The sequence below is a fragment of the Tenacibaculum sp. HL-MS23 genome, from assembly GCF_032463465.1.
Lineage (GTDB): Bacteria > Bacteroidota > Bacteroidia > Flavobacteriales > Flavobacteriaceae > Polaribacter > Polaribacter bernardetii.
Genome location: NZ_CP135989.1, coordinates 1,569,388 through 1,684,730, shown reverse-complemented (window position 1 = coordinate 1,684,730; position 115,343 = coordinate 1,569,388). Strand labels below are relative to the sequence as shown.

126 protein-coding genes and 1 tRNA gene (2 of these 127 only partly in view) are annotated in these 115,343 nt (G+C 31.2%); 69 read left to right on the top strand and 58 right to left on the bottom strand.

The annotated features are described in order from the left end of the window. The 8 genes from gmk to RRF68_RS07875 form a co-directional block, all read left to right on the top strand. Positions 1-76, top strand: partial view of a guanylate kinase gene (gene gmk / locus RRF68_RS07910; protein ID WP_218771587.1) — the 3' portion only. Its footprint begins 509 nt before the window's first position; 76 of the gene's 585 nt are visible here — the last part of the coding sequence; the start codon falls outside the window, past its left edge; it ends in the stop codon at positions 74-76. 31 nt (positions 77-107) lie between these two features. Beyond that, positions 108-692, top strand: coding sequence for a nicotinate (nicotinamide) nucleotide adenylyltransferase (nadD, locus tag RRF68_RS07905; protein WP_218771586.1), 585 nt, complete (start codon positions 108-110; stop codon positions 690-692). Positions 693-739: 47 nt separating this feature from the next. Beyond that, positions 740-1,603: a M23 family metallopeptidase gene (locus tag RRF68_RS07900; RefSeq protein WP_315944003.1), complete on the top strand. Its 864-nt coding sequence runs from the start codon at positions 740-742 to the stop codon at positions 1,601-1,603. Positions 1,604-1,681: 78 nt separating this feature from the next. Further along, on the top strand, positions 1,682-3,175 hold the full coding sequence (locus RRF68_RS07895) for a GH3 auxin-responsive promoter family protein (RefSeq protein WP_315944002.1): 1,494 nt from the start codon (positions 1,682-1,684) through the stop codon (positions 3,173-3,175). Between the two features lie 267 nt (positions 3,176-3,442). Next, positions 3,443-3,922 carry a hypothetical protein gene (locus RRF68_RS07890; protein WP_218771583.1) on the top strand — a complete coding sequence of 160 codons (480 nt, stop codon included), beginning with the start codon at positions 3,443-3,445 and terminating at the stop codon, positions 3,920-3,922. A 65-nt stretch (positions 3,923-3,987) separates the two neighbouring features. Then, positions 3,988-5,622 carry a HAMP domain-containing sensor histidine kinase gene (locus RRF68_RS07885; RefSeq protein ID WP_315944001.1) on the top strand — a complete coding sequence of 545 codons (1,635 nt, stop codon included), beginning with the start codon at positions 3,988-3,990 and terminating at the stop codon, positions 5,620-5,622. Positions 5,623-5,889: 267 nt separating this feature from the next. Then, a complete protein-coding gene (locus RRF68_RS07880; RefSeq protein WP_315944000.1) occupies positions 5,890-6,633 on the top strand; it encodes a response regulator transcription factor in 744 nt (247 codons plus the stop codon). A gap of 466 nt (positions 6,634-7,099) precedes the next feature. Beyond that, positions 7,100-7,657 carry an MOSC domain-containing protein gene (locus tag RRF68_RS07875; RefSeq protein WP_315943999.1) on the top strand — a complete coding sequence of 186 codons (558 nt, stop codon included), beginning with the start codon at positions 7,100-7,102 and terminating at the stop codon, positions 7,655-7,657. On the opposite strand, the gene RRF68_RS07870 is transcribed toward RRF68_RS07875, so the two are convergent. From RRF68_RS07870 to RRF68_RS07855, 4 genes are read right to left on the bottom strand one after another with little or no spacing between them, the layout of a single operon-like run. Further along, positions 7,654-9,219 carry a S41 family peptidase gene (locus RRF68_RS07870; RefSeq protein WP_315943998.1) on the bottom strand — a complete coding sequence of 522 codons (1,566 nt, stop codon included), beginning with the start codon at positions 9,217-9,219 and terminating at the stop codon, positions 7,654-7,656. The two genes, RRF68_RS07875 and RRF68_RS07870, sit on opposite strands and share 4 nt — an antisense overlap. Next, positions 9,206-9,634, bottom strand: a complete 429-nt coding sequence (locus RRF68_RS07865) for a dCMP deaminase family protein (RefSeq protein WP_315943997.1) — start codon at positions 9,632-9,634, stop codon at positions 9,206-9,208. Before RRF68_RS07865 ends, RRF68_RS07870 begins: the two co-directional genes overlap by 14 nt. A 59-nt stretch (positions 9,635-9,693) precedes the next feature. Beyond that, positions 9,694-10,275: a HupE/UreJ family protein gene (locus tag RRF68_RS07860; protein ID WP_218771578.1), complete on the bottom strand. Its 582-nt coding sequence runs from the start codon at positions 10,273-10,275 to the stop codon at positions 9,694-9,696. A gap of 9 nt (positions 10,276-10,284) precedes the next feature. Continuing rightward, entirely contained in the window at positions 10,285-10,746 is a 462-nt protein-coding gene (locus RRF68_RS07855) for an Lrp/AsnC ligand binding domain-containing protein (protein WP_218771577.1), read from the bottom strand. Between the two features lie 236 nt (positions 10,747-10,982). Here RRF68_RS07855 and RRF68_RS07850 point away from each other — a divergent pair, with 236 nt between their 5' ends. From RRF68_RS07850 to RRF68_RS07830, 5 genes are read left to right on the top strand one after another with little or no spacing between them, the layout of a single operon-like run. After that, positions 10,983-11,498, top strand: coding sequence for a DUF2975 domain-containing protein (locus RRF68_RS07850; RefSeq protein WP_218771576.1), 516 nt, complete (start codon positions 10,983-10,985; stop codon positions 11,496-11,498). Positions 11,499-11,501: 3 nt separating this feature from the next. Continuing rightward, positions 11,502-12,005, top strand: a complete 504-nt coding sequence (locus tag RRF68_RS07845; RefSeq protein WP_315943996.1) for a DUF2975 domain-containing protein — start codon at positions 11,502-11,504, stop codon at positions 12,003-12,005. A 2-nt stretch (positions 12,006-12,007) separates the two neighbouring features. Next, on the top strand, positions 12,008-12,214 hold the full coding sequence (locus RRF68_RS07840) for a helix-turn-helix transcriptional regulator (RefSeq protein WP_315943995.1): 207 nt from the start codon (positions 12,008-12,010) through the stop codon (positions 12,212-12,214). A 27-nt stretch (positions 12,215-12,241) separates the two neighbouring features. Next, positions 12,242-13,498, top strand: a complete 1,257-nt coding sequence (locus tag RRF68_RS07835; RefSeq protein ID WP_315943994.1) for a Y-family DNA polymerase — start codon at positions 12,242-12,244, stop codon at positions 13,496-13,498. Between the two features lie 4 nt (positions 13,499-13,502). Further along, positions 13,503-13,940, top strand: a complete 438-nt coding sequence (locus RRF68_RS07830) for a LexA family protein (protein ID WP_218771571.1) — start codon at positions 13,503-13,505, stop codon at positions 13,938-13,940. Between the two features lie 53 nt (positions 13,941-13,993). Here the strand turns inward: RRF68_RS07830 and RRF68_RS07825 are convergent, their stop codons facing one another. Continuing rightward, the gene (locus RRF68_RS07825) at positions 13,994-14,407 is read right to left on the bottom strand and encodes a BrxA/BrxB family bacilliredoxin (RefSeq protein ID WP_275315876.1); all 414 of its coding nucleotides are present in this window, start codon (positions 14,405-14,407) and stop codon (positions 13,994-13,996) included. Positions 14,408-14,524: 117 nt separating this feature from the next. On the opposite strand from RRF68_RS07825, the gene RRF68_RS07820 reads away from it, so the two are divergent. The 6 genes from RRF68_RS07820 (at position 14,525) to RRF68_RS07795 (ending at position 21,175) form a co-directional block, all read left to right on the top strand. Continuing rightward, positions 14,525-15,283 (top strand): TerB family tellurite resistance protein, encoded by a 759-nt coding sequence (locus tag RRF68_RS07820; protein WP_315943993.1) that lies wholly within the window; start codon positions 14,525-14,527, stop codon positions 15,281-15,283. A gap of 111 nt (positions 15,284-15,394) precedes the next feature. Further along, a complete protein-coding gene (ileS, locus tag RRF68_RS07815; RefSeq protein WP_315943992.1) occupies positions 15,395-18,793 on the top strand; it encodes an isoleucine--tRNA ligase in 3,399 nt (1,132 codons plus the stop codon). A 4-nt stretch (positions 18,794-18,797) separates the two neighbouring features. Continuing rightward, positions 18,798-19,175 (top strand): TraR/DksA family transcriptional regulator, encoded by a 378-nt coding sequence (locus RRF68_RS07810; protein ID WP_218771567.1) that lies wholly within the window; start codon positions 18,798-18,800, stop codon positions 19,173-19,175. Between the two features lie 82 nt (positions 19,176-19,257). After that, positions 19,258-19,881, top strand: a complete 624-nt coding sequence (locus RRF68_RS07805; RefSeq protein ID WP_315943991.1) for a hypothetical protein — start codon at positions 19,258-19,260, stop codon at positions 19,879-19,881. A gap of 43 nt (positions 19,882-19,924) precedes the next feature. Next, a complete protein-coding gene (locus RRF68_RS07800) occupies positions 19,925-20,509 on the top strand; it encodes a lipoprotein signal peptidase (RefSeq protein WP_315943990.1) in 585 nt (194 codons plus the stop codon). A gap of 63 nt (positions 20,510-20,572) precedes the next feature. Then, positions 20,573-21,175, top strand: a complete 603-nt coding sequence (locus RRF68_RS07795; protein WP_315943989.1) for a DUF4230 domain-containing protein — start codon at positions 20,573-20,575, stop codon at positions 21,173-21,175. On the opposite strand, the gene RRF68_RS07790 is transcribed toward RRF68_RS07795, so the two are convergent. Both RRF68_RS07790 and RRF68_RS07785 read right to left on the bottom strand, forming a co-directional pair. Next, the gene (locus RRF68_RS07790; RefSeq protein ID WP_218771563.1) at positions 21,172-21,585 is read right to left on the bottom strand and encodes a YeeE/YedE family protein; all 414 of its coding nucleotides are present in this window, start codon (positions 21,583-21,585) and stop codon (positions 21,172-21,174) included. The genes RRF68_RS07795 and RRF68_RS07790 overlap by 4 nt on opposite strands. Position 21,586: 1 nt before the next feature. Beyond that, complete coding sequence (locus RRF68_RS07785; protein ID WP_315943988.1) at positions 21,587-22,147, bottom strand: YeeE/YedE family protein; 561 nt, start codon at positions 22,145-22,147, stop codon at positions 21,587-21,589. Positions 22,148-22,490: 343 nt separating this feature from the next. On the opposite strand from RRF68_RS07785, the gene RRF68_RS07780 reads away from it, so the two are divergent. Then, the gene (locus RRF68_RS07780; protein ID WP_218771561.1) at positions 22,491-23,483 is read left to right on the top strand and encodes a stealth family protein; all 993 of its coding nucleotides are present in this window, start codon (positions 22,491-22,493) and stop codon (positions 23,481-23,483) included. A 77-nt stretch (positions 23,484-23,560) separates the two neighbouring features. Here the strand turns inward: RRF68_RS07780 and accC are convergent, their stop codons facing one another. The 6 genes from accC to pdxA form a co-directional block, all read right to left on the bottom strand. Then, positions 23,561-24,898, bottom strand: coding sequence for an acetyl-CoA carboxylase biotin carboxylase subunit (gene accC, locus RRF68_RS07775; protein WP_275315862.1), 1,338 nt, complete (start codon positions 24,896-24,898; stop codon positions 23,561-23,563). 65 nt (positions 24,899-24,963) lie between these two features. Next, on the bottom strand, positions 24,964-25,452 hold the full coding sequence (gene accB, locus RRF68_RS07770) for an acetyl-CoA carboxylase biotin carboxyl carrier protein (RefSeq protein ID WP_218771559.1): 489 nt from the start codon (positions 25,450-25,452) through the stop codon (positions 24,964-24,966). 27 nt (positions 25,453-25,479) lie between these two features. Continuing rightward, positions 25,480-26,475: a beta-ketoacyl-ACP synthase III gene (locus RRF68_RS07765; RefSeq protein ID WP_218771558.1), complete on the bottom strand. Its 996-nt coding sequence runs from the start codon at positions 26,473-26,475 to the stop codon at positions 25,480-25,482. A gap of 151 nt (positions 26,476-26,626) precedes the next feature. Further along, entirely contained in the window at positions 26,627-26,821 is a 195-nt protein-coding gene (rpmF, locus tag RRF68_RS07760) for a 50S ribosomal protein L32 (protein ID WP_218771557.1), read from the bottom strand. Between the two features lie 8 nt (positions 26,822-26,829). Further along, the gene (locus tag RRF68_RS07755) at positions 26,830-27,366 is read right to left on the bottom strand and encodes a YceD family protein (RefSeq protein WP_218771556.1); all 537 of its coding nucleotides are present in this window, start codon (positions 27,364-27,366) and stop codon (positions 26,830-26,832) included. Positions 27,367-27,438: 72 nt separating this feature from the next. Beyond that, positions 27,439-28,473, bottom strand: coding sequence for a 4-hydroxythreonine-4-phosphate dehydrogenase PdxA (pdxA, locus tag RRF68_RS07750; protein WP_315943987.1), 1,035 nt, complete (start codon positions 28,471-28,473; stop codon positions 27,439-27,441). 63 nt (positions 28,474-28,536) lie between these two features. Here pdxA and RRF68_RS07745 point away from each other — a divergent pair, with 63 nt between their 5' ends. Then, positions 28,537-29,124 (top strand): riboflavin synthase, encoded by a 588-nt coding sequence (locus RRF68_RS07745; RefSeq protein WP_218771554.1) that lies wholly within the window; start codon positions 28,537-28,539, stop codon positions 29,122-29,124. A 41-nt stretch (positions 29,125-29,165) separates the two neighbouring features. Here the strand turns inward: RRF68_RS07745 and RRF68_RS07740 are convergent. Both RRF68_RS07740 and RRF68_RS07735 read right to left on the bottom strand, forming a co-directional pair. Next, positions 29,166-29,239: transfer RNA gene (locus RRF68_RS07740), tRNA-Ile, on the bottom strand. 52 nt (positions 29,240-29,291) lie between these two features. Next, the gene (locus RRF68_RS07735; protein ID WP_218771553.1) at positions 29,292-30,263 is read right to left on the bottom strand and encodes a polyprenyl synthetase family protein; all 972 of its coding nucleotides are present in this window, start codon (positions 30,261-30,263) and stop codon (positions 29,292-29,294) included. Between the two features lie 125 nt (positions 30,264-30,388). Between RRF68_RS07735 and RRF68_RS07730 the strand changes: the two genes are divergently transcribed. From RRF68_RS07730 to RRF68_RS07710, 5 genes are all read left to right on the top strand, one after another. Continuing rightward, positions 30,389-30,997, top strand: a complete 609-nt coding sequence (locus RRF68_RS07730) for a TetR/AcrR family transcriptional regulator (RefSeq protein ID WP_218771552.1) — start codon at positions 30,389-30,391, stop codon at positions 30,995-30,997. A 5-nt stretch (positions 30,998-31,002) separates the two neighbouring features. Beyond that, on the top strand, positions 31,003-32,343 hold the full coding sequence (locus tag RRF68_RS07725) for a TolC family protein (protein ID WP_315943986.1): 1,341 nt from the start codon (positions 31,003-31,005) through the stop codon (positions 32,341-32,343). Positions 32,344-32,354: 11 nt separating this feature from the next. Beyond that, positions 32,355-33,521 carry an efflux RND transporter periplasmic adaptor subunit gene (locus RRF68_RS07720; RefSeq protein ID WP_315943985.1) on the top strand — a complete coding sequence of 389 codons (1,167 nt, stop codon included), beginning with the start codon at positions 32,355-32,357 and terminating at the stop codon, positions 33,519-33,521. A 21-nt stretch (positions 33,522-33,542) separates the two neighbouring features. Continuing rightward, a complete protein-coding gene (locus tag RRF68_RS07715) occupies positions 33,543-37,004 on the top strand; it encodes an efflux RND transporter permease subunit (protein WP_315943984.1) in 3,462 nt (1,153 codons plus the stop codon). 75 nt (positions 37,005-37,079) lie between these two features. Continuing rightward, on the top strand, positions 37,080-37,544 hold the full coding sequence (locus RRF68_RS07710) for a regulatory protein RecX (RefSeq protein WP_315943983.1): 465 nt from the start codon (positions 37,080-37,082) through the stop codon (positions 37,542-37,544). On the opposite strand, the gene RRF68_RS07705 is transcribed toward RRF68_RS07710, so the two are convergent. After that, a complete protein-coding gene (locus RRF68_RS07705) occupies positions 37,537-38,061 on the bottom strand; it encodes a hypothetical protein (protein WP_315943982.1) in 525 nt (174 codons plus the stop codon). The genes RRF68_RS07710 and RRF68_RS07705 overlap by 8 nt on opposite strands. Positions 38,062-38,241: 180 nt before the next feature. Between RRF68_RS07705 and RRF68_RS07700 the strand changes: the two genes are divergently transcribed. The 3 genes from RRF68_RS07700 (at position 38,242) to RRF68_RS07690 (ending at position 40,492) form a co-directional block, all read left to right on the top strand. Beyond that, positions 38,242-39,210, top strand: a complete 969-nt coding sequence (locus RRF68_RS07700; RefSeq protein WP_315943981.1) for an NAD-dependent epimerase/dehydratase family protein — start codon at positions 38,242-38,244, stop codon at positions 39,208-39,210. Between the two features lie 106 nt (positions 39,211-39,316). Further along, a complete protein-coding gene (locus RRF68_RS07695) occupies positions 39,317-39,907 on the top strand; it encodes a thioredoxin family protein (RefSeq protein WP_315943980.1) in 591 nt (196 codons plus the stop codon). 90 nt (positions 39,908-39,997) lie between these two features. Continuing rightward, positions 39,998-40,492 carry an ABC transporter ATPase gene (locus RRF68_RS07690; RefSeq protein ID WP_218771544.1) on the top strand — a complete coding sequence of 165 codons (495 nt, stop codon included), beginning with the start codon at positions 39,998-40,000 and terminating at the stop codon, positions 40,490-40,492. 102 nt (positions 40,493-40,594) lie between these two features. On the opposite strand, the gene truB is transcribed toward RRF68_RS07690, so the two are convergent. From truB to mce, 5 genes are all read right to left on the bottom strand, one after another. Continuing rightward, positions 40,595-41,290, bottom strand: a complete 696-nt coding sequence (gene truB / locus RRF68_RS07685) for a tRNA pseudouridine(55) synthase TruB (protein ID WP_315943979.1) — start codon at positions 41,288-41,290, stop codon at positions 40,595-40,597. A 1-nt stretch (position 41,291) separates the two neighbouring features. Further along, on the bottom strand, positions 41,292-42,086 hold the full coding sequence (locus tag RRF68_RS07680) for an undecaprenyl-diphosphate phosphatase (protein WP_315943978.1): 795 nt from the start codon (positions 42,084-42,086) through the stop codon (positions 41,292-41,294). 2 nt (positions 42,087-42,088) lie between these two features. Continuing rightward, positions 42,089-42,331 (bottom strand): DUF3098 domain-containing protein, encoded by a 243-nt coding sequence (locus tag RRF68_RS07675; RefSeq protein WP_218771541.1) that lies wholly within the window; start codon positions 42,329-42,331, stop codon positions 42,089-42,091. A gap of 6 nt (positions 42,332-42,337) precedes the next feature. Further along, positions 42,338-43,216, bottom strand: a complete 879-nt coding sequence (locus tag RRF68_RS07670; RefSeq protein WP_275315844.1) for a cell division protein FtsX — start codon at positions 43,214-43,216, stop codon at positions 42,338-42,340. Between the two features lie 62 nt (positions 43,217-43,278). Next, positions 43,279-43,680 carry a methylmalonyl-CoA epimerase gene (gene mce, locus RRF68_RS07665; protein WP_315943977.1) on the bottom strand — a complete coding sequence of 134 codons (402 nt, stop codon included), beginning with the start codon at positions 43,678-43,680 and terminating at the stop codon, positions 43,279-43,281. A 236-nt stretch (positions 43,681-43,916) separates the two neighbouring features. Between mce and RRF68_RS07660 the strand changes: the two genes are divergently transcribed. From RRF68_RS07660 to RRF68_RS07635, 6 genes are all read left to right on the top strand, one after another. Then, positions 43,917-44,600 carry a hypothetical protein gene (locus RRF68_RS07660; protein ID WP_315943976.1) on the top strand — a complete coding sequence of 228 codons (684 nt, stop codon included), beginning with the start codon at positions 43,917-43,919 and terminating at the stop codon, positions 44,598-44,600. A gap of 75 nt (positions 44,601-44,675) precedes the next feature. Beyond that, positions 44,676-45,221: a hypothetical protein gene (locus RRF68_RS07655; RefSeq protein ID WP_315943975.1), complete on the top strand. Its 546-nt coding sequence runs from the start codon at positions 44,676-44,678 to the stop codon at positions 45,219-45,221. Next, entirely contained in the window at positions 45,194-45,943 is a 750-nt protein-coding gene (locus tag RRF68_RS07650) for a sensor histidine kinase (protein ID WP_218771536.1), read from the top strand. The genes RRF68_RS07655 and RRF68_RS07650 overlap by 28 nt, the downstream gene beginning before the upstream one ends. 50 nt (positions 45,944-45,993) lie before the next feature. Next, positions 45,994-46,641: a response regulator transcription factor gene (locus tag RRF68_RS07645; RefSeq protein ID WP_218773507.1), complete on the top strand. Its 648-nt coding sequence runs from the start codon at positions 45,994-45,996 to the stop codon at positions 46,639-46,641. 21 nt (positions 46,642-46,662) lie between these two features. Next, entirely contained in the window at positions 46,663-47,058 is a 396-nt protein-coding gene (gene rbfA / locus RRF68_RS07640) for a 30S ribosome-binding factor RbfA (protein ID WP_315943974.1), read from the top strand. Positions 47,059-47,096: 38 nt separating this feature from the next. Beyond that, the gene (locus RRF68_RS07635; RefSeq protein WP_315943973.1) at positions 47,097-48,299 is read left to right on the top strand and encodes an ABC transporter permease; all 1,203 of its coding nucleotides are present in this window, start codon (positions 47,097-47,099) and stop codon (positions 48,297-48,299) included. A 2-nt stretch (positions 48,300-48,301) separates the two neighbouring features. Here the strand turns inward: RRF68_RS07635 and dusB are convergent, their stop codons facing one another. Then, positions 48,302-49,303: a tRNA dihydrouridine synthase DusB gene (dusB, locus tag RRF68_RS07630; protein ID WP_218771533.1), complete on the bottom strand. Its 1,002-nt coding sequence runs from the start codon at positions 49,301-49,303 to the stop codon at positions 48,302-48,304. 102 nt (positions 49,304-49,405) lie between these two features. Between dusB and lepA the strand changes: the two genes are divergently transcribed. Then, the gene (gene lepA, locus RRF68_RS07625) at positions 49,406-51,202 is read left to right on the top strand and encodes a translation elongation factor 4 (protein WP_275315835.1); all 1,797 of its coding nucleotides are present in this window, start codon (positions 49,406-49,408) and stop codon (positions 51,200-51,202) included. A gap of 93 nt (positions 51,203-51,295) precedes the next feature. Here the strand turns inward: lepA and RRF68_RS07620 are convergent, their stop codons facing one another. Further along, complete coding sequence (locus tag RRF68_RS07620; RefSeq protein ID WP_275315833.1) at positions 51,296-51,994, bottom strand: zinc metallopeptidase; 699 nt, start codon at positions 51,992-51,994, stop codon at positions 51,296-51,298. 96 nt (positions 51,995-52,090) lie between these two features. Between RRF68_RS07620 and RRF68_RS07615 the strand changes: the two genes are divergently transcribed. The 6 genes from RRF68_RS07615 to RRF68_RS07590 all read left to right on the top strand — a co-directional run bounded on the left by RRF68_RS07615 (position 52,091) and on the right by RRF68_RS07590 (position 56,405). Beyond that, the gene (locus tag RRF68_RS07615; protein ID WP_275315831.1) at positions 52,091-53,122 is read left to right on the top strand and encodes an asparaginase; all 1,032 of its coding nucleotides are present in this window, start codon (positions 52,091-52,093) and stop codon (positions 53,120-53,122) included. 242 nt (positions 53,123-53,364) lie between these two features. After that, a complete protein-coding gene (locus RRF68_RS07610; RefSeq protein WP_218771529.1) occupies positions 53,365-54,078 on the top strand; it encodes a MotA/TolQ/ExbB proton channel family protein in 714 nt (237 codons plus the stop codon). An 8-nt stretch (positions 54,079-54,086) separates the two neighbouring features. Further along, positions 54,087-54,524, top strand: coding sequence for a hypothetical protein (locus RRF68_RS07605; RefSeq protein WP_218771528.1), 438 nt, complete (start codon positions 54,087-54,089; stop codon positions 54,522-54,524). 6 nt (positions 54,525-54,530) lie between these two features. After that, positions 54,531-55,157 (top strand): biopolymer transporter ExbD, encoded by a 627-nt coding sequence (locus RRF68_RS07600; RefSeq protein ID WP_315943972.1) that lies wholly within the window; start codon positions 54,531-54,533, stop codon positions 55,155-55,157. Between the two features lie 18 nt (positions 55,158-55,175). Then, positions 55,176-55,646 carry an ExbD/TolR family protein gene (locus RRF68_RS07595; protein ID WP_218771526.1) on the top strand — a complete coding sequence of 157 codons (471 nt, stop codon included), beginning with the start codon at positions 55,176-55,178 and terminating at the stop codon, positions 55,644-55,646. Between the two features lie 90 nt (positions 55,647-55,736). Further along, positions 55,737-56,405 (top strand): porin family protein, encoded by a 669-nt coding sequence (locus tag RRF68_RS07590; RefSeq protein ID WP_315943971.1) that lies wholly within the window; start codon positions 55,737-55,739, stop codon positions 56,403-56,405. Here the strand turns inward: RRF68_RS07590 and RRF68_RS07585 are convergent. The 12 genes from RRF68_RS07585 to RRF68_RS07530 all read right to left on the bottom strand — a co-directional run bounded on the left by RRF68_RS07585 (position 56,400) and on the right by RRF68_RS07530 (position 69,772). Next, positions 56,400-56,999: a hypothetical protein gene (locus RRF68_RS07585; RefSeq protein WP_315943970.1), complete on the bottom strand. Its 600-nt coding sequence runs from the start codon at positions 56,997-56,999 to the stop codon at positions 56,400-56,402. The genes RRF68_RS07590 and RRF68_RS07585 overlap by 6 nt on opposite strands. After that, complete coding sequence (gene rpoN, locus RRF68_RS07580) at positions 56,999-58,459, bottom strand: RNA polymerase factor sigma-54 (RefSeq protein WP_315943969.1); 1,461 nt, start codon at positions 58,457-58,459, stop codon at positions 56,999-57,001. Before rpoN ends, RRF68_RS07585 begins: the two co-directional genes overlap by 1 nt. An 83-nt stretch (positions 58,460-58,542) precedes the next feature. After that, the gene (gene asnS / locus RRF68_RS07575; RefSeq protein WP_315943968.1) at positions 58,543-59,976 is read right to left on the bottom strand and encodes an asparagine--tRNA ligase; all 1,434 of its coding nucleotides are present in this window, start codon (positions 59,974-59,976) and stop codon (positions 58,543-58,545) included. Between the two features lie 78 nt (positions 59,977-60,054). Further along, positions 60,055-62,418, bottom strand: a complete 2,364-nt coding sequence (locus RRF68_RS07570) for an efflux RND transporter permease subunit (RefSeq protein ID WP_315943967.1) — start codon at positions 62,416-62,418, stop codon at positions 60,055-60,057. Positions 62,419-62,514: 96 nt separating this feature from the next. Further along, the gene (frr, locus tag RRF68_RS07565; protein ID WP_218771520.1) at positions 62,515-63,069 is read right to left on the bottom strand and encodes a ribosome recycling factor; all 555 of its coding nucleotides are present in this window, start codon (positions 63,067-63,069) and stop codon (positions 62,515-62,517) included. Positions 63,070-63,111: 42 nt separating this feature from the next. Continuing rightward, on the bottom strand, positions 63,112-63,822 hold the full coding sequence (gene pyrH, locus RRF68_RS07560) for a UMP kinase (protein WP_275315815.1): 711 nt from the start codon (positions 63,820-63,822) through the stop codon (positions 63,112-63,114). A 115-nt stretch (positions 63,823-63,937) separates the two neighbouring features. Further along, positions 63,938-64,906 (bottom strand): translation elongation factor Ts, encoded by a 969-nt coding sequence (tsf, locus tag RRF68_RS07555; RefSeq protein ID WP_315943966.1) that lies wholly within the window; start codon positions 64,904-64,906, stop codon positions 63,938-63,940. Between the two features lie 80 nt (positions 64,907-64,986). Further along, positions 64,987-65,772, bottom strand: coding sequence for a 30S ribosomal protein S2 (gene rpsB / locus RRF68_RS07550; protein ID WP_275315811.1), 786 nt, complete (start codon positions 65,770-65,772; stop codon positions 64,987-64,989). Between the two features lie 151 nt (positions 65,773-65,923). Then, the gene (gene rpsI, locus RRF68_RS07545; RefSeq protein WP_275315809.1) at positions 65,924-66,310 is read right to left on the bottom strand and encodes a 30S ribosomal protein S9; all 387 of its coding nucleotides are present in this window, start codon (positions 66,308-66,310) and stop codon (positions 65,924-65,926) included. Beyond that, the gene (gene rplM / locus RRF68_RS07540) at positions 66,310-66,765 is read right to left on the bottom strand and encodes a 50S ribosomal protein L13 (protein ID WP_028888421.1); all 456 of its coding nucleotides are present in this window, start codon (positions 66,763-66,765) and stop codon (positions 66,310-66,312) included. The genes rpsI and rplM overlap by 1 nt, the downstream gene beginning before the upstream one ends. Positions 66,766-66,865: 100 nt before the next feature. Beyond that, complete coding sequence (locus RRF68_RS07535; protein ID WP_315943965.1) at positions 66,866-68,827, bottom strand: LTA synthase family protein; 1,962 nt, start codon at positions 68,825-68,827, stop codon at positions 66,866-66,868. 96 nt (positions 68,828-68,923) lie between these two features. After that, positions 68,924-69,772, bottom strand: coding sequence for a flagellar motor protein MotB (locus tag RRF68_RS07530; RefSeq protein ID WP_275315804.1), 849 nt, complete (start codon positions 69,770-69,772; stop codon positions 68,924-68,926). Between the two features lie 133 nt (positions 69,773-69,905). On the opposite strand from RRF68_RS07530, the gene RRF68_RS07525 reads away from it, so the two are divergent. Continuing rightward, positions 69,906-70,883 carry an FAD:protein FMN transferase gene (locus tag RRF68_RS07525; protein ID WP_315943964.1) on the top strand — a complete coding sequence of 326 codons (978 nt, stop codon included), beginning with the start codon at positions 69,906-69,908 and terminating at the stop codon, positions 70,881-70,883. On the opposite strand, the gene RRF68_RS07520 is transcribed toward RRF68_RS07525, so the two are convergent. From RRF68_RS07520 to gpmI, 5 genes are read right to left on the bottom strand one after another with little or no spacing between them, the layout of a single operon-like run. Then, positions 70,880-71,650, bottom strand: a complete 771-nt coding sequence (locus RRF68_RS07520) for a class I SAM-dependent methyltransferase (protein ID WP_315943963.1) — start codon at positions 71,648-71,650, stop codon at positions 70,880-70,882. The genes RRF68_RS07525 and RRF68_RS07520 overlap by 4 nt on opposite strands. Next, positions 71,651-71,848 (bottom strand): gliding motility protein GldL, encoded by a 198-nt coding sequence (locus tag RRF68_RS07515; protein WP_315943962.1) that lies wholly within the window; start codon positions 71,846-71,848, stop codon positions 71,651-71,653. Positions 71,849-71,861: 13 nt separating this feature from the next. After that, on the bottom strand, positions 71,862-72,665 hold the full coding sequence (gene map / locus RRF68_RS07510) for a type I methionyl aminopeptidase (protein ID WP_315943961.1): 804 nt from the start codon (positions 72,663-72,665) through the stop codon (positions 71,862-71,864). Between the two features lie 30 nt (positions 72,666-72,695). After that, the gene (locus RRF68_RS07505) at positions 72,696-73,226 is read right to left on the bottom strand and encodes a thioredoxin family protein (RefSeq protein WP_315943960.1); all 531 of its coding nucleotides are present in this window, start codon (positions 73,224-73,226) and stop codon (positions 72,696-72,698) included. A 10-nt stretch (positions 73,227-73,236) separates the two neighbouring features. Then, entirely contained in the window at positions 73,237-74,754 is a 1,518-nt protein-coding gene (gene gpmI / locus RRF68_RS07500; protein WP_315943959.1) for a 2,3-bisphosphoglycerate-independent phosphoglycerate mutase, read from the bottom strand. Between the two features lie 144 nt (positions 74,755-74,898). Between gpmI and RRF68_RS07495 the strand changes: the two genes are divergently transcribed. After that, entirely contained in the window at positions 74,899-75,405 is a 507-nt protein-coding gene (locus tag RRF68_RS07495) for a hypothetical protein (protein WP_315943958.1), read from the top strand. 65 nt (positions 75,406-75,470) lie between these two features. Here the strand turns inward: RRF68_RS07495 and RRF68_RS07490 are convergent, their stop codons facing one another. Then, complete coding sequence (locus tag RRF68_RS07490) at positions 75,471-75,725, bottom strand: hypothetical protein (RefSeq protein ID WP_218771507.1); 255 nt, start codon at positions 75,723-75,725, stop codon at positions 75,471-75,473. 155 nt (positions 75,726-75,880) lie between these two features. After that, positions 75,881-76,654 carry a M48 family metalloprotease gene (locus tag RRF68_RS07485; protein WP_315943957.1) on the bottom strand — a complete coding sequence of 258 codons (774 nt, stop codon included), beginning with the start codon at positions 76,652-76,654 and terminating at the stop codon, positions 75,881-75,883. 109 nt (positions 76,655-76,763) lie between these two features. Between RRF68_RS07485 and RRF68_RS07480 the strand changes: the two genes are divergently transcribed. Both RRF68_RS07480 and RRF68_RS07475 read left to right on the top strand, forming a co-directional pair. Next, positions 76,764-78,506 carry an aromatic amino acid hydroxylase gene (locus RRF68_RS07480; protein ID WP_315943956.1) on the top strand — a complete coding sequence of 581 codons (1,743 nt, stop codon included), beginning with the start codon at positions 76,764-76,766 and terminating at the stop codon, positions 78,504-78,506. Between the two features lie 14 nt (positions 78,507-78,520). Beyond that, positions 78,521-78,835, top strand: coding sequence for a rhodanese-like domain-containing protein (locus RRF68_RS07475; RefSeq protein WP_315943955.1), 315 nt, complete (start codon positions 78,521-78,523; stop codon positions 78,833-78,835). A gap of 9 nt (positions 78,836-78,844) precedes the next feature. Here RRF68_RS07475 and RRF68_RS07470 read toward each other — a convergent pair whose 3' ends face one another. Further along, entirely contained in the window at positions 78,845-79,801 is a 957-nt protein-coding gene (locus tag RRF68_RS07470; RefSeq protein WP_315943954.1) for a GSCFA domain-containing protein, read from the bottom strand. A 112-nt stretch (positions 79,802-79,913) separates the two neighbouring features. On the opposite strand from RRF68_RS07470, the gene RRF68_RS07465 reads away from it, so the two are divergent. The 15 genes from RRF68_RS07465 (at position 79,914) to RRF68_RS07395 (ending at position 92,398) form a co-directional block, all read left to right on the top strand. After that, positions 79,914-80,807 (top strand): MerR family transcriptional regulator, encoded by an 894-nt coding sequence (locus RRF68_RS07465; protein ID WP_315943953.1) that lies wholly within the window; start codon positions 79,914-79,916, stop codon positions 80,805-80,807. A gap of 133 nt (positions 80,808-80,940) precedes the next feature. Beyond that, positions 80,941-82,404, top strand: a complete 1,464-nt coding sequence (locus RRF68_RS07460) for a phytoene desaturase family protein (RefSeq protein WP_218771502.1) — start codon at positions 80,941-80,943, stop codon at positions 82,402-82,404. A 1-nt stretch (position 82,405) separates the two neighbouring features. Beyond that, positions 82,406-83,248, top strand: coding sequence for a phytoene/squalene synthase family protein (locus tag RRF68_RS07455; RefSeq protein WP_218771501.1), 843 nt, complete (start codon positions 82,406-82,408; stop codon positions 83,246-83,248). Next, positions 83,248-83,694 carry a sterol desaturase family protein gene (locus RRF68_RS07450; RefSeq protein ID WP_218771500.1) on the top strand — a complete coding sequence of 149 codons (447 nt, stop codon included), beginning with the start codon at positions 83,248-83,250 and terminating at the stop codon, positions 83,692-83,694. Before RRF68_RS07455 ends, RRF68_RS07450 begins: the two co-directional genes overlap by 1 nt. Beyond that, positions 83,691-84,392, top strand: a complete 702-nt coding sequence (locus tag RRF68_RS07445; RefSeq protein ID WP_218771499.1) for a lycopene cyclase domain-containing protein — start codon at positions 83,691-83,693, stop codon at positions 84,390-84,392. Before RRF68_RS07450 ends, RRF68_RS07445 begins: the two co-directional genes overlap by 4 nt. A 37-nt stretch (positions 84,393-84,429) precedes the next feature. Beyond that, positions 84,430-84,852 carry a TspO/MBR family protein gene (locus tag RRF68_RS07440; protein WP_315943952.1) on the top strand — a complete coding sequence of 141 codons (423 nt, stop codon included), beginning with the start codon at positions 84,430-84,432 and terminating at the stop codon, positions 84,850-84,852. A gap of 53 nt (positions 84,853-84,905) precedes the next feature. Beyond that, a complete protein-coding gene (locus RRF68_RS07435) occupies positions 84,906-85,511 on the top strand; it encodes a TetR family transcriptional regulator C-terminal domain-containing protein (RefSeq protein WP_315943951.1) in 606 nt (201 codons plus the stop codon). Further along, entirely contained in the window at positions 85,508-86,818 is a 1,311-nt protein-coding gene (locus RRF68_RS07430) for an ABC1 kinase family protein (protein WP_315943950.1), read from the top strand. Before RRF68_RS07435 ends, RRF68_RS07430 begins: the two co-directional genes overlap by 4 nt. Beyond that, positions 86,818-87,429: a flavin reductase family protein gene (locus RRF68_RS07425; protein WP_218771495.1), complete on the top strand. Its 612-nt coding sequence runs from the start codon at positions 86,818-86,820 to the stop codon at positions 87,427-87,429. The genes RRF68_RS07430 and RRF68_RS07425 overlap by 1 nt, the downstream gene beginning before the upstream one ends. A 1-nt stretch (position 87,430) precedes the next feature. Next, positions 87,431-88,849, top strand: a complete 1,419-nt coding sequence (locus RRF68_RS07420; RefSeq protein WP_315943949.1) for an SDR family oxidoreductase — start codon at positions 87,431-87,433, stop codon at positions 88,847-88,849. A gap of 33 nt (positions 88,850-88,882) precedes the next feature. Continuing rightward, a complete protein-coding gene (locus RRF68_RS07415) occupies positions 88,883-89,560 on the top strand; it encodes an SDR family oxidoreductase (protein ID WP_315943948.1) in 678 nt (225 codons plus the stop codon). A gap of 2 nt (positions 89,561-89,562) precedes the next feature. Further along, positions 89,563-90,093 carry a CIA30 family protein gene (locus tag RRF68_RS07410; protein WP_315943947.1) on the top strand — a complete coding sequence of 177 codons (531 nt, stop codon included), beginning with the start codon at positions 89,563-89,565 and terminating at the stop codon, positions 90,091-90,093. A 27-nt stretch (positions 90,094-90,120) separates the two neighbouring features. Beyond that, positions 90,121-90,636, top strand: coding sequence for a glutathione peroxidase (locus tag RRF68_RS07405; protein WP_255554357.1), 516 nt, complete (start codon positions 90,121-90,123; stop codon positions 90,634-90,636). Then, on the top strand, positions 90,637-91,122 hold the full coding sequence (locus RRF68_RS07400) for an SRPBCC family protein (RefSeq protein ID WP_275315776.1): 486 nt from the start codon (positions 90,637-90,639) through the stop codon (positions 91,120-91,122). Then, a complete protein-coding gene (locus RRF68_RS07395) occupies positions 91,112-92,398 on the top strand; it encodes a deoxyribodipyrimidine photo-lyase (protein WP_315943946.1) in 1,287 nt (428 codons plus the stop codon). Before RRF68_RS07400 ends, RRF68_RS07395 begins: the two co-directional genes overlap by 11 nt. Before the next feature lie 52 nt (positions 92,399-92,450). Here RRF68_RS07395 and RRF68_RS07390 read toward each other — a convergent pair whose 3' ends face one another. Beyond that, positions 92,451-92,816 (bottom strand): TM2 domain-containing protein, encoded by a 366-nt coding sequence (locus RRF68_RS07390; protein ID WP_315943945.1) that lies wholly within the window; start codon positions 92,814-92,816, stop codon positions 92,451-92,453. A 48-nt stretch (positions 92,817-92,864) separates the two neighbouring features. Between RRF68_RS07390 and RRF68_RS07385 the strand changes: the two genes are divergently transcribed. Beyond that, complete coding sequence (locus RRF68_RS07385; protein ID WP_315943944.1) at positions 92,865-93,752, top strand: hypothetical protein; 888 nt, start codon at positions 92,865-92,867, stop codon at positions 93,750-93,752. Between the two features lie 100 nt (positions 93,753-93,852). On the opposite strand, the gene alaS is transcribed toward RRF68_RS07385, so the two are convergent. Beyond that, positions 93,853-96,480: an alanine--tRNA ligase gene (gene alaS, locus RRF68_RS07380; protein ID WP_315943943.1), complete on the bottom strand. Its 2,628-nt coding sequence runs from the start codon at positions 96,478-96,480 to the stop codon at positions 93,853-93,855. A 152-nt stretch (positions 96,481-96,632) separates the two neighbouring features. On the opposite strand from alaS, the gene RRF68_RS07375 reads away from it, so the two are divergent. The 6 genes from RRF68_RS07375 to RRF68_RS07350 are packed head-to-tail and all read left to right on the top strand — an operon-like array spanning position 96,633 to position 100,692. Continuing rightward, positions 96,633-97,601, top strand: a complete 969-nt coding sequence (locus RRF68_RS07375) for a M23 family metallopeptidase (protein WP_315943942.1) — start codon at positions 96,633-96,635, stop codon at positions 97,599-97,601. 18 nt (positions 97,602-97,619) lie between these two features. Continuing rightward, positions 97,620-97,949 (top strand): MerR family transcriptional regulator, encoded by a 330-nt coding sequence (locus tag RRF68_RS07370; protein ID WP_315943941.1) that lies wholly within the window; start codon positions 97,620-97,622, stop codon positions 97,947-97,949. 13 nt (positions 97,950-97,962) lie between these two features. After that, positions 97,963-98,571: a LemA family protein gene (locus tag RRF68_RS07365; RefSeq protein WP_218771484.1), complete on the top strand. Its 609-nt coding sequence runs from the start codon at positions 97,963-97,965 to the stop codon at positions 98,569-98,571. Between the two features lie 2 nt (positions 98,572-98,573). Beyond that, complete coding sequence (locus tag RRF68_RS07360; RefSeq protein ID WP_315943940.1) at positions 98,574-99,014, top strand: TPM domain-containing protein; 441 nt, start codon at positions 98,574-98,576, stop codon at positions 99,012-99,014. 6 nt (positions 99,015-99,020) lie between these two features. Continuing rightward, positions 99,021-99,830, top strand: a complete 810-nt coding sequence (locus RRF68_RS07355) for a TPM domain-containing protein (RefSeq protein WP_315943939.1) — start codon at positions 99,021-99,023, stop codon at positions 99,828-99,830. A 10-nt stretch (positions 99,831-99,840) separates the two neighbouring features. Beyond that, positions 99,841-100,692 carry a hypothetical protein gene (locus RRF68_RS07350; protein ID WP_255554356.1) on the top strand — a complete coding sequence of 284 codons (852 nt, stop codon included), beginning with the start codon at positions 99,841-99,843 and terminating at the stop codon, positions 100,690-100,692. Here RRF68_RS07350 and RRF68_RS07345 read toward each other — a convergent pair. The 13 genes from RRF68_RS07345 to msrB form a co-directional block, all read right to left on the bottom strand. After that, the gene (locus RRF68_RS07345; RefSeq protein ID WP_218771481.1) at positions 100,685-101,050 is read right to left on the bottom strand and encodes a DUF423 domain-containing protein; all 366 of its coding nucleotides are present in this window, start codon (positions 101,048-101,050) and stop codon (positions 100,685-100,687) included. The genes RRF68_RS07350 and RRF68_RS07345 overlap by 8 nt on opposite strands. Positions 101,051-101,066: 16 nt before the next feature. After that, the gene (locus tag RRF68_RS07340) at positions 101,067-104,723 is read right to left on the bottom strand and encodes a metallophosphoesterase (protein WP_315943938.1); all 3,657 of its coding nucleotides are present in this window, start codon (positions 104,721-104,723) and stop codon (positions 101,067-101,069) included. A gap of 27 nt (positions 104,724-104,750) precedes the next feature. Continuing rightward, the gene (locus RRF68_RS07335; RefSeq protein WP_315943937.1) at positions 104,751-105,332 is read right to left on the bottom strand and encodes a nucleotidyltransferase family protein; all 582 of its coding nucleotides are present in this window, start codon (positions 105,330-105,332) and stop codon (positions 104,751-104,753) included. Positions 105,333-105,448: 116 nt separating this feature from the next. Further along, positions 105,449-106,468, bottom strand: coding sequence for an XdhC family protein (locus RRF68_RS07330; RefSeq protein WP_315943936.1), 1,020 nt, complete (start codon positions 106,466-106,468; stop codon positions 105,449-105,451). A 3-nt stretch (positions 106,469-106,471) separates the two neighbouring features. Continuing rightward, positions 106,472-108,616, bottom strand: a complete 2,145-nt coding sequence (locus RRF68_RS07325) for a xanthine dehydrogenase family protein molybdopterin-binding subunit (RefSeq protein WP_315943935.1) — start codon at positions 108,614-108,616, stop codon at positions 106,472-106,474. A gap of 3 nt (positions 108,617-108,619) precedes the next feature. Next, a complete protein-coding gene (locus RRF68_RS07320; protein WP_315943934.1) occupies positions 108,620-109,099 on the bottom strand; it encodes a (2Fe-2S)-binding protein in 480 nt (159 codons plus the stop codon). Between the two features lie 2 nt (positions 109,100-109,101). After that, the gene (locus tag RRF68_RS07315; protein WP_315943933.1) at positions 109,102-109,713 is read right to left on the bottom strand and encodes a hypothetical protein; all 612 of its coding nucleotides are present in this window, start codon (positions 109,711-109,713) and stop codon (positions 109,102-109,104) included. A 36-nt stretch (positions 109,714-109,749) separates the two neighbouring features. Then, entirely contained in the window at positions 109,750-111,315 is a 1,566-nt protein-coding gene (locus RRF68_RS07310; RefSeq protein WP_315943932.1) for a protein adenylyltransferase SelO, read from the bottom strand. Positions 111,316-111,608: 293 nt separating this feature from the next. Next, the gene (locus tag RRF68_RS07305) at positions 111,609-112,832 is read right to left on the bottom strand and encodes a bifunctional alpha/beta hydrolase/OsmC family protein (protein WP_315943931.1); all 1,224 of its coding nucleotides are present in this window, start codon (positions 112,830-112,832) and stop codon (positions 111,609-111,611) included. Positions 112,833-112,834: 2 nt separating this feature from the next. Then, positions 112,835-113,350 carry a peptide-methionine (S)-S-oxide reductase gene (locus RRF68_RS07300; protein WP_218771472.1) on the bottom strand — a complete coding sequence of 172 codons (516 nt, stop codon included), beginning with the start codon at positions 113,348-113,350 and terminating at the stop codon, positions 112,835-112,837. After that, on the bottom strand, positions 113,329-113,571 hold the full coding sequence (locus RRF68_RS07295; RefSeq protein ID WP_315943930.1) for a glutaredoxin family protein: 243 nt from the start codon (positions 113,569-113,571) through the stop codon (positions 113,329-113,331). Before RRF68_RS07295 ends, RRF68_RS07300 begins: the two co-directional genes overlap by 22 nt. Position 113,572: 1 nt before the next feature. Further along, positions 113,573-114,112, bottom strand: a complete 540-nt coding sequence (gene msrA / locus RRF68_RS07290) for a peptide-methionine (S)-S-oxide reductase MsrA (RefSeq protein ID WP_218771470.1) — start codon at positions 114,110-114,112, stop codon at positions 113,573-113,575. 29 nt (positions 114,113-114,141) lie between these two features. Then, positions 114,142-114,588, bottom strand: a complete 447-nt coding sequence (gene msrB, locus RRF68_RS07285; protein WP_218771469.1) for a peptide-methionine (R)-S-oxide reductase MsrB — start codon at positions 114,586-114,588, stop codon at positions 114,142-114,144. A 171-nt stretch (positions 114,589-114,759) separates the two neighbouring features. On the opposite strand from msrB, the gene RRF68_RS07280 reads away from it, so the two are divergent. Continuing rightward, on the top strand, positions 114,760-115,343 hold the beginning of the coding sequence (locus tag RRF68_RS07280; RefSeq protein ID WP_218771468.1) for a Pycsar system effector family protein. 625 nt of this gene lie beyond the right edge of the window; the window shows 584 of its 1,209 coding nt (coding positions 1-584); its start codon is at positions 114,760-114,762; the stop codon falls past the right edge of the window.

The window sequence follows — 115,343 nt, the reverse complement described above, 5'->3', positions numbered from 1 at the left end:
TATAAAAAATTACGAATTAGAAGTTGCTTTAAAAGAAGCTGAAGATTTAGTAAGTAATTTCTTAGAATTAAGTTAAGCAATTTTTCAAAAAACGTTTTTAAAAAGGTATGAAAAATATCGGATTGTATTTCGGAACTTTTAACCCTGTTCATATAGGGCATTTGATTATTGCAAATCATATGGTTGAAAATTCGGATTTGGACGAAATATGGATGATTGTTACACCTCATAATCCGTTTAAAAAGAAAAGTTCTTTGTTAGATAATCACCACCGGTTAGAAATGGTGTATTTGGCAACGAAAGAATATCCGAAGATTAAACCATCTGATATTGAGTTTAATTTACCACAACCGAATTATACTATAAATACATTAGCACATATTTCAGAAAAACACCCAGATTATAATTTCAATTTAATTATGGGTGAAGACAATTTAAAAAGTTTTCATAAATGGCGAAACTTCGAAGCTATTTTAGAAGACTATAATATTTATGTGTATCCGCGAATATCAGAAGGAATCGTTGACAATCAATTTAAAGAACACGCTAAAATTAATAGAGTAGCAGCTCCAATCGTACAAATATCATCTACTATGATTAGAAAAGGAGTAAAAAATCAAAAAAACATACAGCCGTTGTTGTCTGCAAATGTTTGGACTTATATTGATGAGATGAATTTCTATAAAAAATAGTTTCGAAATTTTTTCGTTGTATATTTGAATCTCAAATTAGTATTAAGGTGGCTAAAATTCAAAATAAGCGAAAGCTTAAACAAAAACTTATTGATAAATACCGATTGGTAATTTTAAATGAAAACACTTTTCAAGAAAAGTTTTCATTAAAATTATCGCGATTAAATGTGTTTGTTTTCGGAGGTTTGTTTTCTGTATTACTTATTGTATTAACATCATTATTAATAGCCTTTACAGGTTTACGAGAATACATACCGGGTTATTCATCTACAGCGTTAAAAAAGAAAGCAACTAGATTAATCTATGAAGCAGATTCTTTAAAAACAAGACTAGCAATTATAGAGCGTTATACCGAAGCATTAAGACCTGTTTTAACGGGTGAAATAGCTCCTGAAAAAATCGATTCGATAAGAACAGATGCTCAGAGTTTTGTAATTGATGAGAGTAAGTTAGAAGCCACAAAACAAGATTCTTTATTTAGAGCAAAAGTTGATAGTAAAGATCGATTTCCTTTATTAGAAGGTGGTATAGGAAGAGCTAAAGTTGTGTTTTTCTCTCCATTAACAGGTAGCGTTTCACAAGGCTTTAATATGGATGATAAACATTACGCGATAGATATTGTTGCCCAAACAGGTATTCCTGTAAAGGCAATTGCAGACGGAACTGTAATTTTAGCAGAATGGACAGCCGAAACAGGTTATGTAATAACCATACAGCATCCTAATAATTTTATATCAGTATACAAGCATAACGGAACATTGTTAAAGCAACAAGGTGATATTGTAGAATCAGGAGAGGCAATTGCAAGTGTTGGTTCCACGGGAGAGTTAACAACAGGTCCGCATTTACACTTCGAATTATGGAACAACGGGTTTCCTGTTGATCCAACAGATTATGTAGATTTTCAATAGTAAAAATAGAGGAGGTTAAGCGATTATTTTTAATGTAGATAATTGAATTTATTGAACCTAAAATATTAAAAAATTAAGATGAGTATCAAATCTATCCTGGCAATTCCTTTTGCAAAACAAGTACGAAAGCAAGTTTATAAATGGGCCAATAAACCTCATGAAACGCAAGAAAAAGTTTTTCAGTACTTGGTAACAGAAGGTTGTAAAACGGCCTTTGGCCAAGATCACGATTTTATTTCTATCAATAATTACGAGGATTTTAAAAAACGCATTCCAATAAACGATTATGAGGGGTTGCGTACTTATGTAGATAGAATGGTTGCTGGAGAGGAAAATATATTATGGAAAGGAAAACCGTTGTATTTTGCTAAAACTTCAGGAACAACATCTGGTGCTAAATACATTCCTATTACAAAAGAATCTATGCCAACGCATATTACAGCGGCACGAAATGCTTTGTTGTTTTATGCAGCAGAAAAAAACGATGCTAGTTTTGTAAACGGAAAGATGATTTTCTTACAAGGAAGTCCGGTTTTAGAAGATATGAACGGTATAAAATTAGGTCGCTTAAGCGGAATTGCAGCGCATTATGTACCTAATTATTTATTAAAAAACCGCCTGCCAAGTTGGGAAACTAATTGTATTGAAGATTGGGATACGAAGGTTGATAAAGTTGTTGAAGAAACAATAAATGAAGACATGTCTGTAATTAGCGGAATTCCGTCTTGGGTACAAATGTATTTTGAGAAATTAATTGATAAAACAGGAAAAACGATATCAGAGTTGTTTCCGAATTTTAATTTCTTCGTATATGGAGGTGTAAACTTCGAGCCTTATAAAAATAAATTTGAAGCTTTAATCGGAAAAAAGATTGATTATATAGAGCTGTATCCAGCATCCGAAGGTTTTATAGCTTATCAAGATTCACAAACTGAAAAGGGAATGTTATTACAGTTAAACTCGGGTATTTTTTATGAGTTTATACCGGCAACTGAGTTTTTTGATGAAAATCCAACACGTATTTCTTTAAAGGATGTAAAATTAGGTGTTAATTATGCCATTATTTTAAATACATCTGCAGGTCTTTGGGGATATAATATTGGCGATACTGTTGAGTTTACTTCTTTAAAACCATATAGAATTAAAGTAACCGGTCGTATAAAGCATTTTATTTCTGCCTTTGGCGAACATGTAATTGGTAAAGAAGTAGAAAAAGCATTAAATGATGCAATTGTAGGAACTAATGTAAATATAAGTGAGTTTACAGTTGCACCAGAAGTAAATCCGGAAAGCGGATTGCCATATCACGAATGGTTTATTGAGTTTGAAAATGAACCTGATAACCTAAAAGAATTAGCGGCTAAAATAGATGCTTCTATGCAAAGCCAAAATGTATATTATTTCGATTTAATCTCTGGTAAAATATTACAACCGTTAATTATTAGAAAGGTTAAGAAAGGCGGATTTCATGAATACATGAAATCGATAGGGAAATTTGGAGGACAGAATAAAATTCCGCAATTATCCGATAATCGTAAAATTGCTGATGTTTTAAAAGAGTTTTTAATTTAAACGTTATTGTGAACGAAGCGAAGCAATCTGTCTAAGGTTATTTCTAAGGCTAGAAATAGATAACTTGGTCGTTTCTTCTCGTAATGACGTGTTATTTGTCATTACGAGGTACGAAGTAATTTGCCTAATGTTATTTCTGCTCTGCAAAGAGATTACTTCGTCATTCTTCCTCGTAATGACGTTTGTATTTTTATTAAATAGAATAAAGAAAACTTTATTCTATTATTTTTTGTTGTAGATTTAAACCCTAACCAAACAAAAAATAAAATGAGTACAACAACTAACGGGGTAACATTAAACTTAGTTCAATTTTTAGAATTTGATACGAATATTCCTGCTGCAAATAAGCCATCAGGACCATTAGTAAATATTTCAGATGTTGAAGGTGGTAACGATACACCATACATGATGACAATATTAGCTTACTTACCAAGTAATACATTAAATCCATTAACAAATACAAATGGTTTGCAATTAAAAGGGGATATCATTTATTTAAATTATTATGGTATTACAGCTACATCTATCTTAAAGAAAGATGGGACTACTGGAACTATAGATTGTAGAGATTTTTGTGTAGAATTTAATTGCACAGAAGAAACTACCGAATATGATTTATATTATGTGCAGTTTACCTATCAAATTAATGATGGAACTTCTGCGGATGCAATTTTAGTAAGAGATGAAGATGAAGATCCAGAAACTGATAGAGGTACTGTAACTATACCAGCGAATGGAGGTCAATAGATTTTTACTTTTTTGTTTTTTTAATAAGAATCGTTAGTTTTTCACAAGAAATAAAAACTAACGATTTGGATGCCTTATATAAAAAAGGAAAGGAAATATCTAGTTTAACAGAAAATAAGGCTTTTGTTAAAGCATATAAATATTATAGAGAAAAGAAATATGACTCATGTTATTCGTACAGTAGCAAAGCTTTTTTGAGTTTTCATTCAAAAGATGAAAAGAATATTTTAAATTATATACAAGGTGTTAGTGCAATAGAAAAGTCACTATATAAGAAGGCGTTAGGGAATATGTTGCTTGTTTCTGATAAAAGATATGAAAATTTAAAACAACAAAAGTTAGGAAGAATTTACCTTAGTTTAAAAGAATACGATAAAGCGATATTTCATTATAAAACATGGAATAAGAATTCTATAAATGAAACTTTAGATTTAAAAATAGCTGCATATCATAATTTAGGTTTATGTTATATTCATAAAAAAAAATATAAAAAAGCTAAAGAATATTTTAAAAAAGAAATTTCATTAATCTCGGCTATTGATACATTGGCTATAGTGAGAGCTAAGACCGAGTTAGCAAATGTATATTACAATCAATATTTAGATGATGATGCTATTCCTTTATTTAAAGAGGCATATAGTTTAGCAAAATCCTTTTCAAATATTGAATTAAAACAATATGCAGCCAAGAATATGGCTGTAGTAGAAAAGAATAGAAAACGCTTTAAAGAGAGTGTCGATTATTATATAGAATATGGTAAATGGAAAGATTCTATTTGGAGTAGAGATCGAATTTGGGAGCTTACCGAGAAAGATAAAAAAATAGCAGTTGCACAAAAACAACAAGAAATAGCAGTGCAAGATGAGCAAATAAAACGTCAGAAAGTAGTTCAAAAAGGGTTGCTTTTAGGAGCTTCTGGCCTGTTAGTGTTCTTGGGAGGGTTGGCTTTTTTTTATAGGAAATTACAAAGTAAAAATAGGCTTATTACCCAACAGAAAGAGGCTTTAAATGTAGCTAATAATACTAAGAATTATTTATTTTCAGTGGTATCACACGATTTACGTTCGCCTATAAATAGTATAAAAAGGCAGCATCAAAAACTAGCGAAACATATTGTTAATAACGATTTGCCTGCAATTAAGGAAGCTACGAAATCGGCTATTGCAGTTACCGAAAGTACGAGTCATCTATTAAATAATGTATTGCATTGGTCGTTAGAACAAAGTAATATGTTGAATTTCTCTGAAGAAGAACATGTGTTACAACCTGTTATAGAGCATGTGTTGTTCGATTATGAAGATTTAGCAGAAGCGAAAGATATTTTAATTTCTAGTAATTTAGAAAGTGATATTGTTGTTTTGACAGACAAAGAATCATTGAAAATAGTAATTCGGAATTTAATTGACAATTCAATAAAATATATGGATGGTTCTGGGGGTATTTCTGTGAAAACGGAGAAACATTCAGCAACTCATGCATGTATTGAAATTAAAGATTCAGGTATTGGAATATCTGAAGAAAAACTTCGAAAAATTAATGCGTTAAAAGATTTATCTATCGATAAGATAGATCGTTCTAAAGGAATCGGATTAGGTTTGCTTTTATGTCAAACACTAATTAAGAAAAATAACGGAACGTTATTCTTTAAGAGTAAAGAGGGAGCAAGTACCACAGCGATTATATTGTTGCCTTTAGTTTAATTTTATTGTAATACACGTGGTGAAAAAATCATTCGTATTTTTTCACACCTTTTTTGAATTATTTCGTCATTTAAGATGAACCATCCGTCATTGCGAGGCACGAAGCAATCTGTATTTTGGGAGTTCTAAATATTAAGATTGCTTTGTAATTCTTCCTCGTAATGAGCTGACGCTAGTTATTGTGAGCGGAACGAAGTATTATTTTTAGTAAAAATTTAGCATCAGAATAAGTATCTTCGTAAGCGAATACTTTAAACATAAAAACTGATGACTAATTTACGGTTACTACTTTTAGAAGATTTAGATGAGGAGGCTACAGAGATTATTGATTTTTTAGAAGATAATAATTACGAAGTTATTCATGTTAAAAATGCTACTGAAGCTGAAAAAGAAATAAAAAACAGGTTTTTTGACGTTATTCTTCTTGATATTATGATTGACGGAAAACCGGAAGGAATTTCGTTAGGACATCGCTTGAATAAGCAAGGTATAGAAGCCCCTTTTTTATTCTTAACAAGTATGCAGAGTAAAGTGATTTTTGATGAAGCAAAGCTTACAAAACCATATACTTATTTATTAAAACCTTTCAATAAATTAGAATTATTATATTCATTAGAACTAGCGTTAGAGAAGTTTCATGAACAGTCAAGTAGTATTAGCTTAAGTGAAAAAAATGCAATTGTAAGTCCGTCTTTTTTATTTGTAAAAAAGAAACGAAGTATTATGAAGGTTGATACGCAATCTATTATTTATGTAGAAGTAAAAGAAAAGTACTGCAAATTAGTTTGTGACGAAGATGATTACCTAATAAAATTATCGTTAAACAAAATTAAAGAATTACTTGGTGATACTAATTTTACGCAAACTCACAGAAACTATTTGGTGAACAAAGCAAAGATTAAAGAGATTTATTTTGAAGATAATTTATTGGTTTTACAAAATAATCACAAAATATTATTTAGTGAACGCTTCAAGAATCAGTTTATAAAGAATAATACTATTTTTAGATAAGAAAGCAGTAAAAAACACAATGTATTTCCCCCCGAAATTAGTTATGTTAATTACCGTTTTTAACTATTTCAAAAGTATACTTCTATTAAGTTTTTTTGTAAAGTAAATCTTTAAATGAATACTATTTAAGTATAAGCGTGTATAGAAATGATATAAACCTTTTTGTTTAAATAATAGTAGAGAAATAAAAAAAGGAGGTGTAAAATATAATCTCCCCTTTATGGATTATATCTTAAAGCTCCTTTTTTTGAACGTTTTTATTAAGAATGTCACCCCTACGTGTATTCTTAATTAGTCAGTTAAAATAATCCCCTTATTATATCTTAACTGATGTAAATATAATTAGTTATTGTTATTTGTTTGAAACATAGTTCTTTAGTGGGTTTAAATAGGGGCGTAACGTGTGATAAAAAGGTATGAGTGTTTTGAGGGGAGAAAAGCTTTTTTTAAATAAAAATGACATTAAATGAAAATTGTATCTACAAATATCGGCGATAAAAAGGAAGTTAATTGGAAAGGAGAAATCATTACTACAGGGATTTTTAAATACCCAGTAACTCCACCTATTTTTTTAGATATAGAAGACGTTGTTGGCGATACTGTATGCGATAGAGAAAACCATGGTGGAATCGATCAGGCGGTCTACGCATATTCTTTTAAACATTATGAGTATTGGAAAACAATACACCCAAATTTAGATTGGCAATTAGGAATGTTTGGCGAAAACCTAACGATTGATGATTTAGATGAATCGAAACTTCATGTAGGCGATACCTTTAAGGTTGGTGAAACTATTTTAGAGGTAACAAAACCACGCTTGCCTTGTTTAAAATTAGGCGTTCGATTTAATGATATGAAAATGGTAAAACAATTTTGGAAACAAAATTTATCAGGTCTTTATTTTAAAATACTACAAACAGGTTTTGTGAAAATAGGAGATGAATTTGTGCAAATAAAATCTTGTCCTGAGAATTTAACAATTACAGCTGTTTATCAAAATAAAAGAGTAGAAAAAGAAGTTTAGTTCTCTTTCTCTAATTCAAATACTTTTTGAAGCATTTTATCATCTGCTTCGTTTACCTTATATAAACCTTCATCGCTAAAAAGTTCGCGAGCAATTAATGTTTTTAAGTTTCTTTTAAGTTGATTTTTTGTTTTTTTAGAAAGTCGATAGCTTTTAAGTTTTGCTAAAAATTCATTAGACACTTCATTATTTGTGTCAAAATTATCAATAAAATCGCTAACAGTTGTGTTCTCTAGCTTTTTGCGATTTGTATCTACGTAGGTAAATGCAAAATTATTTAAAGGTCTAAAAAATATGGTAGGAACATAAGTAGAGGTGTCAACAGCAACAAAATGATCGGGAATTATTCCGCCTCCACCAAATACTATTTTACCTTTCGGAGTTGTAAATTTTAAGCTATCAATAGTTTTTATACTATCTCTGTTAAATAATTCACCGTTAGAATACCTATTCTCTAAATCGTTTGCATAAATAGAAGAAGGTGCTTCTTTTGTGTATGGTTTCTGAATAGATCTACCAGTTGGAGTGTAATAGCGAGCCGTTGTTAAACGAACAGCAGAACCATCACCTAAATCCATTTCTTGTTGCACTAATCCTTTACCAAAAGAACGACGCCCGATGATAATTCCTTTATCGTTGTCTTGTAAAGCACCCGCAACAATTTCTGAAGCCGAAGCAGAGTTTTCATCAATTAAAACATATAAACCGCCTTTTTCAAAATCACCTTTATCGGTTGCAAAAGATTCATTAATGTCTCCTTTATTATTTTTTGTGAAAACGATTAATTTATCATCCTCTAAAAACTCATCAACAATACTATTAGCAATATCAATAAATCCACCACCATTTCCACGAAGATCGAGTACTAAATCGGTCATTCCGGTTTCTTTAAGAGCATCTAAAGATGTTTTAAATTCTCGGTAAGAATTACGTGCAAAACGGTTTAACTTTATGTAGCCAATACTGTCGTTTAGCATGTAGGCAATATCAACACTTTTAATATTTACTTTGCCTCTGTTTATGGTTACATTAAAAATACTATCAGTTGTTTTTCTATAAATCTGAACGTCTACCTTTGTGTTTGGTTTCCCTTTTAGGGCTTTCATTATTTGAGGAGTTTGTAGGTTTTTACCATACAAAGTATCTTTATTTGCCATTAAAATCCTGTCACCAGCTTTAACACCTTCTTTAATACTTGGTCCTCCTTTAATTGGTGAAATAACGGTAATAGTATCGCCAATTACACGAAATTGTACACCGATTCCTACAAAATTACCTTGCATGTTTTCGGTAATTAGTTGTAGATTTTCTTTTGGAATATATACTGAATGCGGATCTAACTTGCCTAGCATTTCGGTAATTGCTCCGTCTAATAACTCGTCAGTATTTACATTATCAACATAATCACTTTGAATATAATCAATGAGTCGTTTTATCTTTTTTTCGCTGGATGAGCTTTTTCCGATAAAATTAGTTGAGCTTCCATTACTAAAAAAAGTTCCGATAAGAATACCGAAAACTACGGCGATTGAAAAATATATAGGGAGGTTATTCTTGTTCATAAGGTAAATTGGTTAATTCAACACCTGCTTTTTCTAAAAAATCGACCCCAGAAGAATCTTTGTAAGCTTCAGCATATACAACACGTTTTATGCCTGCTTGGTGTATTAATTTGCTGCATTGTTGGCAAGGAGAAAGTGTAATGTATAAAGTAGCTCCTTTGCATGATTGTGTAGAGGCAGCAACTTTTAAAATAGCATTGGCTTCGGCATGTAAAACATACCATTTTGTATAGCCTTCTTCGTCTTCACAATAATTTTCAAATCCTGATGGCGTACCGTTGTATCCGTCAGAAATTATCATACGATCTTTAACAATTATGGCACCTACTTGTTTACGTTTACAATGCGATAATTTACCCCATTCTTGCGCCATTTTTAAATAGGCTTTGTCGTATTTTAATTGTTTTTTGCTCAAGGTTAAAGTTGTGTGAAGTGCTAATATAGGTAGATTAAAAAAGGTGTATGGTTAAATTTTTACCAAAAAACGCGGTTTACCATCATTTGAAAAGCAAAACCAATAACGATTGATGAGATAATTAAAATCCAATCGCGACGATTTACACCAAATATAGATTGCGCTAAGGTTCCTATCAATAAAATGATTAAAACGATAATAATCTGTGCAGCTTCTACACCAATTGCGAACTCTAATAAAGGTACAAGTTTATCGGAAGTTTTACCTATCATTATTTTAAAGTAATTCGAGAAACCGAGCCCGTGAATTAATCCGAAGAAAAGGGCAAAAAATAAATTCTGATTTTCTTTTCCTACAGATGCTTTTTTAGCGGTTAATACATTCATTAAACCAGTAATAAAAATGGTTAACGGAATTAAAAACTCCACCAAATTACTATTCACATTTAAAATTCCGTAAGCCGATAAAGCTAAGGTTATAGAATGCCCAATGGTAAATAATGTGATAAGCCATAATACTTTTGTCCATTGTTTAAATAAGTATACAACGGCAAGTACTATTAAAAATAAAATATGATCGTAAGCTCTAATATCAAGTACATGAAATAAGCCCATTTTAAAGTAGAAAATAAATTCGTTCATTCGGGGTTTTTAAATTTTTATTTGTCGGTCTATTTGTTGGTCTAAAGATATAAAAGTTTCTGTTCTTGAAACCCCTTTTATGTTCTGAATATCTTTATTTAACAAATGCATTAGATCTTCGTTGTTTTTACATAGTATTTTAATAAAAATAGCATAGTTACCAGTTGTATAGTGGCTTTCAACAATTTCAGGAATTTCTTTTAAACGTTTTATTGCTGATGAATACATGCTAGATGAATCTAAAAAAACACCTACAAAAGCAGTTGTGTTATAACCTAAAGCTTTAGGGTTTAGCACCATTTTATAACCGTCGATTAAATCGGAAGCTTCTAGTTTTCGTAAACGTTGATGAATTGCAGCTCCTGAAATTCCTACTTCACGAGCAATGCTTAAAATAGGCGTACGAGCATCTGCAACCAATCGTTTGATAATGATTTTATCAATTCCGTCAATCTTTAATTTCTTAATCATACAGCAAAAATAAGAAAAGTTTAATTATCAGTAAAAAACAATAAATTATTGTTTTTCGATAATTTTATTATATTTGCAGTGTAAATGAATTTAGGACTAAATGTTAATCCGTCATTCTGAATTTATTTCAGAATCACATTCTTATAACAAACAAAATACTATAATGTGAACCTGAAACAAGTTCAGGTTGACGCAACCTAAATTATTAAAACGCATATAGAATCAAAAAATATAAAATGAAAACAAATCAATTATTAAAAGCGATGAAATTTATTTCTTGGGCAGTATTTATCGGCTTATTGATAAAAGCCGGAACTATGCTGTTTTTATACTTTTTAAGTATTGGTACTCCTGAGGTGTCAAGAAATTTATTTGAAGGACTAAACTTAAACGAATACTACAATTATAGTTTTTGGCAATACACGCTTATTGTAAGTTATAAAGTATTGTTGTTTGCAACCGAAGCTTACATCGCGTTTTTAGTGATTAAATTATTGAGTAGTTTAAATTTACAAAACCCTTTTAACGTAGCGGTTTTAATGTTGATGAACAGAATTAGTTATACCATTTTTGGCTTATGGATTTTAGCAATAATACACAATACACATGTTCAGTTTTTAGCAAAACGCTATGATTTTACGATGGACTTATTTTCGAGTGATTTTATCTTTTTAGCAGGAATCATTTTCATTTTTGCACAAATTGTGAAAAGAGGAATTGAAATTCAATCAGAAAACGATTTAACAATATAAATTATGAGAAAATTGCAAATACTAAAAAGTCTGGTTGACTTTCTTTTTATTAGCACAAGTTGCGTAGTTCCTTTTTTAATTTTAGGAATTCCAACGGTTTTTATACTGTCAGAAAATATTACAAGTGATTTTTTAAAGATAGATATCGCCGAAAGTGTAACGATACTACACAAAGTTTTTCTTGCTATTTTTTTACTTTCTTATCTGTTGATTTATTACACAGTTTATAAATTCAGATTGGTTTTAAATGAATTTGTTCGTGCTCGAATTTTTACAGAAAAAGTAATTGCAAACTTAAAATCAGCAGGAAACATTTTAATGATAGCAGGTTTATTAATGATTATAAGTGAAGTTGGGTTAAAACTAGTTATTGAATCTAGAATAAGTTTTGATTTCGGAATTAGCGCACATTATTTATGTATTTGCTTCGGGTTGTTTTTTGTGGTGCTTTCAGAAATTTTTAAAGTATCTAAAAGCATGAAACAAGAAAATGATTTAACTATATAACTATGCCAATAATTGTAAACTTAGATGTAATGCTTGCTAAACGTAAGATGAAAAGTAAAGATTTGGCAGAAATTGTGGGGATAACTACGGCAAATTTATCCATCTTAAAATCAGGAAAAGCCAAGGCAATTCGGTTTTCAACTTTAGAAGCAATTTGTAAAGCTTTAGAATGTCAGCCAGCAGATATTTTAGAATTTGTAGAAAACTAAAACCACAGATGTATTACTTTTACAAACATGTATGCACTTGTAGATTGTAATAATTTTTATGCCTCTTGTGAACGGGTTTTTAATCCGAGTTTACAACACAAACCCGTCGCTGTTTTAAGTAATAACGATGGTTGTGTAATTGCTATGAGCGACGAAGCTAAAAAATTACAACTTCCGTTTGGTGCACCAATTTTTAAATGGAATCAGTTTTGTAAGAACAATAATATTAACGTATTATCTTCTAATTATCCGTTATATGGCGATATGAGTTCTCGAGTTATGAAAATACTCGAGCAATTTTCTCCAGATATCGAAGTATATTCTATCGATGAAGCTTTTTTGCAGTTTAAAGGTTTTGAGAATTATAATCTACAAGAATACGGAACGCAAATTAGAAGTAGAGTTTTACAATGGACGGGTATTCCGACTTGCGTAGGTATCGCACCAACGAAAGCTTTAACTAAAATAGCGAATAAGATTGCGCGTAAATATCCGAAGGAAACAAAAGGAGTGTATGTAATAGATTCTGATGAAAAAAGAAAAAAAGCGTTAAAGTGGACATTGATAGAAAATGTTTGGGGAATAGGAAGTCGCTTAGCAAAAAAACTACAAGCAAAAGGTTGTATAAAAGCCTATGATTTTACACAATTAGATGATAACTGGGTGCGTAAAAACTTATCTGTTACGGTTTGGAAATTGAAAAAAGACTTAGAAGGAGATTCTAAGATATTGTTAGACGAGCCAGTTACCAAAAAAGCAATTGCGACCACCCGAAGTTTCGAGTATACTTTTTCTGATATTGATAATATAAAAGAACGAATTTCTACGTTTGCAACAAGTTGTGCCGAGAAATTACGAAAACAAAATTCAAGTTGCCACATGGTTATGGTTGTGTTGCACAGCGATCGTCATAAAAAAGATAGCGAACAACATCGTGCAAGTAGAACGGTTGTTTTTTCATATCCAACAGATTCCACTTTAACTATCAGTAAAAGTGCGGTAGAAGCCGTAAAAACTATTTTTAAAAAAGGCGTAAAGTATAAGCGAGCAGGAGTTATTGTAACAGGATTGGTACCGTCGGATAATTATCAAATAAATATGTTTGAAACTGAAAATCCGAAGCATAAACCACTAATGCAAGCGATTGATAAAATAAATCAGACTTTTAAGTCAGATAAGGTTAAATTAGCAAATCAAGATTTACAACGAACTTGGAAAATGCGCCAAGAGCGATTGTCGCCAAAATACACCACAAATATTAACGATATTATTACGGTAAAATAAATTTATGAACACATCAGAGACATTAACTTTTTTTTCACCTAAAGAAATGGGTAAAACAGCAGGTACAATTTTTAAGGATATTGGTATTTCTGCTGGATTTCCTTCTCCTGCGGATGATTTTAGAGAAACGCGTATTTCGTTAGATGAAGAATTGATACGAAATAAAGAAGCTACTTTTTTTGCAAAAGTTAGTGGTCAATCTATGATTGGTGCCGGATTAGATGATAATGATTTATTGGTAATTGATAGAAGTATAGCGCCAGAAAATAATAAAATAGCAGTCTGCTTTTTAGATGGCGAGTTTACAGTAAAGCGATTAAGAGTAGAAAAAGATGAGGTTTGGTTGCAACCCGAAAATCCGAATTATCCGATAATCAAAATAACAGCAGAGAATAATTTTGTTATTTGGGGTATTGTTACCAGTGTAATAAAAAAAGTATAACAAAAAAATCCAGCAAATTTACTGGATTTTTTTATTGACTCTAGTGTGAATTATTATTCACAAAATTCATCATAAGCACCTGCTAAGTTCTGAGCAATAGCTTGTGCTGAGTGTCCTTCGATATGGTGACGCTCTAACATGTGTACTAAGTTACCATCTTTAAACAAGGCAATTGCAGGAGATGACGGAGGAAAAGGAACCATAAGTTCTCTTGCTCTAGCAGTAGATTCTTTTTCTACACCTGCAAAAACAGTTGTTAAGTTTGTAGGAGTTTTATCAGCTCCTAAAGAAGCAATTGCTCCTGGTCTTGCAGTACCTGCTGCACAACCACAAACAGAGTTAACCATTACTAAAGTTGTTCCTTTTTTTGCTAAAGCTGTATCAACATCTTTGGCAGTATATAAAGCGTCAAAACCAGCATCGATTAATTGGTCACGCATCGGTTTTACTAATTCTTCTGGGTACATAATTTTTTATTAAATAATTTAGGCAAAGATACTTTATTTAAAAGCAAGAGTCAAGCCTAAACAAATCGGCTTTTTTGTAAGTAGTTAATAGTATATTTACACCTTTAAAATTTAAGAATGGGAAAGTTTGCAAAGTGGCTTGGAGCCGGAGCAGGATTTACAATGGGTGGTCCGATAGGAGCGATTATAGGATTTGCTGTAGGTAGTTTTATTGATGGTGTATCTGTTGAAGATTTTATGCAAGAGCAGCAAGAGTATCAAAGGCGGTCGAAACCACAACAAAGAGGAAGAGCGACGTCTGGTGATTTTGAAATTACATTGCTAATTTTAGCATCTGTTGTTATTAAAGCAGATGGTAAAGTTGATAAGCGAGAGTTAGATTATGTGCGCATGCATTTCGTAAAAATGTACGGAAAAGAACGTGCAAATCATGCGTTTAAATTGTTTAACGGAATTATTAAAAAGAAAATATCAACGCGTCAGGTGTGTATCCAAATCCGTCAACACATGTCGCATTCTTCACGTTTACAATTATTGCACTTTTTATTCGGAATTGCTAAAGCAGACGGACAAGTAACAGCATCCGAAGAAGAAGAAATAAGAAAGATAGGAAGTTATTTGTATATTAACGATCATGATTATTCATCAATAAAAGCAATGTTTTATGATGAAACAGATGGTGCTTACAAGATTTTAGAAATAACTAAAGAAGCGACTAATGATGAGTTGAAAAAGGCTTATAGAAAAATGGCTAAAAAATACCATCCAGATAAGTTAGAAGGCTTAGGAGAAGAACATAAAGAAGGGGCAAATGAAAAATTTCAAAAAATTCAGGCAGCCTACGAACAAATTAAAAATGAAAGAGGAATTTCTTAAAAGGATTGCGCTAAATTTTAAACCCTATATTAATAGGCTTTTTTTAAGTGTCAACTACTACAATTACAAGAAAATACGTAATTTCGCGAATTCAATTAATACAATTACAAAATGAGTACGAAGTTTACTGAATACAAAGGGCTTAACTTGCCAAATGTTGCTGATGAAATCCTTAATTATTGGAAAGAAAACAACATTTTTGAAAAAAGTATAACTACCCGTGATGATAACAAACCGTTTATCTTTTTCGAAGGGCCACCTTCAGCAAATGGTTTACCGGGTATTCACCACGCAATGGGACGTACGATTAAAGATATTTTTTGCCGTTACAAAACCTTAAAAGGATTTCAAGTAAAGCGTAAAGCAGGTTGGGATACCCATGGTTTACCTGTTGAGTTAGGGGTAGAAAAAGAATTAGGAATTACCAAAGAAGATATCGGAACGAAGATTACGATAGAAGAATACAATATTGCTTGTAAAAAAGCAGTAATGAAGTACACTGATATTTGGAATACACTTACCGAAAAAATGGGGTATTGGGTAGATATGGAAGATCCGTATGTTACTTATAAACCAAAATATATGGAAACTGTTTGGTGGTTGTTAAAACAAATCTATAACAAAGATTTGATGTATAAGGGATATACAGTTCAGCCTTATTCACCAAAAGCAGGTACTGGTTTAAGTTCTCACGAAGTAAATCAGCCAGGAGCATATCAAGATGTTACAGATACAACGGTAGTTGCACAATTTAAAGCAATTACTAAAACCTTACCAAATGTTTTACAAAACGGAAGTGATGTTCATATTTTAGCATGGACAACAACTCCTTGGACGCTACCAAGTAATACAGCTTTAACAGTAGGACCAAAAATTGAGTATGTGTTGGTAAAAACATTCAATCAATATACGTTCGAACCTACACAAGTTCTTTTAGGAAAAGCTTTAGTGGGTAAACAGTTTGCAGGAAAAAAGTTTAAAGCGGTTGAAAATGAAGCTGATTTAGCTTCTTATAAAGCAGATGACAAGCAAATTCCTTATTTGGTAGTTGCCGAATGTAAAGGTGCCGATTTAGTAGGTGTTAAATACGAGCAATTATTACCGTACGCATTACCATACGAAAACCCAGAAGAAGCTTTTAGAGTAATTCCTGGAGATTTTGTTACTACGGAAGACGGAACAGGAATTGTACACACAGCACCAACTTTCGGAGCAGATGATGCGTTGGTTTGTAAAGATGCAGGTATACCACCAATGTTGGTAAAAGACGAAAATGATAATTTAGTACCTTTAGTAGATTTACAAGGTAAATTCACCAAAGAAATGGGTGAGTTTGCAGGAATGTATGTAAAGAATGAATATTATGCTGATGGTGAAGCGCCAGAAAGATCAGCAGATGTTCAGATTGCTATTAAATTAAAAGAAGAAAATAAAGCCTTTAAGGTAGAGAAATATGTGCACAGTTATCCGCATTGTTGGAGAACAGATAAGCCTATTTTATATTACCCATTAGATTCTTGGTTTATAAAAGTAACAGACGTTAAAGAACGTATGCACTCTTTAAACGAAGAAATTAATTGGAAACCTGAATCAACAGGTACGGGTCGTTTTGGAAATTGGTTAAAAAATGCCAATGATTGGAACTTATCTCGTTCTCGTTTTTGGGGAATTCCATTACCAGTTTGGAGAACCGAAGATGGTAAGGAAATCAAAGTAATGGGTTCTGTAGCTGAGTTAAAAGAAGAAATGGCATTAGCTGTAAAAGCTGGTGTAATGGCTGAAGATATTTTTGCTGATTTCGTATCAGGAGATATGTCAGACGAAAATTACGATACGGTTGATTTACATAAAAATGTAGTTGATAAAATTACATTAGTATCAGCATCAGGAGAACCAATGAAACGTGAAGCAGATTTAATTGATGTTTGGTTCGATTCGGGTTCTATGCCATATGCACAATGGCATTATCCGTTTGAAAATAAAGAATTAGTAGAAGAAGGTTGGAAAACAGCCGATTTTATTGCCGAAGGTGTAGATCAAACTCGTGGTTGGTTTTATACTTTACATGCTATTGCAACCATGGTTTTTGATGATAAAGCCTATAAAAACGTTGTTTCTAACGGATTGGTGTTAGATAAAAACGGACAAAAAATGTCGAAGCGTTTAGGAAATGGAGTAGATCCGTTTACTACGTTAGATAAGTATGGTCCCGATGCTACCCGTTGGTACATGATATCGAATGCAAATCCTTGGGATAATTTAAAGTTCGATTTAGACGGAATAACAGAGGTTAGTAGAAAGTTTTTCGGAACACTTTACAACACTTATTCATTCTTTAGCTTATACGCAAACTTAGATAATTTCAATTATAGCGAAGCTGAGGTTCCTTTAACCGAAAGACCAGAAATTGATCGTTGGATTTTATCAGAATTAAATACATTGGTTCAAAAAGTAGATGTTTTTTATGCAGAATATGAACCAACAAAAGCAACGAGAGCAATCTCTGATTTTGTGCAAGACCATTTAAGTAACTGGTATGTGCGTTTGTGTAGAAGACGTTTTTGGAAAGGAGAATATGCACAAGATAAGATATCAGCATATCAAACCTTATATACTTGTATGTTAACGGTTGCTAAATTAGCATCGCCAGTAGCACCATTTTTTATGGATAAGTTATATAAAGATTTAATTAGCACAACGAATATCGAAGGATTTGAAAGTGTGCACTTAGCAGAATTTCCAAAATACGATGCTAATTTAATTGATAAGTCTTTAGAGCGTAAAATGGAAAATGCGCAAACAATATCTTCATTAGTTTTATCGTTAAGAGCTAAAGAAAAGATAAAAGTACGTCAGCCATTACAAAAAATCATGATTCCGGTTTTAGATGCGACTCAAAAAGAAGAAATTTTAGCAGTTGCTGATTTAATAAAATCAGAAGTAAATGTTAAAGAAATAGAGTTGTTAGATGATGCTTCAGGTATTTTAGTAAAACAAATAAAACCAAATTTTAAAGCTTTAGGGCCAAAGTTTGGTAAAGATATGAAGTTGATTGCTAGTGAAATACAGAAATTCACGCAAGAAGATATCATTAAAATAGAAAAAGAAGGAACTATTTCTGTTGAGATTAATGATAAAATGATTAATTTAGAAACCGCAGATGTAGAGATTTTATCGAAAGACATTGAAGGTTGGTTAGTGGCAAACGCAGAGGGTTTAACCGTTGCTTTAGATGTTACAATAAACGAAGATTTACGTAAAGAAGGTGTTGCTAGAGAATTGATAAATAGAATTCAGAATGCACGTAAAGAAACCGGTTTAGAAGTAACAGATAAAATAAAATTAACCATTTTAAATTCTAATGATTTACAAGAATCTGTAACTGCAAATGAAAATTATATAAAAGCAGAAACATTAACAAATGAGTTATTATTTGTTGATGACTTAAAAGATGGTATAGAAATTGAGTTTGATACCATAAAAAGTAAAATGTTAATAGAAAAAGCATAACATTATGGACGAGGTTAAAATGAAATTTTCGGATAGTGATTTACAGGAGTTTAAAGAAATCATTTTAAAGAAAATACAACATTCCGAAGAGGATTTAAAATTAATTCAATCTTCTTACAAAAATGGTTCAGATAACGGTACGGATGATACTTCACCATCATTTAAATCGTTTGATGACGGTTCAGATACGATGGCAAAAGAAGCAAATACGCAATTAGCTATTCGTCAAGAGAAATTTATACGAGATTTAAAAAACGCACTAGTTCGTATCGAAAATAAAACATACGGAATTTGTAGAGTTACGGGTAAATTAATTCAGAAAGAACGTTTAAAATTAGTTCCTCATGCTACATTAAGTATTGAGGCGAAACGTAAACAATAACGTTTTGTATAATTATAACAATAATAGGAAACCTCTTTTTAGAGGTTTCTTTTGCTTTAGACCTTTTTGTGTAATTATTTTCTTGTTCGCCAATTTAACTTTCTTCGCACAAGAAAAATTACTTAAAAAAAGCACTTTTCAATCAGAAGAAATAGAAATAATTACGGATGGACTGGATGATGTAACTATAGAGAATTCATTAAGCAATCAGATAGAAGTTGTTTTGTTAGATGAAAACCCGAATACGCATACCATTTTTATAAACGAACAAAGTGGCGTTTTAAAAGTAAGTTTTAAGCTTAATTTTAATATATTTAAGGAACCTGTTTTTAGAAAGTATATTACGCAACGACTGCAAAGAGCTACTACTATAATTAAAATTCCGAATCATAAAACCGTAAATATCTACGGAAAAACAATTGATATTACTTCTAAGGATTATAAAGGGGATTTAAAAATTTACATAGACAACGGAAACGTGAAGCTAAACGAAATAAAGGGAAATACTGCTGTTAAATTGTTTTCAGGTAACGTTTACGGTAGGATAAAAAAAGCCACTGCTATAAATATAGAAACGAATAATGGAGAAATTCATGTAAATAAAAATAACTATAACAAGCAATTTTATTCTAAAAGTAATCCAAAAGCTATTCGTAAATTCAATGTACGTTCTATTAACGCTAATGTTATCTTAATAACAGAATAAAAACGAATACTTTTCTTATTTTAGCTGCTGTTAAATTTATAAAATGTCTAAAAAAAATATCGCAATACTTACTGTAGTTTTGGCAATTTTAATTGATCAAATTAGTAAAATATATGTTAAAACTCATTTTCAATTAGGAGAAGAGGTGCTTGTTTTTGGTGATTGGTTTAAAATCCATTTTACTGAAAATAATGGTATGGCTTGGGGTTTTGAATTTGGCGGTAGAGCGGGTAAATTATTTTTAACATTGTTTAGAGTTGTTGCAGTTTCTGGTATTATCTACTGGTTATGGCAAACTATTAAAAGGCAGGCTCATACAGGTGTTGTTATCGCTATTGGTTTGGTTTTAGCAGGTGCAATAGGTAATATTATAGATTCAGTTTTTTACGGAGTAATTTTTGATAGTTCGTATCATAATGTAGCAACATTGTTTTCAGACAAACCTTACGGCGATTTGTTTTATGGGAAAGTAGTAGATATGCTATATTTTCCGATGTATGAAGGAGAAAGTTTTACTTTCTTTAATGCAATTTTTAACGGTGCCGATTCTTGGATAACTATTGGCGTTGTGCTGTTGTTTATATTTAATAAAGAGGCTTTTCCGAAAGAGGAAGAAACTACAGCCTAAATTAAAACGCTACAAATCTTTCGTTTAATATTCTTTTTTCTATATTTATGAAAAAAGAAAATTATGCGTCTTCTTAAATATATTGCTATTTTTTTATTGGGTTTTTTGATTGCCAAGTTATGGTATGAAAAGATAGAAGAGAAGCATCAAAAAGAAGAAATAAAAGTAGTTTTAAGTGGCATACAAAATTTAAGTAAATTAGTAGTTTCGGAAGGTGTTTTTTCTGAAATGTATAGTTTCTCTGACACCAAGAAGTATTTATACAATTACCTTTCTTTCGAAAAAAAAGCGATACTATCGGTTAGTGCCAAGGTTGAGGTTGGTTATGATTTATCTAAATTAGAAATACAAATAGACAGTATAGGTAAACAAATAATTATTAATAAAATTCCTAAAGAAGAAGTTTTAATTTCGCCAGATATTAAATATTTCGATTTACAACAAAGTCAATTCAATACCTTTTCGAGATCAGAATTAAATATGCTTAATGGTAGAGCTATCGAAAAGATAAAAGCGACTATCACTGTTTCAGACCTTCAAAAAGACGCTAAGAAACGTCTATTTGAAGAGCTATCTAAAATATACCAACTCTCTAAAATTTATAATTGGAAAGTGGTTGATAATACGAATTCAAACTTATTAGAAACTATTTTATTGCAGGATTAATTAGGTAATTTTTTACTTAATAATCCGTAAATAAAAGCACCTAACATAGCGCCAAGTAAAACAATAATTATTGGTAATATACCATGGCCAATTAAAACAAAAATAGGTGCGGGGCATGCACCTGCAAGAGCCCATCCTAATCCGAAAATGGTTCCACCAACAAGTGTTCTTATAAAGCCTTTTTTCTTTTCTTTAATGTTTATTTGATTTCCTAAGTAATCTTTAATTTTTCCGTTTTTAAAGAAATGCATTAATACCATAGAAATTACTACCGCCGATCCTATAATACCATACATGTGAAACGATTGAAATTTAAACATTTCGTATATTCTATACCACGAAATAGCTTCAGATTTTGTCATGATAATTCCGAAGAAAATACCTAATACTAAAAATTTTATATTTTTCATCTTATCCGAAAATTAAAGGAAATATTATCCAAGTCATTACTAAACCACCTATAAAAAAGCCAATTACCGCAATTAATGATGGTAATTGTAAACTACTTAAACCAGTAATTGCGTGTCCAGAAGTACATCCGCCTGCGTATCTGGTTCCGAAACCAATAAAAATTCCTGCAATTAGTAAAATAGAAAACCCTTTAAGAGTAAGCATGTTTTCTAAGCTGAAAATTTCATTTGGCACGAAAGAATTACCTGCATTGGCAAAACCTAACTCAGCTAGTTCTTGTACAGTTTTAGGGTTTAAATCAATAGTGTTTGTTGCTGATAAATAATTAATGGTTATAAACCCACCGATAATTAATCCCGCTAAGAATACAAGCGCCCAATCGCGTTCTTTCCAATCTTTTTTAAAATAATCAGAAACTTTACCGGCACCTGCAATAGTACACATTGTTTCTAGGTTTGTAGATACACCAAAGTTTTTTCCGTAGTAAAAAAACAAGAAAAGTACAAAGGCAATCAATGGGCCAGATATGTACCAAGGCCAAGGTTGTAATATGATATCCATTATAAAGTTTTTTTTATATAATCTATTATAATTTTAGTTGCACCAACGTTTTTTGCTATATATTTTTGGTTTGTGCTTCCTAATTTAGTCCTTAAAATACGGTTGTTTTTAAGTATGGTAAAAGTACTCGAAAATTCCTCATTATTTGTAACAATTGTAACACTACCTAAATCTAGTAAATCAGTAGGTTATATATATTTATTCAGAATCTAATTTTTCACCATATTCTAATGATATTGAATTAATAGATATCCTTTAATTCTTAAGTAATTTCACTATATTTATATTGAAAATAACTTACTTTTGAAGCTTAAAAAGATTCGTTTAATTTTATATATAAGAGATGGGAATAGATTTTGTTGTTACTTGGGTTGATATGGATGATCCTAAATGGATTAAAGAGTTTTCAAAGTATTCTAACAAAATAGACAATTCTGTAAATGAACTTTCAGAGGCGCGTTTTCGTGATCATGGGTTCTTAAAATATTGGTTTCGGGGTATTGAAAAATTCGCTCCTTGGGTTCGAAAAATTCATTTTGTTACAAGTGGTCAAAAACCAGATTGGCTTGATGAAAATCATCCGAAAATAAATCTAGTAAATCATTCAGATTATATTCCAAGCGAATTTTTGCCTGTTTTCAACTCTAATTTAATAGAGATATATATGCACAAAATACCAGACTTGTCTGAGAAATTTGTGTATTTTAATGATGATTTTTTCATTATAAATAATGTTTCTGAAAATAGATTTTTTGAAAACGGATTACCTAAAGATATAGCTACTTTTAGGAAAAACACAGGTATTTCTCAATTCGAAAAAATGCTTAAAAATAATATCCGGCTTATTAACAAGCATTTTGATAAGAAGGAAGTTTTTAAAAGAGATCATGATAAATGGTATCATCCCTCTTACGGTAAAAGAGGAAGGTTAACCAAATTATTAAAATATTATAATGAATTTATAACACTTCGCACGCCTCACAACGCGCAACCTTTTTTAAAATCTACTTTTGTAGATGTTTGGAAGCATTGCAATGAAGAGCTTACAGAAATGTCTAAGCACAGGTTTAGAAGTAATGATGATTATACTCCTGAATTATTTAAAACATGGCAAATATGCAGTTCTAATTTTGTGCCTTACAACACCTATCAAGACACTAAAATGTTTCCATTGTTAATCAAGTCAAAGAAAGCAATAAAAGCTGTAAGAGAACAGTCGTATAAACTAGTTTGCTTAAACGATAACATACATATTAGAAACTATAATAAAGTTATGCAAGATATAAGTGATGCATTTGATAGTATATTACCAGAAAAATCAAGTTTCGAAAAGTAACTAATTATACTACTAATATTGTTAGAAATAAAAAAACCTAATATGCTTTAAAACATATTAGGTTTTTTAATTCAATATTATTTCATTTCAAAATCTTCCATGAATTTCGTGGTATAGTTACCAGCAATATAATCAGGGTGATCCATTAATTGTCTATGAAAAGGAATTGTTGTTTTAATTCCTTCAATAATATATTCATCTAATGCACGTTTCATCTTGTTAATTGCTTCTTCTCGAGTTTGTGCAGTAACAATTAGCTTAGAAATCATAGAATCGTAATTAGGAGGAATCATATAACCTGCATACACATGTGTATCTATACGAACTCCGTGACCTCCTGGTGCGTGGTAAGATGTAATTTTACCTGGTGAAGGTCTAAAGCCATTATAAGGGTCTTCAGCGTTAATTCTACATTCGATAGAGTGTAATTGAGGTAAATAATTTTTACCTGAAATAGGTACACCTGCTGCTACTAAAATTTGTTCACGAATTAAATCGTAATCCACTACTTCTTCAGTAATAGGGTGTTCAACCTGAATACGCGTATTCATCTCCATAAAGAAGAAATTACGGTGTTTATCTACTAAAAACTCAACAGTTCCTGCTCCTTCATACTTAATAAATTCAGCAGCTTTTACAGCAGCATCTCCCATTCTAGTACGTAATTCATCCGTCATAAACGGAGAAGGTGTTTCTTCTGTTAATTTTTGGTGACGACGTTGAACTGAACAATCTCTTTCTGATAAATGACATGCTTTACCGTAAGAATCTCCAATAATTTGAATTTCGATATGACGAGGCTCTTCAATTAGCTTCTCCATATACATATCATCATTACCAAAGGCAGCTTTAGATTCTTGACGAGCAGAATCCCACGCGTCTTTTAAATCTTCTGCTTTCCATACAGCACGCATTCCTTTTCCACCACCACCTGCAGATGCTTTTAACATAACAGGATAACCAGTTTCTATAGCTGTTTTTTCACAATCTTCAAAAGTTTCGATAACCCCTTCACTACCTGGTACACAAGGTACACCAGCAGAAATCATGGTAGATTTAGCATTTGCTTTATCTCCCATACGGTCAATCATATCAGGTGACGCTCCAATAAATTTTATGTCGTGTTCTTGACATAATTTAGAGAATTTAGCATTCTCTGATAAGAAACCATAACCAGGATGAATTGCATCTGCATTTGTAATTTCTGCAGCAGCAATAATACGATCCATTTTTAAATAAGATTCACTACTTGCAGCCGGTCCAATACAAACTGCTTCATCAGCAAATCTTACGTGTAAGCTTTCAGTATCTGCTTTAGAGTATACAGCTACTGTTTTGATTCCCATTTCTTTACAGGTTCTAATTACGCGTAGCGCAATTTCACCTCTATTGGCAATTAATATCTTTTTAAACATACGTTCTAAAAATTTTAAAACTCCAAATAAAGAAGTATATACTTTTATTTGGAGTTATATGTTACTTAAGATGGATCTACTAAAAATAAAGGTTGATCAAATTCTACCGGAGAAGAATCATCTACTAATACTTTAACTACTTTACCTGAAATTTCAGATTCAATTTCGTTAAATAATTTCATTGCTTCAATAATACAAACTGTATCACCTACTTTTACTTCTGTACCTACTTCTGCAAAGTTTGGTTTGTCAGGAGAAGGCTTTCTGTAAAAAGTTCCGATTATTGGAGACTTAATTGTAATATATTTAGAATCTTCTTCTGTATTCGAAGCTTCATTAGATGGTGCTGCTTGTGCTGCTGGTTGAGCAACAGGAGCTTGTGCCATCATTTGAGGAGCTACACCCATTGGGTTTGCTGCTTGAATAAATGTAGTTTCAGGAGTTTCGCTTCCAGTTTTAATGGTGATTTTGATATCTTCCATTTCTAACTTTACTTCACTTGCACCTGATTTTGCTACAAATTTTATAAGACTTTGAATTTCTTTAATATCCATATTCCTAATTTTAGTTGTTTGGTTTTTTTATGAATTGTATGCCCATTTTAAATAGATAGCTCCCCATGTGAAGCCTCCACCAAATGCTGCAAAAATTAAATTATTTCCTTTTTTTAGATCCTTTTCATAATCTGCAATTAATAAAGGTAAAGTAGCAGAAGTGGTATTCCCATACTTATGGATGTTTACCATTACTTTTTCTGACTCTAACCCAACTCTATTTGCTGTAGCTTCAATAATTCTGTTATTCGCTTGATGTGGAACTAACCAATCAATATCATCTTTAGAGAGATTGTTTCGTTGTAGTATTTTTTCAGAAACATCAGCCATATTAGAAACAGCGTATTTAAATACGGTTTTTCCTTCTTGATGCACAAAGTGCTGACCATTTTTAAGTGTTTGCTCTGAAGTTGGTAAAATAGAACCACCAGCTTCAATTTTAAGAAATTCTCTACCAATCCCGTCACTTCTTAAATATTCGTCTTGTAAACCAAGTCCATCAGTGTTTGGTTCAAATAATACAGCACCAGCCCCATCACCAAAAATGATACATGTAGCTCTGTCTGTATAGTCAATAATTGAAGACATTTTATCTGCTCCTATTAACAATACTTTCTTATAGCGACCACTTTCTATATACTTAGCAGCTGTAGACATTCCGAATAAAAAACTAGAACATGCAGCTTGTAAGTCGTAAGAAAATGCATTTGTAGCTCCGATTTGAGAAGCGGTATATGCAGCAGTAGATGCAACAAGCATATCTGGAGTTGCTGTGGCAACAATTACCAAGTCAATATCTTTAGGATCTATATTTGATTTTTTAAGTAAATCTTTAGCAGCTTTAATAGCCATAAAAGAGGTTCCTTTACCCTCTCCTTTTAAGATTCTTCTCTCCTTGATACCGGTTCTACTAGTGATCCATTCATCATTAGTGTCTACCATTGTTGCGAGCTCCTTATTGGTTAAAATATACTCAGGAACAAATTTTCCTACTGCGGAAATCGCTGCAGTTATTTTAGTCATAATTGTTTGTTTTGTAATAAAACTAGTTGTCAAAAGTAATGAAAATTAGTTGACCTTTTTAAAGAAAAAACATCAAAAAAGTTATTTTTTAACAAAAAAACATAAAAAAACCCTCAAAAAGAGGGTTTTTTTATGTTGTAAAAACTAGTGTTTATGCCTCAGCAACTGCATTTTCTAATACTACTTGACCTCTGTAGTATAATTTTCCTTCATGCCAGTGAGCTCTGTGGTATAAATGAGCTTCTCCAGTTGTAGGATCAACAGCTATTTGAGGTACAGAAGCTTTATAGTGAGTTCTTCTTTTATCTCTTCTAGTTTTCGATATTTTTCTCTTTGGATGTGCCATTTTATGTTTTATTTATCTGTTAGTAAATCCTTTAATTTATCCCACCTTGGGTCTGCTGACGTTTGTTCAACAGTTTTTTCTTCGTTTATTCTTAATTCGTTTAATCTATCTAAAGCGTCAGATTTCATCGTGCCGTTTAAAACATCTGGATGAATTCTTTTACTAGGAACTGATAAAACAATTAACTCATATATATATTGAGCAACGTTCATTTCGTATACTTCGTGTGGAAGTATTAAAATTTCATCATGTTCGTCGTTATATTCAGGTCCAAATTTAACTATTAAATCTAAAACACCATCAATTTTTAAATCGAATGGTTCCCCGGTGCTATCACAAGGTACGTTTACGGTACCTTTTATTGTAAAAGTAAGCTCAAATAATGTGCTTTTTTTTACAAAATTAATATCTGCGGTTAGGTTTGCGTCGTTAAATTCATCAAACTGAAATGCTTCAAAGAACTTTTCTCCAATTTGATACTGAAATAAATGACTTCCTTCTTTTAAACCTACAAAAGGTATATTGAATTCTTTTATGTCTTTCATCTGTAAGATCAATTTGAGCGTGCAAAGATATAAAAAATGTTTATATTTTTATATTTTACCTAAAAAAAAATACTATTTAACTTTTAAAGTATTTTTTGTTAGTTCTGCATGCTGTTTTCTATTCTTAAATATTTGTAATGAGGTAAATAAAGCTTCTTTAAATGATGATGAATTTGCTATGTTTTTACCTGCAATATCAAAACCAGTTCCGTGATCAGGAGAGGTTCTTACTTTGTTTAGGCCGGCTGTAAAATTTACACCGTTACCAAAAGAAAGTGCTTTAAAAGGAGCAAGTCCTTGATCGTGATACATTGCTAAAACACCATCGAATTGCTTATAGGTTTCGGAACCGAAAAACCCGTCAGCAGCATAAGGGCCAAAAACTAATTTCCCAGACTCTTTAATTTCTGCAATTACAGGGCGGGTAATTTCATCATCTTCTTTTCCTATAATTCCGTTATCACCACAGTGAGGATTTAATCCTAATATGGCAATTTTTGGTTTATTAATGCTAAAATCTTGTTTTAAAGAAGTATGCATGATTTCAACTTTTTCCTTAATTAATTCAGGAGTAATTGTTGCTGCTACTTCAGAAATAGGAATATGACCCGTAATTAAACCGATTCGTAATTCATCAGTCATTAAAACCATTAAACTTTTACCTTCTAAGTTTTCTTCTAAATACTCTGTGTGCCCTGGAAAGTTAAAGTCTTCAGATTGAATATTTTCTTTACTTATTGGTGCGGTAAGTAAAACATCAATATGGTTACTTTTTAAAGCATTTGTAGCTGATTCAAGTGACTTGTAGGCGAATTTACCACCTGTTTCAGTAGTTTTTCCTATTTCAATCTTAACTTCATCAGTCCATGAATTCATTAAGTTGATTTTATCGTGCGAAATTTTATCAATAGAATTAATACCATAAATATTAGTGTTTAGCTTTAAGTTTTTCTTGTGATAAGAAATCAGCCTAGTTGAAGCAAATAAAACAGGAGTGCAAAACTCAAGCATACGTTTGTCTTCAAAAGTCTTTAAAATAATTTCAATCCCAATTCCGTTTATATCTCCAACTGAAATTCCAACAATAATTTTGTTTGTAGTATCCATAGTTACTTTCGTACGTAAAAGTTGTATTTTTGATGTTAACAAAAGTAACTAAAATTTAGGAGAATGTTTACGGGAATAATTGAAACTCTTGGAATTGTTAAGAGATTAGAGCAAGATAAAGAGAATTTACACATTACTGTTTTAAGTAATATTACAAATGAGTTAAAGATCGATCAGAGTGTAGCTCACAACGGTGTTTGCTTAACTGTGGTTGGTATTTTTAATGATGAATATACTGTTACGGCTATTAAGGAAACACTAGATAAAACCAATATTGGTGATTTAAAAGAAGGAGATGAAGTAAATTTAGAAAGAGCAATGAAGTTAGGCGCTCGTTTAGATGGTCATATTGTACAAGGACATGTTGATAGAACGGGAGTTTGTAAGGAGGTTAAGGATCAGGACGGAAGTACGGTTTTTACTTTTTCTTATGATTTTGAAGGAGATAATGTAACTATAGAAAAAGGGTCTATTACGGTGAATGGAGTAAGTTTAACGGTTGTTAACTCTAAAAAGGATGAGTTTAGTGTAGCTATTATACCATATACCTTAGCGCATACTACTTTTAAGAACTTTAAAGTAGGTAGTAAAATTAATTTAGAATTTGATGTGATTGGTAAATATGTAGCAAGATTAACCCAATTAAAATAAAAAAAACCACTTACATTTCTGTAAGTGGTTGAATTTAAACGTGGTCCCACCAGGACTCGAACCTGGGACCACCTGATTATGAGTCAGGTGCTCTAACCAACTGAGCTATAAGACCGGTTAAATTAGGACTGCAAAAATAGTAACTTTTTTAAATAAAAAAACTTTTTTTACACTTTTCTGCTCATTAAATTTTCACCGAACAAACGTAAGCCCTCTTTGGCTTCGTTAGAAATGTTTAGGTATGCTAAACTCTCGAAAGACTTATTAGTGTAGTACTCAATAAGTTCGTGTGTAAATTTAGGGATGTCATTTTTCGAAAATATAGCAGAAACAGTACTTATTTTGGTTGAAATATTTTCTTGTTTTTCGTTGTAAAGAATACTTAATTTCTCCTTATCGTCGTCATTTGCGACTTCTAAAGCTTTTAAATAAAGAAAAGTTTTCTTGTTTTCGATGATGTCACCACCAACTTGTTTCCCAAAAGTTTCAGGGTTACCGTAGGTATCTAAATAATCATCCTGTAATTGAAAGGCAATTCCTAAATTTAATCCGTAATTATATAAATGTTGTGCTTGGTCATCGTTAACTTCGGCAACAATGGCACCCATTTTTAAAGCAGCGGCAACTAAAACAGATGTTTTTAGGGTAATCATTTTAATGTACTCTTCGATAGTAACATCATTTCTTGTTTCAAAATCAACATCTAGCTGTTGACCGTCACAAACCTCAAGAGCAGTTTTACTAAATAACTGTGCTAGTTTTTGAAAAACAACTGGGTTGTAGTTCTCGAAATGTTGATAAGCGAGTATAAGCATTGCATCTCCCGATAAAATACCTGTATTAATATCCCATTTTTCATGAACAGTTTTGTGTCCTCTTCTTAAAGGAGCGTCATCCATAATATCATCATGCACTAGTGTAAAGTTGTGAAAAACTTCAACGGCTAAAGCTGCAGGCATTGCTTTTTTATAATCTCCAGAAAAAATATCTGAAGCGATAAGGGTTAGTATTGGTCGAATTCTTTTACCACCTATTTGAAGGATATAGTCTATCGGTTCATAGAGGTTTTTGGGTTCTCTTATTATCTTTTTAGATTCTAAGTATGATAAAAAGTCTGACTGATATTGTAATATGTCCAAATCTTAATTTTTTTGTAAAAATAAGATAATGAATAATTTTATTGTCAATAGAATTAAAAAAATAATAAATACTTAGGAAACTTTTTTTGTTTCTAAAGTTTCCTAAGTATCTTTGTGCCCGAATTATGAGAGATAAAATAATAAATAAAGCAGGAGAGATGTTTTTAAGCCTTGGGTTTAAAAGTATTACTATGGATGATATAGCTAAAGAACTGGGTATATCTAAGAAGACGTTGTATAAGTACTTTTCAAATAAGGCAGCTTTGGTTGATGCTAGTACCGAGGCAGTTCATAACACTATAAATGATACAATTAATAAAATTAAAGAGCATGGTTATAATGCGATAGAAGAAGAATTTGCTGTAAAAGCTATTTTTAAAGAAATGTTTAAAAATGCAAAAACGTCACCAATGTTTCAGTTAAAAAAATATTATCCAGAAACGTATACAAGTTTAATTGAGCGTGAGGTATGTATGTTTAGAGATTGTAATGTAGATAATCTTAAAAAAGGAATTGCACAAGGGTTTTATAGAGGTGGTTTAAATATTGATTTGATAGTAAACTTCTACTTTACCTTAATATTTGGTGTTTTTGATAGTGAAATGTATGGTGGTGAAATGCAAGAATTAATAAAAATTGAATATCAAATTTTAGAGTATCATATAAGAGCAATAGCAACAGATAAAGGATTAGAAGAGTTAGAAAAACAATTAAAAATAATAAATCAAAATTAATAACAATGGGAAAATACATATATAGTGTATTTATATTCTTTTGTACAAGCTTTCTGTTTGCGCAAGAAGAACTTAAAATATCAATGCAAGAAGCTATTGATTATGCAATAAAAAATAATTACGACAATAAGGTTGCTGTAAATAATATTGAAGCAGCTAAAGAAAGAAAATGGGAAACAACAACAATAGGTTTGCCTCAAATAAGTGGTAAAGTAGATTATCAAAATTGGTTGAAACAGCAAGTGTCTTTATTACCTGCTGAGCTTTCAGGAGGAACTCCAGGTACTTTTACTCCGGTTAAATTTGGAACAAAACAAACCATGGATGCTTCTGTAACTTTAAAACAATTAATTTTTGATGGGTCTTATTTAGTAGGATTGCAATCGGCTAAAACTTATTTAAAGATATCTGAACAGGCTAAAGAAAAAACTGAGTTAGCAACAAGAGAAGCTGTTATTAATTCTTACGGAAACGTATTAGTTGTTGAAAGAAATATCGAAATATTAGAGAATAACAGAGATGTTCTTAAAAAGAATTTAGAAGAAACTCAGAAAATTTATAAAAACGGATTAACAGAGTTAGAAGATGTAGAGCAGTTACAAATTACTCTTGGTACTATTGAAAATAATTATAACAATGCTAGAAGAATGAAAAGCATAGCTTATAAAATGTTAAATGTAGCATTAGGTAATTCTATAGAGAGGAAAATTGTTTTAACTGATAATTTAGATAATTTAGTTTTAGCAAACACCGATTTAAGTTTGCTTACAAAATCCTTTAATGTAAAGAGCCATATAGATTTTAAAATGGCTGAAAACGATAAGGAAAGTAAAGCGTTGTTAATGAAATTAGAGCAAAGTAAAGCATTACCAACATTATCAGCCTTTGTAAATTATGGGGCAAACGCAAATGCAAATGACTTTGATTTCTTAAAAGAATCACAAGAATGGTTTGATTATTCATTGTTAGGAGTAAGTTTAAACGTGCCAATATTTAGTAGTTTCGGAAGACGCTCTAAAACAGCAATGGCAAGGATAGAACTTGAAAATGCAGAGATTAAAAGCGAAAATGTTAGGCAAAATTTAATGTTACAATCAGAAACTGCAAAAAGTGATTATCAATTAAGTATTGAAAGCTTTCAAACGGCAAAGAAAAATTTATCATTAGCAGAAAGAATAGAAAAGAAACAACAGATTAAGTTTTTTGAAGGACTTTCATCAAGTTTCGATTTATTACAAGCGCAAAATCAATTATACACACAACAAAATAATTATGTGCAATCAATGCTTAACGTAATAGCAAGAAAAGCACAGTTAGAAAACGCATTAAACATTCCAATAAAATAAAGTAATAAATAATGAAAAATATATATTCAATTCTTGCAATAACACTTTTCTTAGTTTCTTGCGGAGGTAGTAAAAAGCAATCACTAGAAGACGTAATAGCCTCTAATGATTTAGAGAAAATGCGCGCTAAGAAAACAACATTAAGCGCAGAGGTAAAAACGTTATCAGAAGATATTAAAACCTTAGATGATAAAATAGCTACCTTAGATAAAACTAAAAAAGTACCTCTAATAACTGTTTTGTCGGCAAAACAAACGGTATTTAATCATTATTTAGAACTACAAGGAGATGTTAAAACAAAACAAAATGTTTTAATATATCCTGAAATGGCAGGGCAATTGACAAAAATTTACGTAAAAGAAGGACAATACGTAAAAGAAGGGCAGGTATTAGCTAAAATTGATGACGGAGGATTGTCTAGTCAACTAGCTCAGATAGAAGTAGAAACTGAATTAGCAAAAACTACTTTTCAGCGTCAACAACGATTATGGGATCAAAAAATAGGTTCAGAAATACAGTTTTTACAAGCTAAAACTAAATACGAAGCGCAACAAAATGCTGTAAGTCAGTTAAAAAAACAATTAGGTAAATCAATAATAAAAGCACCTTTTAGCGGTGTTATAGATGATGTTATAAAAGAACAAGGAGTTGTTGTATCTCCAGGAATGGGAGCAGAGGTTTTTAGAATTGTAAACCTTTCTAATATGTATATAGAAACAGCTGTACCAGAAACGTATATAACATCTATTAAAAAAGGAAAAAGTGTTGATATCGAGTTTCCAATTTTAGGAGAAAAAATCAAATCAAAAGTTCGCCAAGCGGGTAACTTTATAAACCCTGCGAACCGTACTTTTAAAGTAGAAATTGCTGTAGATAATAAAGCAGGTAATATAAAGCCAAACTTAAGTGCTAAACTAAAAATTAACGATTATACGAATGAAGAAGCATTATTGGTTCCTCAAAGCATTATTTCAGAAAATGCAAAAGGTGAACAGTATGTGTATGTTGTTACAGGTTTAAAAGATAAAAGAGGTAAAGCAAAGCAAGTAATTATTGTTACAGGAAAAACACAGGGAGATATTGTAGAGGTTTTAGAAGGTATTAAAGCCGGTGACCAAATTATTAAAGAAGGAGCTCGTAGTGTTCAAAACGGTCAAGAAGTACAGGTTTTAAACTAATTCACCCATAAAATTATAAATATGTCTAAAAAGAACAAACAGGTGGATAAAGAATTTGGATTATCCTCTTGGGCAATTAATAACAAAACTACAATGTATGTAGTAATGGCTGTTATATTTTACTTAGGTGTTTCTGCTTTTTTTGAAATGCCACGTGAAAGTTTCCCAGAAATTAAAGAAACAAAAATATATATAAGCACTCCGTTTTTTGGAAACACAGCTGAAGATATTGAAAAACTGATTACAGATCCGTTAGAAGAAAAATTAAAAACGGTAAGTAATGTTGTAGAAATAACATCAACATCGCAAGAAGATTACTCGATGGTAATTGTTGAGTTTGATGAAAATATTGAGGTAAAAGACGCCAAACAAAAGGTAAAAGATGAAATAGATTCAGAAACATCTGGTGAAGACTGGCCAACATTTAACGGAGCTAAGGTAGAACCAAATGTTTTTGCTTTAAGTATGAGTGAAGAAATGCCAATACTTAATATTAATATTTCTGGTGATTATCCTATAGGAAAGTTAAAAGAGTTTGGTGAATATCTTCAGGATGAAATAGAAGGGTTGCAAGAAATTAAACAAGTAGATATTCGTGGTGTACAAGACAAAGAAGTTGAAGTTGCTGTAGATATTTATAAAATGCAAGCAGCAAAAGTTAGCTTTAGTGATATCATAAATACAATTAACGGTGGTAACTCTACAATGTCTGCAGGTAACTTAATTACTAGTGGGCAGCGCCGTACGATTCGTATTCTAGGAGAAATAGATAAACCATCTGATTTAGAAGACTTTGTTGTAAAATCAGAAAAAGGGAACCCTATTTATTTAAAAGACGTTGCTGAGGTGTTTTTTAAAGAAAAAGACGTTACAACCTATGCAAGACAGTATGGGGAGCAAGTTATTATGCTAGATGTTAAAAAGCGTGCTGGTTCTAATATGGTTGCTGCTGCAGAGCAGATTCAAAAAATGGTAGAAGATGCTAAAGAGAATGTATTTCCTAAAGATTTGGAGGTTACTATTGCTAATGATCAATCTTCGGTAACAATTGCTGCAGTTGATGATTTGGTGAATAATATTATTTTCGGAGTTATTTTGGTGGTAATCGTCTTAATGTTTTTCTTAGGATTTAAAAACGCCATTTTCGTAGGTTTTGCAATTCCGATGTCGATGTTTATGTCGCTTATGATTTTAAATATGTTAGGCTATACATTAAACACCATGATTCTTTTCGGATTGATTATGGGATTAGGAATGCTAGTAGATAACGGTATTGTAGTTGTAGAAAACGTATATCGTTTAATGGATGAGGAAGGAATGAGTAGAACCGAAGCAGCTAAAAAAGGTATCGGAGAAATTGCTTTTCCTATTATTATATCAACAGCAACAACGGTAGCCGCTTTTATTCCTTTAGGTTTATGGCCAGGAGTAATGGGAGAGTTCATGAAACTTTTACCAATAACCTTGGCAGTTGTATTAACTTCATCATTAGTAGTAGCCATCTTTTTTAACTCTGTTTTAGTTTCTAACTTTATGAGTACAGAAGATAAAGATATGCCACTAAAGAAAATAATTACAATGACAGTAATTATAGCTGTAATTGGAATTTTAGTATTCATTATAGGGGGAACGTATAGAGGTTTAGGAACATTAATGTTTTTTACAGCAATAATGCTTTGGGTATATAGATTGTTTTTACGTAATTGGGCAAACTCTTTTCAAACAAAGGTTTTACCGCGTTTAGAAAATTGGTATGAACGTCAGTTGCGTAGAGCTTTATCTAAATCGGCACCATATTGGCTAATAGGAGGTACGTTTGCATTGCTTATTATTTCTTTTATTGCTTTCGGAGCTTCATTAGCTTCGCAACGTACTAAAGTTGAGTTTTTTCCTGATAATAAGCCAAATCAAATTATTGTTTATATCGAATATCCGCAAGGAACAGATATCGAAAAGACAAATAAAATTACCAAGCAAATAGAAAAAAAGGTTGCCGTTGTTTTAAATGATTCGCAATATACAGATGGTGATTATAACTTTCTAGTAGAAAGTACCGTTTCCCAAGTTGGTGAAGGTGCCGGAAATCCAGCAGTTGATGCCGGTTCTAGTGGAGAGTTGCCTCATAAAGGAAAAATAACAGCTTCTATGCGAGAATTTAAATATCGTAGAGGAGCCGATAGTGAATTGTTACGTCAAAAAGTACAAGAAGCTTTAGTAGGTATTTATCCTGGGGTTTTAATTTCTGTAGAAAAAGATGCTAATGGACCACCAGCAGGGGCGCCAATAAATATTGAAATTGAAGGAAATGATTATAGCGAGTTAATTGCTGTTGCAGAAAGAATGAGAGATTTTATAACTTCTAAAAATATTCCAGGAGTAGATGAAATTAAGATAGATGTAAATAAAGATAAACCAGGAATGCAAGTTCTTGTAGATCGAAAAAAAGCTGGTGAATTAGGTGTAAGCGCATCACAAGTAGGGCAGCAAATTCGTAATTCTATTTTTGGATCTAAGGCAGGTATTTATAAAGAAGATGGTGAAGATTATGACATATATGTGCGTTTTAATGAAGCAAACAGGTATAACACAAGCGCTATCTTTAATCAAAAAATTACATTTAGAGATAATACGGGTGGTTTAAAAGAAATTCCAATATCTGCAGTAGCAGAACATAGTAATAACTCTGGATTTAGCGCTATTAAGCACAAAGATTTAAAGCGAGTTGTAACTGTTTATTCTCAGTTGTCACCTGGTTTTACAGATGCAGGTGCAATTGTAAACCAAGTGCAAAACGAAATGAAGTCTTTTGAAGGAATGCCAAAAGGTATTAAAATAGATTATACAGGGCAAATTGAAGAGCAAAACAAGCAAATGGCTTTTTTAATGGGGGCATTATTAACAGGTTTAGGTTTAATTTTCTTCATATTAATTTTCCAGTTTAACTCAATTTCAAGACCAACCATTATTATGATTTCAATATTGTTAAGTCTTATCGGTGTATTTGGAGGAATGGTAATTACAGGATCGGCATTTGTTATTATGATGACCATGATGGGAATTATTTCGTTAGCAGGTATTGTAGTAAATAACGGAGTGGTATTATTGGATTATGCACAGTTATTAATTGATAGAAAGAAAAATGTTTTAGGTTTGGATGAAGATGCTTACCTAGAAAAAGAGGATTTATTTGAAGCAATTGTTAAAGCGGGTAAAGCACGTTTACGTCCGGTGTTATTAACGGCAATTACAACTGTTTTAGGTTTAATTCCGTTAGCAATCGGACTTAACATTAATTTTTTCTCGTTGTTTGCAGAATTTGACCCTAAGATATATATGGGAGGAGATAACGTTGTTTTCTGGGGCCCATTAGCATGGACTGTAATATATGGTTTGTTAATAGCTACTTTTTTAACGCTAATTGCAGTACCAATATTATTATTCTTAATTATCCAATTTAAAATGTGGACAAAGAGAAACATATAACTTGTTTTTTAGTTTTTGTCAATCAAAAAGAGTTGAAAGTATAAATACTTTCAACTCTTTTTTTATTTTTGAGCTATGGATAAAAAAGTTTTTACTGTTGATGAGGTTAAGCGAAAAATGGAACATTATTGCGCCTACCAAGATCGCTGTCATAAAGAAGTAGAAAATAAATTAAGAGAATACAGTATAATTCCAGAAGCCATAGAAATGATTCTTTTAAGTTTGTTAAAAGATAATTTTTTAAATGAAGAACGCTTTTCTAAAAGCTATGCGAGAGGGAAGTTCAGAATTAAAAAATGGGGAAAACAACGAATTGTTAGAGAGTTAAAATATAGAAACATATCAGCATACAATATAAAAGCAGCATTAAAAGAAATCAATGAAGAAGATTATATTGCAACTTTATATAGTTTGTTAGATAAAAAAAATGATTTGGTAACTGAAGCGAATGAGTTTAAGAGAAAAAAGAAAATAGCAGATTACTTATTGTATAGAGGTTTTGAAAGTAACTTAGTATATGAGGCTTTAAAAACTATTTAAAATTAAATAAGCTATCTAATTTTATAGCTTTATCGAATCTTTGTTTTGCGTAAACAGTATTTATTTTGGTATTCATACTACCATAAAGCGAAAATACTTTTGCTAGTTGCGTATTTATTTCAGTAGCTGTAATCGCCGGAATATAAGTCATATCAGCCAATCTTAAAACTTCATTTTCAAAAACATTCACACGGGCTTTAAAAGCAGGTGTTTTAAGTGTTTTTATATTTAAGCTATCCTTTAGTTGCTTTGTTAGTTTTTTTAATTCAATAGCATTGTTTAATGCTTCAACAGGAGTTGTTTTTTCTAGTTTCTGTAGGAAATCAGCAGTTATAAAGTATTCTTTCCATAACTTTATTTCTTTCGAAGAAGCGTCATCTAAACGTGCGTATTTAGAGTTCTTAATAACAACATCCATTGTTGGTTTTTTAACAGCTTCATTTTTTTTAACATCTTTTTTCTGGCAAGAAAAAGAGATTAATAAAAAAGAAAAGAAAATAAATAAAAAGTATCTCATCACTAAAAATTGAAGTGATAAAAGTACATATTTTACTTGGTTTATGAATAAGAACAAAATTATAAGTTTGTAATCAGAAGTTTATGTTGTTATTTTGTTGATAATTAAAAAAGTAGAAATATTTTTTACGAATTATGAAATTTAATAACTTTGCAATCCTATATTTTTGAACTTTTAAGAATGAATGATACTATATTAATTTTAGGTGCTTGCGGGCAAATCGGAACAGAACTAACGCAAAAGCTACGCGCTCTTTACGGAAGAGACAATGTAATAGCTTCTGATATTAGAGAAGGAAACCAAGAAATGATGAGTTCTGGACCTTTCGAAATTATTGATGCTACAAGCAAAGAACGAATTTTTGAAGTCGTTGAAAAATATAAAGTAACGCAAGTGTATTTAATGGTAGCAATGCTATCTGCAACTGCAGAGAAACATCCTTTAAAAGGATGGGATTTAAATATGACGTCTTTATTAGCTGTTTTAGAGCTGGCAAGAGAAAAACATATTCAAAAAGTATATTGGCCAAGCTCAATGGCTTCATTTGGTCCTACATCACCAAAAATTAATACGCCTCAGCAAACAATAATGGAACCGTCAACAGTTTACGGAATCAGTAAAGTGGCTGGTGAACATTGGTGTAATTACTACCATGAAAAATATGGAGTAGATGTTCGTAGTATCCGTTATCCTGGTATTATTAGTTGGAAAACGTTGCCTGGAGGAGGAACAACAGATTATGCAGTTGATATTTATTTTGATGCCATAAAAAATGGAACTTATGAATGTTTTTTATCAGAAAATACACGTTTACCAATGATGTATATGGATGATGCTATTAACGCAACCATTCAAATTATGCAAGCTGATGCAGATAAGATAAAAACAAGAACATCTTATAATTTAGCCGCAATTAGTTTTACGCCAAAAGAAATTGCCGCTGAAATTAAAAAACACATTCCTGAGTTTGAAATTAGTTATAAACCAGATTTTAGACAAGCAATTGCTGATAGCTGGCCTCAAATTATAGATGATTCACACGCAAGAAAAGATTGGGGATGGCAGCATAAGTTCGATTTAACTTCTATGACAAATGATATTGTTACGAGTTTAAAAGCGCTAGAGAAACAGAAGTTAGAAGAGGTGTAAGTTTTTAAAGTTAAGAGCGTCTATAATATCGCTCTTTTAAGTATTGTAATCTAGGTTGCAAGGACTTTAAAAGAGAACAAAGCATTTATATTATAAGATAAGCAAGATGAAAGAAATTATAGAAAATAGTTTAGAAAAAGCCATTTCATATTCAGAATATAGAGTTTTAGTAAAAAACTTATTAGATGAAGGTAAATCAACAGGACCAAACCAGTCTGACGATTTATTAAATTATAGTTTGTTAAACGATAAACGAATGAAGCGTTTAGATAAAACTATAAAAATTTCTGAGAATACCGCAGCTAAGCTTAAGGAAATTAAAGAGCCTCAAACTTGGTTGGTTTTAACAGAAGGTTGGTGTGGTGATGCTGCTCAAAACTTACCTGTTATCAATAAAATTGCTGAAGAAAATTCAAATATTCAATTAAAACTTGTTTTAAGGGATGAAAATCTTGAGCTGATGGATGAGTTTTTAACCAACGGCGGTAGATCGATACCTAAATTAATAGCTTTAAATAAGAATAATGAAGTTATTGATACTTGGGGTCCAAGACCAGTTATTGCTACTAAAATGGTAGCTGATTATAAGGCGAAACATGGTAGTTTAGATGCTGATTTTAAAAAAGACTTACAGGTTTGGTATAATAAAAATAAGGGTGAAGATGTTCAGGAAAATCTTATTTCATTTTTAAAATAACAATCGTTTTTTATAAATAATAAATCTCCTTTTTGATTCTCAAGAAGGAGGTTTTGTTTTCTGTATATTTGTGGTTTAGAAAAAATAAATATGTTAGTAGATTTTAATAGTTTATCAGAAGATGCAAAAGTTTGGATTTATCCTTGTAGTAGAAAATTTTATCCGAAGGAAATAGATGGATTAAATGAGCAGTTAAAAACTTTTACTGAAAACTGGAAATCAGATGATGAGAATTTTAAAGCCTCATTTGATGTAAAATATAATCGTTTTATTATTTTTTCTGCGGAAGAAGATGTAGACTTGTCTAATGCAGATATTGATACACAAGTTGGTTTTATATTGCAATTACAACAACAATACGAGGTTGAATTATTAGATAGAATGAATGTGTGTTTTAAGCAAGGTGAATATACGCAGTATAAAGAACTGAAAGACTTTAAAAAGTTGATTAAAAATAGAGCGGTAACAGAAAAAACAATTGTTTTTGATAATTTAATTCAAACAAAACAAGAGTTAGAGAGCCATTGGGAAGTGCCAATTTTAGAAAGTTGGTATAATCGATTTTTAAAGAAGAAGAAGTCATAATACACTTTTATCTATCTTAATTAATTGAAAAAAGACTTGAATATCAATTTAATAAATATTGATATTCAAGTCTTTTTTTATGATGTTAATTTGGTGCGAGCTCTATTCAGCTTCTAAAGACTTAATAAAGACATCTACACTTACTGCGTTTTCAACATGAAAATCACCAATTTTAGTTCTTCTTAATGCTGATAAATGAGCTCCTGAATTTAATGCAACTCCAAAATCGTATGCTAAAGAACGAATATAGGTTCCTTTACTACAAACAACTCTAAAATCAAGATTGTTAGCATTAATATTTGTTATTTCAAATACAGGGATCATAACTTCTCTCGATTTTATTTCGGTAGTTTCACCTTTTCTTGCTAGCTCGTATAAACGTTTTCCTTCTTTTTTTATTGCAGAAAAAATAGGTGGTTTTTGCTGAATTACTCCTGTAAACTGTTTAGTTGTTTCGTGAATTAATTCATCAGTAATATGATCGGTAGCAAAGGTTTCATTTATCTCAGTTTCTAAATCATAACTTGGTGTTGTTCCGCCCAAAGTGATAGTGCCTGTATATTCTTTTATTTGACCTTGATACGTATCAATTATCTTCGTTTTTTTACCTGTACAAATAATCAGTAAACCAGTTGCTAATGGATCTAAAGTACCTGCGTGCCCAACTTTTATTTTTTTGATATTATATCGTTGTCTTATTTCCCAACGCAGTTTATTAACCACCTGAAAAGAAGTCCATTTTAATGGTTTATCAATCAATAAAACTTGTCCGTTTTTGTAATCTTCTTCCGTTTTCATATTAGTTTAATAAAGAATATCCGATAGCGATTAATCCTACAATCGCACAGTAAATAGAAAAGTATGATAATTTGCTTTTTTTAACCAGTGCAATCATCCAATTACAAGCAACTAAACCTGCTAAAAAAGCAGCGATAAACCCTGCTGATATTGGAGCGATTTCAGAAGATTGAAAATTAATATCTCCGCTAAGTAAGTCTTTTGCTATTTTACCAAAGATAAGTGGCACTACCATTAAAAATGAAAATCGAGCTGCTTTACTACGATCAATACCAAGTAAAACAGATGTAGAAATAGTTGCTCCTGATCGAGAAATACCAGGTAACATTGCAATAGCTTGAGAAATACCTATAATTAATGAGCTATTAAAAGATACTTCCTTGTTGGTGTTCTGAGCTTTATCAGCAAATAATAATAACACAGCAGTAACTAATAACATAATACCTACAAATAGTATTTTCCCACCGAAAAAAGATTCTAATTGTTCTTCAAATAATAATCCGATAATTACGGCCGGAATCATAGAAAGAATAATTTTTAATGAAAATTTCATTTCTTTATTCCATTTAAATAGGAACAATCCTTTAAAAATCTCAGCAACTTCTTTTCTAAAAACAACTAAAGTACTTAAAGCAGTTGCAAAATGCAGTACAACAGTAAATGTTAAGCTTTCTTCGGGTACAGATGTATCTCCTAAAATAGCTTTAGCAAGTTCTAAATGCCCACTTGATGACACTGGTAAAAACTCGGTAAGACCTTGAATAATTCCAAGAATAATAGCTTCTAATAAATCCATGCTTATTTTTTAGGGTTGGCAAAAATAGCATAAATTTCGATACCTAAACCAATAAGAACTAAAGTTGGTGCCAAACGAATTCTACGCCAATTATAAATTTCTTTATTAAACACATTTGGGTCGTCGCTACCACCACCGGCCATTAAAATAAAGCCTAAAGCAATAACAGCTAAACCTATTAGCATAAAGATGTAATTTCGTTTGCCGAATAAAAATTCTTGTTTCGGTGTGTTTTCTTTTTTCATATAATCTTAGTAATACAAATCGTTCGTTTGTAAGTTTAAAAAACGTTGTGTGGCAAAAAAGGTACTTATCCATGTAATAAAAAAGGCTGTGAATAAAACACCACCAGCTACATAGGTTAAAGAAACATAATCGGTTAATAACTCTAAAGACGGTATGTATTTATTGGTATAATAAATTACAATCGCCAAGCCGATTAAAGAAATAAAAGCACCTAAAACACCTAGTTTTATACTTTGCCAAATAAAAGGTTTACGAATAAAGCTTTTGGTAGCACCAACCATTTGCATGGTTTTAATATTAAATCTTTTTGAGTATATAGATAAACGAATAGAGCTATTGATTAAGATTATAGCCACTAAAGCAAAAAAACCGCTTAAAACTAATAACCAAAAGCTGATTTTTTTAATGTTTTTTGTTAGTAATTGAACCAAAGGTTTGTCATAATTTACTTCTCCAACAAATTTATTTTTATCAAATGATTTTTTAATTTCATCCATTTTTTCAGGAGTAACAAAAGCAGCTTTTAAATAGATGTCTATTCCGTTTTTAAGAGGATTATCTCCTAAGAACTTTAAAAAATCTTCCCCTAAATCTTTTTTGTAGGTTTTAGCGGCTTCATCTTTAGTTATATAAACTACTTTATTAGTGAAGTTTTCTTTTTTAAGTGTTTCTTTAAATTTAGTTAGCTGCTTTTCGGTTACATCATCTTTTAAAAATAAAGTCATTACCACTTTTTCTTTAAAATGATTTGCTACTTTGGTGGATTTTAGTAAAATTAAACCTAAAATTCCCATCATAAAAAGTACCAATGCAATACTTACAACTACAGAAACATACGATGATTGTAAACGGCGTTTTTGAAAAGAATCAAAAGAGTTTGTCATTGTTTAATATGCTTTTTAGACTTTGCAAGATACAAATATTTAGGAAGTTTTAAATGAATGGATTACTCGATTTCTTGACATAATTCAATTAAAACTCCATTTGTTGTTTTAGGGTGTAAAAAAGCAACTAATTTATTGTCAGCACCTTTTTTAGGGGTTTCATTTAGTACCGTAAAACCTTCTTTTTGCAAGCGCTTGATTTCTGCTTTAATATCACTAACAGCAAAAGCAATGTGGTGAACACCTTCTCCTTTTTTCTCTATAAATTTAGCTATTGGACTTTCTGGTTTTGTAGCTTCTAATAATTCGATTTTATTAGGACCAGATTTAAAAAAAGAAGTTTTTACACCTTCACTAGCTACTTCTTCGGTTTTATAATGAGGTTTTCCGAAAAGAGCAGCAAATAATTCATTTGATGTTTCTAAATCTTTTACGGCAATACCAATGTGTTCTATTTTATTCATTCGGTAAAAATAATAAAATCTATTGGTTATAAGAATAATGATAAAACAAGAGTGTATCGTATGAAAAATAAATGGTTTAATCATTGGTCTTCTTAAGGTGTTTTTCCTGTTTATTAAAAATAAAATTTTAATAATATGTTGATTTGTTGCTGTTTGTAAGCTCTGTTTTGTGTTAAGAAACCCTTTGTTAAAAAATAACACACTATATTTAAAAAGTATTTAGAAATTTATTTATTATGAAGAAAGCTAGTTTATTAAAGTTATTTATTCTTGTTTATGCATTGATTTTTATAGCCTGTATGATTTCTTGTGAAAAACATGAATGTAAATGTGAGCATGAAGGTGATCAAACACCAGAAGGTACTTTTTGTTATATTGATGAAGGAAGAACAAAAGAGATGTTAAACTATACAGAAATTGTGGCAATGTTAAAAAGCTATGATACTACACGTATTGCACCTTTAGAAAAAGCGCTAGGATATGAAGATTCTCGTATTAATAATTATAATTTTATTCAGTTTAAAAAGTATTTAGGAAGAATTGAAAACTTAAGTAAAAAGGCTAAAATAAATATAACAGGTATTAGTTTTATAGCAGCAGCCAAATCAAACTACAGTAATACAGGTAAAAGTTATCAAGATTTAATTTATATACCTACTACAACTGTTAATGGTAAGCAAATAGCTTTTGATCCTGTGCAGTCTGCTAAACAAGGTAAGTTAGTTACATTTAAAGAAATGCTTGCTTTAAATGGTTATAAATGGATTTATGATACAAAAGATGACTTTGAAGCAGGAAAAATAAAAAATTATGATTATGGTTTAAAAACATTAAATAAAAATAAAGAAAGTACGCTATTAGGAGAAGACGAGTTAAGTGGAGTGGGAAATAAAGGAACCCTAACACCTCCTTTTAATTAAACAAAAATGGATTTATTAAGTAGTTTAAGTTTACTATCGCAATATATAACTGCCATACTAAGCATAATGTTTTTTTTGCAAACAAAAAAAACATTTGCAAAGTGGCTTGCCTTACTTTTAATAATAACTGTTATTGTAGAGTCGATAGGTGCTTATTGTATTATTACAGAGAAACCTGTTTTTTTACACCATCAGGTATATATATTATTAGAGTTAATAATAATTCGTAAAATGTATAATGGTTTAATTAAAGATAAAGCATGGTTAAAACTATCTAATTTTTTTTTAATAGCTTTTTTAGTGACATGGTTTTTAATACTATATAATAAAAGCTTCTTTTATACTGCTATAATTATCGGAGCAATTAATATAGGCTTGTTAGTTTTTCTTTATCTAAGAGAATTGTTACTGTCTGATGAAATTTTAAATTATAAAAAAATGCTTTCTTTTTGGGTTTCAGTAGGTTTTTTAGTTTTTTATTTACCTTCAATACCTTTTTTTAGTTTAGTTGGTTACATGAAAAGTAGAGATTTATTTCCTGTTTTAAATATTTTAATTATTATTATGAATATTATTATTTCATTTGGTTTAATATGGAGCAAGAAGAAGGAAGAATATTAGTAATTACAACTCTTGTTTTAATGGCAATTATAATCTTTGTAATTGTTTTATTTACAGTTTTTCAACGTCGTAAAAATAAATTATTATTAGAAAGAGAAGAGGATAGAAAACGCTATGAAAAAGAAATCGCAGAAACTCAAATAGAAATACGGGAAGAAACTTTGCGGAATATTAGTTGGGAATTACATGATAATATCGGGCAGCTTTTAACTTTAGCAAAGATACAAATGCAGCATGCTTCTCCTGAAAACATAAGTGAAATATCAGATACTATCACAAAAAGTTTAGCAGAAATAAGAGCGTTGTCTAAATCTATCAATCCAGATTTTATAAAAAACATAAAATTAATGGAAGCTTTAAAATTAGAAATAGAACGATTTAATCGATTAAATTATATAGAATCAAGTTTAACGATTACTGGAAAAGAAACAAGAATAAATCAGAAGCATGAAATTATAATTTTTAGAATGCTACAAGAATTTTTTTCAAATACGATAAAACACTCTAAAGCCTCTAAGCTAGATGTTTCTATATCTTATGGCAAAGATGTTATAAAAATTATTTCTAAAGATAATGGTATTGGTTTTGAAGCGAATAAAAACGGGCTTAAAGGTATTGGTTTACAAAATATAAAAGCCAGAGCTAAATTAATAAAAGCAGAAGTTAAAATGGAATCAGAACTTAAAAAAGGAACAAGTTTAATAATAAATTATTATATTTAGAGAACCAAGTGTAATTTCCCCTACAACATACTACTAACGAAACCTACTTAATTATGAAATACTCAGTCGTAGTTGTAGACGATCATACGTTATTGTCACAAGCTATTGAAGGAATGGTAAATACTTTTGATAAATTTAAAGTATTATACACCTGCAAAAACGGTAAAGAAGTTGCCGATAAATTTTCAACATCACCTAAGAATATACCCGATATTGTTTTAGTAGACGTAAACATGCCTATTATGAATGGTATTGAAACTACAGAGTGGATTGTAGAGCATCACCCAGAGGTACATGTAATGGCATTGTCGGTAGAAGATGCAGATAATACTATTTTAAAGATGCTAAAAGCAGGAGCTGTTGGATATTTACTTAAAGATACTCAAAAAGGAGTGTTAGAAAAAGCATTATTAGAAATGATGGAAAATGGTTTTTATCATACAAAAAACGTAACAACATTATTATTAGATTCTGTTTCAGGAAAAAATGGAAAAAACAATGTGTGTTTTAAAGACAATGAGATGAAGTTCATGAAGTTAGCTTGTTCTGAATTAACTTATAAAGAGATTGCCGAAAAAATGTTTTTAAGTCCAAAAACTATCGATGGTTACCGTGATAGCTTATTCACAAAACTTAATGTTAGAAATAGGGTTGGCTTAGTAATATACGCCGTGAAAAATAAAATTTACACTCCGTAATTTTATCCGTAAATTTGCAACATGGAAGAAACTAATAGACAACGAAAAATTGCAGGAGTATTGCAAGAAGATTTGGTAGATGTTTTACAACGTGCTGCACAAGATGGAATGAAGGGTGTAATAATATCTGTATCTAAAGTTTCGGTTACTGCCGATTTAGGAGTTGCAAAAGTATATTTAAGCGTCTTTCCTTCTGATAAAAGAGATGAAATTATTGATGGAGTAAAATCTAATACACCATTAATTCGTCATGAAATGGCGAAAAGAACAAGACATCAATTAAGAAGAATGCCAGAATTATTGTTTTTTGGTGATGATAGTTTAGATTATATCGAAGACATTGATAAGTCTTTAAAAGGTGATGATGTAGATCCTATTAAAAATCCAGATGTTTTACCACGTCGTCAAAAACGGTAATAAATTTTATTTAAATTATTAATTAAGATTTATTAAAATTGAAATTCTCTTTATACATCGCTAAAAGATACTTGTTTTCTAAAACAAGCACCAATGCCATAAATATAATTACATTTATTGCAGTTTTTGGTGTTGTTGTTGGAGCTTTAGCTTTGTTTGTTATTTTATCGGGGTATTCAGGTTTAAGAACCTTTAGCGATTCTTTGCTTAAGGTATCAGATCCTGATATAAAAATAACAGTAGTAAAAGGAAAGTCTTTTAAGTATTCTGATGACATTCATCAAGAGTTACTTCAGAATACTAAAATAAAAGCAATTTCAAAAACAATAGAAGAACGTGTTTTTTTACAATATAAAGATAAAAATCAAGTTGCTTTTATAAAAGGTGTTGATGAAAATTATAAGGATATAATCCCTATAGATACTTTGTTAGCGCTGGGAACTTGGGTAGATCCTGAGTTTAAAAATACAGCCGTTATAGGTTACGGAATTTCATACAAACTCTCACTTAATGTTGCAAATTTTGGTGAGCCATTACAAATAATGGTGCCAAAACCAGGTAAAGGGTTTGTAAATGTAAACAATGCCTTTCGTTCAATTTCTACACAGGTAATTGGTGCCTATTCCGGGCCAGAAGAATTTCAGAATAAATACGTTTTTACAGAGTTGTCTTCTGCGCAAGAGTTGTTGAATTATGATGAAAATCAAATTTCAGGAATAGAGCTCAAGTTAAAAAAAGATGTTAATTCAGATGATTTTCAAGAAAAATTACAAGATGATTTAGGTGCTGCTTTTAGTGTTAAAACAAGAGCGCAATTAAATGCCTTGTATTATAAAGTAATAAATACCGAGCGATTTATTTCGTATTTAATTTTTACTTTAATACTCGCAATAGCCCTATTTAATGTAATAGGATCAATAATTATGATGATTATTGATAAAAGAAAAAACCTTAAAACATTATTTAATTTAGGAGCAAGTATCGATGGTATAAAAAAAATATTTGTGCTACAAGGTTTTTTGTTAACAATTGTTGGTATGATAGTAGGTGTCGCTATTGGTGTTTTACTGGTGTTAATACAGCAACGTTACGAGCTATTTATGATTACAGAGAGTTTAGCTTACCCAGTTGAATTTAGATGGACGAATCTATTAGTTGTAATATTTACAATTTCAATACTGGGCTTTATAGCATCTAAGGTAGCAAGCTCGAGAATTTCTAAAGATTTTATAGAAAAATAAACTTACCTTATTTCAGGGATAATCATATTACCAAACTTAGCTTCCACTTCATCAAAAGCAGCAAAAACATCTTTTGCGTCATCAGAAGTTACCATTTTCATACGGTATTCTTTAAAATGTGGTATTCCTTTAAAATAGTTAGTATAATGTCTTCTGGTTTCAAAAACGCCCAATACAGGCCCTTTCCAATCAATAGCCATTTGTAAATGTCTACGAGCGGTTTGTACTCGTTGTGCAATGGTTGGTTTTGCTAGGTATTCACCCGTTTTAAAATAGTGCTTTACTTCATTAAAAAACCAAGGATAACCAATAGAAGCCCTACCAATCATACAGCCGTCTAAGCCATATTTATCGCGCATTTCCATAGCTTTTTCTGGCGAAGTAACGTCGCCGTTTCCAAACACAGGAATGTGCATTCTTTGATTATTTTTAACTTGAGCAATTGGTGCCCAATCGGCATCACCTTTATACATTTGTGCACGCGTACGACCGTGAATGGAAATTGCAGCACAGCCAACATCTTGTAAACGCTCGGCAACTTCTATTATTTTAATAGAATCATGATCCCAACCTAAACGTGTTTTTACGGTAACAGGCAAATTGGTGTGTTTTACCATTGCCTCAGTAAGAGAAACCATTAAATCGATATCTTTTAAAATTCCTGCACCAGCACCTTTAGAAACTACTTTTTTAACAGGGCACCCGAAGTTAATGTCAATAATATCAGGGTTCGACTTTTCTACAATTTCAACCGTTTTTAACATTGATTCTAAGTTTGCACCGAAAATCTGAATTCCAACAGGACGCTCTTTTTCGTAAATATCTAACTTCATTACGCTTTTTGCAGCGTCGCGAATTAGTCCTTCCGAAGAAATAAACTCAGTATAAACAACATCAGCACCGTTCTCTTTGCACAATGCTCTAAACGGTGGATCACTCACATCTTCCATCGGCGCTAATAATAGCGGAAAATCAGGAAGTTCTATATTACCAATTTTTACCATGCTGCAAAGTTACTTTTTATTTTTTATTGAATAAATATTTAATTGTACAACGTTTTTCAATAAAGTATCTTTGTCAGTCATAAGAGGCTAGAAATACGACGCATGAAGAAAATAAGAAATTTTTGCATTATTGCACATATTGATCACGGTAAGAGTACACTTGCCGATAGATTACTAGATTATACAGGAGCGGTAACAGAGAGAGAAAAAAAATCGCAGTTATTAGATAGTATGGATTTAGAGCGTGAACGTGGTATTACCATTAAGTCGCACGCAATACAAATGGAATATACGTTTGAGGGTGAAGATTATATTTTAAATTTAATTGATACACCTGGGCACGTAGACTTTTCTTACGAAGTATCTCGTTCTATAGCAGCTTGTGAAGGTGCTTTGTTAATTGTTGATGCAGCCCAAAGTATTCAGGCACAAACAATTTCTAATTTATATTTAGCTTTAGATAATGATTTGGAAATTATTCCGGTTTTAAATAAAGTTGATTTACCATCTGCAAACCCAGAAGAAGTTACAGATGATATTGTAGATTTATTAGGTTGTGAGCCAGAAGATGTAATTCACGCAAGTGGAAAAACAGGTTTTGGAGTTGAGAACATTTTAGAAGCAATTATTAAAAAAGTTCCGGCACCAACAGGAAATCCTGATGCACCACTAAAAGCATTAATTTTCGATTCTGTTTATAATTCTTACAGAGGAATTGAAACTTATTTTAGAGTTATTGATGGTTCTATTAAAAAGAACCAGCGTATCAAATTTATGTCTACCGAAAAAGAATACGGTGCGGATGAGGTTGGTACTTTAAAGTTAGAACAAGTTGTAAAGCAAGAGGTGAAAACTGGTGACGTAGGATATTTAATAACAGGAATTAAAGCGGCTAAGGAAGTAAAGGTAGGAGATACAATTACAGATTTTGAAAATCCGACAACTGATCGTATTGATGGGTTTGAAGATGTAAAACCAATGGTTTTTGCTGGAATTTATCCTGTTGATACTGAAGATTACGAAGAGTTACGTAATTCAATGGAAAAGTTACAGTTAAATGATGCTTCTTTAGTTTTTCAACCAGAAAGTTCGGCAGCGTTAGGTTTTGGTTTTCGATGTGGATTTTTAGGAATGTTACATATGGAAATTATTCAAGAGCGTTTAGAACGTGAATTTAACATGACTGTAATTACGACAGTACCAAACGTTTCTTATCACGCATACACAAAGAAAAACCCGACGGAAATAGTTTTGTTAAATAATCCAACAGATTTACCAGATCCGTCTAGATTAGAGAAAGTTGAAGAGCCTTTTATTAAAGCATCAATAATTACAAAATCTGATTTTGTTGGACAAGTAATGTCACTTTGTATAGAGAAAAGGGGGGAAATCGTAAATCAAACTTATTTAACTACAGAAAGGGTAGAGTTAATTTTTGATATGCCTTTGGCAGAAATTGTTTTCGATTTCTATGATCGATTAAAAACAGTTTCTAAAGGTTATGCATCATTTGATTATTCTCCGATAGGAATGCGTACTTCTAAATTAGTTCGTGTAGATATTTTACTAAATGGTTCTCCGGTAGATGCTTTGTCAGCATTATTACACGCCGATAATGCCTATACAATTGGTAAAAAAATAGTAGAAAAACTAAAAACTTTAATACCAAGACAACAGTTTGATATTCCGATTCAGGCTGCAATTGGAGCAAAAATTATAGCAAGAGAAACTACCAAAGCTTTACGTAAAGATGTAACAGCAAAATGTTATGGTGGAGATATTTCTCGTAAACGTAAGTTATTAGAAAAGCAAAAGAAAGGTAAGAAAAGAATGCGTCAGGTTGGTAATGTAGAAATTCCACAAGAAGCATTTATGGCAGTTTTAAAGTTGAATGATTAAGTTTTAAGGCTACATATATAAGTATAAAAAAATGCTCTCGATTTTCCGAGAGCATTTTTTATTTAGAAGTAAATGTAAAAGTGTTTAAGATGTCTAATCTCTACTTCCTAAAATACGTAATGCCCAATATAAAAGCATTGCTAAAGAACCTAATGCAGCGACTAAGTAGGTTCTTGCTGCCCATTTTAAAGCGTCTTTAGAACCCGCAAGTTCTTCACGAGTTACAATATGCTTATTTTCTAGCCATGCTAGTGCTCTGTTACTGGCGTCATATTCTACCGGAAGTGTAATAAAACTAAATAAGGTACCCATTGCCATGAAAATAAGTCCGCCAATAGCAACCATTTGTCCAATTCCTGGCTGACCAGCACCAGCACCTAAAATAAGACCTCCAATAATCATCCATTGAGAAAAACGAGAAGAAATACTAACAATAGGAACTAATTTAGATCGCATTGTTAGCCATTGGTATGCTTTTGCATGTTGTACGGCATGTCCAACCTCGTGAGCAGCAACTGCAGCAGCCGATGCGTTTCTTTGATTGTAAACACCTTCACTTAAATTTACTGTTTTATTTTGCGGATTGTAATGATCGGTTAACATACCTGGTGTAGAAATAACTTTTACGTCGTTAATACCATGGTCATCCAACATTTTTTGAGCTATTTCTGCTCCGCTCATACCATTACGTAGATGAACTTGCGAGTATTTTTTAAACTTTCTTTTAAGTGTATTACTTACTATCCAGCTGAATAAAGAGATAATACCTATTAGAATATAAAATCCTATCATAATTTATTTGGTTTTAAAATTTTGTGTCAATTTTGTTTGATAAATTTACAACATAAATTATTCCATTATTAAATTACCCATAATAAAAGTGTCATAATGTCAAATAAGCCAAAAATTTTAATAGTATATACAGGAGGAACCATTGGTATGGTTAAGGATTATAAAACCGGAGCGTTAAAAGCGTTTGATTTTAGTCAGATATCTAGTAAAATTCCAGAATTACAACAATTACATTGCGATATTTCTACTATTTCTTTTGATGAGCCTATTGATTCTTCAAATATGAATGTAAATTATTACATTGATATCGCAGAAATTATTGCTAATAATTATGAGAAATTTGATGGTTTTGTAGTGCTTACAGGTTCTGATACGATGTCGTATACATCATCAGCAATTAGTTTTATGATAGAAAATTTACAAAAGCCAGTAATATTTACGGGTTCTCAGTTGCCAATAGGAGATTTAAGAACCGACGCAAAAGAAAATTTAATTACTTCGATACAGGTAGCTTCAACGTACGAAAACGGAAAACCAGTAATTCAGGAAGTAGGGTTGTATTTTGAGTATAAATTATACAGAGCAAATAGAACGACAAAAATAAATGCAGAGCAATTTGAAGCATTTGCCTCGATGAATTATCCGCCTTTGGCTGAAAGCGGTGTTCATTTAAATTTTAATTACCCAGTGTTGTTTCGGTCAATTAAAGAAGAAGACAAACTTGTTTTTAGGAAAAACTTAGATAATAATGTTGCTATTTTAAAACTGTTTCCTGGTATAACAGCGTCGGTAGTAGAAAGTTTTATGAATATACCGAATTTAAAGGGGGTAATTTTAGAAACATACGGTGCAGGAAATGCACCTACAGAAAAATGGTTTATTGATTTATTAGAAAAAACCGTTGCGAAAAATATATATATAGTAAATGTAACCCAATGTGCAGGAGGAAGTGTAATTTTAGGGCATTATGAAACAAGTTCAGACTTAAAACGTATCGGAATTGTAGATGGAAAAAATATAACAACCGAGACGGCAGTGGCAAAAATGATGTATTTACTAGGAGAAAAGTTGTCAAAAGAACAATTTAAGCATTATTTTGAAACTTCTTTAAGAGGAGAAATTAATTAAATTGAGCTTTTTTTATTAGATTTACAATCATAAGTGCTTGAAATAGTATTAGAAAGAAGAAAATGACGTAAAACCTCTCGTTTTTTTTTAATGTCCCAACATTTTTTTGTTACTTGGCAGTCTGAAAAATAAAAAAGTGTAATAAGTACAAGTAAAGAATTACTTATTGTTAAAAAAGTAAGTAATTTATAGTAAAATTTGTATTTTTAACCCGTTAACTATTTAAAATTAATTATAACAAAATGAAAAAAGTAGTAAATTTCCTAACTGTTGCAGGATTTATGTTTTTAGGGGCTATTCAGTCAACTCATGCTCAAGAAGCAGAAAAAACTTTTCACCAAGAGTTAAAACAACGTTTTATTGAAGGAGATCCTCAGTTTATGGGTATCGTATTGGTAGCTTTAATTTTAGGTTTAGCAATTGCAATCGAAAGAATTATTTATTTAAACATGGCAACAACGAATACTAAGAAATTAGTAGCAAGTGTTGATGATGCTTTAAGTTCAGGTGGTATTGAGGCTGCTAAAGAGGTTTGTAGAAATACAAAAGGACCTGTTGCATCTATCTTTTACCAAGGTTTAGAAAGAGCAGACGAAGGTTTAGAAGCTGCTGAAAAAGCTGTAGTAGGTTATGGTGGTGTACAAATGGGATTATTAGAGAAAAATGTTTCTTGGTTATCTTTATTTATTGCATTAGCACCGATGTTAGGTTTTATGGGTACTGTAATTGGTATGATTGAAGCTTTTGATAAGATCGCAGTAGCAAATGACATTTCTCCAGCAGTAGTAGCAGGTGGTATTAAAATAGCGCTTTTAACAACTGTATTTGGTCTTGTAGCGGCAATTATCTTACAGATTTTTTACAACTACATCGTTTCTAAAATCGATAGTATTGTAAACAACATGGAAGATGCTTCTATTTCTTTAATCGACTTATTAGCTAAGTATAAAAAATAATCAATTATATGAATAATAAAATATTAACATTACTAGTAGCTTTAATATCATTAGTAGGTATTGGGTTATTCGTAAACGTTGTAAGAATAGATCCAGAGAACTTAGAGGCTCTTAATAGTGCTGTTTCTCCTTTAGTAAGTTATTCATATTATTTACTAATTGTAATAGTAATTGTTGCTGTAGTAATCTCTTTATTAGGGATGTTTAAGAATCCAGCTGCTTTAAAGAAAACCTTACTAGGTGTTTTAGCTTTAGCTGTACTTTTTGTAGTGTCATATATGTTGTCTTCAAACGGACAAGTAATTGGTGCTGATGGAAGTGAGTTAGTTGCAGTAGGAAGTGTTTCTAAATGGGTAGGTACTGGTATAAGTTTTACCATGATTTTAGGAGCTATTGCAGGAGCATTTTTCGTAGTTGATTTATTAAAAGGAATCGTTAAATCGTAAGTTATTATGGCAAGAAGAGACAACCCAGAAATTAATGCAGGTTCGATGGCAGATATTGCATTCTTGCTACTTATCTTTTTCCTAGTAACAACAACAATGGATGTTGATTCAGGTATCCCTAAAAAGTTAGCTGAAAAAACAGATGTTAAGCCACCAATTGTAAAAGAGAAAAACATTTTTCAAGTTAGTATTAACAGAAACAATCAGTTACTTGTAGAAGGTGAAGGAATGGAGTTAGTAGACTTAAAAGATGCAGCTATCAAATTTATTGATAACGGTGGAGGTATTGGTAATCCAATGCCAGGAAAAGAGGCAGGAGCATCTTGTAACTATTGTAAAGGAGCGAAAGATCCTGAATCATCAGATCATCCAAACAAAGCAATTATCTCTGTTGAAAGTGATAGAGGTACCGAGTTTGGTACATATGTATCTGTTCAAAATGAGTTATTAAAAGCATACGATGAATTGCGTAATAGATTTTGCCAGGAAAAATATGGTATGAGCTTTACAGAATTAGAAAAAGCTTTTATAGCTGGTGCAAGAAAAGATGACGCATTAAGAAAAAAAGTAGAAGATGTTAAGAATAGTTATCCTCAGATTATATCAGATACTGATCCAACTAATGTTCAATAGTATAAAAACAAGTTAAGTATGTCTAAATTTAATAAAAAGAAAAAAGAGATGCCAGCAGTGAATACATCTTCACTACCTGATATTGTTTTTATGTTATTATTCTTCTTCATGGTAACAACAGTAATGCGTGAAAACGATTTAGCGATCGAAGCACCGCGTTTACCTAGTGCTACAGAAGTAAAGAAATTAGAACGTAAGAGTTTAGTAAGTACTATTTATGTTGGTAAAGCAAAAGATAGTAAATATGGTACTGGTTATAATAGAATTCAGTTAAACGATAAGATTGCTACACCAGATGATGTACCTTCTTTTATTTTCTTAGAAAGAGGAAATGTATCGGAAGCTGAAGTTCCTTTTATGACAACTTCTTTAAAAATGGATAAAGAGTCGAGTGTTGGTACATTAGCTGATATTCGTGAGAAATTAAGAGACGTAAATGCTCTTAAGCTAAGTTTATCTACACACAAAGGAAGTGCTATTAAAAAGTAATCACTTTTTTCGAATAAATAATAAAAAGAGCAATCATACGATTGCTCTTTTTTTATACAAATAAACTATATTTAGCAATAGTTAAGTGTTATGGCAAATAGATTAATTTTCGTTTTAGTTTTTTTATCAATAAATATATATGCTCAAAAAGATTCTTTACAAGTAGGGGATTCTTATTGGGAAGATCAGTTATATATTAATGTTTCTTATAATATATTAGATAATCAACCTGAAGAAGTATCTAAAAGCGGATTTTCATTTGGTTTTTCAGGAGGTTATATAAAGGATATTCCTTTTGTTAAAAGCGGAAAAATGGCCTTTGGTATTGGTTTAGGATATGGATTTGATTCTTATAATCATAGATTAAAAGTTGTTGAAGGAGAGCCTGCTAATTTTCAGATAGATAATGGTATTACTAACAATAAATTAGTGCTACATAATATTGAAATGCCTATTCAGTTTCGATGGAGATCATCAACGGTTAATACCTATTCTTTTTGGCGTTTTTACACTGGTATTAAGCTAAGTTATAATATTAGTAATAATTTTACATATGATGAAGCAGGAATTAAGATTGATATATCAAACTTTACAGAATACAATAAGTTTCAAACAGGTTTAATACTTTCGGCAGGGTACGGAACTTTTAATTTTCACATGTATTATGGTTTAACGCCTATATTTAAAAATGCTTCCTTAAATGGCAATAAAATTGATACAAATATTATCCGCTTCGGGTTAAGTTTTTATCTTTTATAATATGTAATACGCTAAAAAAGGAGACGCTAAGCCAATAAAAAAACCAAGATACACTTCATTATATGTGTGAGCTTTTAATTGAAGTCTAGCGTTCGCTAAAATGCCTGAGAGCAATATAAAAACTATGATTAATGGAATTATATATATATTATGTATTTGTTGAAATAATAGAAAATATCCTGTTGCAGCACCGATAGAAAGTAAATGTAAACTTGTTTTTATTTTTGCAATAAATAAGGTGTAAATTAAACCTAAGCTGAATACTACACCAAAAAATAAATAACTCAGGTCCTTAATAATTGTTATTTCAGAAAAAAACTTACCCAAAAAAAACAAAAGGGTCATCATAAAAAACAACGGTATTTTCCGTTCTTCAATACTATGTACTTGGTATGATTTTATAACACTAATTGCCTTTAGTAAAACTAATAATAGCACGGGTATTACATATGTAGCAATAAAAACAACAGCTAGCATGCTATATTGCTGTTGTTGGTTTAAGTTAACAGGTGTTAAAATAAAATAAAGTATTATGCCAATTGTAGGTATTACAATTGGGTGTAAAATGGTGGATATGAATTTATGCCAACGCATTATATTTCTTTACGTAAACGTGCAACAGAAATATCTAACTGTTCACGATATTTTGCAACGGTTCTCCTTGCAATAGGGTATCCTTTTTCTTTTAAAATCTTAGATAATTTATCATCAGTAAGTGGCTTTCGCTTGTCTTCCTCCTGAATTACAGTCTCAAGTATTTTCTTAATTTCTCGTGTTGAAACATCTTCTCCTTGATCATTTTTCATCGATTCAGAGAAAAACACTTTTATCAGTTTTGTACCGTATGGAGTAGAAACATATTTACTGTTGGCAACTCTAGATACTGTTGAAACATCCATATGTATTTCGTCTGCAATATCTTTTAAAATCATCGGTTTCAGCTTGCGTTCATCACCCGTTAAAAAATAAGCTTCCTGCCTATGCATAATAGCATTCATAGTAACCAATAGTGTTTGTTGGCGTTGCTTTATAGCGTCAATAAACCATTTTGCTGAATCTAATTTTTGCTTAATAAAAAGCACCGCATCTTTCTGACTTTTACTTTTTGTTTTAGCATCACTATATCCTTTTAACATGTTGTTATACTCGCGTGAAACATGCAATTCTGGCGCGTTACGAGAATTTAAAGTAAGTTCTAAAACACCATCAATAATTTGAATAGAAAAATCTGGGACAATCTGTTCTGCTATCTTATTATTACCAGCATATGAGCTACCAGGTTTTGGATTTAATCTACCAATTTCTGTAATTATTTCTTTTAGCTGTTCTTCATCAATCGTAAACTTCTCTAAAAGTTTTTTGTAATGCTTTTTTACAAAATGATCAAACGCGTTTTCAAGAATATTAATAGCTAAAGCTCTTGTTTCTTTTTGCGGTTTTGATTTTAATTGAATAATTAAGCACTCTTTTAAATCACGCGCACCTACACCAACTGGATCTAATTTTTGAACTACGTTAAGTAAAATTTTTTCTACTTCATCTTCAGTGGTAAAAACATTTTGTGTAAAAGCTAAATCATCTACTAAGTCGATAATTTCTCTACGAATATATCCGCTATCATCAATACTACCTACTAAAAAATCGGCAATAGCACGCTCTTCTTCGTTTATTCTAAAAGTATTTAATTGACTATTTAATGATTGATGAAAACTTGTTCCTGCTGCATAGGGAACTTGTTTGTCTTCATCATCAGCCGAATAATTGTTAGCTTGGGTTTTGTAACTTGGGTATTCATCATCACTTAAATACTCATCAATATTTATATCGTCAGTATCTATTTTTTCGTTTCCTTCGTCATAATCCTCATCATTTGTTAAAGTGTCTTCAAAGTTTTCTGGTTCTTCTTTACCAGTATCTAAAGCAGGATTATCTTCAATTTCTTGCTCTAATCTTTCTTCAAAAGCTTGTGTAGGTAATTGAATTAACTTCATCAACTGAATTTGTTGTGGAGATAATTTTTGAAGTAACTTATAATGTAAACCTTGTTTTAACATACTTACAAATATAAGAAATAGGTTAAAAAGAAATCGTCATTCTGTGAGGAATGACGATTGTAGTATATAATTTTATGATTTCTTTAAAATTCTGCGTTTTGCGGTGTTCTAGGAAAAGGAATAACATCACGTATATTACTCATACCTGTTGTAAATAAAACTAAACGCTCAAAACCTAAACCGAAACCAGAATGAACAGCTGTTCCAAATTTACGAGTATCTAAATACCACCATAATTCTTCTTCGTCTATATTTAATTCTGCCATTTTAGATTTTAAAACATCTAAACGCTCTTCTCTTTGCGATCCACCAACCATTTCTCCGATTCCTGGAAATAAAACATCCATTGCGCGTACTGTTTTACCATCGTCGTTTAAACGCATATAAAATGCTTTAATCGTAGCTGGGTAATCAAATAAAATTACCGGACATTTAAAGTGCTTTTCAACTAAATAACGCTCGTGTTCTGATTGTAAATCAACACCCCATTCTGTAATAGGAAATTGAAATTTCTTCTTTTTATTTGGTTTACAATTACGTAGAATATCAAAAGCTTCCGTATAACTTACTCTTTTAAAGTTATTCTCTGCAACAAAGTTTAATTTCTCAATTAATCCCATGTCACTGCGTTCAGCTTGTGGTTTTGATTTTTCTTCTTGTGTTAAACGATTGTCTAAAAATTCTAAATCGTCTTTACAGTTTTCTAAAACATAACCTAAAACAGATTTGATAAAATCTTCTGATAAATCCATATTTGCATCTAAATCATTAAATGCAACCTCAGGTTCAATCATCCAAAACTCAGCTAAATGACGCGTTGTGTTAGAATTTTCGGCTCTAAAAGTAGGTCCGAAAGTATATACTTTCCCTAATGCCATCGCATAAGTTTCAGCTTCTAACTGACCAGAAACTGTTAAGTTGGTTTCTTTACCGAAAAAATCTTTAGTATAATCTATATTCCCTTCTTCGTTTAACGGTGCTTTATTTGTTTCGAAATTTGATACATGAAACATTTCTCCTGCACCTTCAGCGTCAGAACCTGTAATTATAGGAGTATTAACGTAGTTAAATCCGTTTTCTTGAAAGTATTTGTGAACTCCAAAAGACAGGGCAGAACGAACTCTCATAACTGCACTAAATGTATTTGTTCTAATACGTAAATGTGCATTTTCTCTTAAAAACTCTAAGCTGTGTTTTTTAGGCTGAATAGGATATTCATCTGGATTAGAATCTCCTAATATTTCTAATTTAGTAACCTTAACCTCTACGTTTTGTCCTTTACCTTCACTTTCAACTAAAGTACCTGTAATACTAACAGCAGCACTTGTAGTTATTCTTTTTAAAAGTTCTTCATCTGTATTTTCAAAATCTACAACACATTGAATATTATTAATGGTAGAGCCATCATTTAAAGCAATAAAACGATTGCTTCTAAAGGTTCTAACCCATCCTTTTACATGTACTTCTTGTAAAAATTTATCAGAATGTAATAATTCTTTAACGCTACTTCTTTTCATCTTCTAAAAAATTGAGAAGCAAAGATACTTTATTACAAAGAATTGAGCAATCTAGATATTTAAAATGCAGAGAAACTTTTAGTCTTCTTCTTTTGGTGGTAAAATTTTAAAGTTAGTTTCTTTTAAGACCTTTTTGTTTGCTATTTTCTTTTCGAAAGATAATAGGAGAGAAGGTAGTAATAACAAGTTAGATACCATTGCTAATAGTAACGTAACTGAAACTAAACCACCCAAAGCAATTGTGCCCCCGAAACTAGAAAGTGTAAAAACTAAGAAACCAAAGAATAATACGATTGATGTATAAAACATACTTACACCGGTTTCTTGTAATGCAGAGTACACAGCAGGTTTTACTTTCCAGTTATTAGCAAGTAATTCTTGTCTGTATTTTGCTAAAAAGTGAATTGTATCGTCTACCGAAATACCAAAGGCTATACTGAAAACTAAAATTGTTGATGGTTTTATAGGGATGCTAAAGAAACCCATTAAACCAGCCGTAATTAATAACGGAAGCATGTTTGGTATTAATGATATAAAAATCATTTTGTAAGAACGGAACATCCACGCCATAAAAATAGAAATCAATAGTATAGCAAGGGATAAAGAAATTACTAAGTTCTTAATTAAGTAATTTGTTCCTTTTAAGAAAACCAATGCTTTCCCTGTCATAGAAACAGTAAATTTTTCTTCAGGAAATTGTTTTTTAATAACGGCATTTAGGCGGTCCTGAATAATGTCCATTTTATCGGTACCAACATCTTTCATGAAAGTTGTAATACGCGCATAACGCCCAGTGCTATCTACAAAGTTTTTAAGCATCCCCGAATTACTGTCAGAGTTTTTGGTGTAAGCGAAAATATATGCTTTTTCCTGACTCGTTGGTAATTGATAATATTTCGGATTTCCTTTATAGTATGCTTGCTTAGAGTATTTAACTAAATTGGTGATAGAAATAGGTTTTGATAACTCAGGAAAGGTTTCAATGGTTTCATTTAACTTTTCCATCTTTTTTAAGGTAGAAAGTTTCATCACACCTTTTTCTCTTTTGGTGTCAATCAGAATTTCTAGTGGCATTATTCCGCCAAACTCAGTTTCAAAAAACTTAATGTCTTTATAAAACTGCATTCCCTTAGGCATATCTTCAATTAGACTACCCGAAACGCGAATTTGAAATAAGCCAATCATACTTAATATAATTACAATAACCGTGGTAATATATATAGTAATTCGTTGTTTTTTAACCATACGTTCCATCCAGGCAACTACATTTCCCATCCACTGTTTTTCTAGATGATTTAAATGTTTTTTTTCAGGGCGAGGCATGAAACTGTATATAATCGGAACGATTAAAAGTGCTAAAATAAAAATACTGATGATGTTTACTGAAGCTAAAATTCCGAATTCTCTAAGTAGTTGACTTTTTACAAAAACGAAGGTTGCAAAACCAGAGGCTGTTGTAATATTTGTCATTAAAGTAGCATTACCAATCTTAGAAATTACCCGTTGTAATGACTTTGCTTGGTTACCGTGTTTTTTTATTTCCTGTTGATATTTATTGATAAGAAAAACAGCATTTGGCACACCAATTACAATAATTAACGGCGGAATTAAAGCCGATAATACAGTGATTTCATATCTAAATAAACCAATAAATCCGAAAGCCCAAACAACACCAATACCAACAACTAATAATGTAATGAAGGTAGCTCTAAAAGAACGGAAAAAGAAAAAGAATATAACAGCTGTAATACCTAAAGCTCCTAATACAAAGAGCTGCATTTCATCAATTATATTCTGAGAATTTATGGTTCGTATGTATGGCATTCCAGATAAACGCACATCTATTTGATGTTCTTTCTCAAATTTTTCTACAGTAGGAATTAAAATTTCAACAATAAAATCTCTTCTTGCTGGTTTGTTTACAATATCTTTATTTATATAAATAGCCGTTTGTAAGGTGCCTTGTTCGTTGTATAATAAGTTGTCGTAAAAAGGAAGTTTTTCAAATAATTGTTTCTTTATTCTATTTACTTCTTCGTTTGTGGTAGGCGCTTTATCAAAAAGTGGTTCAAGAACAAATTTTCGTTGTTTTCTATCAGCTTTTAATTCTTTAACATCAGCAATAGATAAAGTGAAATCTACTTGTTGTACACTGTCTAGATCTTTTACAAGCTTGTTCCATGCATTAAATTTGCTAGGAGTAAAAATTGTAGAATCTTTTACACCTAAGATAACTAAATTGCCTTCTTCACCAAAAATATCTAAAAACTGATCATATTGTATGTTTGCTTCGTGATCTTTAGGAAGTAGATTAGCTTCTGTGTAAGAGAAGCGCATATATTTCATTTGAGAGACTAAAAGTCCTGTAATAATAGCAATAGCAATTAAAACCAAGTATCGGTTACGTAATATAAATCCAGCGATTTTAGTCCAAAAAGTCATTCAAATATTTTTTACAAAGTTATGTTAAATGAACCAATTAAACGAAAAAAAAAGAGTGCCATAAAGACACTCTTTTTTAATATTTATTAGAAATAATTAAACTGTCATTATCTCTTTTTCTTTTACGGATACTTTAGCATCAATATCTTTAATAAAACTATCTGTTATTTTTTGAACTTCAGCTTCTGCATCTTTTTTTGCATCATCAGAAATATCAGTTTTTTTAATGTCGTTGTTAGCATCTTTACGCGCATTACGAACTCCTACTTTTGCATGTTCAGATTCAGCTTTTGCTTGTTTCGCTAAATCTTTACGGCGCTCTTCTGTTAATGCTGGTACGTTGATAATAATATTATCACCGTTATTCATAGGGTTAAAACCTAAGTTAGCAAGCATAATAGCTTTTTCTATTTCTTGTAACATGTTTTTTTCCCAAGGCTGAACTGTAATTGTTCTAGCATCTGCAGTACTTACATTTGCTACTTGTCCTAAAGGTGTTGCAGAGCCGTAATAATCTACTTGTACGTTTGCAAGCATTGCTGGTGAAGCTTTACCAGCTCTAATAGTACGCAATTCTTTTTCTAGATGCGCTATAGCATTGTTCATTGCCTCTTTGGCCGAATCTAAAATAAAATCTATCTCTTCGTTCATTTTGTTCGTTTTAATGCCTCTAAAAAAAGAGGTTTTTTTAATTTATTCGTTATTAACTATTGTTCCAATTTTTTCTCCAGAAACTAATTTCAGTAAATTTCCTTTTTTATTCATATCAAAAACAATAATAGGTAATTTATTTTCTTCACTTAAAGTAAAAGCAGTCATATCCATTACTTTTAAGTCTTTTTTAATAACATCCTTAAATGTTATCTTTTCATATTTTACAGCGTCTTTATCTTTTTCAGGATCTACGTTGTAAATACCATCTACTCGAGTTCCTTTTAATATAGCATCTGCATTTACTTCAATTGCTCTTAATACGGCTGCGGTATCAGTTGTAAAATAAGGATTTCCAGTTCCACCACCAAAAATAACAACGCGTCCTTTTTCTAAATGACGATTTGCACGACGTTTAATATAAGGTTCTGCTATTTCTTTAATTTCGATAGCTGTTTGAAGACGAGTATGAATTCCTTCGTCTTCTAAGGCGCTTTGTAAAGCTAAACCATTAATACATGTAGCTAACATTCCCATGTGATCGCCTTGAACGCGATCCATACCTTGGCTTGCACCAGCAACACCTCTAAAAATATTACCACCACCTATAACTATGGCAATTTCAATATTTTTTTCTAGTACTTGTTTTATTTCTTGTGCGTACTCTTTAAGTCTTTTAGGATCAATTCCATATTGACGGTCACCCATTAATGATTCACCGCTTAATTTTAAAAGGATTCTTTTGTATTGCATAGTTTTGTTGAAAGTTATGCAAAACTACGTTTTTTTTTCGAGTTTGAATTTTGATAAAATAAAAAAACCATCCAATTTTTTTGGATGGTTTTAATTATAAAGATATTGGTAAGAATTATCCTAAAGTGATTCTTACGAAGTTTTTAACTTCTACATCACCAAAAGATGAAACATATTCTGCAACAGTTTTCTTTTCGTCTTTAATAAACTTTTGATCTAATAAACATTGTTCTTGATCTAAAGTTGTATTGTCAGAAACAAATCTTTCCATTTTTCCTGGTAAAATTTTATCCCAAATTTTCTCTGGTTTACCTTCTGATTTTAATTGCTCTTTAGCAGCTTCTTCAGCTTTAGCAATAGCAGCATCAGTTAATTGTAATCTAGATACATATTGAGGAACGTTCTTTAAAGTTTTACCTAAACGAACTAATTCTTCATTGTCTTTTACGATAGCAGCAATTCTTGCTTCAGTTTCAGACTCTACATAAGCAGGGTCAAAACCTTTGTAAGATAAAGAAGTTGCTCCCATAGAAGCAGCTTGCATAGCTAAGTCTTTAGATAACTCAGCAGCTTTATCTATAACTTTAGATAAACCAACCATAGCAGCAATTTTACCGATATGAGTATAAGCTCCTACATAAGGTGCTTCAAGTCTTTCGAAAGAAGTAATATCGATTTTTTCACCGATAACTCCCGTTTGTTCGATTAACTTTTCAGCAACAGTTACTCCACCAAAATCAGCAGCTAAAAATTCTTCTTTACTATTAGTGTTAAAAGCAATATCAACAAATTGAGAAGCTAAATCTTTAAATGAATCATTTTTAGATACGAAATCTGTTTCACATGCTAATACAATAGCAACACCGTAAGTATTATCATCACTAATTTTAGTGATTGCAACACCTTCAGTAGACTCTCTATCTGCTCTTTTAGCAGCTATTTTTTGTCCTTTTTTACGTAAAACATCAATTGCTTTATCAAAGTTTCCTTCAGCTTCTACTAATGCATTTTTACAATCCATCATACCAGCTCCGGTAGTTTCTCTTAATTTTTTTACGTCTGCAGCGCTAATTTTTACTGACATTTCTGTAGTTATTTTTAGTTGTAAATATATTGTTGTAAAAAATTTAAAGGTTTCAATTTAATGAAACCTCTAAATTGAAATTATTTAGTTTCTTCCTTAGCAGGTGCTGCTTCGGTAGCTACTTTTTCTTCTTTAGCTTCTGTTTTAGCAGGAGCTTTTTCTACTTTAGTCTTTTCTTTGTCAGCTTTTCTTTCAGTTAAGCCTTCATTGATAGCGTCAGTAATATAAGATAATACTTTATCAATAGATTTTGAAGCATCATCATTTGCAGGAATTACGAAATCAACTGGTCTTGGATCAGAGTTTGTATCAACTAAAGCAAAAATTGGAATATTTAATTTTTGAGCTTCAGCAACTGCAATGTGTTCTTTCTTTACATCAATTACAAATACAGCAGCAGGTAAGCGAGTCATATCAGAAATAGAACCTAAATTCTTTTCTAATTTAGCTCTCTGACGGTTGATTTGTAATTTTTCTCTTTTTGATAATGCATCAAAAGAGCCATCTTGCTTCATTCTATCAATAGTAGCCATTTTCTTAACAGCTTTACGAATAGTAACAAAGTTAGTTAACATACCACCTGGCCAACGTTCAGTAATAAAAGGCATGTTGATGTTTTTTGCTCTTTCTGCTACGATATCTTTCGCTTGCTTTTTTGTTGCAACGAATAAGATTTTACGACCAGAGTTTGCTATTTTTTGTAAAGCTGTTGCAGCTTCATCAATTTTAGCAGATGTTTTATACAAGTCGATGATGTGAACACCATTACGCTCAGTATAAATATAAGGAGCCATGTTAGGGTTCCATTTTCTAGTTAAGTGACCGAAGTGCACTCCACTTTCTAATAATTCTTGAATATTTGCCATTTTAATAAAATGTGTTTACGTTCTGTTTTCACAATATTTCAGTAGTTATATTAAGTCTGAAATATTTAGATACTAAACTGTTAAAATTAATTTATAACAGTCTCTTTTTGAAAATACAAAACCAAAGCTTTGTAAAAAGCTTTGATAAATATTAACGCTTAGAGAACTGAAATTTCTTACGTGCTTTCTTCTGACCGAATTTCTTACGTTCAACCATTCTAGGGTCACGAGTTAATAAACCTTCAGGCTTTAATACAGCTCTGTGCTCTTCGTTAATAGCTACTAATGCTCTAGTAATTGCTAAACGAATTGCTTCTGCTTGACCTGTAATACCACCACCATATACATTTACTTTAATGTCATAAGACTCTAAGTTCTCAGTTAACATTAAAGGTTGTTGGATCTTGTATTGTAAAGTTCCTGTTGTAAAGTAGTTTTTGTACTCTTTTTTATTTATAGTAATGTTTCCTTTACCTTCTGAAAGATAAATACGAGCGACTGCTGTTTTTCTTCTACCTATTTTGTGTACAGTTTCCATTATTTAAGATCGTTAAGGTTAATAGCTTTTGGGTTTTGAGCTGTTTGTTGGTGCTCAGTACCTGCATAAGCATATAAGTTTTTGTATAATGCACTTCCTAATTTGTTTTTAGGTAACATTCCTTTTACTGCTTTTTCGATTAATCTTGTAGGATCTTTTTCGAACATTTCTGTAGCAGTTAATGATCTTTGTCCACCTGGATATCCTGTGTGACGGATGTAAGACTTATCTGTCCACTTTTTACCAGTTAAAACAATTTTTTCTGCGTTGATAACAACCACGTTGTCTCCACAATCTACGTGAGGAGTATAATTTGGTTTGTACTTACCTCTAATTAGCATTGCTATTTTAGAAGCTAGACGACCCAACGTTTGCCCGTCCGCATCAACTAAAACCCACTCTTTGTTAACAGTGTTTTTGTTTGCTGATACCGTTTTGTAACTTAATGTGTTCATAATTACACGATTAGTTTTTGTTTATTAATATATTAATTTATCCTTGAAAAAGGACTGCAAATGTACGCTTAATTATTTGATTGACAAATAGCGTGTTAGTTTAATTTTTTACTTTTAATTTTCCGTTTTTAAATAGGTCGAAAGCGGCTTGATAATAGGAGATTGTTTCGTTTAAGAATAAAGAATCTGTTTTTGTTGGTGTGATTTTATTTTTATCTTTATTCCAACGGTACGATTTATGTTTTTTATTAGTTTCTAATAGTAGTAATTTATCTTTTTTTAATAAACCTACCTTACGGTGATTTCCTATAAATGCGCGTTCATCTTTTAGTTGCATTTTATTGATGTCTGTTCCGAATAGATTTGTTTTGTATGACCAATTTAAATAACCGAATAATGTTGGGAATACATCTATTTGAGAGCTGAGTTTATCTATTTTAACTGGTGCATGATTTTTTAAATTTGTAATAAAAGCAGGAATGTGATGATTTCTTACATTAATTTCAGTTTTGCCAGCACTAAAACCGCAATGGTCAGACATAATAACAAATACTGTGTTTTTATACCAAGCTTTTGTTTTAGCTTTTGTTAAGAATTCATCTAAACTCTTATCTAAGTATTTTATAGACCCTTCTACATTTTTTCCTGATGGAATATCAACAACATTATCAGGATAGGTATATGGCTTATGGTTAGAGCTTGTCATGATAAAACTGAAAAAAGGTTGTTTACTTTTTGCTTTTTCATCAGTAACTTTTAATACTTTGTTAAAAAGATCTTGGTCGCAGACTGCCCAGGCATTTTCAAAAGTCATTTCATCATCTTCTATACGTGTTCTATTGGTGGGTAATTCTTCTTTTAAGCGATGTAACTTCCTTCTGTCAACAATATCAAATCCGTTATGGCTAAAATAATTAGTCATATTGTCAAAATGACCATCACCTCCATAGAAAAAAGTTCTACTATATCCTTTTTGTTTAAATATTTCACCTACCGTAGCTAGATTATCATTGTTTTCTCGTTTAACAATACTTCTACCAGGTGTTGGAGGAATAGCCAAACTAATTGCTTCTATACCTCTAATAGTTCTTGTACCTGTAGCGTATAAGTTTGTGAAAAAAATTGAATTGTTAGCTAGAGAATCTAGTGTTGGAGTCCAGTTTTTTGTACTTGTAAAACTTTGCATAAAACGAGCGTTTATACTTTCTAATCCGATAAAAATCACATTAGGTTTTAATTCAATGCTGTCATTCTTTGTATAGCGATATATGCCTTTTTCTACTAATAAACTGTCGTTAGAAGCTTTTATGTTCTCTGATAGCAGTTTGTATGTTTTTTCTTCTGGTATTGTTGCGTAAAATTCGTTGTAATTTAATTCATTACTCTCGTAAGCAGCGAAGAACGAATACATGCCAGACTTGGTAAGCTCATTCTCATTAATACTTGTAAAAATTTCTGCCTTATCATTCGTAATAAAATTATGACAAAAAACTAAACTAATTACTATAATGAAAGTAGGTATAAGTTTAGATTTAAAAGTATCTGAATTATTAAAAGTGTTTTTATATGCGTTTTTCTTTGATGCATAACGAATGCTAATAATCAATACTAAAATAATGATACCAACTATTAAAGGGATAGGAAAAGATTGATGAATGTTTTCAATAACCTCGTAGGTGTATAAAAGGTAATCAACGGCAATAAAATTATAACGTCTTTGGTATTCGTCCCAAAAAGGAATTTCAGCTAAAAAAGAAAAAATAAAAATAAATAAGAAAAGTCCGTAAGAGAATTTGGTAACGATTTTATCGAGTAAACTCCCGTGAAATTTTGAAGGGAAAAGAAGTAAGTATATTGCATAAATACTAATCAAGTAAAGTAGGTTATTGATATCGAAAAATAAACCAACAATAAATATTTTTATTAATTTTATTATTGAAAAATCAATGTGTTTAAAAGCTAAAACATATAAAACTAATCTTGTTATAAAAGAAAAAAACAAAATAGTTAAACTAAATGTTTTTAATAATTGAAATCTTTTCGGTAAAATAATATTTAGCATGTTAAATTGGGTTCTAGATAACAAAGAACGTTACTTTTTTTGAATAAAAAAAGACTACCCGATAAGGTAGTCTTTTAATATTATGAGAGTTTGTAATTATTCAGTTTTTTGCTCTAACAATTCGAAGAATTGGTTTAAACGAGGAAGAATAATAATTTTCGTTCTTCTGTTTTTTGCTTTGTTTGCAGGTGTGTCGTTAGTTGTTAAAGGTACGTAGCTACCTCTACCTGCTGCAATTAATCTACTTGGCGCTACACTGTATTTGTTTTGTAATTCACGAACAATAGATGTTGCACGTAAAACACTTAAACCCCAGTTGTCTTTTATACTAGATCCTTTTGTAACAGGAGTATTATCCGTGTGTCCTTCAATCATTACGTCCATTTCTGGCTGACCGTTAACAACAGTAGCTACTTTTTCTAAAACCTTAGAAGCTTTGTCTGAAATTGTATAACTTCCGCTTTTGAATAATAATTTATCAGAAATAGAGATAAAAACGACTGTTTTTTCAACATTAACCTGAATATCTTCATCTTCAATACCTTGTTGTAATTCTTTCTTTAAATGAAAAGCAACAACTAAGTTTAATGAATCTTTTTTAGAAGCAGCAGCTCTAATTCTGTTAATATATTTATCTTTTTTACTTAACTGGGTTAAAGTTTCTTTAATATTGTCATTAGCTCCTTTAGTTAAAACAGTTAAGTTTTCTACTTGCTGAAGTGTGTTTTGCTTATCTGCTTTTAAATCACCAACAGATGATTTTAATGTAGAAACTTTGTCTTCACAGCTTTCTTTTTCTACTAAACACTTTGTTAAATTAGCTTTTACAGCTAATAATTCTTCTTTTGTCTGTTCATGTTTTGCTTTTATAGCCTCTAGTTCTTTGGTTGAAGCACAAGATGTTATTAAAAATGCGGTTGTAAGAAATAAAAATATTTTTTTCATTTTTTATCGTGTTTTAAATAGATTACTAATTTGTAATATTAAAGCAAATTTATAAAAATGAAGGCAGAAAAAACGGAATTAACAATCTTTTATGATGTTAGAATAATTTATTTTTGTCATTAAAATTAAAAAGATGATTAAAAAAATATTTTATGCATTTGTTGTAATTATCGTTTTTATAACAGCTTGTAAACAGGAGAAAAAGGTAGAAGAAGTTAAGTTAGAAGGTTTTGTTTTTGGAACAACATATCATATTACTTATTTAAATGATGTAGATTATCAAAAATCAATAGATAGCTTATTTTATTTGGTAAATAAATCACTGTCAACTTATATGCCTACTTCAGATATTTCTAAAATAAATAAGGGAGATTCTACAGTGGTTGTAGATGATATGTTTTTAGAAGTTTTTCAAAAATCAAAGAGAATTTATAAAGAAACTAATGGTTATTTCGATCCAACAGTTTGTGGCTTGGTAAATGCTTGGGGTTTTGGTTATAAAAAAGAGAAAAAAGATTTAGATACGCTACAAGTAAAAGAGTTAATGAAGCAAGTAGGTTTAGATAAAGTAACTTTAAAAGGAAGGAGTATTCAAAAGAAGTTTCCTGAATCGTGTTTAGATTTTAATTCGATAGCAAAAGGATACGGAATAGATGTTGTTGGGCGATTTTTAGAAAGTAAAAACATACAAAACTATCTTGTAGAAATAGGCGGTGAAATTCGAGCACGAGGAAAGAATAGTAGAAATAAAAATTGGAAAGTAGCAATAGATGATCCTAATGATGACGGGACAAGAAGCGTATCTAGATTTATTGAGTTGAGTAACCAATCGATGGCGAGTTCTGGTAACTATCGCAAGTTTAGAGTTGGAGCTAACGGACAAAAATATGTACATACCATAAATCCGAAAACAGGTTTTGCTACCGAAAGTAATTTATTAAGTGCTACTGTTTACGGAACTTTAGATTGTGCTGATGTAGATGCATATGCTACTGCTTTTATGGCAATGGGATTAGATAAAGCAAAAGAATTTTTAAAGAATAATTCTCAAATTAAAGCAACATTATTGTTTGTTGATAAAGACGGTAATATAGAAGAGTTTACAAATTAACCTTTAAAACACACAGGCAAAATTTCGCCTTTCATTAAAGCAAATCGTTCTAGTTTTTCTGGAGCGATTTTTTTTGTGAAGTCAACTTCATCAACTTTAAAGCCTATAGAACGAAGTTTGTTGAAATAATCACGTCCGTAAACTCTAACATGATCGTATTGCCCGAATATTTTTGCACGCTCTTTACGGTCGGTAATAGAATCGTCTTCAAAAGTTTTTTCTCTTGATAAGTCTTGCGGAATCTGAAAAACCCCAAATCCGCCGCTATTTAATACACGATATAATTCTTGCATTGCTTTGGTGTCATCCGTAATATGTTCTAAAACATGATTGCAAAACACCACATCAAACTCATTGTCTTTAAAAGGTAAATCGCAAATATCAGCCTTTACATCAGCAATTGGCGATTCTAAATCAGAAGTAATATAATCTAAGTTTTTCTGGTTTCTAAAAATGTCTAAAAAACATTGTTCAGGCGCAATATGTAATACTTTTAATTTTTTATGCGAAGAAAAAAAATTAGTTTCATTTTGTAAATACAACCACAATAAACGATGTCTTTCTAAAGATAATGTAGAAGGAGAAAGTGCATTTTCTCGTTGCACGCCATAACCATAAGGTAATAATTTACGAAACGATTTTCCATCAATAGGATCGGTAAATTTATCGCCTTTTAACCACCAAGCAACCACAGGGCGAACCCAATAACTTGCTTTGATTAATAAAGGTCTTGGAATGGTGTTTAATATGGATTTAAAAAAATTCAATTATTGATTTAAAGTGTCTTTAAATTTTTTGTTGGTAAATAATTTTATGATAAATAAAATAAAAGCAATGATTTGTAAAATTGTTCCCACGGTTAATAATTGTGGACCACCCATTAAATGCATCACTTTAAATAATGCTCCAAGAGTAATTAAAATAATTCCGATTACAAAAAGTGTTATGATGTACTTTAATTTCATGCTTTTTTAATTTTTAAGCTCTAAATTCATCCTCTTCATTACTTTCAATACCTAAAGCATCATAAATATATTTAAAGGTTGATAATAATTCAGGTTTCCCATTAACAATTGCAACATCGTGCTCGAAATGTGCAGATGGTTTACCATCTAAAGTAGTAATTGTCCAACCATCATTGTGTTGTAATATTTTATGAGTTCCTAGATTTGTCATTGGTTCAATGGCAACAACCATACCTTCAATAAATTTTTTTCCACGACCTCTACGACCGTAATTTGGCATTTCAGGATCTTCGTGCATTACACGTCCTAGACCATGACCAACCAACTCGCGAACTACTCCGTAACCATGTTTTTCAGTAAAATTCTGAATCGCAAAACCAACATCACCAACGCGATTACCTACTTTAAGCTCACGAATACCAACGTATAAACTTTCTTTTGTTACGTCTAATAATTTTTGAGTTTCAGTAGCAATTTCACCTACAGCAAATGTGTACGCGTGATCTCCGTAAAAACCGTTTTTAATAGCGCCGCAATCAATAGAGATAATATCTCCTTCTTTAAGTGGTTCTTTGTTTGGCATTCCGTGTACAATTTGTGAGTTCGGACTCATGCAAAGTGTGTTCGGAAAATCATACAATCCTAAAAAACCAGGAATAGCTCCTTGCTCACGAATAAAATCTTCAGCAAGTTTATCAAGGTATAAAGTAGAAACTCCTGGTTTTACTTCTTTAGCAAGCATTCCTAATGTTTTTGATACGACTAAAGCACTTTCGCGCATTAATTCTATTTCTTCTCTAGTTTTGGCTATGATCATCTTAAAAAATATTGAGGCGCAAATTTACGGTTATTTTTGATATGGATGTGTATATGGCTTACCAGAAACTATTTTTAAAATATCTTCTTCAATCGAGCTGCCATCTAAAGGGTGTTCTACAAAACGACCAATTTCTCTTCCGTCTTTATAAAAGATAAAAGTTGGTACTCTAAGTACATTAAAACCTTCTTCTAGTCCGTTTGCCTTTTTTGTGCGATCAACAGTTATTAATTCTAAATTTTTGTAATTAAATTCTGATTGATCTAATAATTTATAAAAATTAGGAATTTCTCTTTGGCTGTCGCCACACCAAGTTCCCATAAAACCTTTAATGGTAATGTCTTTTAAGTATGGTTTTAATTGTGTAATAGTGTTTTTATCTGTTTCGTAATAACCATAAAAGTCATTAAACCATTCTGATCCGTACGGCTCTTGCTGAAAATCTTTCTTTGTTGCAATTCCCACTAAATTACCATTTTTATCTTTCGTGGCAAGATTTTTAGGTACAGAAGCACATGAAAGAATAAATAAAGTAATTAAGGTGTATATAATTTTTTTCATCATTGATATTTTAAATAAGTGAGTTTTGGGTCATTTCTTTAGGTTGCACTACATTCATCAGTCGTAAAATAGTTGGTGCAATATCACCCAATACACCATTTTTTATTGATTTTATTTCTTTGTCGATTAAAATCATAGGAACCGGATTTGTAGTGTGTGCTGTATGAGGTGTTCCGTCTGGATTCATCATCGTTTCGCAATTACCATGATCGGCAATTAAAATAGTTGTGTACTCATTTTCTAAGGCTATTGTAATTACATCTTTCACACAATTATCTACAGTTTCACAAGCTTTTACAGCCGCATCAAAAATACCAGTATGACCAACCATATCGCCGTTGGCAAAATTTAAACATACAAAATCTACATCTCCTTTTTGTAATTCGGGTACAATGGTATCGCGAATTTCATAAGCACTCATTTCGGGTTGTAAATCGTACGTAGCAACTTTTGGCGACGGACATAATAGGCGCTTTTCTTCTTTAAACTTTTCTTCTCTTCCGCCGGAAAAGAAAAATGTTACGTGTGGGTATTTCTCCGTTTCAGCAATCCTAATTTGACTTTTTCCTGCGGATGCTAAAACTTCTCCTAAAGTATTTTCAATATTATTACTGTTGTAAATTACTTTGATGTTTTTAAAAGCTTCTGAATAGTTTGTCATGGTAACAAAATACAAAGGCAGTTTTTTCATTTGAAAATCTGGAAAATCTTTTTGGTTTAAAGCTTCGGTTAGTTCACGACCTCTATCTGTTCTGAAATTGAAGAAAATAACAACATCATCATCTTTAATTGTTGTTTTCGGTTGCTTATTTTCATCAACCATAATAATAGGTTTGATAAATTCATCAGTAATTTTTTCATCATAACTTTGTTGAATGCTTTCTACAGCATCCGAAGAAAAACTTCCTTTACCATTTACCAAAGCATCGTAAGCTAATTGAACTCTTTCCCAACGATTGTCGCGATCCATAGCATAATAACGACCAGTAACAGAAGCGAGTTCTCCGGTGGTCTTTTGCATGTGTTCTTGAATATCATTGATGAAGAATTTCCCCGATTTCGGATCACAATCTCGTCCATCAGTAAAAGCATGAAGAAACACGTTTTCTAATTCATGTTCACTTGCTGCTGTTAGCAACCCTTTTAAATGATTAATGTGTGAATGAATTCCGCCATTAGAAACCAAGCCTAAAAAGTGTACGTTTTTATGGTGCCTTTTAGCGTAAGAAAAAGCGTTGAGTAATTCTGTTTCTTGTGATAACGTATTTTCTTTAACAGCTTTGTTAATTTTTGCAAGGTTTTGATATACAATTCTACCAGCACCTAAATTCATGTGGCCAACCTCCGAATTTCCCATTTGTCCTTCAGGTAAACCTACATGTTCTCCGTCTGTTCGTAATTCGGCATGCGGAAACTGCTCGTATAATGAATTTATAAAAGGTGTTTTAGCATTGTATATAGCAGATACTTTCGGATCTTGAGTAATGCCCCAGCCATCTAGTATTATTAAAATTACTTTCTTGTTCATATTACAAATTTACTTTTTTGATTGCAATACACATAATCATTGTTTGTTAAAAGTGAAATTCATTTGAGTTAAGAATTTTTTTAAAAGAGATAATCTAAAGTATAAGCCTGGCTTAGTTTTGCTGTGTAATTAAAAACAACGAACATGAAGAAAGTAATTTTATTAGTACTAGCGATAACAAGTTTTTCAATAGCAAACGCACAAGTAGGGGAAGGAACAAATTGGTTGAAAATAGGTGTTCACGGTGGTGTACCAGTAGGAGATGTATCAGATATTTCTAATTTTGCATTAGGATTTGATTTAAAATATCAATTTTTAAATACTGAAAGTTTTGCAATAGGTGCTTCTACCGGGTATACAAATTATTTTGGTGAAACAGAAGGTTTAATTGAGTATTCGGATTTCGGAATTATTCCATTAGCGGGTTTATTTAGATATTACCCAACTGAAAACTTCTTTTTAGGAGCAGATTTAGGATATGGTTTTTTAACAGAGGGAGATGAAACAGGTGGGTTTTATTATAGACCAGAGGTAGGATACCATAATGATTCTTGGAATATTTTTGCATATTATCAAGGGTTATCGGTTGATAATTTTTCACCAGCATCTGTAGGTGTAGGTGTTAATTATAACATTATTCAGGGTAAATAATAAAAGCAATGCTTTTTAAATATATATAAACTGAGTCCATTAATTTGGATTCAGTTTTTTATTGTTCACAATAATAAGTAACTAAATAAAAGAATTACAGCTAATAATAAAAGTCCTTTTTTAGTTATATTGATTAGGTTTTCTTTTTTTAACTGAGTTTTTATTTCTTGCAACTCCTTTTTAGTTGCTGTATTATTAAAATGTAATTGATCGTTATTTTCTTTTTGAAATCGTTCTAGTTTTTCAAAAGTATTTTTTCTGTTTCTCTTATTGTTTTTTATACTAGTAATCATACTAGAAACTGCGCCTCCAAAACTCATAGTTATTAATTTAGGATTATACTTATAGGTAGCTTTTTTATTATAAATGTTACAGAGTTATTCTCTAATATATCATTGCGAGGTGTGAAGTAACCTGTAAATATTAATTAAATAAGCTTAAGATTACTTCATTTTGTTCGTAATGACGTTGGTAGTTATTTACGGTACTTACGAATTGCTTCTTTAATTTTTTCGACTCTGTTTTCAGGATCTGGATGTGTGCTTTGAAACTCAGGAGTTCTATTCGGTCCTGCAGCTTGTTTTAAAATCTCCATCACGCCAATTAAACTTTCAGGGTTATAGCCTGCATCTATCATTAATTTTACACCTAAATCATCACTTTCAAGCTCGTCATCTCTACCATATTTCATGTTAACAACATTTGCTATGGCAGCAATTCCTTCGGTAGTGCTGGGATCAAAACCAACAGAAGCACCAGAAAGTAATCCTTGCGTTAAATCTTGTTTTGCCATACGAGCAGCCGAATGACGACCAATAACATGGCCAATCTCATGACCTAAAACACCAGCTAATTGATCTTCGTTTTTTAATTTAGAAAACAACGCAAAAGTGATAAATACTTGTCCGCCAGGTAAAGCAAAAGCATTAATGGTTTTTTCATCTTTTAATAAATGAAAATCAAAAGGATAACCAGTTTTACTTGCAATACTATTTTTTAATAATTTTTTGCCAATATTATCTACTAAATCCTGATATTTTTTACTAGGATACAAACCACCATGTTGTTGTGTCATTTGTGGGGCACTGCTTAACCCAATAGCAATTTCTTGTTTTTTAGAAATAGAAATATGTTGTGTTTTGCCTGTATAAGTATTTGTTTCTGAGCTAGAACAATATTTTACTAAAGCGAATAGAGCAATAGCAACACCAATTAAAAGCCTAATTTTTAAACTTCCGCGATTTCTCATAGTTTTAAATTTATGATAAAAGTAAAAATACAAAATATATAATTTAACGGATTACGATTTTTTGTGAGCTATAAAAAACTTAAATTTACCAAGCAAAACAAACAACAATATGGAATCTCATTTTGAGTTAAATGAAGTAACTAAAAAGTTACCGAAACACTTACATAAATTTGTAGTTAAACAACCGTATCACGAATATACGGCCCAAAACCAAGCGGTTTGGCGATATGTTATGCGTATGAATGTTGATTATTTAGGTAAAGTTGCACATGCTTCTTATTTAGAGGGCTTAGATAAAACAGGTGTTTCTATAGAAGATATTCCTTACATGGCAGGTATGAACCGTATTTTAAAAGATATTGGTTGGGCTGCGGTTTCGGTTGATGGTTTTATTCCGCCAAATGCATTTATGGAGTTTCAGGCTTATAATGTTTTAGTGATTGCTTCTGATATGCGAACCATAAATCATATAGAATATACACCAGCACCAGATATTATTCATGAAGCAGCAGGGCATGCACCAATTATTGCAAACCCAGAATATTCAGAGTATTTACGTCGTTTTGGAGAAATAGGTTCTAAAGCAATTTCATCATCTAAAGATTATGAAATATATGAAGCGATTAGATTGTTATCTATTTTAAAAGAGAATCCGAATTCGACTGAAAAAGAAATAAACGAAGCACAAGAAAAAGTAGAATGGCTGCAAGATAATATGGGTGAATTATCTGAAATGGCACAAATAAGAAATTTACATTGGTGGACAGTTGAATATGGTTTAATTGGTAAACTTGATGATCCTAAAATATACGGTGCGGGTTTATTGTCATCTATAGGAGAAAGCATGTGGTGCATGAAGGATGAAGTTAAAAAGGTGCCTTATTCTATAGAAGCTGCAAATGTAAGTTTTGATATTACAAAACCACAGCCACAGTTATTTGTTACTCCAGATTTTGCTTATTTAAGCATGGTGTTAAATGAGTTTGCGAACTCTATGGCGCTTAGAACAGGTGGATTAAAGGGAGTTGAGAAGTTAATTGACTCAAGTAATTTAGGAACAGTTGAATTAAGTACAGGTATTCAGATTTCTGGTGTTTTTACAAATGTTATTGAAGATAGTAAGGGTAATGTAGCTTATCTACAAACAGCAGGGCCAACAGCTTTAGCAAGTAGAGATAAAGAGTTAATTGGTCACGGAATTATATATCATGCAGAAGGTTTTGGTAGCCCTGTAGGGAAATTAAAAGGAATCAATTTGCCTATTGAAGATATGAGTCCGCGTGATTTAAAAGCCTACGGAATTTATGAGGGTGAAGCAATAACATTAGAGTTTGAAAGCGGTGTTGTTGTTGATGGAAAAATAATTACTGGAACTCGTGATTTAAGAGGTAAAATTTTAATTATATCTTTTAAAGATTGTATGGTAACATACCAAGATCAAATATTATTTCAGCCAGAATGGGGAGTTTATGATATGGCAATTGGTAAAGAATTAGTTTCGGCTTATTCTGGGCCAGCCGATGTAAGTTCTTTTGGTGATATGGGTAAGGTTTCTGAAACAAAAACAACTAAAATCGAATATACTCCTTCTCAAAAAGAATTATATAAATTATATGATGAGGTTAAAGAAATGAGAAACAAAGATGTTGTTTTAGAAAACGATATTTTAACAATTTTCACGAAGTTGCAAAATGATTTTAAAGATGATTGGTTGTTATCTTTAGAGTTGTATGAATTAGCATTAAGTAAGGATTTTAAAGTAAAAACAGCATTAAAAAACCATTTAGAAGAATTGAAAAGTAACAAGAGTTACAGTACTTTAATTGAAAACGGATTACATTTGCTCTCTTAATAATAACAAAGCGAATGGGATTATTTAATTTATTTAGAAAGAAAAACATGACAAACGAAATACAAGAATATTTAGATAAAGATGCGGTGGTTTTAGATGTGCGTACTTTAGCTGAGTGGAACGAAGGGCACTCTGATGTAGCAAAGCATATTGTTTTAACAGTAGTGCCTTTAAATGTAGAAGAAATAAGATCTTGGAATAAACCAGTAATAGCCGTTTGTAAGAGTGGTGGAAGAAGTGGACAAGCAATGCAATTTTTAGCAAGCCACGGAATAGATGTAATTAACGGTGGACCTTGGCAAAATGTAGATCAGTATTTGGTTAAATAAGATTAAATATTAAAATTTCATAAAAGGAAATGCTTTAATAAGTGTTTCCTTTTTTTGTTGAAGGTTGTTTAAGAATTTTAAATGCGCTTCAGAAGTTGGATTAAAAGAGCGATGTGTTATGCCTTTTTGAACGGTTTCTACTTTATTCATTGTTTCTTTGGTTTGCTCAGAAAACCAAACATCAGTAAATCTTTCCCAAATATAATCTACAGCAATTTTGCTAGGATGAATCATATCTTCAGTGTAAAAACGATAATCACGAAGCTCATCCATCATTATTTCATAAGAAGGAAAATAATTTATTTTGTCACTTTGAACGGAGTCAAGAAGTTGGTGAATTGCTGCTAATAAATGAGATTTACTACGTTGGTTTTCTATAAATCCGTCTTTTAAATGTCTAACAGGTGAAACTGTAAAAGTAATCGTAACATTCTTGTTTATAGAGGTAATTAATTTAGTTATGGCATCGATACTTTCTGTTATTTCATCAACAGTTAAAATTTCTTTTAAAAATTTTTTTTGCGGAATTTTATGACAATTCGCAACTATAGTATCTGTTTCAATAAAACGATATACCCACGAAGTTCCTAGGGTTATTATAATATGTGTGGCGTTTTTTAATTGCTGAAGTGTTAGGGTGTTTGCGGTATTTAAATTATGTATTAGCTCGTTTTTATCTGAAGAACTTAAGTTAGAATGCGCGTTGAAAGAATGCCATTGTTCATTGTTAAAAATAACATCTTTGGTAGTATGTTTTTTTTCATTGATAGCCATCTTTATTAGTGTTTCAATAGCTTTTGGGTGGAATAAAATACCAAACGGATTCGTAGTTGATTGAAACTTGTAGTAAGCTAATTTTTTCCCTATGTTCTCTGAAAAACAAGAACCTATTAATAGTAATTTAGAATTGTAATCAACTTTATGGAACTGCTGCTTTTTTAAAGGAATTGTAGTTTGAAGAATCATAGAAGAAATATAAATAGCTGTCCAAAAATAAAGATAAAACCCTTATAAATAATTATTAATCTTTTTTTATGTTTAAAAAAACATATCTTTGTTTAATAAAAATCAACATAAATTGAACAATATTAAAAAATCTTTTACAATTAAAGACCTTGAGAATATTTCGGGGGTAAAAGCACATACGATCCGTATTTGGGAAAAAAGATATGATTTGTTAACACCAGAAAGAACAGATACCAATATTAGGTATTATTCTTCAGAGAATCTTCAGAAGTTATTAAATGTTGTGTTGTTGTATAATAATAACAACAAGATATCTAAAATAGCTCAGATGTCTAATGATACTATTATTGTTAAAGCAAGAGAATTGGCTTTTAAAGCAGCCGTAAATGATGAGGCAATCAACTCTTTTAAGTTGGCGATGTTTCAATTTGATAAGGTTTTGTTTAATAACACTTATAATAAGTTACTAAATAAAAAAACGTTCAGAGAAATTTTTAAAGACGTTTTTGTACCTTTTTTAAGTCATATAGGTTTATTATGGCAAACGGACACTTTGTTGCCAGCACATGAACATTTTATATCTAATTTAATTTCTCAGAAAATTCAAATTAGTACAGAAAGATTAGAGTATACTACTACAAATTCTAATATTACATATGTGCTTTTTTTACCTGAAAATGAAATACACGAATTAGGATTAATGTATTTGAATTACGAATTAGTTTTAAGAGGTAATATGACTATTTATTTAGGGCAGAGTTTGCCGTTAAGTAATTTAAATTATTTTTTTGAAAGCGAGACAGAAGTTCGTTTTATTACGGCATTAACTATTCAGCCATATGATGATAAAATTGTTGATTATTTTCGTGAAATTGAAAATGTTTTAACAGGTACAAAACATCAATTAATAGCTGTAGGATCTAAGGCTGAAAAAATAAAAGACCTCGATTTTAACGCTAATATTACCATTTATTCTTCTGTTATTGAATTGTTAAAAACATTATAAATTAAAATGTTTAATCTTTTTGTTTATTTATTAAACAATAATTTGTAAATTTGATTAACTCATTTTTTTTGCTTCACCTTTAAATTGTTATATATTTAACAACGAAGCTAATAATCTTTTTAAAAAAGTAAAATTGAAAAAAAAAATATCAATAATAGGTTCAGGTTTTTCTTCTCTAGCAGCATCATGTTATTTAGCGAAAGCCGGTTATGAAGTCGTAGTTTTAGAAAAAAACGCAACAGTAGGTGGTAGGGCTAGGCAGTTAATTAAAGACGGTTTTACTTTTGATATCGGTCCGACTTGGTATTGGATGCCAGATGTATTCGAAAAGTTTTTTGCTGATTTTGGTAAAAAACCTGCCGATTATTATGAGTTAGAAAAATTAACTCCGGCTTATCAAGTATACTTCGATGCTTTAGATTCAATAACAATTCCCGGGAGTTTAGAAGAAATATACGAGGTCTTTGAAAAAGAAGAAAAAGGTAGTTCAAAGCACTTAAAGAGTTTTTTAAAATCAGCAGAGTATAATTATGATGTTTCTATAAACGATTTAGTGTACAAACCAGGAGTTTCTCCTTTAGAGTTGGTTACGCCAGTTACTATAGGTAAGATTACTCAGTTTTTTTCAACAATAAGAACACAGGTAAGAAAGAAAATAAAAAGCAAAAAGTTAATACAAATTCTAGAATTTCCGGTGCTGTTTTTAGGGGCAAAACCAAGTAATACCCCGGCTTTTTATAATTTCATGAACTATGCAGATTTTGGTTTGGGCACTTGGCATCCAAAGGGCGGAATGTATAAAGTAATTGAAGCCATGATTACGTTAGCAACCGATTTAGGAGTTAGTTTTAAAACTGAAGCAAATGTAGATGAAGTTACTGTAAACGATATAGGCGAAGCAAATGGGCTAATGGTTAATGGAGAGTTTGTTTCATCAGATATAGTTTTAAGTGGTGCAGATTATCATCATACAGAAACTTTATTGCCCAAAAAGTACAGGCAATATTCAGAGAAATATTGGGATAAGAAGGTCTTTGCTCCATCATCATTACTTTTTTATGTAGGTTTTGATAAAAAGCTAGCAAATGTTTGTCACCACACATTATTTTTTGATACAGATTTTGATTTACACGCAAAAACGATTTACGATACACCTAGTTGGCCTAAAAAACCATTGTTTTATGCGAGTTTTCCTTCAATAACTGACGACTCTTTTGCGCCAACAAATAAAGAAGCAGCAACTTTTTTAATTCCGCTTGCTCCAGGCTTAGAAGATACTCCAGAGATAAGAGAAAAATATTTTAATCTTATTCTTGAAAGATTAGAAAAATTAACCGGTCAATCGGTTAAAGAAAATATATTATTTAAAGAAAGTTTTTGTGTAAATGATTTTGTAAAAGATTACAACTCATACAAAGGTAATGCTTACGGATTAGCAAATATTTTAACACAAACAGCTTTTTTAAGACCAAAAATAAAAAGTAAAAAAGTTAAGAATTTATTTTTCACGGGTCAATTAACAGTGCCAGGACCAGGAGTTCCGCCAGCACTAATATCTGGTAAAATAGCATCAGATTTAATTTTAAAAAACCACTAAAATGAAACAATTATTTGATGAGGTTTCTTACTCGTGTAGTAAGTTGGTAACTCAAAAATATAGTACATCTTTTTCCTTAGCAACAAAAATGTTGTCACCAAAAATTAGGGGAGCCATTTATAATATTTATGGTTTTGTTCGTTTTGCTGATGAGATTGTAGATTCTTTTCATGAGTATAACAAAGAAGATTTGTTAGCGCGTTTTGAGAATGAGTATTATGCAGCTAAAAAAGAAGGGATCAGTTTAAATCCTATATTAAATTCATTTGTTTATACAGTAAATACGTATGGTATTTCTGATGATATGGTGCAAGCTTTTTTAAAAAGTATGAAAGCGGATTTGTTTAAAACCGAATATAAAACTCAAGAAGAATATGATGCCTATATATACGGATCTGCCGATGTTGTTGGTTTAATGTGTTTAAAGGTTTTTGTTAACGGAGATGATCAAAAATACGATGAACTTAAAGCTGCAGCAATGCGTTTGGGTTCAGCATTTCAAAAAGTAAATTTTTTGCGTGATTTAAAAGATGATTTTGAGCTGTTAAATCGTTCATATTTTCCGAATGTAGATCTTAAAAAGTTAGACGAAACATCAAAAGAGATAATTATTAAAGATATTGAAGCTGATTTTGAATATGCGCTTACAAATGGAATTTTAAAATTACCTGTTGATGCTAAATTCGGAGTTTATATGGCTTATAGATATTATAAAAAATTATTAAACAAGTTAAAAGCTACTCCGTCAGCTAAAATTATGGATACTAGAATTAGAATTTCTAATCCGATGAAAATAAACTTGTTAGCAAGAAGTTATGTTAAATATAAATTAAAAATGATATAATGTTATTTACAGTTATAACTATTTTAACCTTTGTAACTATGGAAGGTGTTACATGGTGTACTCATAAATATATAATGCACGGTTTTGGTTGGTTTTTACATGAAGATCATCATCAACCTGGTTACCCAAATGTTTTCGAAAAAAATGATGCTTTTTTCGTTGTTTTTGCTATACCAAGTATTTTGTTATTCTATTTCGGAATTAGACCCGAGTTGAATTATTTGTTTTTTATTGGTTTAGGTATTTTGTGTTACGGAATCGCTTATTTTTTAGTGCACGACGTTTTAATACACAGACGATTCAATTGGTTTAAGAATACTAATAATCAATATTTAAAAGGATTAAGAAAGGCGCATAAAATTCATCATAAACATTTAGGTAAACCAGATGGAGAATGTTTTGGAATGCTGTTTGTGCCCTTTAAATATTTTAAGAAAAGACAATGAGTCAATACTTATATCTCATATTAACATTAGGTAGTTTAAGCATTCCGTTATTGTATAGTATAATTGAAAAAAAATTTCATTTTATTCAATACTTTAAAGAAGCTTTTATAAGTATTTTATTGGTTGCAATTCCTTTTTTAATTTGGGATGGGTTGTTTACAAAATATGGAGTTTGGGGATTTAATTCAACCTATCATTTATCGATAGAGATTTTTAGAATGCCTATTGAAGAATGGTTGTTTTTCTTTTGTATTCCCTACGCTTGTTTGTTTACGCATGAAGTCTTAAAATATTTAGCCCCTAAGTTTAAATTATCAAAAGGAGCGGTAATAATTACCAGTTTTTTATTGATTCTTATAACAGGAATTTTATTGATTTTTAATTTCGGAAAACTATATACAACAATAAATTTTATACTCTTTTTAGTATTACTTTTTTACGGATTAAAATATCATCTAACAACATTGCAAGAATACTTTCCTAGTTTTTTAGTCATCTTAATTCCGTTTTTAATCGTAAACGGCATACTAACAGGAAGTTTTATAGATGAACCAGTTGTTTGGTATAATAATAAAGAGAACCTAGGATTTAGGTTATTTACAATTCCGTTTGAAGACGTTTTTTACGCATTTACCATGTTGTTTTCAGCACAATTAATATTCAACTATTTAAAAAATAAAAAGTTTGAAAATAAATAAATACATACGGTTTTTAGTATTCTTAGTGTTTAATTTTTTGGCACTAGGAATAGGTACTTTATTGATGGAAGACGGCCCTCAAAAGGAGTGGTATCTTTCGTTAAATAAAGCACCTTGGACTCCTCCTGGCTGGATTTTTGGAGCAGCTTGGACAACGATAATGTTATTGTTTTCATTTTATATGACCAAGTTAAGTTTCGAGTATAAATTTTTAGATAAAAAATTACTCTCACTGTTTATAGCTCAATGGATGTTAAATGTAAGTTGGAATTACTTTTTTTTCAATCAACAATTAACAGTTGTCGGATTAGTTTCTATTACATTGTTATGGCTGCTAATAGGTTATTTTACTTTCGAGCATTTAAATAAATTAAGAATGTTCACATTACTAATACTTCCGTATTTAATATGGATGACGATTGCAACAAGTTTAAACGCATACATCGTATTTTATAATTAAAATTATGGCAAAAAAAAAAGAATATTACCCAAGAGAAAATAGTAGAATGGTATATGAATTCGGTTTTAATTTCTGGTAAACCAACTTCGGTATACTCATTTGCGCATGAAAATAATTTCGAAGAATCAGATTTTTACAAGCATTATTCAACTTTCGAAAGTTTAGAGAAGTCAATTTTTGCAATTTTCGCGAAAGAAACAATCCATTTACTACATAAAACAGAAGCTTATAAAGATTATTCATCAAAAGATAAATTACTAAGTTTTTATTTCACTTTTTTCGAATTATTAACAGCAAACAGGTCTTATGTTTTAATGCAATTAAAGGATATAAAATCTGATTTTTCTAAGTTATCAGTTCTAAAAAAACTACATACCGAGTTTATACATTTTGTAAACGGAATTAGTTTAGAAAAAATTGATTTTAAAAATGATAAAATTAATAAAATTCAAGATAAAACAATTTCAGAAAGCTATTGGATACAACTATTAATGGTGATGAAATTTTGGATAGATGATGAGTCTTCTAATTTTGAAAAAACAGATGTTTTTATAGAAAAATCTATCAAAGCCAGTTTTGATATTCAGCAAATCGCACCGGTAAAAAGTGTAATTGATTTAGCGAAGTTTTTGTGGAAAGAAAAAGGTACATCATTATGAAAACATTAAATAAAATACCTACATCAAAAATAGAAAGAGCAACAAAGCTTGTAACTACAGGGCTTAAGGTTGGTGTTAATTATGCTAAATATTACGGTAATAAGATAACAAAAACAGAAGAGGAAGCAAGAGAGCAGCTAAATGAAGACAATGCGACAGATATTTACGACGGATTAAAGGAGTTAAAAGGATCGGCATTAAAAGTTGCGCAAATGCTAAGTATGGAAAAGAGTTTGTTGCCAAATGCTTATGTAGAAAAATTTTCTTTATCACAATTTTCGGTTCCGCCACTTTCAGGGCCATTAGTTGTTAAAACATTTTTAAAATATTTTAAAAAAACACCAGATGAAGTTTTTGATACATTTACGGTAGAGTCTGTAAATGCGGCAAGTATTGGGCAAGTTCATAAAGCTACTGTGAATAATAAAACATTGGCAGTTAAAATTCAATATCCAGGTGTTGCAAACAGTATTTCTACAGATTTAGCAATGGTTAAGCCTATTGCAATGAAAATGTTTAATATAAAAGGAGAAGGATCTGATGAATATTTTAAAGAAGTTGAAAGTAAATTACTAGAAGAAACTAATTATATTTTAGAGCTAAAACAAAGTAATGAGATTGCAAATGCTTGCAGTAAAATTCCGAATTTAAAATTCCCTAAATATTACGAGGAGTTTTCTTCTGATAGAATTTTAACGATGGATTGGATGGACGGAATCCATCTATCTGAGTTTACTAAGAAGCAATTAAATCAAGAGACCTCAAATAAATTAGGTCAAGCTTTATGGGATTTTTACATGTATCAATTACACGTATTAAAAAAAGTACATGCAGATCCGCATCCAGGAAATTTCTTAGTATCACCAGAAGATGACTTAATCGTTATTGATTTTGGATGTATGAAAGAGGTTCCTGATGATTTTTATGTGCCTTATTTTGAGTTGGCAGTTAAAGAGAATATTGATAACCTAGCTTTTTTTGAAAGTAAATTATATCAATTAGAAATCCTGAAAAAAGAAGATAGCCAAGAAGAAATTACTTTTTTTAAAGAATTGTTTTACGAAATGCTATCATTATTTACACAGCCATTTCAACAAGAAGAGTTTGATTTTTCGGATGAGAATTTCTTCGGAAAAATAGCTGAGTTAGGTCAGAAATATTCTAAAAGTACAGAGCTTAAAAAGATGAATGGAAATAGAGGCTCAAAGCACTTTATTTATATTAACAGAACATTCTTTGGGTTGTATAATTTAATGCACGACCTAAAAGCAACAAATATTAAAATTAATAATTATAAAAATATATAATGCATTTATCTAGAGCGGCAATAGATGAGATGGATCATCTGTATAAAATAAATTTAATGAACAGTATTTCTGGTTATAAATCGGCTAATTTAATAGCTACAAAATCAGAAGACGGAATATCAAATGTTGCCGTTTTTAGCTCCGTGGTTCATTATGGCTCTAGTCCTGCAATATTAGGTTTTGTATTGCGACCAACTACGGTGGCAAGGAATACCTATGATAATATAAAAAAAACAGGATTTTATACTATAAATTCAGTTAGTGAAAACATCATAGAAGATGCGCATCATACCTCTGCTAAATATGCGCCAGGAATATCAGAATTTGATAAAACTGATTTATCCGAAGAATATAAAGGAGGTTTTTACGCGCCTTATATTACAGAATCACCATTAAAAATTGGATTAAAATTTTTAGAAGAGTATCATATAAAAGCAAACGGAACTATTTTGGTTTTGGGCGAAGTAACAGATTTGTATTTTAAAGACGAAATGCTTTCTGAAGACGGGTTTTTAAATTTATCCGAAGCAAAAATTGCAGCAATAAACGGTTTAGATACCTATATAATATCAGGCAAACAAAAACGATTATCATACCAAAGACCAAAATAAAATGAAAATTCTAATCACAGGAACCACAGGTTATATTGCCAAACGATTGGTGTTAAAGCTGCAAGAAGCAGGGCATCAACTAGTTTGTTGTGTGCGTGATTTACAACGAATTCCTGATGAGATAGAGCACAAAAAAAACATTGAATTTATAAAGGTAGATTTTTTAGATACTGAAGAAATAGTATTGCCAAATGATATTAATGTGGCTTATTATTTAATACATTCAATGGCTACAGATGCTGTTAATTTTGAAGATTTAGAACAAAATTGCGCTAAAAACTTTAAAAGTTTAGTAGAAAAAACAAATTGTAAACAAGTAATTTATTTAAGTGGTATTGTAAACGATAGCTCGTTGTCTAAACATTTAGCATCCCGTTATCAAGTAGAACAAAACTTACAATCAACAAAATATGCACTTACTACATTCAGAGCAGGTATTATTGTAGGTAGCGGAAGCGCTTCTTTTGAAATTATTAGAGATATTGTAGAGAAATTACCGGTAATGGTAACTCCTAAATGGTTAAATACGAAATCACAACCAATTGCTATTCGCGATGTTTTAACCTTCTTAGAAAGAGCTGTAGCGAATGATAAGTTATATGATAAATCTTTTGATATTTGTGGTACTGAGGTATTAACATACAAGCAAATGCTTTTACAATTTGCAGAGGTAAGAGGTTTTAAAAGATACATTTTAACATTGCCTTTATTATCACCAAAATTATCTTCTTATTGGTTGTATTTTGTTACTTCTACATCATTTAATCTAGCGCAGGCTTTGGTGGATAGTATGAAAGTAGAGGTAATAGCCAAGCCAAGTGATATCAATCAAATTTTAAATATTCAACCTATTTCTTACAAGGAATCTGTTGATTTGGCATTTCAGAGAATAGAACAAAATACAGTTATTTCAAGTTGGAAAGACGCGATAAGTAGTGGTGTTTTTCAAGATCAGCTATCTGATCATATTCAAATGCCGGAATACGGTTGTTTTAAAGATATCAGATCGATTAAAGTTACTGATGAAGAGTTTACATTAAATAAAATCTGGTCTATTGGGGGTAAAAATGGTTGGTATAGTTTTAACGGATTGTGGAAAATAAGAGGTTATGTTGATAAAGTTTTTGGAGGTGTAGGATTGCGCAGAGGTAGAACTCATGATACTTATTTAGAAGCAGGAGATCCGTTAGATTTTTGGCGTGTTTTATTAGCTGATAAAAAAGAAAAAAGATTATTACTGTTTGCAGAAATGAAGTTGCCAGGAGAAGCTTGGTTAGAATTTAAAATAGTAAAAGATAAATTATATCAAAAAGCTGTGTTTAGACCTAAAGGCGTATTAGGGCGTTTGTATTGGTATTCGGTTTTGCCATTTCATTCTTTTGTTTTTAAAGGGATGATAAATGCATTGGTTAAAAAATAAAATTAGAAACAAACTATAAACTAAAAAGAACAGATGAAAACAATTTTAGTAGTAGGAGGAAGTAAAGGTATTGGAAAATCTTTGGTTGATGTGTTAAAGGACACTCACAAGATTATCAATATAAGTAGAAATGAAATTGAAGCTCACGAAAATATTACACACTATTCTTTAGATGTTTTAAATGATGAGTTGCCAGATTTAGAAACTATTAACGGATTAGTTTACTGTCCAGGAAGTATTAACTTAAAACCTATAGGTCGCTTAAAATTAGACGATTTTCGTGAAGATTTTGAAATTAACGTAGTAGCTGCGGTAAAAATTATCCAGAAATATATCAATCCGTTAAAAAATAATAACGGTAGCGTTGTGTTGTTTAGTACAGTGGCAACAAAAATGGGAATGCCTTTTCACGCTAGTGTTTCAGCAAGTAAATCGGCAGTAGAAGGCGTTGTTAAGTCTTTAGCCGCAGAATTCGCTACAAAAATTAGGTTTAACTGTATTGCGCCAACTGTTACAGATACAACTTTGGCAGAAAGATTGTTACGAAATGAGAAGCAGCGAGAAGGAATGAAGCAACGTCATCCTCTTCAAAAAATATTAGAACCTACTGAAGTTGCTAGTCTTGCAGCATATTTATTGTCAGATGTGGCATCATCAATTTCAGGACAAGTTTTTCCTATTGATGCAGGAATGGTATCTTTAAAATTATAATCATGAAAGTGTTAATTAACGTCTTGTTAATTGCCTTTTGTATAACAGAAATTATGGTGTTTGATTTTAGTAAAAAAGAAAATATAAATAATTGGAGTATTACCAATGATAATGTAATGGGCGGATTATCTTCTTCTAAAATGGTTATTAATGATCAGGGTGAAGGTGTTTTTTCAGGATCGGTTTCTACTGATAATAATGGTGGTTTTGCGATGACGCGGTTGCCTGTAGATATAACATTATTGGAAAATACGGCTAAGCTTGTGATTAAATTAAAAGGAGATGGTAAAAAATATCAATTCAGGATTAAATCAGAAAAAGAGCAACGTTTTTGGTACATACAGTCTTTTCAAACATCAACAGAAACAGAGAAAATAGCATTACCTTTAAATGCTTTTTATGCATCATTTAGAGGCAATAAATTAGATATTGAAAATTTCTCTGCAAAAGAAATAAAAGAAATTGCGATTCTTATAGGAAATAAAAAAAACGAAGAATTTAAATTAAAGATCAACAACATAACACTTCAATAAATGAGAACATTAAAAATAACTTTACTTATGGCATTATTTAGCTTTTTAGGAAACGCACAAACAGTAACACCTAAAGAATCTTTATACGATATTAAAATAGAAGGAATAGACGGTAAGAATCTAGACTTGAATCAATATAAAGGAAAGAAAATATTATTTGTTAATGTGGCATCTAAATGCGGATTTACAAATCAGTATGACGGTTTGCAAGAATTGTACACTAAGCACGGCGATAAATTGGTGGTTATAGGTTTGCCTTGTAATCAATTTGGTAGCCAAGAACCTGGTGCAGAATCAGAAATTAAATCTTTTTGTACGCTAAACTTTGGTGTTGAATTTCCGATGACAGAAAAATTAGACGTAAAAGGAGATAATCAACATTCTTTATATAGTTGGTTAACAGATAAAGAAAAAAATGGTAAAATGAATTCTTCAGTAAAATGGAATTTTCAAAAATACTTAGTAGATGAAGAAGGTAGGTTAGTGGATGTTTTTTACTCTACAACAAAACCGATGAGTTCTAAAATTACGAAACTTTTATAAATGATAAATTTTAAAAAACATTCAGGAATTTATACGTTAGAAACGCAGCAAGAACTAAAAATGTCTTTAGATAAGGCTTGGGATTATTTTTCTTCACCAGAAAATCTAGCTAAAATAACGCCTCCGAAAATGGGTTTTAACATTACCTCTAAAGTCGATAAAAAGGCATATCAAGGTCAGATAATTACCTATAAAGTATCTCCGGTTCCGTTTATAAAAACAAATTGGGTAACCGAAATAACTCAGGTTAAAGAACAACAGTTCTTTGTAGATGAACAGCGTTTTGGTCCTTATGCTATGTGGCATCACGAACATTGGTTTGAAGAATTAGAGAACGGAAATACGTTAATGAAAGATAAAATATCGTATAAAATCCCTTTTGGGTTTTTAGGACATATAGCGCAAACTTTGTTTATAAAAAAGCAACTGCAAACTATTTTTGAATACAGATATGTAATTTTAGATAAAGCTTTTAATGGAAAATAAAATTGCTGTTTTTTGGTTTCGTAGAGACTTGCGTTTAGAAGATAACGTAGCATTACATAACGCATTAAAATCAGGAGGTAAAATACTTCCTGTTTTTATTTTTGATGAAGAAATAATTGATAATTTACCAAAAGACGATGCTAGAGTTTCTTTTATTTATCAAACGTTACATCAGTTAGATACAGAATTAAAAAAACAAGGTTCATCACTATTAATTAAAAAAGGAAATCCTCTTAAAATTTGGGGAAGTTTAATAGCTGATTATAATATTACGGCAGTTTATACAAATAAAGATTACGAGCCGTATGCTATAAAAAGAGATCAGCAGGTTGAAGCTTTTTTAACGTCTAAAAACGTTGATTTTTACAGTTATAAGGATCAAGTTATTTTTGAGAAAGATGAGGTTGTAAAAAATGACGGCTTGCCATATACGGTTTATACACCTTATAAAAATAAATGGCTACAAAAGTTTGATGCTGATATTGATACGAAAGAATTTGTTATTAATTTTTCTGATTTTTATCATTTTACAGCAGATTTTCCAACTTTAAAAGCAATAGGGTTTGAAGAGAGTTCGATAAAGGTAAAGCCATATAATTTATCGAGTTTATCGAATTATGATGAGATACGAGATTTCCCTTTTCAGGATAAAACATCGTATTTGTCGCCTTACTTTCGTTTCGGGTTGGTTAGTGTTCGTAAAATGGTTCTTTATGCTTTAAAAACAAACGCGACGTTCTTAAACGAATTAATATGGCGAGAGTTTTTTATGCAAGTGCTGTTTCATTTTCCTAAAGTTGTTACTAATAACTTTAAGCAAAAATATGATGCCATTCCGTGGAGAAATAATGAGGAAGAATTTAAAAAATGGTGTAAAGGAGAAACTGGTTACCCAATGGTTGATGCTGGTATGCGACAATTAAATAAAACAGGTTACATGCATAATCGTGTGCGAATGGTTACTGCTGGTTTTTTGTGCAAACATTTATTAATAGATTGGCGTTGGGGAGAAGCTTATTTTGCTGAGAAATTATTAGATTATGAATTATCGGCTAATAACGGAAACTGGCAATGGGCTGCAGGAACCGGCTGTGATGCAGCACCGTATTTTAGAGTTTTTAATCCCGAATCTCAGTTAAAAAAGTTTGATAAAGATTTAGAGTATATTAGAAAGTGGATTGAAGATTTTGATGAATTAACATATCCAAAACCAATGGTTGAGCATAAATTAGCAAGAGAAAGAGCTATTTCAACTTATAAAAAAGCATTAAACTAAAAAAGGCTCAAAGAAATTAATCTTTGAGCCTTTTATGTACTAAGTTAATTTATTAAAATGTTTTAGAATAACTTCCGTTCTTAGGAGTTAAATCACCAGTAATGATTCTAATAAAATCAATAAGTGTCCAAATACCTAAACCACCAAGAGTTAAAATTTGAACAACACCTTGCCAAGTGTATCCTAAATAAAATCTGTGAACACCAATAATACCAACAACCCAACATAAAATAAGGGCAACGATTTGGCTTTTACCAGATGACATAGCCATTGCAGGTACATTGCTTTTTTCGATTTTCTCTCCTTTAACAACTTCAATGTTTTCTTTGTTTTTCTTTACAGGAAAAGAAGCTTCTGCTGTAGATGTAAATAAAAAGAAAGAAAAGATAAAGCTTAAAATAGTAATAGATTTTTTCATAGTATGAATTTTTTTAGTTTTAAATTCGCACGAATTTAAAATAATTTTATGAAAAGTAAACTAATATTTTTTTTGTTTTTTAACTTTTTTGCTTCTATAGTTTTTTCTCAAAAAGCAGAGAAATTTGATTATGAATTTTTAGGGGTTTTAATGTTGAATAAAACACAGTTATATTCATATAAATTAGAATTTAATATAGATAAGGATAGTATAAGAGGATATTCTTATACTGATATTGAGGGTGATAACGAAACAAAGTCTTATGTTTTTGGAACCTTTGATGAAAATACAAATGAACTAATGTTTGAAGAAAAAGATGTTTTATATACAAAATCAGATGTTTTAACAGACGAATTCTGCTTTATCAAATCTAGAGGTAAATTAAAACTTAGGAGTGCAAAAAAATCATTTGATTCTGATTTTGAAGGAGTTTACCCAAATGGAGAAGTTTGTGCGTCAGGTAAAATTAAAATAGTTGGAACCAAGTTTGTTCAAAAGAAATTAAAGAAAATATATAAGAAAGTTAAAAAGAAAAAAAGGATAGATTCTGTTGTTAAAGAAAAATTAAGACCAGATAAAATTTTAACCAAATTCGGAAAAACAAACCTTAATGAAGATGAAACAATAACTATTTTTCTAAATAAAAACCAAGCAAAGTTTGAAATTTGGGATTATGGTAAAGAAGATGGTGATATTGTAGATGTTTATATAAATGGCAAAAAAGTACTAGCCAACTTAAAGTTAAAGACAGAGAAAAAAAAGTTGCTAATTAACTTAAAAAAGGGAAGTAATACAATAGAAGTTAAGACAATTAACTCTGGAAAAATTAAAACAAATACAGCCAAAATTAAAATATATGAAGCAAATAGATTCTATGAGTTTTTGTCTAATATAAATAAAGGGAAATCCGCTAAAATTAATATTGTTGTAAAGTAATATTTATTCATAAAAAAACACCTCTATATTTTTATAGAGGTGTTTTTGGTTTTATATATCACGACTTGTATTATTATATTAGGAAGTGACAATATATATACTAAGCAATATATTCTTTTGCTTTTTCTAAAGCTTTCGGAATTCCACCTGGGTTTTTACCTCCTGCAGTAGCAAAGAAATTTTGTCCACCTCCACCACCGTGAATTAGTTTTCCTAGTTCTCGCACAACTTTTCCTGCATCATAACCACGTTCTGCAGCTAGTTCTTTAGAAATATAACAAGTTAACATTGCCTTGTCTGCTTTTTCAGAAGTAGCAAAAAACAAGAATAAATTATCAAACTCTTTACCTAAAGCAAAAGCTAAATTTTTAATTCCGTTTGCATCTAAATCTACTTTAGTCGCTAAAAACTGAACACCATTTATTTCTTGTAATTGATTTCTTAATTCGCCAGATAAATTTTCAGCCTTGTCTTTTAATAACTGTTCTATTTGTTTCTTTAAAGCTGTATTTTCATCTTGTAAGCTAGTTACAGATTTTACAACGTCCTTTGGGTTTTTTAATAACTGCTTTACCGAAGTTAAATTACGATCAACATCTTCAAAATAATCACCAACGGCAGCATTTGTAATCGCTTCGATTCTTCTAATTCCTGATGCAACTGCGCCTTCAGATTTTATTTTAAAGTACCAAATATCACCTGTTTGCTTTACGTGCGTTCCACCACATAACTCCATAGACTGGCCAAATTTAATAGCTCTTACAGAATCTCCGTATTTTTCACCAAATAAAGCAATAGCACCTTCATCGATAGCTTGTTGCATTGGTATATTTCTTTTTTCAATTAAAGAAAGGTTTTCACGAATACGTGCATTTACAAAATCTTCTATTTCTTGTAATTTATCTGCATCTACTTTAGCAAAGTGAGAAAAATCAAAACGTAAGTATTTTGCACTAACCAACGATCCTTTTTGCTCTACATGTGTTCCTAAAATAGTGCGTAAAGCTTGGTGTAATAGGTGTGTGGCAGTATGGTTACTTGCTGATAAATTTCTAGTTTCTTCATTTACAACAGCTTTAAATTTTTCTGATAAATTTTCAGGTAAATTTTTAGTGTAATGAATAATTAGATTGTTTTCTTTTTTAGTTTTTAAGATATAAATTACATCACCGTTAGAAGTTTCAATATAACCTACATCACCAACTTGCCCTCCTCCTTCAGGATAAAAAGGTGTCATGTTAAATACCAATTGGTATTGCTCACCATCTTTTTTAGTTGATATTTTTCTGTATCGTGTTAACTTAACATCAGCAGCCAAAGTATCATATCCTACAAACTCTTCTTCATCATCTTCAATTAAAATATTCCAGTCATCGGTTTCAATAGCAGTTGCTTCTCTACCTCTGTCTTGTTGTTCTTTTAAAGCTTTGTTATATTCTTCTTTGTTATAATCTAATCCGTTTTCAGATAAAATTAAAGCAGTTAAATCTTCAGGAAAACCATACGTATCTTTTAGTTCAAATACTTTTCTACCCGAAATTACCTTGTCAGAGGCATTGGAGGTTATTGTGTTTAATAATAATAAACCTTGTTCTAATGTTTTTAAGAAAGAATGTTCTTCTTCTTTAATTACATTATGAGCTAATTGTTCTTGTGCTTTTATTTCAGGAAAAGCATCTCCCATTTGTGCACTTAAAGTTTCTACTAATTTATAGATAAATGGTTCTTTTTGATTTAAAAAAGTAAATCCGTAACGAATAGCTCTTCTTAAAATTCTTCTAATCACATAACCAGCACCTGTGTTACTAGGTAACTGACCATCTGCAATAGAAAAAGCTACCGCTCTTACATGATCTGCAATAACACGAATAGCAATATCTGTTTCATCTCCAGTAACTTTTGGGTCTTCATATTTTACACCAGTAATAGTTTCGATTTCTCTAATTATCGGAGTAAAAACATCCGTATCATAATTAGATTGTACACCCTGAAGTGCCATACATAAACGCTCAAAGCCCATACCAGTATCAATATGTGTTGATGGTAAGTTCTCTAAGCTTCCGTTAGCCTTACGGTTGTATTGCATAAAAACTAAATTCCAAACTTCTACAACATGCGGATGATCTAAATTTACTAGTGATGCACCAGATACTTTTGCTTTCTCTTCCGCAGAGCGGATATCTATATGAATTTCAGAACATGGTCCGCAAGGTCCTTGCGCTCCCATTTCCCAAAAATTATCTTTTTTATTTCCTAATAAAATACGGTCTTCAGCTATGTATTGTTTCCAAATGTCATACGCTTCGGTATCTTTTTTTAAGCCTTCTTCTTCATCACCTTCAAAAATAGTAACATATAAAATATCCTTATCTATTTTATATACTTCGGTAAGCAGTTCCCAAGCCCAGGCTATTGCTTCTTTTTTAAAGTAATCTCCAAAACTCCAGTTTCCTAGCATTTCAAATAACGTATGATGATAGGTATCTTTACCTACTTCTTCTAAATCGTTATGTTTTCCTGAAACACGTAAACATTTTTGAGAATCAGCAACTCTAGTATTTACTATTTTTTTTTGACCTAAAAAAAACTCTTTAAAAGGAACCATACCTGCGTTAACAAACATTAAAGTAGGGTCGTTTTTTAACACCATTGGTGCAGATGGAACGATTTTATGGTTTTTAGATTTGTAAAATTCTAAAAATTTTGATCTTATTTCTTGAGATTTCATACGGTTAGCGCTCGAAATTTTGTTAAATAATTATTAAAAAACAACTTAACAAAAGTAGTTTTAAAACATTTTGTAAATTTGTGTGTTGTCAAACAAAAGTTCTTAAGAGTTTTTGCTTGTTTAACGTGCACAAAAATAGTATATTTAGTATTATGGCGAAAGTAAAATATTATTACGATCCTGAGACGTTATCTTACCGAAAAATAGAGTCAAAAAAAAGCGAGAAATATAAAAAGTCCTTTTTAGGAATTGTTAGTGCTTTATTGGTTGCATTCTTTGGTTTTATAGGGTTTAGTCAGTTTTTAATGTCACCTAACGAAAGAGCTCAAAAAAGAGAAATAGAGAATTTTAAGTTGCATACAGAACTAATGACTAAAGAATTAGTTGTGTTGTCAGAGAGATTATCTGAGCTACAAGAAAGAGATGATAATATATATAGAGCGTATTTTGAAGCAAGTGCTATACCAGAAGAGCAGCGTAAAGCAGGTTTTGGAGGTGTGAATAGGTACAAGCATTTAGAGGGGTTTAAAAATAGCGCAATGATTACCAATGCAACAAGAGAAATAGAAATATTATCGAAGCAGATGGTTGTGCAATCAAAATCACTAGACGAAATTGTTAGTTTGGCAAAAGAAAAGGAAAAAATGTTAGCCTCTATTCCTGCCATACAACCTGTGAAAAATCAAGATTTAAAACGTATGGCATCTGGTTATGGTATGCGTATGCATCCAATCCTTAAAACGAGAAGAATGCATAATGGAATGGATTTTACAGCTCCAAAAGGTACACCTATTTTTGCTTCTGGTAATGGTGTTATAGCGAAAGCTCATAGAAGTTCTACTTTTGGTAAAGTAGTATATATAGACCATGGATATGGGTATAGAACTATTTATGCGCACATGAGTAAAATTATAGCAAAAAGAAAGCAAGAAGTAAAACGTGGTGATATAATAGGCTATGTTGGTAATACGGGGCGCTCTATGGCATCACATTTACATTATGAAATTCATAAAGATGGTAGACCTGTAAATCCTATTTATTTTTATTATGGAGATTTAACTCCAGAAGAATTTATTGCAATGCAAAAAGCATCACAAGAAAACGGACAATCATACGATTAATTAGAACTTACTAAGGAAATGTATGTAGAACTACCTGATAAAAGATACTATAAAATAGGAGAAGTATCTAAAGCTTTTAACGTAAATGTTTCACTAATCCGTTTTTGGGAACAAGAATTTGAGGTTATTAAGCCTAAAAAAAATGCAAAAGGAAATCGGTTATTTACAAAAGAGGATATTGAGAATTTTAAGTTGATATTCAATTTAGTAAAAGAAAGAGGTTTTACTTTAGATGGCGCAAAACAAAAGCTTAAAAAAAACCCGAATGATGTAGTTAATAATCATGAAGTTATTAGTAGGTTAGAAAGAGTAAAAGCAGAGTTGCAAAAAATTAAAAATCAATTATAGAAAATCAATTATTATGAAAAAATGGTTAGTGCCTTTAGTTATTATTGGAGTATTAGTATTCGTAGTTTTTAAATGGGTTGTAGGATTTAATAATACAGCAGTAAGATTAAATGAAAATATTGCGGAATCTTGGGGTAATGTAGAAACTGCATACCAAAGAAGAAGTGATTTAATTGGTAATTTAGTTAAAACGGTACAAGGAGCTGCTGATTTTGAAAAATCGACACTTACCGAGGTTATTAACGCAAGAGCAAAAGCTACATCAATAAATATTGATCCATCAAAAGTAACACCAGAACAACTAGCACAGTTTAATAAAGTTCAAGGTGGTTTAAGTGGTGCTTTAAAAAGTTTATTAGTAACAGTAGAGCGTTATCCTGATTTAAAAACAAATCAGAATTTCTTAAAGTTACAAGATGAATTAGCAAGTACTGAAAATCAAATTTTAACAGTTAGAACTCGATTTAACGAAGCTGTAAAACCTTATAACAATCATGTAAAAGTATTTCCTAATTCTATTTTAGCAGGGTGGTTTGGTTTTGAAGGTAAACCTTATTTTGAAGCGGAAGCTGGTGCAGAAAAAGCTCCGGATGTAAATTTCGATTTCGGAACTAAAAAATAAAAATGTCTAAAGTAGAAGATTTTCTTACTAAAGAAGAAGAGCAAGAAATAATTTCAGCTATTAAAATAGCCGAATTAAATACCTCTGGCGAAATTAGAGTACATATAGAAGCATCATCTCGTAAAGATGATGCTTTTAATCGTGCTTTAGAAGTGTTTCATTCTTTAAACATGAATATAACAAAACAACAGAATGCTGTTTTAATTTACGTAGCTGTTGAAGATCATAAATTTGTAATTTATGGTGACCAAGGTATAAATAAAGTGGTACCAGCCAATTTTTGGAATACTACAAAAAACACCATGCAAAACCATTTTAAAGAAGGCAATTTCAAAAAAGGAATTGTTGAAGGAGTTTTAAAAGCAGGAGAGGAGTTAAAAGCTCATTTTCCTTGGCAAACTGATGATGAAGACGAATTGTCTAACGAAATATCTAAAGGATAAAGAATCTTGAAGAAAACCACACAAATTTTATTTTTTATAATCGGATTGTTGTTTACTCAAACAACATTTTCTCAAGGGTATAAAATTCCGGATAAACCAAAAGAACAAACAAGTGTTTATGATTATGTTGGTTTACTTTCTGATGCTCAAAAAGCAACTTTAGAAAATAAATTAATCAAATATTCAGATACAACTTCTACTCAAATAGTGGTAGGAATCATCGATTCTACAAACGGTGAAAGTATCGGAATCTTAACTCCGAGATGGGCACATGAATGGGGTATTGGGCAAGCTAAAGAAGATAACGGTGTTTTTATTCTTTTAGCAAAAAACGACCGAAAAATATGGATTTCTCCAGGATATGGAGTAGAACATAAATTAACAGCCGGAATTGTAGGTGAAATAACCAGGAATTACATCATTCCGCAATTTAAAAGAGGCGATTTTTATGCTGGATTAGATGACGGATCTAACGCTATTTTTAAAGTTTTAAATGGCGAGTATAAAGGAACTCGCAAAAAATCTAAAAAAGGTAAAGATTATAGTTTCATCATCTTTATTATAATTGTAGTTATCTTTTTTATCGTTATTTCTAGAGGGAATAAGGGAAATGGAGGTGGAGGAAAACGAAATTATAGAGGCTCAACATCAAGAAGTATTTTAGAAACCATTATTTTAAGTAATGCAGGTCGCGGAGGTTTTGGCGGCGGCGGCGGTTTTGGTGGTTCTTCTGGCGGTGGATTTGGTGGCGGAGGCTTCGGAGGAGGTTTTGGCGGCGGCGGATTTAGCGGTGGTGGTGCTGGTGGTAGCTGGTAAAATAATTGTTATGATACAAAGAAGCTTCGTTTTAATATCTTTTTTTTTAATAGTTAGTTGCCAGAATTTTGGTCAACTAAAAGTACTTGCAGATTTACCAAATTCTTTAAAAGAGGTTTCAGGAATAGAAAAGATAAAAAACGCTGAATTATTATGGATGCTAAATGATAGTGGAAATAAGCCTGTTATATACGGCGTTAATACCAACGGATATATTATAAGAGAAGTTGTTGTTAATGCTAAGAATAACGATTGGGAAGATATAACATCCGATGAAAAAGGGAATTTATATATTGCTGATTTTGGAAACAATAATAACAAACGAAAAAACTTAAAAATACTTAAAATTTTTCATCAAGATTTAATAGAGAAAGATGCTGTTGAGGTAACAAAAATTAAATTCTCTTATCCAGATCAATATAAATTTCCGCCGAAAAAGAAAGATCGTTTTTTTGATGCAGAAAGTGTATTCTATCACAACGGATTCTTATACGTTTTTACAAAGAGTAGGGTGAAAGGAAAGTATGGTAAAACGACTTTGTATAAAATTCCCGCAATAAAAGGAAATCATGAAGCAAAGTACATTTCAACTTTCGAAAATTGCGCTGATATACACTGCTCGATAACGGCTGCAACGATATCTCCTAACGGAAAAAAAGTAGCCTTGTTAAATCATCAATCGGTTTTTGTATTTACCAATTTTAATGAGGATGATTTTTTCTCAGGAGATGTAAAAGAATTTGCATTAGAACATGTTTCTCAGAAAGAAAGTCTCAGCTTTAAAGACGATACAACACTTTATATCGCCGATGAAAAAACAAAGTCGTTAGGTGGTAAATTATACGAGTTTACGATTAAATAAACTCGAGTAATAACATGATCCAGCCTGCAACTAACAGTAAGCCACCTAAAGGGGTGATTGGTCCTAAAAACTTCATTTTTTTACCTTTAGCATCCGATAAGACTAATCCGTAAATACTAAACGAAAAAAGAACAATCCCGATTATAAAAGACCAAGCCATAAGTTGATTTGGTATAGAAAAAGAACTCCCTATAAATAATAAAACAATTGCGTGATACATTTGGTATTTTACGCCTGTTTCAAACGATTTTAATTGATCTTCGGATAATATTTTCTTTAAAGCATGTGCACCAAAGGCACCGAAAATTACAGCTAATCCGCCAAATAAGGCGCCAGATATTAATACTATTTGTTGCATCTTTATTATATTTATATTAAAAGTTGAATCCCATTGCAAACGCGATTCTTAAACCATCATCACTATTAAAGGCAGAAAGGTTACCTGTCATCATATTAGCAGCATTAAAGAAAATTCCACCACCAATAGAAGTATTCCAGTTTTTAGAATCTACGTTTTCAAGCCACACTTTACCATAATCAAAACCACCATAAACACCAATATGTAATGGTAATAAACCTGTTTTTAATTTTCTTAAGTTTAAGCGAATATCAGTACTTTGGTAAAATGCATCTTTACCTATAAAACGTTCGTTTCTGTAACCTCTTAAGCCATTATTACCACCTAAATTTGCACCTTGATAAAACTCATATTCATTACCAAAAGTAACATGACCTTTAAACTGCGTAGCGAATACGATTTGCCCGCTAGAAACTAATTTATAATCAAAAGAAATAGAAGGGATAACGTATGTAAAATTGTTATTGTTTGTTAAATTAGAAGTGTAACCAACCTGTAAATTTGTTTTCATTCCCATAGTTGTAAAAGCTGCATTGTCTGTGTTTTCGAAAGAATAACTAGCTTCTGCGTTTAAGAAATTTTGACTATTAAAATTAATAGGTTGTGTTGAAATAAAACGATTAGGAGTTTTGTCGACTTTAAAAGATTGATAATTTAAACCTAATGTTATTTTAGCGCCGAGATCTCCTACCCAATAAACAGATGATCCTGCTATGATCTTTCTTATTTTCACTCGGTTGTAATCTCTGTCTTCAATGCCATCAGCTTCTAAGTTTATTGAGTTGTTACCAAAATCAAAGAAGTTTACAGCATAGTTCGGACTTGTATACATTGCATTAAAACCTAAGTTCCAACGACCAATAATACTAGCAAACTCACTAGAGTAATTTATTTCAAATCCGTTTGTTGCAAAATAGTAAGCGGCAGATATTTCATGCTCTGAAGTAAAAGGGTTTCTTTCAAAACCAAAGGTGGTATATGTGTTTGAAACACCTATTTTAAGACCATCGTCTGGATTAAAACCTACATACGGAGTAAATACATTGGCGTTGTTTTTTAACTTCTTATAATCGTAAACATTAGTTTCGTAATCGTCTGTTAATTTTACTGCACCTTTGTTGGTAAGAAAGGTGTTTTTCTTTGTTTTATGATCGTATATTTTTACTTTTTTACCATTAATAATATTGTAGATATCGTTGTTGTGGCCTCCAATAATTCTAAGTTTAATTAAATCTTTACCAGTACCTTTTACAACAAATACATCATCATCATCTAAACCATAAATCCAAATTTCTTTAGTTTGTGAATAGCTGTATGTTTGTTGATGAAAAACAGTTCCTTTTTTACCTTTTTTTATTCTGTATGCTGTAACTTTTGTTTTTCCGCTATGAAACCTTTCTATTTCAAATAAATCATCTTTATGAGTACCTTTTATTACTTGAAACTTATTGATATCCCCATAATAAGTGTCGGATATTTTTTGTAAATTTTTTCTTCTTCCTTGTAGTTTTCTTTTAATAGTGTTTATAGTTTTACCCTTTACTTCATCCGGAAAATTAGTAAAAGCTTTATCTATAATTTTATCTGTAATATTAGAAGTGATATGTTTTACTTGTGCATCCCAAGCGCTTTTGTCTGATTGGCTTATTAAAAACATATCTAAGGGATACGGCTCTAAATTAAACCATTTAGGGCTTTCGATATCTTCTTCATAAGCTTTCATTAAACGCAAGGTCGGAATCATTTCTGTTGCTAAACTTAATATAAGACCATCTCCCATAATAGAAAAAGCTTGGTCTCTATCTCTAGGAACAGGTCGATAAATAGTGTGTTCACCTTCTTCAAAAACAGCCCAGCGCCATTGGTCTTCATGCCTGTCCCAATCACCAATTAACATATCAAATAGACGAGCTCTGATATAAGAAGCTTCATCTAATTGGTGTTTTTCGTTTTTAGCTAGTTTTTTTAATAAATCGTCTGTACTTATTATTTCATTAGAGAAACCAAAACTAGCTTTGTCTCCATGACCAGAAGCAGCACGTTCTTCTATCATATATAATTCGTCGCCAAATTCAGTATTAAAAGAACCTAAAGAGTTTTGTTTTGGCACATAGTATAAAACAGGGTTTGTATGATAAACGCCAACAGCATCTGCTAAAGTTCCGATAACAAATGGTGCGTATGGATGCGAACCCGTAAAAGCATCTAGCAATAAACCTTGTGTATACGTTTCGTCGAATTGACCTTGTATGTATTGATCTCTAAAAGCAACAGCCTGTAAGTATTGTACAGCATTCTTTCGCAAGGCGCGCATTACATATTCTCTACCTTCTTTATCACGTAAACGCAACGATTTAGATTGGTTTCCTCCTCCTTTTCTTACAGGTGTTAAGCCTCCAAATAAGGTATCTAGTTTTATAGTTGGTACAGTTACTTTTGTACTAAAGTATTCACGATAACGTTCTCCCCAAAAATGCTTGTAAAAACGGCTTTTAGTTGTTTCTTTATCGGTATAAACAGCGGCTTTTTTTTCTGTTATTTTAAGACTAGGATATGTCGTAAAATTTTTGTTTTTATCCGCAGGTAATACTTCCGTTTCATAAACAATTTTATCATCATTCACAGCATAAAAGCGCACACTTGAAGAACCGTCTTTATAAACATTTAATTTAGCAAAACCCTGACTTCCATAAGTAAATTTTGCACCGCCAGTTAATTTAGTAGCGGTAGTTTTAGAACCCGAACCACTTATTATTTGCGGAATATTATCTTCAACAATGTATTGCAAACTATGCTCATGACCCGAAACAAAAATAGTCTTATCGTTTTCTTGCGCTAATGTTACAATATGTTTTTTTAACTCGTTGTATTTTTTGTTTTGTAAATCGGTATTTGTGATTCCTGTTGTTTTCCTTAAAAGATTTTTTAAAGTTCCTAAAACGGGTAGCGGTGTCATATGACTAACAAGAGAGTAGTAACCCCCATGAGAACCGTTAGTAAACATTGGGTGATGCATAGCAATAATGGTTGTTTTACCTCTTGCTTTTTTTATCAAGCCTTTAAATTCTTCAAAAAACTTTACCCTTGTTTTTATTTCGCAATTATCGTTTATTTTAGGATGATTATCCCAGTTAGTAACGTACCAATGGGTATCAACAATAATTAAAACAACATCTTCAGATATTTTTACTTTTTCTAAAGGGCAACCACTTTCTGGTAAAAAAGAATTTTTACCTAATGCTTTTTCAACTAATTTCTCCTCTCTTTTTAATCCGTCTAAACCATTATACCAATCATGATTACCAGGAATAAAGATCGATCTTCCTGCAAATTTTTTAGCAATAGCTGTTTGCGCTTCAATTCTGTGTTTTGCTAAAAGGTATTTTTTGTTTTTTTTAGAAGGAATACCTGTTTCATAAACATTGTCTCCTAAAAAAAGTAATGTAGCATTTTCGGTTGCGTTACTTATGTGCTTCTCTAAATATGTTAAGGCAGGCGATACAGAGTCTAATTCAGAATTTCCGGCATCACCAATTAAATAAAAAGAATGGGCAATTTTCTTGTCAGATTTTGTTTCTTTATTTTTTTCCTTAGTAGCATATTGAGCTTTAAATGTAGCACAGCCGGTTATTAAAAAAAGAGTGGCAAAATATAGAAAATATCTAAAATTCATAAAATGATTAATTGAACTGTAAAAATACTATTTATTGATTAGTTTCTGATAATCTTCCTTAGTATCAATGTCAATTAAATTAAAAAGAGGCATTTTTATAGTTTCAGATACATTATTGTTTAGAAAAAGTGAAGCGCCTTTATCTCCTTTTAAATTTAATAATTGATTAAAATATTTTTTTGGAAAAATTGCAGGTACACCTCTTTTTGTTTCATAATTAGATACTATTATTTTCTTCGGATTTTCTTTAGATGTAATTATCAATTCATCTAAATACTTCGGGTTTATATTTGGTTGATCGGCTAGCGTAATTAAAACGGAATCGAAATTTTTAGCAATTATATGGTTTACTCCAGCTACAATGCTTGTGCTTAGTCCGTTTTTAAAATCAGCGTTAAAAATGGTTTCAATTTTATATTGATCAATTTTTTCTTTAATTATTGCTTCCTTTGCCCCTAAAACACAAAAAATGGCGTTTGCTTTTGATGTTTTTACTTGTTCAATAGTCCAACCTAATAACGTGGTTTTTTTATACGGAAGTATTTGTTTTGCGATTCCCATGCGAGAAGAACTTCCTGCAGCAAGTATTAGTATTGCAATTTTTTGCATTCTTGATTAGTATTATTTTAAACGGAATTTCAATTTTTACTATCATTACGAGTAAAGTAATCTGTTTTATTTAGTGAGAGATTGCTTCATTACATTCGCAATGACGTATTTTAAAATCAGGTATAAATTTTTCCTGTAATTTTTTTTAAAGAAAAAACTTCCTTTTTACGAACTACAGATAAGATTTCAGCTAAAATAGATAAAGCAATTTCTTCCGGAGTTTCTGCACCAATATGTAAACCGGCAGGTGTGTGTATTTTGTCTAAAAATGTATCGCTTATTTCAGGAGCGAAATCAAATAATTCATTTAGTAATTTTTCACGTCGTTTTGCAGCACCTAAAATTCCGATATAAACAGGGTTTTGTTCTTGTAATTTTACGAGCCAACGTAAATCATACGTAAAATTATGATTCATTATTACAATTGCTGTGTGTTCATTAATATCATCTAAATCAATAATTTCTGGTGTTTGTGCTACTACCGATTTTGCTGTTGGAAAATCTGCTAATTCTTTTGGGTCGTTAATAGAGGTAACCACATCTACCTCCCAACCTAGTTGTGTTGCTTGTGAACATAATTTTACAGCATCGTGCTCTCCACCAATAATCAATAAGCGAAATAAAGGTTTTAGTGTTTGTTCGAAAACGAGTGATTCATTTTTTTTAGTTGATTTAAAATCTTTGTGAAAAGTAAATTTACAGTTGCTATTAAACTGAATTATAGAACCAAAATCTCCAAAAATTTCATCTTCTTTTTTGTAAAAAGATTCAATTTTAAATGATTTTCTATTGGATAAACTATCAGAAAAAGCATTTATGAACGTTGTTGAAATTTTAATAGGTTCTAATAAAATATATAAAACACCTTCGCAGCCTAATCGATAACGCCCATCGTAGGTTATAACTTTTGATTTTTGATCTCTTAAAACCGATTGCGCTCTTCGTTGTACTTCCTTTTCTACACAGCCACCACTAACGGCTCCAATCATTTTTCCGTCGTCAGATAGTAGCATTCTAACCCCGGGTTTTCTATACGAAGAACCGTCTAAGTCAACTACTGTAGCTAATACGTTTTGTATTCCGTTTTGTTGATTTAAAATAACCTGCTGTATAATTTCTTTGAATTCGTGGGTCATGTATTAACTTAATTTTAAAGGTAAAGAAGTTAATCGTTTTCCTGTTAGTCGATAAACAGCGTTTGCAACTGCTGCGGCAATTGGACCTAAAGGAGGTTCGCCAACTGCGCTTGGTTTATCTATACCTTGCAGCAAAATAACATTAATTTCTTTAGGAGCATGTTTCATTAAAGCCATATCATAAGGGCCATAAATTGTTGGGCGTAATTGACCTTCTTCTACAAACATTTGTTCATGCATAGAGGCACTCATACCCATTATAATTGCACCTTCACATTGCGCTCTTACTTGATCCGGATTTACTGCGATTCCGGGATCCATAGCACAGGTAACTTTATGTACTTTAATTTGATTGTTCTCTATAGAAACTTCAGCAATTTGTGCACAAGGTGTTCCTGCATCTGTAGAGGCGGCGAAACCCATTGCACGACCGTTTTCTGCTTCATTTTTATAATTAGCACTTTTTTTAACCGCTTTAATAACTGCTTTTAATCGTTTTCCGTTTTCATCATCCTGAATATGAGCTAAGCGGAAATCAATAGGGTTTTTACCTGCTTTTTCTGCTAAAATATCCATCATACTTTCCCATGCAAAAGTATTTGCTAATAATCCTAAACTACGCCACCAGCTAGTTGCAAAAGGTAGTTTTACATGCCAAGAAACTGCACGGATATTGGGTATTAAACCATATTGGCAAAACCCACCACGAATAGCACCAATATCGGCACCTAAAATAGTATTTATAAAACCTGGTAGTATTGCCGAATCTATAGCAACATCTCCACTAGAAAAATCGTGACGTATAGCTTTTATCATACCATCAGAATTTAAGGTTCCTTTTACAACATGGTGTGTTGGCGGACGAAACATATCATGTTGAAACTCTTCTTTTCGGGTGAAAAAATACTTTACAGGCTTACCAACTGCTTTCGACATTACAGCTGCCTGAACAGCATGTGGCGTGTGTAATCTGCGTCCAAACCCACCACCTAAATAAGTGGGAATTACATTAACATTTTCTTCATTAATATTTAAACGAGCAGCAACTTCTTTTCGAGTAATAGCTACTACTTGTGTAGAGATTTTAATAGTTGCTTTATCTCCTTCAACAAAGGCTAAAACTCCATTAGGCTCCATTTGTGCATGTGCTCCAATCGGACTTTTAAATTCCATACTAATACTTGCTTCATCCTCTATATCATCGCCTATTTTTTGAATGATAGTTGGATTTCCTTTACCAACTTTCATCATTTCTTCAATATTTTCAGTGTTTAAAGTGTTGTTATATTCCCATTTAACCTTAATAGCGTTTTTAGCATTTAAAGCTTCTATGTAAGAATTAGCAACTACACCTACAAAATCATCTTCTTTAATAATTTTTATAACTCCTGGTAATTTTTCAGCATCAGTAGTATCTGCACTTATAAATTTTGCTCCAATATGTGTTGCGCGAACAACGGCACCATGTACCATATTTGGCATTTCTGCATCCATTCCAAAAATCGGATTTCCAAAAACTTTTGCATTTAAATCTATACGTGGTATTGGTTTTCCTACAAATTTATAGTCACTAATATCTTTTAGTTTTGGTGTGTCAGGAATTTTCCAATCGGTAACATCTTTAGTGGTTTCTAAAAAAGACATTGTTTTATTTCCGTCAGAAAAAACACCTTTATTTGCTTTTAAAGTACTAGCTTCAATACCTAATTTTTTAGCAGCTTCTATCTTTAGCATTTCGCGAGTTGTAGCTGCTAATTCACGCAGTGGTTGCCATAAACTAGCAATAGAAGTACTTCCGCCTGTGGCGAAAGAATCTAAATTACCAGTAGCAGTTGCTGCATGCACAACATCAATTTGTTTTATAGAGACACCTATTTCATCAGCTGCAATTTGCGCCAAACCGGTAAAGGTTCCTTGTCCCATTTCTACCTTTGGAGAATGTAAAATAATGGTGTTGTTTTTTGTAATTTCAAACCATATCATTGGTTCCATTCCGCTTCCTGAATAAGGAGATTCTGCCGAATTTAAATATCCTAAAACTTCTCTACGTATAGGGTTTCTGAATAAATAGGTTCCTACAGCAACAACACCTATAGTACCTAGAGCTCCTCGAACCAAAAATTTACGACGTGATAATTTAGCACTCATAATTTATGATTTTAAAAGATTAGTATTATTTAATTCTGCTGCGCGATGAATTGCTTTTCGCATTCTGTAATACGTTGCACAACGACAAATATTTACAATATTTTTGTCGATATCATCATCTGTAGGGGTTGGGTTTTCGTTTAATAAAGCGGCAGTTGCCATCATAAAACCAGGCTGACAATAACCACATTGAGGAACAATTTCTTCTACCCAAGCTTGTTGAACGGGATGAGGATTCTCTTCGGTTCCTAAACCCTCAATAGTCGTTATTTTTTTACCTTCTGCAAATTTAACCGGAAAAGAGCAAGAACGAACAGCTTCATCATCAACATGTAAAGTACAGGCACCACAAGCGGCTTTACCACAACCAAATTTGGTTCCTTTTAAGTTAAGCATATCTCTAATCACCCAAAGTAAAGGTGTATTGCCATCATCAATAGTAATAGTTTTTGATTGGTTATTTACTTCGAATGTTATTTTCATAATTATTTAGTTGGTTTATTAGGAATTATGGCTCCGTCTTTAAACCATTGTTTTACGGTTTTTTTATATTCTTCTAATGAAACAGGAGGTAATTCTCTTTGAATCCCTTCGGAATTTACGCCAGGATTCCATGCCCATAATACCAGTTCGTGTTCAATTAAATGATGCATTGTTTCGTTAGGTGTTCGCCCACCGTTTCGTTTTGTATCCATCATAGATGCTGCAATTTGATACCTATCTAATCCTTCCCAAAACATTTCAGGAGGAGCTAAAGACCATTCAGGTGCACCTGGAACTCCAGAATATTTATTGTTTTCTGTTTGATGACAAGTTGTACACTTTGTGGCTTCGAAACCTAAGTTATTGGTTCCTCTAGACATACCAAAGTAATGAGGATGGGAATCTTCACCTTGTTTTGGTATATTGTCATTAGGATGGCAATTCATACAGCGTTTGTGCGTAAGAACATCCATCATTTTATTAAAGTTATCTTCGTTTGTAGTGGTCGAAGTTACTGCGGTGTATTTAGGTTGAGGTTTTTTTAAATTTGCGGCGATAACAAAACTTGTTATAATTAAGAGTAAGGCCACAAACCATTTGCTTTTAAGTTTCATATAAAAATTATAAGTCGACCTAAAGTTACTCTTTTTTTAAGAACTACAGCTTAAAGCAGAACAGCCAACTTTATGGCGTGCCCATTCTGGTCGTTTTGCAAACCATTTTTTATGTTCTAATTGCTCTGAATATGGGGTTTTTAATAATTCATATAATTCATCAATTAATTTATAGTCCCCTTTATCAGCGGCGTCAATTGCTAATTGAGCCATGTAATTTCTAAGTACATATTTTGGGTTTACTAAATCCATTTTTTCTTTTCTTTCTTGGTCAGAAAAAGTTTCTTGTTGTAGTCTTTTTAAATAACGATTAAACCAATCTACCCAATGATTTTTAATTTCATCTTTTACTTCATCAATTGTATAAAAAGCAATTTCAATTTTTTTAATAGCGCTTTCGAAATCATCTTTTGTAGTAATAGTTGATAGATTTCTAAAGAAAATAGTCATGTCGGTTTCTGTTAATTGTAAAGTTTCTTCTAACCTGCCAATTAACTCTTTGTCGTTTTCATCATCAGAAAATAAACCTAATTTAGATTTCATCATTTCGTGATATTTCGCATTATAAATATCAGAATATACATCTAAAATATCTTGTAAAGGAGCTACTTTTTCAATAAGCGGATACAAAGCATTTGCGAGTTTAAATAAATTCCATAGTCCGATTTGCGACTGATTTCCGTAGCGATATCGCTTGTGTTGATTGTCTGTTGTATTAGGTGTCCAACCAGAATCATAGCCTTCTAGCCATCCGTAAGGTCCAAAATCGATTGTTAATCCGAGAATCGACATGTTATCGGTATTCATCACTCCGTGTACAAAACCAACGCGTTGCCAATGCACAATCATATCGATGGTTTTATTTCTTATTGCTGTTAAGAAATCGAGATATTTTTGTTTTCCTTCGGATGTAATTTCAGTATAAAAATGTTTGATAGTATAGTCTGCCAATTTTTTTAAAGTAGGATGGTTTTGTCTTGCAGATAAAATTTCAAAGTTACCAAAACGAATAAAATTTGGTGCCACACGAGCTACAATTGCTCCTTTTTCATACGCAGGATTTCCGTTGTATAAAACATCTCGTAAAACTTCATCACCAGATAAACTTAATGATAGTGCTCGGGTGGTTGGAACGCCTAAATGAAACATGGCTTCGCTACACAAATACTCTCTAATTGAAGAGCGTAAAACGGCTAAGCCATCTGCGGTTCGAGAATACGGAGTTTCACCAGCGCCTTTTAATTGAATTGCCCAACGTTTATTATTGTGTACAACTTCGGTTAAATTAATAGCACGACCATCGCCTAACTGTCCTGCCCAATTACCAAACTGATGTCCGCCATAACACATCGCAAACGGATGCATGTTTTCGAGCACTTTATTTCCTGTAAAAACTTTTAGAAAATCATCAGATTTTGTATCTTCTTCAGATAAACCAACGGCTTCTAACATTTCTTTTGAAACGTGAATTAATGTTGGATTAGCTGTTTTTGTAGGTTGAACATACGAAAAGCAAGCGTCTAAAACTTGTCGGCGTTCACTTCCTATAATTTTATCAGCAGGTAATTCGTTGTTAAAAGTGTCTTGAATATTTAGTTTCATTAGGCAAAGATAATTGGAAGAAAATTATTAATGTGAAATTTTACAAGTTTCAGATACTAAAGCATCTTCTTTTAATGCAGTTTTAGTTGATTTTTAGCAACTTCGTTTATGAAATTGTTATAAATATTATGTGCTAGAGTACTATTATAGACTTTGATTTTAGAAAAAATCTGTTTCTTCTTTTTTCTAATAGTTAAGACAAATCTTTTCAGGAGCTTTTAAGGCTTTATTTCCTTTAGATTTTGACTTCAGGTAGTTTTAAAATCTTAAATAATACTCATGGTTGCATTTATTTAATGTTCGATAATACTTGTATCGAAAATAACTTCACTAGCCAAGGTTTTATGAACTGGACATTTAGAAGCTATTTCTGCTAAGCGTTTTTGCTGCTTTTCGTCTAAATTACCAACAAACTTTAATTTTTTACTAATATGATCTAAATAAGTTGGTTTTTCGGTTTCAATACCTAAATCATCACTGTGTTTTCGTGAATGTGTTACGTAAACAAAAACCTCTTGTAAATCCCATTTTTTACGTTCTGCATACATTTTTAACGTCATAGCGGTACAAGCTATTAGTGCTGCATTTAAATATTCGTAAGGAGACGGACCAAAATTATCTCCTCCAACTGAAGCCGGCTCATCGGCAATTAATGTGTGGTTTTTAGATTGAATATTTGTCGTAAAATTATTTTCAATCAAATTTAAATGTCCAACTAATTGTTCTCCGTTAGTTTCTAACATTTTATTCTCCTGTTTAGGAAAATAATGTTCAGACCAAGTACCAATTAAGTTACCAGCATAAATACTGTCTTTTGAGTTTGATAGTAAATGATCGGCATCATCTAAGCTTATAAAACTTTTAGGATGATGCGCACTTAAATACAATTCTTGTGCATTATTAACACCAACAATAGTATCGATAGGAGAGTGTAATATTAAGATAGGTTTTCTTAAGTTTTTTGTTATTTCAGGCAGATTGGTTTTATCAAAATCAGATACAAATTCTTGATTGATTTTAAAAGGTCTTCCGCCAATGTTTACTTCAATATCGCCAGCTGTTTTTATATTTTCAATTCCATGAGAAAATAAATGTTTAACATGACTCACGCTAGAAGGAGCACCAATAGTTGCAACTGCTTTGATGTTATTTAATTTAGAAGCAGCTACGATTGCAGCTGCACCGCCTAACGAATGACCAACCAATAAACAAGGAGCATCATAATGTTCGGTCATGTAATCATTTACAGATATAAGATCATCAACATTTGCAGAAAAATGACTTTCAGAAAACTCACCTTCGCTGCGACCTAAACCTGTAAAATCGAAACGTAAAACACCAAAACCATGTTGCGTTAAAGAGCGACTAATATTTTTAACAGCACCTAAAGTACTGCTACACGTAAAACAATGTGCAAAAATCACATAGTAATTAGGTTTTTGATTAGCAGGCAATTCTAAATAAGCTTGTAATTTATGCCCTTTTTTATTGATGATATTTAGTTTTGTGTTTTTCATAATTAGGCAGTTGTAATATTTAATTTTTTTGTGTTTACTAGTTTAGAAAAATGAGTTCGTAAAAATTGTAGTTTTGGATTGATAAATGTTTCACAAAACGGTTTTTCTGGATTAGAATAGTAATAATTTTTAAACTGATTTTCTGACGATTTAAATTCTTTAAATTCTAATATTTGTGTAATGATTTTTTGTTGAAAATCAGCTTGTAAATTATCAATTATTAGCTGAATTTCCTTTTTTTTATTTTCAGGAAATACATAAATAGCAGAACGATATTTTTTTCGCATAGAATGTTGCGAAGTACTTTTATGAGTGTGTAAATGAATTTCTACTAATGTTTTTACTGTAATTTTATTAGAATTAAAAGTAACAATAACAGCTTCTGAAAAGGTGTTGTTTTTATTAGTAGAAGCAACAAAACCTTGTGCTACCTTTTCAACGCCAATTAACGATTGAAATACTGCTTCTGTGCACCAATGGCAACCACCACCAAATGCTATTTTAGTTTTTCTATCCATTTATTTAACTCTTTATCTGTCGGGTTCCGAAGTCTTTTCTTATCAATTGTAATTGTTGGAAAATTAAGATTTCTGCTTTCGTACAGATTTTTTAATTCTTCTGCAAAAATTTCATTTAACTCAACATCAAAAAACGCGTAACTTATATTACGCGTTTTAAAAAATGTTTTATAATGTTGTGTTTTATGGCATCTTTCTGCTCCATATAACTTAATAAGCATATTACTTTAGTTTATCAGCATGTAGCTTACGTAATCTTGCAAGCTTTGGTTCAATTACAAAACTACAATATCCTTGTTTTGTGTTCTCTAGATAATAATTTTGATGCTCTTGAGTAGCTTCATAAAAATTGGTGTAAGCACTTAGTTCTGTAACGATTGTATTCTCGTAGTATTGCTGTATTTGTTTTAAAACTTCAGTAGCCATTACTTTTTGCGAATCGTTATGATAAAAAATTACAGATCTGTATTCAGTTCCACGATCTGCTCCTTGTTGGTTTAAGGTTGTAGGGTCGTGTGTTGTCATAAAAATAACTAAAATATCTTCGTAAGAAATAATAGCAGCATCAAAAGTAACTTGTATAACTTCTGCATGGCCGGTTAAGCCCGAGCAAACCTCACGATAGGTTGGGTGACCAGGAACATTTCCACCAGCATAACCCGACACTACTTTTTTAACTCCTTTTACTTTTTGAAAAACAGCTTCGGTACACCAAAAACATCCACCACCTAAAGTGGTAGTTTGCATATTTTTAATTGTCATTTTTTCTTCTTTTTTATTAAGTAGCGTAATTATTTTTCACCTATTTGCATAGATTCGGAGTTAACACAATACCTTAATCCACTAGGTTCTGGTCCGTCAGGAAAAACATGTCCTAAATGTGCATCGCAAGTATTGCATAAAATCTCTACTCTAACCATTCCTAGTGTATTATCTTTATGGTATTTGATTGCATTTTCGGTAATAGGTTGTGTAAAACTCGGCCAACCAGAACTTGAGTCGTATTTAATAGTAGAGTCAAATAAAGGTGTGTTGCAACAAATACAATTGTATTGGCCTTCATCATAAGTAGTACATAATTCACCTGAAAAAGGGCGTTCAGTTCCTTTTAATCGCGTAACTCTAAATTGTTCTGGAGTTAATAATTCTTTCCATTCAATTTCAGTTTTTTCAACCCTTTTTGTTGGAGTTGGGTTTTTACTTACAGCAAAATGAATAATTTTTTTCCAGTTTAACATAATAGTTTTTTTATTTAGATTTAGACAAAAAATATAGCACAGAATCAATTTGTAAACTGACTATGTACTATATGTTAATGGAACTTAACAAGAGTATAGTCGGTTTTAAGTCTTCAAACTTACACTTAATAATAGTTAAAAATTATCTTTAATTTAGCAAAAACCTTTTTGATGGAAAATTTATTAAAAGAAGCAGAAAATTTTGTTACGAATCTATTAAATGAAGAATTAAATCCATCATTTGTATATCATAGTGTATTTCATACGCAACATGTAGTAGATAAAACAAAAGAAATAATAGAAGGTCTTGAAATCGAAGAAAAATCAGCTCATAAATTACTATTAGCAGCATGGTTTCATGATGTTGGATACATAAAATCTATTGAAAATCACGAAGAAGAAAGCGTGAAAATTGCTGAAGGTTTTTTACAGAAACAAAAGGTTTCTGAGATTGAAATTGCTGAAATTTCTAAAATAATTTTGGCTACTAAGGTGGGGGTACAACCAGAATCTGAACTAGAGAAAATAATTTGTGATGCTGATTGTGCTCATATAGGAAGCAAGAATTTTACGGATTATACTTCTTTATTAAGAAAAGAGTGGGAGCTAACTAAAGATTATATAATCTCTGATTCGAAATGGAATACAGAGAACATTCTTTTTTTAACAAGCCATAAGTATTATACTGTTTATGCAGCCAAGAATTGGGGTAAAGCTAGAGGTAAAAATTTAGCACAACTATTAAAAAAACAGAA

Bases quoted from the DNA above. Each gene is read 5' to 3' on its own strand.
- RRF68_RS07315 (WP_315943933.1), bottom strand. From the start codon at position 109,713: ATGAAACTTAAAAGCAAATGGTTTGTGGCCTTACTCTTAATTATAACA.
- RRF68_RS07450 (WP_218771500.1), top strand. From the start codon at position 83,248: ATGTTATTTACAGTTATAACTATTTTAACCTTTGTAACTATGGAAGGT.
- RRF68_RS07325 (WP_315943935.1), bottom strand. From the start codon at position 108,616: ATGAGTGCTAAATTATCACGTCGTAAATTTTTGGTTCGAGGAGCTCTA.
- RRF68_RS07780 (WP_218771561.1), top strand. From the start codon at position 22,491: ATGGGAATAGATTTTGTTGTTACTTGGGTTGATATGGATGATCCTAAA.
- RRF68_RS07895 (WP_315944002.1), top strand. From the start codon at position 1,682: ATGAGTATCAAATCTATCCTGGCAATTCCTTTTGCAAAACAAGTACGA.
- rpsB (WP_275315811.1), bottom strand. From the start codon at position 65,772: ATGGCAAATATTCAAGAATTATTAGAAAGTGGAGTGCACTTCGGTCAC.
- RRF68_RS07430 (WP_315943950.1), top strand. From the start codon at position 85,508: ATGAAAACATTAAATAAAATACCTACATCAAAAATAGAAAGAGCAACA.
- RRF68_RS07620 (WP_275315833.1), bottom strand. From the start codon at position 51,994: ATGATAGGATTTTATATTCTAATAGGTATTATCTCTTTATTCAGCTGG.
- RRF68_RS07585 (WP_315943970.1), bottom strand. From the start codon at position 56,999: ATGCGTTGGCATAAATTCATATCCACCATTTTACACCCAATTGTAATA.
- accC (WP_275315862.1), bottom strand. From the start codon at position 24,898: ATGTTTAAAAAGATATTAATTGCCAATAGAGGTGAAATTGCGCTACGC.
- RRF68_RS07845 (WP_315943996.1), top strand. From the start codon at position 11,502: ATGAGAAAATTGCAAATACTAAAAAGTCTGGTTGACTTTCTTTTTATT.
- RRF68_RS07725 (WP_315943986.1), top strand. From the start codon at position 31,003: ATGGGAAAATACATATATAGTGTATTTATATTCTTTTGTACAAGCTTT.
- RRF68_RS07810 (WP_218771567.1), top strand. From the start codon at position 18,798: ATGGACGAGGTTAAAATGAAATTTTCGGATAGTGATTTACAGGAGTTT.
- ileS (WP_315943992.1), top strand. From the start codon at position 15,395: ATGAGTACGAAGTTTACTGAATACAAAGGGCTTAACTTGCCAAATGTT.
- RRF68_RS07850 (WP_218771576.1), top strand. From the start codon at position 10,983: ATGAAAACAAATCAATTATTAAAAGCGATGAAATTTATTTCTTGGGCA.
- RRF68_RS07375 (WP_315943942.1), top strand. From the start codon at position 96,633: ATGGCGAAAGTAAAATATTATTACGATCCTGAGACGTTATCTTACCGA.
- map (WP_315943961.1), bottom strand. From the start codon at position 72,665: ATGATCATAGCCAAAACTAGAGAAGAAATAGAATTAATGCGCGAAAGT.
- RRF68_RS07790 (WP_218771563.1), bottom strand. From the start codon at position 21,585: ATGAAAAATATAAAATTTTTAGTATTAGGTATTTTCTTCGGAATTATC.
- RRF68_RS07570 (WP_315943967.1), bottom strand. From the start codon at position 62,418: ATGACTTTTTGGACTAAAATCGCTGGATTTATATTACGTAACCGATAC.
- RRF68_RS07345 (WP_218771481.1), bottom strand. From the start codon at position 101,050: ATGCAACAAATAGTATTAATATCTGGCGCCTTATTTGGCGGATTAGCT.
- RRF68_RS07485 (WP_315943957.1), bottom strand. From the start codon at position 76,654: ATGAGAAATCGCGGAAGTTTAAAAATTAGGCTTTTAATTGGTGTTGCT.
- RRF68_RS07660 (WP_315943976.1), top strand. From the start codon at position 43,917: ATGAAGAAAGCTAGTTTATTAAAGTTATTTATTCTTGTTTATGCATTG.
- pdxA (WP_315943987.1), bottom strand. From the start codon at position 28,473: ATGGATACTACAAACAAAATTATTGTTGGAATTTCAGTTGGAGATATA.
- RRF68_RS07650 (WP_218771536.1), top strand. From the start codon at position 45,194: ATGGAGCAAGAAGAAGGAAGAATATTAGTAATTACAACTCTTGTTTTA.
- RRF68_RS07870 (WP_315943998.1), bottom strand. From the start codon at position 9,219: ATGAACAAGAATAACCTCCCTATATATTTTTCAATCGCCGTAGTTTTC.
- RRF68_RS07855 (WP_218771577.1), bottom strand. From the start codon at position 10,746: ATGATTAAGAAATTAAAGATTGACGGAATTGATAAAATCATTATCAAA.
- RRF68_RS07385 (WP_315943944.1), top strand. From the start codon at position 92,865: ATGAAAAGTAAACTAATATTTTTTTTGTTTTTTAACTTTTTTGCTTCT.
- RRF68_RS07720 (WP_315943985.1), top strand. From the start codon at position 32,355: ATGAAAAATATATATTCAATTCTTGCAATAACACTTTTCTTAGTTTCT.
- RRF68_RS07350 (WP_255554356.1), top strand. From the start codon at position 99,841: ATGATACAAAGAAGCTTCGTTTTAATATCTTTTTTTTTAATAGTTAGT.
- RRF68_RS07825 (WP_275315876.1), bottom strand. From the start codon at position 14,407: ATGTACCCAGAAGAATTAGTAAAACCGATGCGTGACCAATTAATCGAT.
- RRF68_RS07600 (WP_315943972.1), top strand. From the start codon at position 54,531: ATGGCAAGAAGAGACAACCCAGAAATTAATGCAGGTTCGATGGCAGAT.
- RRF68_RS07320 (WP_315943934.1), bottom strand. From the start codon at position 109,099: ATGAAAATAACATTCGAAGTAAATAACCAATCAAAAACTATTACTATT.
- RRF68_RS07880 (WP_315944000.1), top strand. From the start codon at position 5,890: ATGACTAATTTACGGTTACTACTTTTAGAAGATTTAGATGAGGAGGCT.
- RRF68_RS07690 (WP_218771544.1), top strand. From the start codon at position 39,998: ATGTTAGTAGATTTTAATAGTTTATCAGAAGATGCAAAAGTTTGGATT.
- RRF68_RS07530 (WP_275315804.1), bottom strand. From the start codon at position 69,772: ATGAAAAAAATATTTTTATTTCTTACAACCGCATTTTTAATAACATCT.
- RRF68_RS07860 (WP_218771578.1), bottom strand. From the start codon at position 10,275: ATGAACGAATTTATTTTCTACTTTAAAATGGGCTTATTTCATGTACTT.
- RRF68_RS07455 (WP_218771501.1), top strand. From the start codon at position 82,406: ATGAAACAATTATTTGATGAGGTTTCTTACTCGTGTAGTAAGTTGGTA.
- RRF68_RS07310 (WP_315943932.1), bottom strand. From the start codon at position 111,315: ATGAAACTAAATATTCAAGACACTTTTAACAACGAATTACCTGCTGAT.
- RRF68_RS07335 (WP_315943937.1), bottom strand. From the start codon at position 105,332: ATGCAAAAAATTGCAATACTAATACTTGCTGCAGGAAGTTCTTCTCGC.
- RRF68_RS07370 (WP_315943941.1), top strand. From the start codon at position 97,620: ATGTATGTAGAACTACCTGATAAAAGATACTATAAAATAGGAGAAGTA.
- RRF68_RS07340 (WP_315943938.1), bottom strand. From the start codon at position 104,723: ATGAATTTTAGATATTTTCTATATTTTGCCACTCTTTTTTTAATAACC.
- RRF68_RS07365 (WP_218771484.1), top strand. From the start codon at position 97,963: ATGAAAAAATGGTTAGTGCCTTTAGTTATTATTGGAGTATTAGTATTC.
- RRF68_RS07765 (WP_218771558.1), bottom strand. From the start codon at position 26,475: ATGACTAAAATAACTGCAGCGATTTCCGCAGTAGGAAAATTTGTTCCT.
- RRF68_RS07360 (WP_315943940.1), top strand. From the start codon at position 98,574: ATGTCTAAAGTAGAAGATTTTCTTACTAAAGAAGAAGAGCAAGAAATA.
- RRF68_RS07675 (WP_218771541.1), bottom strand. From the start codon at position 42,331: ATGAAAAAAGAAAACACACCGAAACAAGAATTTTTATTCGGCAAACGA.
- RRF68_RS07470 (WP_315943954.1), bottom strand. From the start codon at position 79,801: ATGATTCTTCAAACTACAATTCCTTTAAAAAAGCAGCAGTTCCATAAA.
- RRF68_RS07745 (WP_218771554.1), top strand. From the start codon at position 28,537: ATGTTTACGGGAATAATTGAAACTCTTGGAATTGTTAAGAGATTAGAG.
- RRF68_RS07495 (WP_315943958.1), top strand. From the start codon at position 74,899: ATGAAGAAAGTAATTTTATTAGTACTAGCGATAACAAGTTTTTCAATA.
- msrB (WP_218771469.1), bottom strand. From the start codon at position 114,588: ATGTTAAACTGGAAAAAAATTATTCATTTTGCTGTAAGTAAAAACCCA.
- RRF68_RS07830 (WP_218771571.1), top strand. From the start codon at position 13,503: ATGAACACATCAGAGACATTAACTTTTTTTTCACCTAAAGAAATGGGT.
- asnS (WP_315943968.1), bottom strand. From the start codon at position 59,976: ATGAAAAGAAGTAGCGTTAAAGAATTATTACATTCTGATAAATTTTTA.
- RRF68_RS07590 (WP_315943971.1), top strand. From the start codon at position 55,737: ATGGCAAATAGATTAATTTTCGTTTTAGTTTTTTTATCAATAAATATA.
- RRF68_RS07705 (WP_315943982.1), bottom strand. From the start codon at position 38,061: ATGAGATACTTTTTATTTATTTTCTTTTCTTTTTTATTAATCTCTTTT.
- pyrH (WP_275315815.1), bottom strand. From the start codon at position 63,822: ATGCAATACAAAAGAATCCTTTTAAAATTAAGCGGTGAATCATTAATG.
- RRF68_RS07420 (WP_315943949.1), top strand. From the start codon at position 87,431: ATGAAAATTCTAATCACAGGAACCACAGGTTATATTGCCAAACGATTG.
- RRF68_RS07800 (WP_315943990.1), top strand. From the start codon at position 19,925: ATGTCTAAAAAAAATATCGCAATACTTACTGTAGTTTTGGCAATTTTA.
- RRF68_RS07700 (WP_315943981.1), top strand. From the start codon at position 38,242: ATGAATGATACTATATTAATTTTAGGTGCTTGCGGGCAAATCGGAACA.
- alaS (WP_315943943.1), bottom strand. From the start codon at position 96,480: ATGAAATCTCAAGAAATAAGATCAAAATTTTTAGAATTTTACAAATCT.
- frr (WP_218771520.1), bottom strand. From the start codon at position 63,069: ATGAACGAAGAGATAGATTTTATTTTAGATTCGGCCAAAGAGGCAATG.
- RRF68_RS07330 (WP_315943936.1), bottom strand. From the start codon at position 106,468: ATGACCCACGAATTCAAAGAAATTATACAGCAGGTTATTTTAAATCAA.
- RRF68_RS07525 (WP_315943964.1), top strand. From the start codon at position 69,906: ATGATTAAAAAAATATTTTATGCATTTGTTGTAATTATCGTTTTTATA.
- rpsI (WP_275315809.1), bottom strand. From the start codon at position 66,310: ATGGAAACTGTACACAAAATAGGTAGAAGAAAAACAGCAGTCGCTCGT.
- tsf (WP_315943966.1), bottom strand. From the start codon at position 64,906: ATGTCAGTAAAAATTAGCGCTGCAGACGTAAAAAAATTAAGAGAAACT.
- RRF68_RS07435 (WP_315943951.1), top strand. From the start codon at position 84,906: ATGAATTCGGTTTTAATTTCTGGTAAACCAACTTCGGTATACTCATTT.
- RRF68_RS07415 (WP_315943948.1), top strand. From the start codon at position 88,883: ATGAAAACAATTTTAGTAGTAGGAGGAAGTAAAGGTATTGGAAAATCT.
- RRF68_RS07755 (WP_218771556.1), bottom strand. From the start codon at position 27,366: ATGAAAGACATAAAAGAATTCAATATACCTTTTGTAGGTTTAAAAGAA.
- RRF68_RS07730 (WP_218771552.1), top strand. From the start codon at position 30,389: ATGAGAGATAAAATAATAAATAAAGCAGGAGAGATGTTTTTAAGCCTT.
- RRF68_RS07680 (WP_315943978.1), bottom strand. From the start codon at position 42,086: ATGGATTTATTAGAAGCTATTATTCTTGGAATTATTCAAGGTCTTACC.
- RRF68_RS07840 (WP_315943995.1), top strand. From the start codon at position 12,008: ATGCCAATAATTGTAAACTTAGATGTAATGCTTGCTAAACGTAAGATG.
- RRF68_RS07480 (WP_315943956.1), top strand. From the start codon at position 76,764: ATGGAATCTCATTTTGAGTTAAATGAAGTAACTAAAAAGTTACCGAAA.
- RRF68_RS07615 (WP_275315831.1), top strand. From the start codon at position 52,091: ATGTCAAATAAGCCAAAAATTTTAATAGTATATACAGGAGGAACCATT.
- RRF68_RS07605 (WP_218771528.1), top strand. From the start codon at position 54,087: ATGAATAATAAAATATTAACATTACTAGTAGCTTTAATATCATTAGTA.
- RRF68_RS07875 (WP_315943999.1), top strand. From the start codon at position 7,100: ATGAAAATTGTATCTACAAATATCGGCGATAAAAAGGAAGTTAATTGG.
- RRF68_RS07695 (WP_315943980.1), top strand. From the start codon at position 39,317: ATGAAAGAAATTATAGAAAATAGTTTAGAAAAAGCCATTTCATATTCA.
- msrA (WP_218771470.1), bottom strand. From the start codon at position 114,112: ATGACAATTAAAAATATGCAAACTACCACTTTAGGTGGTGGATGTTTT.
- RRF68_RS07490 (WP_218771507.1), bottom strand. From the start codon at position 75,725: ATGAGTTTTGGAGGCGCAGTTTCTAGTATGATTACTAGTATAAAAAAC.
- dusB (WP_218771533.1), bottom strand. From the start codon at position 49,303: ATGGTAAAAATTGGTAATATAGAACTTCCTGATTTTCCGCTATTATTA.
- RRF68_RS07715 (WP_315943984.1), top strand. From the start codon at position 33,543: ATGTCTAAAAAGAACAAACAGGTGGATAAAGAATTTGGATTATCCTCT.
- RRF68_RS07610 (WP_218771529.1), top strand. From the start codon at position 53,365: ATGAAAAAAGTAGTAAATTTCCTAACTGTTGCAGGATTTATGTTTTTA.
- gpmI (WP_315943959.1), bottom strand. From the start codon at position 74,754: ATGAACAAGAAAGTAATTTTAATAATACTAGATGGCTGGGGCATTACT.
- lepA (WP_275315835.1), top strand. From the start codon at position 49,406: ATGAAGAAAATAAGAAATTTTTGCATTATTGCACATATTGATCACGGT.
- RRF68_RS07305 (WP_315943931.1), bottom strand. From the start codon at position 112,832: ATGAAAAACACAAAACTAAATATCATCAATAAAAAAGGGCATAAATTA.
- RRF68_RS07445 (WP_218771499.1), top strand. From the start codon at position 83,691: ATGAGTCAATACTTATATCTCATATTAACATTAGGTAGTTTAAGCATT.
- accB (WP_218771559.1), bottom strand. From the start codon at position 25,452: ATGGATATTAAAGAAATTCAAAGTCTTATAAAATTTGTAGCAAAATCA.
- RRF68_RS07670 (WP_275315844.1), bottom strand. From the start codon at position 43,216: ATGACAAACTCTTTTGATTCTTTTCAAAAACGCCGTTTACAATCATCG.
- truB (WP_315943979.1), bottom strand. From the start codon at position 41,290: ATGAAAACGGAAGAAGATTACAAAAACGGACAAGTTTTATTGATTGAT.
- rbfA (WP_315943974.1), top strand. From the start codon at position 46,663: ATGGAAGAAACTAATAGACAACGAAAAATTGCAGGAGTATTGCAAGAA.
- RRF68_RS07835 (WP_315943994.1), top strand. From the start codon at position 12,242: ATGTATGCACTTGTAGATTGTAATAATTTTTATGCCTCTTGTGAACGG.
- rplM (WP_028888421.1), bottom strand. From the start codon at position 66,765: ATGAACACATTAAGTTACAAAACGGTATCAGCAAACAAAAACACTGTT.
- RRF68_RS07300 (WP_218771472.1), bottom strand. From the start codon at position 113,350: ATGGATAGAAAAACTAAAATAGCATTTGGTGGTGGTTGCCATTGGTGC.
- RRF68_RS07395 (WP_315943946.1), top strand. From the start codon at position 91,112: ATGGAAAATAAAATTGCTGTTTTTTGGTTTCGTAGAGACTTGCGTTTA.
- RRF68_RS07475 (WP_315943955.1), top strand. From the start codon at position 78,521: ATGGGATTATTTAATTTATTTAGAAAGAAAAACATGACAAACGAAATA.
- RRF68_RS07535 (WP_315943965.1), bottom strand. From the start codon at position 68,827: ATGCTAAATATTATTTTACCGAAAAGATTTCAATTATTAAAAACATTT.
- RRF68_RS07410 (WP_315943947.1), top strand. From the start codon at position 89,563: ATGAAAGTGTTAATTAACGTCTTGTTAATTGCCTTTTGTATAACAGAA.
- mce (WP_315943977.1), bottom strand. From the start codon at position 43,680: ATGAATAAAATAGAACACATTGGTATTGCCGTAAAAGATTTAGAAACA.
- RRF68_RS07295 (WP_315943930.1), bottom strand. From the start codon at position 113,571: ATGCTTATTAAGTTATATGGAGCAGAAAGATGCCATAAAACACAACAT.
- RRF68_RS07405 (WP_255554357.1), top strand. From the start codon at position 90,121: ATGGCATTATTTAGCTTTTTAGGAAACGCACAAACAGTAACACCTAAA.
- RRF68_RS07390 (WP_315943945.1), bottom strand. From the start codon at position 92,816: ATGAAAAAATCTATTACTATTTTAAGCTTTATCTTTTCTTTCTTTTTA.
- rpmF (WP_218771557.1), bottom strand. From the start codon at position 26,821: ATGGCACATCCAAAGAGAAAAATATCGAAAACTAGAAGAGATAAAAGA.
- RRF68_RS07785 (WP_315943988.1), bottom strand. From the start codon at position 22,147: ATGGATATCATATTACAACCTTGGCCTTGGTACATATCTGGCCCATTG.
- RRF68_RS07400 (WP_275315776.1), top strand. From the start codon at position 90,637: ATGATAAATTTTAAAAAACATTCAGGAATTTATACGTTAGAAACGCAG.
- rpoN (WP_315943969.1), bottom strand. From the start codon at position 58,459: ATGTTAAAACAAGGTTTACATTATAAGTTACTTCAAAAATTATCTCCA.
- RRF68_RS07425 (WP_218771495.1), top strand. From the start codon at position 86,818: ATGCATTTATCTAGAGCGGCAATAGATGAGATGGATCATCTGTATAAA.
- RRF68_RS07595 (WP_218771526.1), top strand. From the start codon at position 55,176: ATGTCTAAATTTAATAAAAAGAAAAAAGAGATGCCAGCAGTGAATACA.
- RRF68_RS07505 (WP_315943960.1), bottom strand. From the start codon at position 73,226: ATGAAAAAAATTATATACACCTTAATTACTTTATTTATTCTTTCATGT.
- nadD (WP_218771586.1), top strand. From the start codon at position 108: ATGAAAAATATCGGATTGTATTTCGGAACTTTTAACCCTGTTCATATA.
- RRF68_RS07890 (WP_218771583.1), top strand. From the start codon at position 3,443: ATGAGTACAACAACTAACGGGGTAACATTAAACTTAGTTCAATTTTTA.
- RRF68_RS07710 (WP_315943983.1), top strand. From the start codon at position 37,080: ATGGATAAAAAAGTTTTTACTGTTGATGAGGTTAAGCGAAAAATGGAA.
- RRF68_RS07820 (WP_315943993.1), top strand. From the start codon at position 14,525: ATGGGAAAGTTTGCAAAGTGGCTTGGAGCCGGAGCAGGATTTACAATG.
- RRF68_RS07795 (WP_315943989.1), top strand. From the start codon at position 20,573: ATGCGTCTTCTTAAATATATTGCTATTTTTTTATTGGGTTTTTTGATT.
- RRF68_RS07515 (WP_315943962.1), bottom strand. From the start codon at position 71,848: ATGAAATTAAAGTACATCATAACACTTTTTGTAATCGGAATTATTTTA.